At 75.7% G+C, this 114,492-nt stretch carries 106 protein-coding genes and 1 riboswitch (1 of these 107 cut by a window edge); of the genes, 48 read left to right on the top strand and 58 right to left on the bottom strand.

The features are described 5' to 3' along the window. Positions 1–131 carry the 5' end (the start) of a PIG-L deacetylase family protein gene (locus VEW93_05520; GenBank protein HYI61247.1) on the bottom strand. It extends 622 nt beyond the left edge of the window, so only the first 131 of its 753 coding nucleotides appear in the window; it begins with the start codon at positions 129–131; the stop codon falls past the left edge of the window. 165 nt (positions 132–296) lie between these two features. Between VEW93_05520 and VEW93_05515 the strand changes: the two genes are divergently transcribed. After that, positions 297–611 carry a DUF2470 domain-containing protein gene (locus VEW93_05515; GenBank protein HYI61246.1) on the top strand — a complete coding sequence of 105 codons (315 nt, stop codon included), beginning with the start codon at positions 297–299 and terminating at the stop codon, positions 609–611. 31 nt (positions 612–642) lie between these two features. Next, the gene (locus tag VEW93_05510) at positions 643–1,278 is read left to right on the top strand and encodes a TetR/AcrR family transcriptional regulator (protein HYI61245.1); all 636 of its coding nucleotides are present in this window, start codon (positions 643–645) and stop codon (positions 1,276–1,278) included. A gap of 49 nt (positions 1,279–1,327) precedes the next feature. On the opposite strand, the gene VEW93_05505 is transcribed toward VEW93_05510, so the two are convergent. The 6 genes from VEW93_05505 to VEW93_05480 form a co-directional block, all read right to left on the bottom strand. After that, on the bottom strand, positions 1,328–2,152 hold the full coding sequence (locus tag VEW93_05505) for a heme ABC transporter ATP-binding protein (protein ID HYI61244.1): 825 nt from the start codon (positions 2,150–2,152) through the stop codon (positions 1,328–1,330). Continuing rightward, positions 2,149–3,192 carry an iron ABC transporter permease gene (locus VEW93_05500; GenBank protein HYI61243.1) on the bottom strand — a complete coding sequence of 348 codons (1,044 nt, stop codon included), beginning with the start codon at positions 3,190–3,192 and terminating at the stop codon, positions 2,149–2,151. Before VEW93_05500 ends, VEW93_05505 begins: the two co-directional genes overlap by 4 nt. A gap of 139 nt (positions 3,193–3,331) precedes the next feature. Next, a complete protein-coding gene (locus VEW93_05495) occupies positions 3,332–4,894 on the bottom strand; it encodes a DUF4214 domain-containing protein (protein HYI61242.1) in 1,563 nt (520 codons plus the stop codon). Beyond that, on the bottom strand, positions 4,891–6,138 hold the full coding sequence (locus VEW93_05490) for an Ig-like domain-containing protein (GenBank protein ID HYI61241.1): 1,248 nt from the start codon (positions 6,136–6,138) through the stop codon (positions 4,891–4,893). The genes VEW93_05495 and VEW93_05490 overlap by 4 nt, the downstream gene beginning before the upstream one ends. A 34-nt stretch (positions 6,139–6,172) precedes the next feature. Then, the gene (locus tag VEW93_05485) at positions 6,173–7,183 is read right to left on the bottom strand and encodes an ABC transporter substrate-binding protein (GenBank protein ID HYI61240.1); all 1,011 of its coding nucleotides are present in this window, start codon (positions 7,181–7,183) and stop codon (positions 6,173–6,175) included. Beyond that, positions 7,180–8,520, bottom strand: coding sequence for a hypothetical protein (locus VEW93_05480; protein HYI61239.1), 1,341 nt, complete (start codon positions 8,518–8,520; stop codon positions 7,180–7,182). The genes VEW93_05485 and VEW93_05480 overlap by 4 nt, the downstream gene beginning before the upstream one ends. 303 nt (positions 8,521–8,823) lie before the next feature. Here VEW93_05480 and VEW93_05475 point away from each other — a divergent pair, with 303 nt between their 5' ends. Further along, positions 8,824–9,471: a biliverdin-producing heme oxygenase gene (locus tag VEW93_05475; protein HYI61238.1), complete on the top strand. Its 648-nt coding sequence runs from the start codon at positions 8,824–8,826 to the stop codon at positions 9,469–9,471. Between the two features lie 24 nt (positions 9,472–9,495). Here the strand turns inward: VEW93_05475 and VEW93_05470 are convergent, their stop codons facing one another. The 4 genes from VEW93_05470 to VEW93_05455 all read right to left on the bottom strand — a co-directional run bounded on the left by VEW93_05470 (position 9,496) and on the right by VEW93_05455 (position 12,043). Then, positions 9,496–10,182: a dienelactone hydrolase family protein gene (locus VEW93_05470; protein ID HYI61237.1), complete on the bottom strand. Its 687-nt coding sequence runs from the start codon at positions 10,180–10,182 to the stop codon at positions 9,496–9,498. Between the two features lie 73 nt (positions 10,183–10,255). Continuing rightward, positions 10,256–10,720 (bottom strand): TIGR03618 family F420-dependent PPOX class oxidoreductase, encoded by a 465-nt coding sequence (locus VEW93_05465; protein HYI61236.1) that lies wholly within the window; start codon positions 10,718–10,720, stop codon positions 10,256–10,258. A gap of 20 nt (positions 10,721–10,740) precedes the next feature. Then, positions 10,741–11,532, bottom strand: a complete 792-nt coding sequence (locus VEW93_05460; protein ID HYI61235.1) for a hypothetical protein — start codon at positions 11,530–11,532, stop codon at positions 10,741–10,743. Positions 11,533–11,569: 37 nt separating this feature from the next. After that, positions 11,570–12,043, bottom strand: coding sequence for a hypothetical protein (locus tag VEW93_05455; GenBank protein HYI61234.1), 474 nt, complete (start codon positions 12,041–12,043; stop codon positions 11,570–11,572). A 98-nt stretch (positions 12,044–12,141) separates the two neighbouring features. Between VEW93_05455 and VEW93_05450 the strand changes: the two genes are divergently transcribed. After that, the gene (locus VEW93_05450) at positions 12,142–12,633 is read left to right on the top strand and encodes a hypothetical protein (GenBank protein ID HYI61233.1); all 492 of its coding nucleotides are present in this window, start codon (positions 12,142–12,144) and stop codon (positions 12,631–12,633) included. Positions 12,634–12,663: 30 nt separating this feature from the next. Here the strand turns inward: VEW93_05450 and VEW93_05445 are convergent, their stop codons facing one another. Then, the gene (locus VEW93_05445) at positions 12,664–14,055 is read right to left on the bottom strand and encodes a class II fumarate hydratase (GenBank protein ID HYI61232.1); all 1,392 of its coding nucleotides are present in this window, start codon (positions 14,053–14,055) and stop codon (positions 12,664–12,666) included. Positions 14,056–14,099: 44 nt separating this feature from the next. Next, positions 14,100–14,477 (bottom strand): DUF1360 domain-containing protein, encoded by a 378-nt coding sequence (locus tag VEW93_05440; GenBank protein HYI61231.1) that lies wholly within the window; start codon positions 14,475–14,477, stop codon positions 14,100–14,102. Between the two features lie 159 nt (positions 14,478–14,636). Here VEW93_05440 and VEW93_05435 point away from each other — a divergent pair, with 159 nt between their 5' ends. The 3 genes from VEW93_05435 to VEW93_05425 all read left to right on the top strand — a co-directional run bounded on the left by VEW93_05435 (position 14,637) and on the right by VEW93_05425 (position 17,550). Continuing rightward, positions 14,637–15,146, top strand: coding sequence for a hypothetical protein (locus tag VEW93_05435; GenBank protein HYI61230.1), 510 nt, complete (start codon positions 14,637–14,639; stop codon positions 15,144–15,146). Positions 15,147–15,151: 5 nt separating this feature from the next. After that, positions 15,152–15,775 (top strand): hypothetical protein, encoded by a 624-nt coding sequence (locus tag VEW93_05430; protein HYI61229.1) that lies wholly within the window; start codon positions 15,152–15,154, stop codon positions 15,773–15,775. 119 nt (positions 15,776–15,894) lie between these two features. Then, positions 15,895–17,550 (top strand): fumarate hydratase, encoded by a 1,656-nt coding sequence (locus VEW93_05425; protein ID HYI61228.1) that lies wholly within the window; start codon positions 15,895–15,897, stop codon positions 17,548–17,550. A 10-nt stretch (positions 17,551–17,560) separates the two neighbouring features. Here VEW93_05425 and VEW93_05420 read toward each other — a convergent pair whose 3' ends face one another. After that, positions 17,561–19,168 (bottom strand): ABC-F family ATP-binding cassette domain-containing protein, encoded by a 1,608-nt coding sequence (locus tag VEW93_05420; protein HYI61227.1) that lies wholly within the window; start codon positions 19,166–19,168, stop codon positions 17,561–17,563. 67 nt (positions 19,169–19,235) lie between these two features. Here VEW93_05420 and VEW93_05415 point away from each other — a divergent pair, with 67 nt between their 5' ends. Next, positions 19,236–20,336, top strand: a complete 1,101-nt coding sequence (locus VEW93_05415) for a serine hydrolase (GenBank protein ID HYI61226.1) — start codon at positions 19,236–19,238, stop codon at positions 20,334–20,336. Between the two features lie 70 nt (positions 20,337–20,406). Here the strand turns inward: VEW93_05415 and VEW93_05410 are convergent, their stop codons facing one another. Next, entirely contained in the window at positions 20,407–21,939 is a 1,533-nt protein-coding gene (locus VEW93_05410; GenBank protein HYI61225.1) for an AMP-binding protein, read from the bottom strand. A gap of 63 nt (positions 21,940–22,002) precedes the next feature. Here VEW93_05410 and VEW93_05405 point away from each other — a divergent pair, with 63 nt between their 5' ends. Both VEW93_05405 and VEW93_05400 read left to right on the top strand, forming a co-directional pair. Beyond that, positions 22,003–22,557, top strand: a complete 555-nt coding sequence (locus VEW93_05405; protein ID HYI61224.1) for a sigma-70 family RNA polymerase sigma factor — start codon at positions 22,003–22,005, stop codon at positions 22,555–22,557. Beyond that, positions 22,550–23,530 carry a VOC family protein gene (locus tag VEW93_05400; protein HYI61223.1) on the top strand — a complete coding sequence of 327 codons (981 nt, stop codon included), beginning with the start codon at positions 22,550–22,552 and terminating at the stop codon, positions 23,528–23,530. The genes VEW93_05405 and VEW93_05400 overlap by 8 nt, the downstream gene beginning before the upstream one ends. Positions 23,531–23,543: 13 nt before the next feature. Here VEW93_05400 and VEW93_05395 read toward each other — a convergent pair whose 3' ends face one another. From VEW93_05395 to VEW93_05385, 3 genes are all read right to left on the bottom strand, one after another. After that, on the bottom strand, positions 23,544–24,326 hold the full coding sequence (locus VEW93_05395; protein ID HYI61222.1) for an SDR family oxidoreductase: 783 nt from the start codon (positions 24,324–24,326) through the stop codon (positions 23,544–23,546). A 29-nt stretch (positions 24,327–24,355) separates the two neighbouring features. Then, positions 24,356–25,831 carry a hypothetical protein gene (locus tag VEW93_05390; GenBank protein HYI61221.1) on the bottom strand — a complete coding sequence of 492 codons (1,476 nt, stop codon included), beginning with the start codon at positions 25,829–25,831 and terminating at the stop codon, positions 24,356–24,358. Positions 25,832–25,912: 81 nt separating this feature from the next. Next, entirely contained in the window at positions 25,913–26,812 is a 900-nt protein-coding gene (locus VEW93_05385; protein ID HYI61220.1) for a L,D-transpeptidase family protein, read from the bottom strand. 159 nt (positions 26,813–26,971) lie between these two features. Here VEW93_05385 and VEW93_05380 point away from each other — a divergent pair, with 159 nt between their 5' ends. Next, positions 26,972–29,056 (top strand): hypothetical protein, encoded by a 2,085-nt coding sequence (locus VEW93_05380; GenBank protein HYI61219.1) that lies wholly within the window; start codon positions 26,972–26,974, stop codon positions 29,054–29,056. A gap of 25 nt (positions 29,057–29,081) precedes the next feature. On the opposite strand, the gene VEW93_05375 is transcribed toward VEW93_05380, so the two are convergent. Further along, on the bottom strand, positions 29,082–30,440 hold the full coding sequence (locus VEW93_05375) for a GH1 family beta-glucosidase (protein HYI61218.1): 1,359 nt from the start codon (positions 30,438–30,440) through the stop codon (positions 29,082–29,084). Positions 30,441–30,481: 41 nt separating this feature from the next. On the opposite strand from VEW93_05375, the gene VEW93_05370 reads away from it, so the two are divergent. Both VEW93_05370 and VEW93_05365 read left to right on the top strand, forming a co-directional pair. After that, complete coding sequence (locus VEW93_05370; protein ID HYI61217.1) at positions 30,482–31,219, top strand: O-methyltransferase; 738 nt, start codon at positions 30,482–30,484, stop codon at positions 31,217–31,219. Between the two features lie 107 nt (positions 31,220–31,326). After that, positions 31,327–32,046 (top strand): hypothetical protein, encoded by a 720-nt coding sequence (locus VEW93_05365; GenBank protein HYI61216.1) that lies wholly within the window; start codon positions 31,327–31,329, stop codon positions 32,044–32,046. Positions 32,047–32,055: 9 nt separating this feature from the next. Here VEW93_05365 and VEW93_05360 read toward each other — a convergent pair whose 3' ends face one another. The 3 genes from VEW93_05360 to VEW93_05350 form a co-directional block, all read right to left on the bottom strand. Then, a complete protein-coding gene (locus tag VEW93_05360) occupies positions 32,056–33,186 on the bottom strand; it encodes a nitronate monooxygenase family protein (GenBank protein HYI61215.1) in 1,131 nt (376 codons plus the stop codon). Between the two features lie 37 nt (positions 33,187–33,223). Further along, the gene (locus tag VEW93_05355) at positions 33,224–33,814 is read right to left on the bottom strand and encodes a TetR/AcrR family transcriptional regulator (protein HYI61214.1); all 591 of its coding nucleotides are present in this window, start codon (positions 33,812–33,814) and stop codon (positions 33,224–33,226) included. An 85-nt stretch (positions 33,815–33,899) separates the two neighbouring features. Further along, positions 33,900–34,190, bottom strand: a complete 291-nt coding sequence (locus VEW93_05350; GenBank protein ID HYI61213.1) for a helix-turn-helix transcriptional regulator — start codon at positions 34,188–34,190, stop codon at positions 33,900–33,902. A 320-nt stretch (positions 34,191–34,510) separates the two neighbouring features. Here VEW93_05350 and VEW93_05345 point away from each other — a divergent pair, with 320 nt between their 5' ends. After that, on the top strand, positions 34,511–34,768 hold the full coding sequence (locus VEW93_05345; protein ID HYI61212.1) for a helix-turn-helix transcriptional regulator: 258 nt from the start codon (positions 34,511–34,513) through the stop codon (positions 34,766–34,768). Positions 34,769–35,158: 390 nt separating this feature from the next. Continuing rightward, the gene (locus VEW93_05340) at positions 35,159–36,928 is read left to right on the top strand and encodes a DUF4214 domain-containing protein (protein ID HYI61211.1); all 1,770 of its coding nucleotides are present in this window, start codon (positions 35,159–35,161) and stop codon (positions 36,926–36,928) included. 9 nt (positions 36,929–36,937) lie between these two features. Here the strand turns inward: VEW93_05340 and VEW93_05335 are convergent, their stop codons facing one another. From VEW93_05335 to VEW93_05310, 6 genes are all read right to left on the bottom strand, one after another. Next, complete coding sequence (locus VEW93_05335) at positions 36,938–37,540, bottom strand: DUF4202 domain-containing protein (protein ID HYI61210.1); 603 nt, start codon at positions 37,538–37,540, stop codon at positions 36,938–36,940. 4 nt (positions 37,541–37,544) lie between these two features. Then, complete coding sequence (locus VEW93_05330) at positions 37,545–37,769, bottom strand: hypothetical protein (GenBank protein ID HYI61209.1); 225 nt, start codon at positions 37,767–37,769, stop codon at positions 37,545–37,547. A gap of 9 nt (positions 37,770–37,778) precedes the next feature. Further along, complete coding sequence (locus VEW93_05325) at positions 37,779–38,552, bottom strand: hypothetical protein (protein ID HYI61208.1); 774 nt, start codon at positions 38,550–38,552, stop codon at positions 37,779–37,781. Between the two features lie 77 nt (positions 38,553–38,629). Continuing rightward, complete coding sequence (locus tag VEW93_05320; protein ID HYI61207.1) at positions 38,630–39,406, bottom strand: DNA-formamidopyrimidine glycosylase family protein; 777 nt, start codon at positions 39,404–39,406, stop codon at positions 38,630–38,632. 8 nt (positions 39,407–39,414) lie between these two features. Next, a complete protein-coding gene (locus tag VEW93_05315; protein HYI61206.1) occupies positions 39,415–40,638 on the bottom strand; it encodes an aminotransferase class I/II-fold pyridoxal phosphate-dependent enzyme in 1,224 nt (407 codons plus the stop codon). After that, positions 40,635–41,858: a homoserine O-acetyltransferase gene (locus VEW93_05310; protein ID HYI61205.1), complete on the bottom strand. Its 1,224-nt coding sequence runs from the start codon at positions 41,856–41,858 to the stop codon at positions 40,635–40,637. The genes VEW93_05315 and VEW93_05310 overlap by 4 nt, the downstream gene beginning before the upstream one ends. Positions 41,859–41,913: 55 nt before the next feature. Then, positions 41,914–42,031: riboswitch (SAM-I-IV-variant riboswitch) on the bottom strand. Positions 42,032–42,126: 95 nt separating this feature from the next. Here VEW93_05310 and VEW93_05305 point away from each other — a divergent pair. Beyond that, positions 42,127–42,714 (top strand): hypothetical protein, encoded by a 588-nt coding sequence (locus VEW93_05305; protein HYI61204.1) that lies wholly within the window; start codon positions 42,127–42,129, stop codon positions 42,712–42,714. 7 nt (positions 42,715–42,721) lie between these two features. On the opposite strand, the gene VEW93_05300 is transcribed toward VEW93_05305, so the two are convergent. The 5 genes from VEW93_05300 to VEW93_05280 form a co-directional block, all read right to left on the bottom strand. Beyond that, complete coding sequence (locus VEW93_05300; protein HYI61203.1) at positions 42,722–44,614, bottom strand: hypothetical protein; 1,893 nt, start codon at positions 44,612–44,614, stop codon at positions 42,722–42,724. A gap of 46 nt (positions 44,615–44,660) precedes the next feature. Beyond that, positions 44,661–45,827, bottom strand: a complete 1,167-nt coding sequence (locus tag VEW93_05295) for a DEAD/DEAH box helicase (protein HYI61202.1) — start codon at positions 45,825–45,827, stop codon at positions 44,661–44,663. Between the two features lie 78 nt (positions 45,828–45,905). Next, positions 45,906–46,391 (bottom strand): glutathione peroxidase, encoded by a 486-nt coding sequence (locus tag VEW93_05290; protein ID HYI61201.1) that lies wholly within the window; start codon positions 46,389–46,391, stop codon positions 45,906–45,908. After that, positions 46,372–46,800: an MGMT family protein gene (locus VEW93_05285; protein ID HYI61200.1), complete on the bottom strand. Its 429-nt coding sequence runs from the start codon at positions 46,798–46,800 to the stop codon at positions 46,372–46,374. Before VEW93_05285 ends, VEW93_05290 begins: the two co-directional genes overlap by 20 nt. Next, on the bottom strand, positions 46,797–47,561 hold the full coding sequence (locus tag VEW93_05280) for an SDR family NAD(P)-dependent oxidoreductase (protein HYI61199.1): 765 nt from the start codon (positions 47,559–47,561) through the stop codon (positions 46,797–46,799). Before VEW93_05280 ends, VEW93_05285 begins: the two co-directional genes overlap by 4 nt. Positions 47,562–47,615: 54 nt before the next feature. On the opposite strand from VEW93_05280, the gene VEW93_05275 reads away from it, so the two are divergent. From VEW93_05275 to VEW93_05260, 4 genes are all read left to right on the top strand, one after another. Then, positions 47,616–48,470 (top strand): phytanoyl-CoA dioxygenase family protein, encoded by an 855-nt coding sequence (locus VEW93_05275; GenBank protein ID HYI61198.1) that lies wholly within the window; start codon positions 47,616–47,618, stop codon positions 48,468–48,470. 32 nt (positions 48,471–48,502) lie between these two features. Next, complete coding sequence (locus VEW93_05270; protein ID HYI61197.1) at positions 48,503–49,294, top strand: serine hydrolase domain-containing protein; 792 nt, start codon at positions 48,503–48,505, stop codon at positions 49,292–49,294. 250 nt (positions 49,295–49,544) lie between these two features. Continuing rightward, a complete protein-coding gene (locus tag VEW93_05265) occupies positions 49,545–50,534 on the top strand; it encodes an aminoglycoside phosphotransferase family protein (GenBank protein ID HYI61196.1) in 990 nt (329 codons plus the stop codon). Positions 50,535–50,727: 193 nt separating this feature from the next. Then, on the top strand, positions 50,728–52,056 hold the full coding sequence (locus VEW93_05260) for a cyclopropane-fatty-acyl-phospholipid synthase family protein (GenBank protein ID HYI61195.1): 1,329 nt from the start codon (positions 50,728–50,730) through the stop codon (positions 52,054–52,056). Positions 52,057–52,131: 75 nt separating this feature from the next. On the opposite strand, the gene VEW93_05255 is transcribed toward VEW93_05260, so the two are convergent. Then, the gene (locus VEW93_05255) at positions 52,132–53,919 is read right to left on the bottom strand and encodes an acyl-CoA dehydrogenase (GenBank protein HYI61194.1); all 1,788 of its coding nucleotides are present in this window, start codon (positions 53,917–53,919) and stop codon (positions 52,132–52,134) included. A 129-nt stretch (positions 53,920–54,048) separates the two neighbouring features. Here VEW93_05255 and msrB point away from each other — a divergent pair, with 129 nt between their 5' ends. Continuing rightward, complete coding sequence (gene msrB, locus VEW93_05250) at positions 54,049–54,462, top strand: peptide-methionine (R)-S-oxide reductase MsrB (GenBank protein HYI61193.1); 414 nt, start codon at positions 54,049–54,051, stop codon at positions 54,460–54,462. An 18-nt stretch (positions 54,463–54,480) separates the two neighbouring features. Here the strand turns inward: msrB and VEW93_05245 are convergent, their stop codons facing one another. From VEW93_05245 to VEW93_05225, 5 genes are all read right to left on the bottom strand, one after another. Then, complete coding sequence (locus VEW93_05245) at positions 54,481–55,227, bottom strand: hypothetical protein (protein HYI61192.1); 747 nt, start codon at positions 55,225–55,227, stop codon at positions 54,481–54,483. Positions 55,228–55,265: 38 nt separating this feature from the next. Further along, positions 55,266–56,210: a UDP-glucuronic acid decarboxylase family protein gene (locus VEW93_05240; GenBank protein ID HYI61191.1), complete on the bottom strand. Its 945-nt coding sequence runs from the start codon at positions 56,208–56,210 to the stop codon at positions 55,266–55,268. Next, positions 56,211–57,497: a UDP-glucose/GDP-mannose dehydrogenase family protein gene (locus VEW93_05235; GenBank protein HYI61190.1), complete on the bottom strand. Its 1,287-nt coding sequence runs from the start codon at positions 57,495–57,497 to the stop codon at positions 56,211–56,213. Between the two features lie 89 nt (positions 57,498–57,586). Continuing rightward, positions 57,587–59,089 (bottom strand): LCP family protein, encoded by a 1,503-nt coding sequence (locus tag VEW93_05230; protein HYI61189.1) that lies wholly within the window; start codon positions 59,087–59,089, stop codon positions 57,587–57,589. Positions 59,090–59,205: 116 nt separating this feature from the next. After that, positions 59,206–60,375: an acyl-CoA dehydrogenase family protein gene (locus tag VEW93_05225; GenBank protein ID HYI61188.1), complete on the bottom strand. Its 1,170-nt coding sequence runs from the start codon at positions 60,373–60,375 to the stop codon at positions 59,206–59,208. A gap of 88 nt (positions 60,376–60,463) precedes the next feature. On the opposite strand from VEW93_05225, the gene VEW93_05220 reads away from it, so the two are divergent. Together VEW93_05220 and VEW93_05215 are read left to right on the top strand one after the other, a co-directional pair. Next, positions 60,464–61,495 (top strand): anthranilate synthase component I family protein, encoded by a 1,032-nt coding sequence (locus VEW93_05220; GenBank protein ID HYI61187.1) that lies wholly within the window; start codon positions 60,464–60,466, stop codon positions 61,493–61,495. Next, positions 61,492–62,349 (top strand): aminotransferase class IV, encoded by an 858-nt coding sequence (locus VEW93_05215; protein ID HYI61186.1) that lies wholly within the window; start codon positions 61,492–61,494, stop codon positions 62,347–62,349. Before VEW93_05220 ends, VEW93_05215 begins: the two co-directional genes overlap by 4 nt. A 44-nt stretch (positions 62,350–62,393) precedes the next feature. On the opposite strand, the gene VEW93_05210 is transcribed toward VEW93_05215, so the two are convergent. After that, positions 62,394–63,263, bottom strand: coding sequence for a biotin--[acetyl-CoA-carboxylase] ligase (locus VEW93_05210; GenBank protein HYI61185.1), 870 nt, complete (start codon positions 63,261–63,263; stop codon positions 62,394–62,396). Between the two features lie 95 nt (positions 63,264–63,358). Here VEW93_05210 and VEW93_05205 point away from each other — a divergent pair, with 95 nt between their 5' ends. After that, positions 63,359–65,134 (top strand): acetyl-CoA carboxylase biotin carboxylase subunit, encoded by a 1,776-nt coding sequence (locus tag VEW93_05205; protein HYI61184.1) that lies wholly within the window; start codon positions 63,359–63,361, stop codon positions 65,132–65,134. Between the two features lie 23 nt (positions 65,135–65,157). On the opposite strand, the gene VEW93_05200 is transcribed toward VEW93_05205, so the two are convergent. The 3 genes from VEW93_05200 to VEW93_05190 are packed head-to-tail and all read right to left on the bottom strand — an operon-like array spanning position 65,158 to position 67,587. Continuing rightward, entirely contained in the window at positions 65,158–65,691 is a 534-nt protein-coding gene (locus VEW93_05200; protein HYI61183.1) for an RDD family protein, read from the bottom strand. A 7-nt stretch (positions 65,692–65,698) separates the two neighbouring features. Beyond that, positions 65,699–67,063 (bottom strand): FAD-dependent oxidoreductase, encoded by a 1,365-nt coding sequence (locus VEW93_05195; protein ID HYI61182.1) that lies wholly within the window; start codon positions 67,061–67,063, stop codon positions 65,699–65,701. 26 nt (positions 67,064–67,089) lie between these two features. Continuing rightward, entirely contained in the window at positions 67,090–67,587 is a 498-nt protein-coding gene (locus VEW93_05190; protein HYI61181.1) for a hypothetical protein, read from the bottom strand. A gap of 154 nt (positions 67,588–67,741) precedes the next feature. Between VEW93_05190 and VEW93_05185 the strand changes: the two genes are divergently transcribed. From VEW93_05185 to meaB, 3 genes are all read left to right on the top strand, one after another. After that, positions 67,742–69,040 (top strand): hypothetical protein, encoded by a 1,299-nt coding sequence (locus VEW93_05185; GenBank protein HYI61180.1) that lies wholly within the window; start codon positions 67,742–67,744, stop codon positions 69,038–69,040. Between the two features lie 64 nt (positions 69,041–69,104). After that, positions 69,105–71,249: a methylmalonyl-CoA mutase gene (gene scpA, locus VEW93_05180; GenBank protein ID HYI61179.1), complete on the top strand. Its 2,145-nt coding sequence runs from the start codon at positions 69,105–69,107 to the stop codon at positions 71,247–71,249. Between the two features lie 98 nt (positions 71,250–71,347). Continuing rightward, positions 71,348–72,358 (top strand): methylmalonyl Co-A mutase-associated GTPase MeaB, encoded by a 1,011-nt coding sequence (gene meaB, locus VEW93_05175; GenBank protein ID HYI61178.1) that lies wholly within the window; start codon positions 71,348–71,350, stop codon positions 72,356–72,358. A 40-nt stretch (positions 72,359–72,398) separates the two neighbouring features. On the opposite strand, the gene VEW93_05170 is transcribed toward meaB, so the two are convergent. Beyond that, the gene (locus tag VEW93_05170) at positions 72,399–74,336 is read right to left on the bottom strand and encodes a hypothetical protein (protein ID HYI61177.1); all 1,938 of its coding nucleotides are present in this window, start codon (positions 74,334–74,336) and stop codon (positions 72,399–72,401) included. A 95-nt stretch (positions 74,337–74,431) separates the two neighbouring features. Between VEW93_05170 and VEW93_05165 the strand changes: the two genes are divergently transcribed. Beyond that, complete coding sequence (locus VEW93_05165) at positions 74,432–76,720, top strand: hypothetical protein (protein ID HYI61176.1); 2,289 nt, start codon at positions 74,432–74,434, stop codon at positions 76,718–76,720. A 59-nt stretch (positions 76,721–76,779) separates the two neighbouring features. Beyond that, positions 76,780–77,742: a glycosyltransferase family 2 protein gene (locus tag VEW93_05160; protein HYI61175.1), complete on the top strand. Its 963-nt coding sequence runs from the start codon at positions 76,780–76,782 to the stop codon at positions 77,740–77,742. Here VEW93_05160 and VEW93_05155 read toward each other — a convergent pair. Together VEW93_05155 and VEW93_05150 are read right to left on the bottom strand one after the other, a co-directional pair. Then, positions 77,739–78,878: a polysaccharide pyruvyl transferase family protein gene (locus VEW93_05155; protein ID HYI61174.1), complete on the bottom strand. Its 1,140-nt coding sequence runs from the start codon at positions 78,876–78,878 to the stop codon at positions 77,739–77,741. The two genes, VEW93_05160 and VEW93_05155, sit on opposite strands and share 4 nt — an antisense overlap. Then, positions 78,875–80,119: a glycosyltransferase gene (locus tag VEW93_05150; GenBank protein ID HYI61173.1), complete on the bottom strand. Its 1,245-nt coding sequence runs from the start codon at positions 80,117–80,119 to the stop codon at positions 78,875–78,877. Before VEW93_05150 ends, VEW93_05155 begins: the two co-directional genes overlap by 4 nt. Positions 80,120–80,138: 19 nt before the next feature. Between VEW93_05150 and VEW93_05145 the strand changes: the two genes are divergently transcribed. Together VEW93_05145 and VEW93_05140 are read left to right on the top strand one after the other, a co-directional pair. Then, positions 80,139–81,152 carry a lysylphosphatidylglycerol synthase domain-containing protein gene (locus VEW93_05145; protein ID HYI61172.1) on the top strand — a complete coding sequence of 338 codons (1,014 nt, stop codon included), beginning with the start codon at positions 80,139–80,141 and terminating at the stop codon, positions 81,150–81,152. Beyond that, positions 81,149–82,039: a methyltransferase domain-containing protein gene (locus VEW93_05140; GenBank protein HYI61171.1), complete on the top strand. Its 891-nt coding sequence runs from the start codon at positions 81,149–81,151 to the stop codon at positions 82,037–82,039. Before VEW93_05145 ends, VEW93_05140 begins: the two co-directional genes overlap by 4 nt. A gap of 80 nt (positions 82,040–82,119) precedes the next feature. Here VEW93_05140 and VEW93_05135 read toward each other — a convergent pair whose 3' ends face one another. The 3 genes from VEW93_05135 to VEW93_05125 all read right to left on the bottom strand — a co-directional run bounded on the left by VEW93_05135 (position 82,120) and on the right by VEW93_05125 (position 84,941). Then, positions 82,120–83,151 (bottom strand): lysylphosphatidylglycerol synthase transmembrane domain-containing protein, encoded by a 1,032-nt coding sequence (locus VEW93_05135; GenBank protein HYI61170.1) that lies wholly within the window; start codon positions 83,149–83,151, stop codon positions 82,120–82,122. A gap of 190 nt (positions 83,152–83,341) precedes the next feature. After that, on the bottom strand, positions 83,342–84,538 hold the full coding sequence (gene moeB, locus VEW93_05130) for a molybdopterin-synthase adenylyltransferase MoeB (GenBank protein ID HYI61169.1): 1,197 nt from the start codon (positions 84,536–84,538) through the stop codon (positions 83,342–83,344). Between the two features lie 121 nt (positions 84,539–84,659). Continuing rightward, on the bottom strand, positions 84,660–84,941 hold the full coding sequence (locus VEW93_05125) for a hypothetical protein (GenBank protein HYI61168.1): 282 nt from the start codon (positions 84,939–84,941) through the stop codon (positions 84,660–84,662). Between the two features lie 191 nt (positions 84,942–85,132). On the opposite strand from VEW93_05125, the gene VEW93_05120 reads away from it, so the two are divergent. Next, positions 85,133–85,873, top strand: coding sequence for a hypothetical protein (locus VEW93_05120; protein HYI61167.1), 741 nt, complete (start codon positions 85,133–85,135; stop codon positions 85,871–85,873). A 124-nt stretch (positions 85,874–85,997) separates the two neighbouring features. Here the strand turns inward: VEW93_05120 and VEW93_05115 are convergent, their stop codons facing one another. The 4 genes from VEW93_05115 to uppS form a co-directional block, all read right to left on the bottom strand. Then, entirely contained in the window at positions 85,998–87,482 is a 1,485-nt protein-coding gene (locus tag VEW93_05115; protein ID HYI61166.1) for a leucyl aminopeptidase, read from the bottom strand. 106 nt (positions 87,483–87,588) lie between these two features. Further along, positions 87,589–88,125, bottom strand: coding sequence for a cob(I)yrinic acid a,c-diamide adenosyltransferase (locus tag VEW93_05110; GenBank protein HYI61165.1), 537 nt, complete (start codon positions 88,123–88,125; stop codon positions 87,589–87,591). Between the two features lie 95 nt (positions 88,126–88,220). Continuing rightward, positions 88,221–89,252, bottom strand: coding sequence for a polyprenyl synthetase family protein (locus VEW93_05105; GenBank protein ID HYI61164.1), 1,032 nt, complete (start codon positions 89,250–89,252; stop codon positions 88,221–88,223). A 56-nt stretch (positions 89,253–89,308) separates the two neighbouring features. Further along, positions 89,309–90,076, bottom strand: coding sequence for a polyprenyl diphosphate synthase (gene uppS, locus VEW93_05100; GenBank protein ID HYI61163.1), 768 nt, complete (start codon positions 90,074–90,076; stop codon positions 89,309–89,311). Positions 90,077–90,187: 111 nt separating this feature from the next. Between uppS and metH the strand changes: the two genes are divergently transcribed. Together metH and VEW93_05090 are read left to right on the top strand one after the other, a co-directional pair. Then, positions 90,188–93,745 carry a methionine synthase gene (gene metH, locus VEW93_05095; protein HYI61162.1) on the top strand — a complete coding sequence of 1,186 codons (3,558 nt, stop codon included), beginning with the start codon at positions 90,188–90,190 and terminating at the stop codon, positions 93,743–93,745. A 41-nt stretch (positions 93,746–93,786) separates the two neighbouring features. Beyond that, on the top strand, positions 93,787–94,563 hold the full coding sequence (locus VEW93_05090) for an endonuclease/exonuclease/phosphatase family protein (GenBank protein HYI61161.1): 777 nt from the start codon (positions 93,787–93,789) through the stop codon (positions 94,561–94,563). An 18-nt stretch (positions 94,564–94,581) separates the two neighbouring features. Here VEW93_05090 and VEW93_05085 read toward each other — a convergent pair whose 3' ends face one another. Continuing rightward, positions 94,582–95,433, bottom strand: coding sequence for a hypothetical protein (locus tag VEW93_05085; protein ID HYI61160.1), 852 nt, complete (start codon positions 95,431–95,433; stop codon positions 94,582–94,584). A gap of 92 nt (positions 95,434–95,525) precedes the next feature. Here VEW93_05085 and pssD point away from each other — a divergent pair, with 92 nt between their 5' ends. The 10 genes from pssD to VEW93_05035 all read left to right on the top strand — a co-directional run bounded on the left by pssD (position 95,526) and on the right by VEW93_05035 (position 106,854). Beyond that, positions 95,526–95,999, top strand: coding sequence for a PssD/Cps14F family polysaccharide biosynthesis glycosyltransferase (gene pssD, locus VEW93_05080; GenBank protein HYI61159.1), 474 nt, complete (start codon positions 95,526–95,528; stop codon positions 95,997–95,999). After that, entirely contained in the window at positions 95,996–96,523 is a 528-nt protein-coding gene (locus VEW93_05075) for a glycosyltransferase (protein HYI61158.1), read from the top strand. The genes pssD and VEW93_05075 overlap by 4 nt, the downstream gene beginning before the upstream one ends. Then, positions 96,520–97,497, top strand: a complete 978-nt coding sequence (locus tag VEW93_05070) for a sulfotransferase (GenBank protein ID HYI61157.1) — start codon at positions 96,520–96,522, stop codon at positions 97,495–97,497. The genes VEW93_05075 and VEW93_05070 overlap by 4 nt, the downstream gene beginning before the upstream one ends. 6 nt (positions 97,498–97,503) lie before the next feature. Then, positions 97,504–98,487 carry a glycosyltransferase family A protein gene (locus tag VEW93_05065; GenBank protein HYI61156.1) on the top strand — a complete coding sequence of 328 codons (984 nt, stop codon included), beginning with the start codon at positions 97,504–97,506 and terminating at the stop codon, positions 98,485–98,487. After that, complete coding sequence (locus tag VEW93_05060) at positions 98,487–99,818, top strand: hypothetical protein (GenBank protein ID HYI61155.1); 1,332 nt, start codon at positions 98,487–98,489, stop codon at positions 99,816–99,818. Before VEW93_05065 ends, VEW93_05060 begins: the two co-directional genes overlap by 1 nt. Further along, on the top strand, positions 99,815–100,975 hold the full coding sequence (locus VEW93_05055) for a hypothetical protein (protein ID HYI61154.1): 1,161 nt from the start codon (positions 99,815–99,817) through the stop codon (positions 100,973–100,975). Before VEW93_05060 ends, VEW93_05055 begins: the two co-directional genes overlap by 4 nt. After that, the gene (locus tag VEW93_05050; GenBank protein HYI61153.1) at positions 100,972–101,886 is read left to right on the top strand and encodes a sulfotransferase; all 915 of its coding nucleotides are present in this window, start codon (positions 100,972–100,974) and stop codon (positions 101,884–101,886) included. The genes VEW93_05055 and VEW93_05050 overlap by 4 nt, the downstream gene beginning before the upstream one ends. Continuing rightward, positions 101,871–103,574, top strand: coding sequence for a polysaccharide biosynthesis C-terminal domain-containing protein (locus tag VEW93_05045; GenBank protein ID HYI61152.1), 1,704 nt, complete (start codon positions 101,871–101,873; stop codon positions 103,572–103,574). Before VEW93_05050 ends, VEW93_05045 begins: the two co-directional genes overlap by 16 nt. Positions 103,575–103,619: 45 nt before the next feature. After that, positions 103,620–105,155 (top strand): polysaccharide biosynthesis tyrosine autokinase, encoded by a 1,536-nt coding sequence (locus VEW93_05040; GenBank protein HYI61151.1) that lies wholly within the window; start codon positions 103,620–103,622, stop codon positions 105,153–105,155. Between the two features lie 226 nt (positions 105,156–105,381). After that, entirely contained in the window at positions 105,382–106,854 is a 1,473-nt protein-coding gene (locus tag VEW93_05035) for a sugar transferase (GenBank protein ID HYI61150.1), read from the top strand. Between the two features lie 29 nt (positions 106,855–106,883). On the opposite strand, the gene VEW93_05030 is transcribed toward VEW93_05035, so the two are convergent. From VEW93_05030 to VEW93_05020, 3 genes are all read right to left on the bottom strand, one after another. Then, positions 106,884–107,990: a Xaa-Pro peptidase family protein gene (locus VEW93_05030; protein HYI61149.1), complete on the bottom strand. Its 1,107-nt coding sequence runs from the start codon at positions 107,988–107,990 to the stop codon at positions 106,884–106,886. 35 nt (positions 107,991–108,025) lie between these two features. After that, positions 108,026–108,532 (bottom strand): hypothetical protein, encoded by a 507-nt coding sequence (locus VEW93_05025; GenBank protein ID HYI61148.1) that lies wholly within the window; start codon positions 108,530–108,532, stop codon positions 108,026–108,028. Positions 108,533–108,705: 173 nt separating this feature from the next. Beyond that, positions 108,706–109,248 (bottom strand): pyridoxamine 5'-phosphate oxidase family protein, encoded by a 543-nt coding sequence (locus tag VEW93_05020; GenBank protein ID HYI61147.1) that lies wholly within the window; start codon positions 109,246–109,248, stop codon positions 108,706–108,708. 226 nt (positions 109,249–109,474) lie between these two features. Between VEW93_05020 and VEW93_05015 the strand changes: the two genes are divergently transcribed. From VEW93_05015 to VEW93_05000, 4 genes are read left to right on the top strand one after another with little or no spacing between them, the layout of a single operon-like run. Next, on the top strand, positions 109,475–110,197 hold the full coding sequence (locus VEW93_05015) for a sugar transferase (protein HYI61146.1): 723 nt from the start codon (positions 109,475–109,477) through the stop codon (positions 110,195–110,197). 19 nt (positions 110,198–110,216) lie between these two features. Further along, positions 110,217–111,446 carry a glycosyltransferase family 4 protein gene (locus VEW93_05010; protein ID HYI61145.1) on the top strand — a complete coding sequence of 410 codons (1,230 nt, stop codon included), beginning with the start codon at positions 110,217–110,219 and terminating at the stop codon, positions 111,444–111,446. Continuing rightward, positions 111,433–112,236, top strand: coding sequence for a methyltransferase domain-containing protein (locus tag VEW93_05005; GenBank protein HYI61144.1), 804 nt, complete (start codon positions 111,433–111,435; stop codon positions 112,234–112,236). The genes VEW93_05010 and VEW93_05005 overlap by 14 nt, the downstream gene beginning before the upstream one ends. Next, positions 112,236–112,997, top strand: coding sequence for an FkbM family methyltransferase (locus VEW93_05000; GenBank protein ID HYI61143.1), 762 nt, complete (start codon positions 112,236–112,238; stop codon positions 112,995–112,997). Before VEW93_05005 ends, VEW93_05000 begins: the two co-directional genes overlap by 1 nt. Before the next feature lie 60 nt (positions 112,998–113,057). Here VEW93_05000 and VEW93_04995 read toward each other — a convergent pair whose 3' ends face one another. Continuing rightward, complete coding sequence (locus VEW93_04995; protein ID HYI61142.1) at positions 113,058–114,353, bottom strand: O-antigen ligase family protein; 1,296 nt, start codon at positions 114,351–114,353, stop codon at positions 113,058–113,060. Between the last annotated feature and the right edge of the window lie 139 nt (positions 114,354–114,492).

Below are 114,492 nucleotides of genomic sequence, written 5' to 3'. Positions count from 1 at the left end.
TCGGTCCAGCGGGCCACCGCGGCCGAGGCCCCGTACTCCATGTCGTCGGGGTGGGCCACCACGGCCAGGGCCGTGGCCCAGTCCTCGGGCAGGGGCTCCAGCGGGGGCACGGGCAGGTCGGCGGCGTCCATCCCCGGCATCCTGCCCCGGCCAGGCGTCCCCCGCCGCCCCGCCCCACCCCACCGGTTCCGGGAGGGTGGGGCCCGGTCCCGGGCTCGGCTCCCCGGCCGTGGAGGGCCCGCCGTATCCTGGCCCCCGCCGCGGCGCCCGCCGCCCTGCTCCCAGTGAGGCACCGCATGAGCGACGTCCCGCCCAGCCCGTTCTCCCCCGAGGTGGTGTCCGCCATCGCCCGGCACATGAACGACGACCACGCCGAGGACAACGTGACCATCTGCCGCGGCCTGGGCGGCCAGCCGGCCACCACCGCCGCCACCATGACCGGCATGACCCCGGCCGGGATCGAGTTCGAGGCCACCGTCGACGGGTCGCCGACCTCGGTGGTCGTCCCGTGGGCCGAGCCGATCACCGAGCGGGCCCAGGTCCGGACCGAGGTGGTGCGCATGCACACCGAGGCCGCCGCCGCCCTCGGCCTGCCGGCCCGGGAGCACTGACCGTGCCCGGGCCCGACGACGGGGGGCGCTCGTGCCCAAGGTGATCGGCGGGTCGCTGGAGGCGCACCGGGACGTGACCCGGGAGCGCATCTTCGAGGCCCTGGCCCGGCTCATGTACGAGCGGGGCTACGACTCGGTCAGCCTGGCGGATGTGGCCGAGGCCGCCGGCCTGGCCCGCACGGCCATGTACAACTACTTCCCGGACAAGGAGTCGCTGCTGGTCGAGCACGTGGGCCGGGAGACCGACCGCTACGTGGCCCAGCTGCGTGACGCCCTCCGGGAGGTCGACGACCCGGTGGGCCAGATGCGGGCCTACATCCGCCACCAGCTCACCTACTTCTCCGAGAACCACCTGCCCCCGGGCCCGGCCCTGCGCCACCTGCTCCCCCAGGACGCCTTCGGGAAGATCCTCGACCACGTCCAGGCCCTGGAGGACGCCCTGCTGTCGATCCTGCGGGCCGGCGTCGACGGCCGCTACATGCTGTCGGAGGACCTGGGGGCCACGGCCTCGATGATCAACGCCTGCATCGGGCGGGGCAGCTCGCTGCACCCCGACCCCGAGGACCTGGAGCGCACCATCGCCCTGACCGAGAGCTTCGTGCTGCGAGCCCTGGGCGCCCGGGTCATGGCCGACGGCTCGCCCCGCCGCATCCCCCGACGCCGCTGACGCCGGGCCGCCCGGGTCCGCCGACCCTCAACCCGCCGGCCGGCGACGGTCAACGCCGGGGCAGGACCAGGGGCACGCCGGTGCGGGGGTGGGCCACCACCTCGACGGGGTGCTGGTAGACGGCGCTCAGGAGCTCGGCCTCGAGCACCTCGGCCGGCGGGCCGGCGGCCACCACGGCCCCGGCCTGCAGGACCACGATGCGGTCGGCGTGGGCCGCGGCCAGGCCCAGGTCGTGGAGCACCACCACCACGGCCACCCCGGTCTCGGCCCGCTGGCGGGCCAGGCCCAGCACCAGCTCCTGGTGGTGCAGGTCGAGCGCGGCGGTGGGCTCGTCCAGCAACAGCACCGGGGTCCGCTGGGCCAGCACCCGGGCCAGGGCGGCCCGGGCCCGCTCGCCCCCCGAGAGGGAGGGGAAGCGGCGGGTGGCCAGGTGGCCCACGTCGGTGGCCCGCAGGGCGTCCTCGACCACCGCGTCCCCGTCGGGATCGCCGTCGACGGCCACCCACGGGGCCCGGCCCATCTCCACCACGTCGCGCACCGTGAACGGGAAGGTGACCGTGACCTGCTGGGGCAGCACGGCCCGGCGCAGGGCCAGGTCGACCCCGGCCCAGGCCTCCAGGGGCCGCCCGGCCAGCCACACCTCGCCGGCGGTGCGGTCCAGGTCGCCGGCCAGGGCCCCGAGGAGGGTCGACTTGCCCGCCCCGTTGGGGCCGACCAGGGCCACGATCTCCCCGGCCCCCACGGCCAGGTCGACCCCGCCCAAGATGACGTGCCCGTCGATCTCCACCAGCACCTCGACCGCCTCCAGGGCCACGGTGCCGGCGGCCGGCGGGTCGGGGGGCACGGCCCGGCGGGCGGCCAGCAGGGACCTCATGCCCAGCCCCCCTGGCGGGCCCTCATGCGCCGCAGCTGCCAGAAGAAGAAGGGGCTGCCCACCAGGGCGGTGAGCACGCCCAGGGGCACCTCGGCCGGCGACGCCATGGTCCGGGCGGCGAGATCGGCCCCGACCAGGATGGTGGCCCCGGCCAGGGCGGAGCCGGGGATGAGCAGGCGGTGGCCGGGGCCGGCCACCATGCGGACCAGGTGCGGGATGACCAGGCCCACGAACAGCACCTGGCCGGAGATGGCCACCGCCGAGGCGGTGAGCACGGCCACCAGCAGGAGCACCACCCGGCGGGTGCGCTCCACGTCGACCCCCAGGTGGCGGGCGGGCCCGTCGCCCAGGGCCAGCAGGTCGAGGCGGCGGGCGAACAGGGGCGCCACGCCGATGCCCACCAGGGCCAGCGGGGCCACCACGGCCACCTTCGTCCACGTGGCCTGGGCCATGCTGCCCAGGGTCCAGAAGGTGATGCTGCGGAGCTGGGCGTCGTCGGAGTAGTAGGTGAGCAGGCCCAGCACGGCCCCGGTGAGGGCGTTGAGGGCGATGCCGGTGAGCACCATGGTGATGACCTCGGTGCGCCCGTCGGCCCGGGACGCCGCGTAGACGGCGAACACGGTGGCCAGGCCGCCCACGAAGGCGGCGCCGGTGATGCTCCAGGTGCCGAACGGGGCCAGCCCGGTGACGATGACCAGGACCGCGCCCAGAGCCGCCCCGGAGGAGACGCCGACGATGCCCGGCTCGGCCAGGGGGTTGCTGAACGTGCCCTGCATCAGGGCGCCGGCGCAGCCCAGCGAGCCGCCCACCAGCACGGTCAGGGCCACCCGGGGGAAGCGGATCTGCCACAGCACGTCCTCGCCCAGCGCGTCGGGGGTGGACCCCCAGCCCAGGCCGATGCGGTGCAGGATCGAGCCCAGGACCTCGGACGGGGGGATGCGGAAGGCGCCCGAGGCCCCGGCCGCCACGGTCAGCACGACCAGGCCGGCGGCCAGGGCCACCAGCAGCAGGCCGGAGCGGACCCAGCTGGTGGGGGCCACGGCGATCTCCGCCGGCTCCCCGCCGGGACCGGCGCCGGGGGGCGCCGGGGGCGGGCCGGGCGCGGCCGAGGGGCCCCCGGTCCGGGGGCCCCTCGGGTCGGGACCGATGTCGGTGGCCCCCCGGCCGCTCACCCGGACCTCACGGGAAGCGGGTGACGGCGCGGGTGGCGTACTCGGGGCTGGCGGCCAGGAACACGGCCAGGGCCAGGTCGCCGCGGCTGATGACCCGTGGGGTCCAATAGGCCAGGCCGGCGGCGTCGGCGCTCCGGCCCAGCAGGGCCTGGTAGAGGGCCCGGACCCGGGTGCGGGCCGACTCGTCGGATTGGTAGAGGCGGAGGGCGACGCGGCCCCGGCCCTGGGCCGCCACCTGGCCGATCCAGTAGGCCCGGCCCGACGGGTCGGAGTCCCGCAGCAGGATCTTCTGGTACAGGTCGTCGACCCAGGTCCCCACGGTGCCGCCGCCGATCCCGTCGAAGTACTCGTCCGACGCGTAGAACTCGGCTGCCACCCGGGCCACGGTGCGGCGCCCGCTGCGGAGCTGGCCCACCCAGTAGGCGACGCCGCCGGGGTCGCCGGCCCGCCCCAGGGTGTCCTGGTACAGCTTGTCGACCAGGGCCTCCAGCCACTGGTCGGAGGTCGAGAGGTCCCGCAGGTACCCGGCCGTGCCCCGGACCTCGAGGTGGTCGACCCCGTCGGCCACCTCGCCGTCGGTCGGCGCGTCGCCCAGGAAGTCGGTGAGGGTGGCGGTCACGAACGACTCCTCGGCGCTGCGGCGGTCGAAGACCACCGGGAGGTTGGCCGACCAGTCCCCCGCCGGGTCGGGGACGCCGTGGGCCCGGAAGGTGGAGACGAAGCCGCCGCCGGTGCGGAAGTCGCGGTCCACCTCGTCGGCCCCGGTGTAGACGGCCTGGACGTCCTCCAGGGTCGTCTGGAAGGCGCCGCCGGCCATGGCCACCGAGGGGATGAAGGCGGTCCGCTGGTACGGCGTGGCGTCGGTGGTGTTCTGGGGCTCCGGCCCGTAGAGGACGTAGACACCGGGGGAGGTGGTCGGGTAGCCGCTGCCCTTGACGGTGATGTCGTCGCCGTCGGGGTCGAACCCGCCGGCCGGAGTGAGCAGCAGCCGGGGCCCGGCGGCGAAGTCGATGGGCACCCGTACGTCCTGGCTGCGGTTGCCGCTGCCCCGGTGGTCGACCCGGGTCACGATCTTGCACGCCCACGCCTCCTCGGCCAGGTCGAGGCAGTCGGTGTTCTCGTCCCAGGACGCCACCCGCAGGGTGGTGCTGAACGAGCCGGTGGCCGAGATGGGCACCACGTCGGCGTCGCCGATGGGGTTGTTGGTGATCCACCGGGTGCCGGTCGTGCCCCCGGTCTGGTCGATGCCGCCGATGCACGGGGTGGCCTGGCCGGCCCCCTTGTCGACGCACACCGAGAGGTAGAGGCCCATGGTCGACACGTCGAACCCGGCCTCGGCGTCGAAACCGGTGCCGGTCACGGTGACGGTGGCGCCGTTGGGGTCGAGGGCGTCGACGTCGGAGACGGTGAGGGTCTGGCCCGCTGATCCGGTGTCGACACCCGGGGCCGCCCCGGCGGGGGTCGGGGCCACCAGGGCCAGCGCGCTCACGGCGGTGCCGGCCAGGGCGGCCGCCACCAGGGCGGCCACCGAGCGGCGGGCCCGGCGGGGCGGGGTGGGGACGGTGGTCATGAGGGTGCTCCTCCGGTGGGGTGGGCGTGGGTGGTGCGTCGGGCCCGGCGGGAGCCGAGCAGCAGGGCGGCGCCCCCGCCCAGCAGGGCCAGGCCCCACGGGAGGAGGCGGACATCAGCCCCGGTGGCGGCCAGGGTCGGGCGGGTCCCCCCGGTGGTGGCCCGCGACGAGGGGCCGGCCGGGGTGATCTGGTAGCCGGTGAAGGCGGGCGGCGCGTCGGGGTCGGCGGGGGCGATGGGGTCGGTGGTGCAGGCGGCCTGGCCGGCCCAGCACACCGGGACCTTCACGTCCTGGCTGCGATCGGCGCTGGCCCGGTGGTCCATCCGGCTGGCCAGCACGCAGCGCTCACCGGAGGCCAGGGCCAGGCAGTCCACGAACTCGTCCCGGGCGGCCAGGGTGAGGGTGGCCCGGAACGAGCCGTCGGGCTCGACCGCGGTCACCGCCTCGGGGGGCACGCCGTCGTAGGGGTTGTTGGTGACCCACGTCGACGAGCCGGTGGCCCCGGTGGTGTCGGCCCCGCCCACGCACGGGCTGGGGGCCACGCCCGGCCCCTGGTCGACGCAGAGGGCCAGGTACATGCCCTCGGTGGCGACGTCGAAGCCGGCGGCTGCGATGTAGCCCCGGCCCACCACCTCGACCTCGGTCCCGGCCGGGTCGAGGGCGTCGACGGGGGTCACGGTGAGGGTCTGGCCCGCGGGGCCGGTGCCCACGCCGGTGGCCCGGGGGGTGGCGGTGGGAGGCTGGGTGGGCGGCTCGGCCGGGTGCTCGGTGGCGGTGGTGACGGCCACGGCCAGGGATGCGGAGGTGCTGGGGTCGGCGTCGACCGTGCCCAGGAACTCGGCCGTCACGGCCCTTGTGCCGGGGGTGGCGAAGGTGACGGCCCGGGTGGCCTCGCCCAGGCCGTTGAGCTCGGCCGTGCCCAGGGAGGTGGCCCCCGCGAACAGCTCGACGGTGCCGCTGGTGATCGGGGCCCCGCCGGGGGCGGTGACGGTGGCCGTGAGGGTGAGCGGGTCGCCGGCCTCCACGCTGGAGGCGCTGGCGGCCAGGACCGTGGTGGTGGCCACCGCGGCCCGCTCGTCGGCCGTCGGGGCGGGGGCCGGGTCGGGGGCGACCGGGTCGCCAGGGGCGGCACCGGCGCCGGCCGGGGCCAGCGCCACCAGCACCCCGGCGGTGGCCACCGCGGCCAGGGCCGCGGCCAGGCGGCGACCGGCGGAGGGACGGGTGGGGCTCGGCGGCGGGGTCATGGGCGCTCCTCCTGGAGGGCGGGGCGGGCGGGGGTCACGGGCCGGTGTGGAGCTGGTCGACGATGAGCTCCAGGGCCCGGGCGGTGCGGCCGCCGAAGCTGTAGAGCAGGCCGTCCTCGACGGTGACGATGCGGCGGTCGCGGCCGGCGGGGGTCTGGCCGATGCCGGGGATCTGGACCAGGCCGTCGATCCCGCCCACCGAGTCGAGGCCGGTGGTGGTCATGAGGATCACGTCGGGGGCGGCCTCGGTGAGGGCCTCGCTGGTGATGGGGGTGAACGGCTTCTCCAACCCCATGGCGGTGCCGGCGTCCTCGCCCCCGGCCGCTTCGATCATGGCGTCGGCGCCGGAGCCGGGGCCGGCGATGAGGTAGACGCCGGCCGAGCCCCGCATGTACAGGAAGGCGACGCGGGGGCGGGGTCCCTCGGGGATGCCGGCCTGCACGGCGGTGATCTCCTCGGCCGCCTCCCGGGCCAGGGCCGCGCCGGCGGCCGGCACCCCCAGGGCCTGGGCGATCTGGCGGATGCGGCCGCCGATGCCCTCCAGGGTGGTGACCTCGTCCACCACCACCACCGGGACCCCGGCGTTGCGGATCTGGTCGACGGCCTCGGGCGGGCCGATGGTGGGGTCGACCAGGACCACGGTCGGGCGCAGGGACAGCACCGACTCGGCCGACACGTCGTGGCCCCGGGTGACGACGGGGACCTCCTCGGCCTCGACGAAGGTGGAGGCCACGTCCCGGCCCACCACGTTGTCACCCAGGCCCAGCCCGTAGACGGTCTCGGTGATGTTGCCCCACAGGGAGACGATGCGGCTCACGTCGTCGACCCGGACGGTGCGGCCGTCGGCCGAGCGCACCTCGGTGGGCAGCTCGGGCGGCGCGTCGGTGCCCACCGCCTCCACCGAGCGGTCCTCGGGCCGCTCCCCCGGCCCGGGGCCGGCCTGGGCCGCGCCGGGGCCGTCGGACCCGCTGCAGGCCAGGGTGCCCAGGCCCAGCAGGGCGACCAGGGAGGCGGCGGCCAGGCGGCGGCCGGGCCGGGCGGTCACGTCGGGCCCCCGCCGGGGGTGGGGGCCGGCGACGGGGGCCGCCGGGAGCGCAGGACGGCGGCGATGCCCCCGCCCCCGGCGGCCACCACCACCAGGGCCAGCAGGATCCAGGGCAGGGCCGACCCCGAGCCGCCGTCGTCGTTGCCCGAGGTGTCGGCCACGGGGGCGGGGGGCGCGGCCCGCTCGGCCCCGGTGGTGGCGGTGGTGGTCGAGGCCGGCCGCTCGTCGCCGAAGGCCACGGGCACGGCCAGGTCGAGGGTGCGGTCGTCGGCCGCGGCGTCGTCCCGCCGGACCACCACCGCGCAGTCGACCTCCCGGCAGTCGGTCTCGCCGTCGATCACCGGGGCCACGTCCAGCTCGACCTCGAAGGCGCCGCCCTCCCGGTACGGCACCACCAGGTCGACGGCGTGGTCGGGGGGCGACGACGACACCCAGCGCGAGGCGCCGGGACTGGACCCGGCCAGGCACGGGCCCGGGGCCTCGGTGGGGCTGGCGGCCACCCGGCACAGCGACACCAGCACGCCCTTGCTCTCGTCGAAGCCGGCGCCGGACACGGTGACGGTGGTGCCGGCGGGGTCCAGGTCGCCCACCTCGGACACGGTGACGGTGCGCTCGGCCGCGGTGGCGGTGCGGCCGTCGGCCGAGAGGGTGGCCTCCGGGGCGGGCGCCGGGGCCGTGGTGGTGGGCACGGGGGGCGGCGGCAGGGTCGAGGGCGTGGTCGACGGGGCCGGCTCGACCGGTGGGGGCGCGTCGCCGCTGGCGAAGCGGACCGGGAGCAGCAGGTCCTGGCTGCGATCGGCGGTGCGCACGTGGTCGCTGCGACTGACGATGGCGCACTGCACCTGCCGGCAGTCGTGGCCGCCGGCCAGGACGGGGCTGACGGTCACGCTCACGCTGAAGGTGCCGCCCGGCCCGTACGGCGTGGCCAGGCCCTGGCCGTAGGCGGGCGGGTTGGAGGAGATCCACGCCGAGGCGCCGCTGGTGCCGTCGATGTCGATGCCGCCCCCGCAGGGCGAGGGGGGCTGGTCGGGCGGGGTGACGAGGCAGAAGGCCACGTAGATGCCCTTGCTCACGTCGTAGCCGCTGCCCGACACCGCGACCTGCTGGCCCCCGGGGGCCAGGTCGACGGCCCGGGCCACCCGGAGGGTGCGCTGGCCGTCGGTGGCGGTCAGGCCGTCGGGCGAGACGGTGCTGCCGGGCCGGGCCTGGGCGGCCAGGGGGCCGGTGGGGGCGGCGCCGGCCGGGGGGACGGCTCCGAAGGAGGCCAGGCCGGCGACAGCCGCGGCCGCCAGCGCGGCCCGGGCGCCCAGCGGCCGCCGGCGGTCCCGGCGCCCCACTCCCGCCTCCCCTCGCCTCCGACCCACACTCATCTCGCCGTCCTCGCAGTTCCTGTTAACCATGCCTTCTAGATCGCAGAGGTTGCCGCACCACAGGCCGACCGCGCAAGCTGTCCAGGGCGGCGCCCCGCCCCGGCCCCCGGCCCGCCAGCCCCGCTCGTCGGCCCGAGAGGGCGATGAGACGACCAGCCGTCGTGAAGACGCGACATCTTGTCGTGAAGGTCCTTGCGCTCGGGGCCGCCAGGAGCGACACTGACGCCGCCCGGCCCCACCGACGGGAGCCGGACCCCGACCGGGAGAGACATGTCCACCACCCTCGACGACGGCCCCGACCAGCGCTTCTCGACCACCCTGCGGGAGCGCACGATGGCCGATCACGGCGACGCCGAGGGCTCGACCCTCATGGGCGACCTCATGGCCGGCACCCTGGAGCGGGCCCGCATCGGCGACATGCTGGCCCAGCACCTCATCGTCTACCGGGCCCTGGAGCGCACCGCCGAGACCTTCCGGGGCGACCCGGTGGTGGCCCCCTTCCTGTCCGACGACCTGGCCCGCACCCCGGCCCTGGAGCACGACGTGGCCGCCCTGCTGGGCGCCGAGGCGGTGGCCGCCCCCACCCCCCGACCCGCCACCGCGGCCTACGTGGCCCGCATCGAGGGCACCACCGACTGGCCCGGGGGCTTCGTGGCCCACCACTACACCCGCTACCTGGGCGACCTGTCGGGCGGCCAGCACATCGGCCGGGTGGTGGCCCGGGCGTATGCCGATCTCGACGTCCGCTTCTACACCTTCGACCGCATCGCCAGCCCCAAGGCGGTCAAGGAGGCCTACCGGGCCCAGCTCGACAGGTCCCCGTGGTCCGACGAGGAGCGCGAGCGCATCATCGACGAGGTCCGCGTGGCCTACGCCCTCAACACCGACCTCTTCCGCCAGCTCGACCAGCCGGCCTGAGGCGCCCCGCCGCTCGGCCGGGGGTCAGTCCAGCTGGGCGTGGAGGAAGGCCACGGCCTGCTCCCAGGCCCGGCGGGACGTCTCGGGGTCGTGGACCTCGGGCCGGGTGTCGTTGAAGAAGGCGTGGTCCACCCCGGGCCAGATGGTGATCTCGGCGTCGACGCCGGCGGCCCGCAGGTCGGACTCCAGCGCCCGGGCCTTGTCGGGGCCGAAGAAGCCGTCCTCGCCGGCGAAGTGGCCCTGCACCTCGGCCTGGACCTTCGACCAGTCGGGCGTGGCGTGCTCCCAGGGGATGAGCCCGTACCAGGGGACGCAGGCCCCGAAGGCGGCGGGCCGCTCGGCCGCCAGCACCAGGGCCAGCCCGCCCCCCATGCAGAACCCGGTGACACCCAGGACGTCGGAGGTGGTCGACGGGCTCTCCTGGAGGAACTTGATGGCCCCCGACATGTCGGCCACGGCCTGGTCGAGGTTCAGGGCCATCATGAGCTTGCCGGCCTCGTCGGGCTCGGTGGTGGTCTCGCCGTGGTAGAGGTCCGGGGCCAGGGCCACGAAGCCCTCGGCCGCGAACCGGTCGCACACGTCGCGGATGTGGTCGACCAGGCCCCACCACTCCTGGATGACGATCAGCCCGGGACCCACCCCGCGCTCGGGCTCGGCCAGGTAGCCGTGCGCCGTGTCGTCGCCGTTCGTGAACTCAACGTCCTGACCCATGGCGCCGACCCTACCCACGCCGCTCCCCCGCCATCAGGAGCCCGCCACCAGGAGCCGCCGTCGGGAACGGGGATCAGTAGCCGCCCTCCAGCTTGCGGTGGTCCCAGCTGACGGTGCGCTCCGGGCGCAGGAGGAGGGCCACCCGCTTGTTGACCACCACCTCGGCCACCGCCGCCCGGTCGGCCTCGGCCACCTCGGGGTGGTAGCGGTCCAGCACGCTGGTGGCGATGGCCAGGAGCGTGTCCCGGTCGTCGGTCAGCTCCATGGTGCCGACCAGCTCGACACCGCGCAGCGTGGGGTAGCTGTCGCCGTCCTCGACCAGGGCCGTGACCCGGGGGTCGCGCCGCAGGTTCTGCACCTTCTGGGACCGGGCGAAGGTCTCGAAGCCCACCGTCCCGTCGGGCAGGAAGCCGTACCACATGGCCACCAGGTGGATGGTGCCGTCGTGGTTGTGGGTGGCCAGGTTCATGGTGTGGCGCCCGGCCAGGAAGGCCTCGACCTCGGCGGGGACCATCTTGATCTGCTGGCGTCGGGACACGGGGCCTCCAGGGTCGGTGGTCAGGGCGTGTGGGAACCGGGGGTGCGGGCCGGGCGCAGCAGCTCGGAGGCCACGCCGCAGGTGGCGCGCCCCAGCCCCTCGGTCGGCTCGACCGGGCCGGCCGGCCCCACCACCCGGTCGACGAGGGGGCCCGGCACCAGGTCGTGGTCGGACTCCCAGGGCTCCTCGGTGTCGAGCACGGCGTCGGTGCAGGCCGCGAACAGCGGCGCCGGCAGCACCCGGCCCACGGGGGCCACCAGCCACACGGTGCGCCCCGCGGCCCGGGCCACGGCGGCCGCGGCCCGGCTCCCCCGGGCGGCCAGGGCCCCGGCCGGGCCGGCGGCCACGGCCTCGATCAGCACCACGTCCACGGCGGCGGCCGCCGCCCCCACCGCCTCGGTGGGCACGTCGACCACGTCGACGTCGACCCGGGCCAGGACCCGACCCACGTCGACGCCGGTGCCGTCGTCGGCGGCCAGCACCTCCAGGTCGCCCCGCCGGGCCAGGGCCGGCACCACGGTGCCGGGCCAGCCCACGACCAGCACCCGGGCCTCGTCGGGGAGGGCGGCGGCCAGCGCCGCGGCGGTGGGGTCGCCCTCCACCTCGGCCGCGGCCCGCCGTCCCTCGGCGGCCGGGTCGGCCGCCACCAGCACCCGGCTGCACATCCACCACAGGGCGCCGGCGGCCGGGTGGCGGGCGACCAGGCGGCGGGCGGCGGCCACCAGCCCGGCCGGGTCGTCGTCGAAGGCGCCGAGGGCGTGGGCGGCCTCGGCCACCAGGTCCACGGGGTCGACGCCGCGGGCGCGGGCCACGTCGCGGAGCCTCTCGATGGGGTGCACGGGCCCGGCGCTAGCCGCCCGGCTGCCAGATCATGTTGACGAGCTGGAGCAGGAACAGCAGGTGGAGCATGCCGCCGAACATGGCGATCCGGGACTCGGCCTCGACCGAAGCCCCCTGCTGGGCCTCCTTGCGCTCGGCCGGGATGAGGGCCAGGAACAGGATGCCCAGCATCAGGAACCACAGCAGGAGGGCGATCGACACCCAGGGGTCGGAGAACTCGACCAGCTTCTGGCCGCCCGGGTCGGGGCTGAGCACCACGGCCAGGGCCCCGAACACGCCGTTGAGGATCAGGGCCGGGCCGTACACGGTGGCCGACAGCACCGGGACCAGGGCCCGCACCGACCCCGGCACCCCCTCGCCCTTGCGCATCTTGGCGTTGAGCACGGGCCACACCCACGCCGGGGCGAAGGCCACCACCGCCGCGAAGATGTGCAGCAGCACCATCAACCGGTAGGGGAACGAGTCGTAGATGGCGGCGAGCAACGGGACCTCCGGAGCAGGGGGAAGACGCGGCAACCTACCCCGACCCCCCGGGCCCCGACGGTTTCGGGGCCACCGGGCGCCGTTGCTACCTTCGGGCCGTGCCCGTGGCTGAGCAGGTCCCCGACAGCGTGTCCCTCACCGCCCTGAGCGGCGACGTGGCCAGCCTCGACGACTGGCTGACCACCTTCCAGCTCGCCGTGGTGGTCATCGACCCGTTCACCTCCGAGAGCGCCTGGCTCCTCGACACCGCCGGGCGCCTCCTCACCGAGTTCCGGGAGGCCGACTGCCGCGTGGCCTGGGTCGTCACCTCCGACGCGGCGGACGCCCGCACCTTCCTGGGCCCGTGGGCCGACGACCTGCTCACCTTCTGCGACCCCGACCGGTCCTTCGTGGCCGGCGTCGGCCTGGCCCACCTGCCCGCCTTCGTGCACCTGCGCCAGGACCGGGTGGTGGTCAGCGTGGCCGAGGGCTGGGACCCGGCCGAGTGGGACGCCGCCATCGGCGAGCTGACCCGCATGATGTCGTGGTCGCGGGTCGAGGTCCCGCCCCCCGGGGCCCCGGGGCCCTTCGCCGGCTCCCCGGCGACTTGACCCCGGCCAGGCCGGGCCGGGCCCGCCCGGTCAGGACGGCCGGCCGCCCCGGGTGAGGGCCAGCAGGTCCAGGGCCCGGTCCAGCTCGGCCTCGTCCAGCAACCCGGCGTCCAGCACCACCTCGCGGATCGAGCGGCCGGTGGCCGCGCTCTCCTTCACCAGGGCGGCCACCCTCTCGTAGCCCAGCACCGGGTTGAGGGCGGTGGCGGCCTGGGGGGTGGCCTCGGCGTAGGCCCGGCAGCGGTCCACGTCGGCCTCGATGCCGTCGATGCAGCGGTCGGCGAACAGCCGGCTCACCGAGGCCAGCAGGTCGACCGACTCGAGCAGGCCGCGGGCGATCACCGGCAGGAACACGTTGAGCTCGAAGTTGCCCTGGCTGGCGGCGAAGGCCACCGCGGTGTCGTTGCCGTGGACCTGGGCCACCACCTGGCTGACCGCCTCGGGGATCACCGGGTTCACCTTGCCGGGCATGATCGACGAACCGGGCTGGAGATCGGGCAGGCGGATCTCGGCCAGGCCGGTGCGGGGGCCCGAGGCCATCCAGCGCAGGTCGTTGGCCACCTTGAGCAGGCCGGCGCCCAGGGCCCGCAGCTCGCCCGACAGGCTGGCCAGCTCGTCGCGCCCCCCCTGGGCCGCGAAGTGGTCGGGGGCCTCCACCAGCTCCACGTCGAGCCGCTCGGCCACCAGGGCGATGGCGGCCGCGGCGTAGCCCTCGGGGGCGTTCAGCCCGGTGCCGGTGGCCGTCCCCCCCAGCGGCAGCTGCCCCACCCGGGGCAGGGTGGCGGCCAGGCGGGCCCGGGCCGCCTCGACCTGGGCGGCGTAGCCGTCCATCTCCTGGCCCAGGGTCACCGGGGTGGCGTCCATGAGGTGGGTGCGCCCGGCCTTCACCACCTCGGCGGTCTCGTCGGCCTTGCGGCGCAGGGCGGCGGCCAGGTGGTCCAGGGCCGGCAGCAGCCGGTGGCGGACGCCCACCGCGGCGGCCACGTGGATGGCCGTGGGGAACACGTCGTTGGAGGACTGCGAGGCGTTGACCTCGTCGTTGGGGTGCACCGGGCGGCCCAGGCGCTCGCCGGCCAGGGCCGCGATCACCTCGTTGGCGTTCATGTTGGTGGACGTGCCCGACCCGGTCTGGAACACGTCGACCGGGAACTCGTCGTCCCACCGGCCCTGGGCCACCTCGCCGGCGGCGGCGGCGATGGCCGCGGCCACGTCCTCGTCGACGACGCCCAGGCGCCCGTTGACCTCGGCCGCGGCCGCCTTGACCGCCCCCAGGGCGTGGATCAGGGCGGGGGCCACCCGCAGGCCCGACACGGGGAAGTTCTCGACCGCCCGCTGCGTCTGCGCCCCCCACCGGGCCGCGGCCGGCACCCGCACCTCCCCCATGGTGTCGCGCTCGGTCCGGAACCCGTCCTCGTCGGCCATGGCCCCGGTCTACCGCCCGCGGCCCCGGCCCGCGCCGGCCACGGTCAGTCGTCCTCGGCCCGGGCCAGGAGGCTGGCCGCAGCCGACAGGGCCAGGGCGGTGGCCACGGGAGCCCAGGCCCGGGGGGCGGCCCGCCGGGCCGCCACCACGCTCCCGGCGATCCACATGCCGGCGCACCAGCGGCAGGTGACCAGGCGGGCCAGCTTCGGGGGGTCGGCCAACTGGTCGACCACCTGCTGGGCCGTGTCCGAGCCGAGGGCCTCCTGGGTCTCGGGGCCGTCCGGCACCATGCGATCGACCAGGGAGCGCCGCCACGGCTCGCTGATGACGTCGGCCGTGGCCAACCGGGTCAGGCGATAGGCGGCCAGGGCGTCGACCACCAGCTCCAAGGGCTCGGACGGGGACCGGGAGGAGGAACGCACGACGGGGGACTGCCCCCGCCGGCCCCGCTCACGCACCTGGGGGGACCCGGGACCGACGTGACCGATCGCACGTTCGCGATCTGCGTCGTCCTGCTTGCTGGGGGCAGCACGGTCCCGGAGGCGAACGCCTCCCCCCCGATCCCACCCCCCGAGGTTCCCATGACCCCACCCACCGACGACAGCCCCCTCGTCGAACGCGTGAAGGGCGCGGCCAAGGGCCTGGCCGGCGCCGTCACCGGCGACGAGGACCTGGCCCGCGAGGGCCGGCTCCACACCGAGAAGGCCGAGGCCCTGGACGACGCCAACCGGCTCGAGGCCCAGGCCGCCCAGGACGCCGAGGACGCCGAGCTGGCCCAGCGGGAGCACGACCTGGAGGCCGAGCGCCGCCGCCTGGCCGACGAGGAGACCGCCGACCGGCGCCAGCAGCGCATCGAGGAGGAGCGCCAGAAGCGCGAGGCCCGCATCGAGGCCCAGGCCGCCGGCCGGGAGCAGGCCGTCGAGGCCGAGACCCGGGCGGCCGGGCGGGCCGCCGCCCACCAGCGCGTGGAGGCGGCCCGGGACCGGGCCGAGGAGCACCAGGAGGCCGACACGCTCGAAGGCGAGGCCGAACGGGCCCGCCGCCAGGCCGAGGTCCTCGACGCCGCCGCCGACACCGTCCAGGAGAGGTGACCCCCATGCCCACCATCCAGCAGATCCCCCGCACCACCGTGCGCCTCAGCGTCGCCGCAGCGCGACTGCCGCTCACCGCGGTCGAGACCGTCACCGGCCACGGCCAGGACGAGGAGTGGCCGCCCACGCTCGTCTTCGAGGGCCTGGAGGCCCAGCTCAAGCTGGTCGCCGGCACCGTCCTGGGCGACACCGTGCTGGCCGAGGAGGGCCGGCTGCTCCGGGCCAAGGTCACCCGCCTGCGCCAGGCCGCCGACCTCGAGGCCGAGGCCGCGGCCAAGCGGGGCGAGGCCGACGAGGCCCTCCGGGACCGCACCGCCGCGGCCCGCCGGGCCGAGGAGCAGGCCGAGCGCCAAGAGGCCGAGCGCAGCCGCGCCATCGAGCGCGAGAAGTCCGAGGCCAAGCGCCGGGCCGACGCCGAGGCCCGCCAGGCCGAGCGCCGGGCCCGGGACGCCGAGGAGCAGGCCGAGCAGGCCCGGAACCGCCAGGCCCGCCGGTCCCGGGCCAAGGCCCTCACCGCCGAGGAGAAGGCCCTGGCCAAGGAGAAGGCGGCCGCCTCCCGGACCCGGGCCGCCCGCCAGGCCGACTCCAAGGCCCGGGCCACCAAGGCGGCCCGCAAGAGCAGCCGCTGACCGGACCGCTCCCCGGACCGCCGGGCCGCCGGCCCGGATGGCCCGCTCCCCGGGCCCGGCCGTACCGTGGATCCGCCCGGCCCCGCCGCCGGGCGGATCCACAGCGCCCCGGGGGCCCGATGACCGACTTCACCTACACGCCGCTGCTGCCCACCGGGCCCGACCCCACCTCGTATCGCGCCCTGGGTGACGACGGCGTGGCCACCGTGGAGGCCGCGGGCCGCACCTTCCTCACCGTCGAGCCCCGGGTGCTCACCGCGCTGGCCGCCGAGGCCATGCACGACATCGCCCACCACCTGCGCCCGGGGCACCTGGCCCAGCTGGCCCGCATCCTCGACGACCCCGAGGCCTCGGCGAACGACCGCTTCGTGGCCACCGACCTGCTCCAGAACGCCAACGTAGCCGCCGGCGGCATCCTGCCCATGTGCCAGGACACGGGGACGGCCATCGTCAAGGCCAAGAAGGGCGAGCTGGTGCTCACCGGCGGGGGCGACGAGGAGGCCCTCAGCCGGGGCATCTTCGACACCTACCAGCGCCACAACCTGCGCTACTCGCAGATGGCCCCCCTGACCACGTGGGACGAGGCCAACACCGGGACCAACCTGCCGGCCGAGGTGAAGATCGCGGCGGTGGACGGGGCCCAGTACTCGTTCCTGTTCATGGCCAAGGGCGGCGGCTCGGCCAACAAGTCGTTCCTGTTCCAGGAGACCAAGGCCCTGCTCTCCCCGGCCCGGTTGATGGCCTTCCTGGACGACAAGCTGCGCCTGCTGGGCACCTCGGCCTGCCCGCCGTACCACCTGGCCGTGGTCATCGGCGGCACCTCGGCCGAATCGGCGCTGGAGACGGCCAAGCTGGCCTCGGCCCGCTACCTCGACGCGCTGCCCACCGAGGGCTCGGCCGCCGGGCACGGGTTCCGCGACCTGGAGCTGGAGGAGGAGGTCCTGCGCCTCACCCAGGCCTTCGGCATCGGGGCCCAGTTCGGGGGCAAGTACTTCTGCCACGACGTGCGGGTCGTGCGCCTGCCCCGCCACGGGGCGTCGTGCCCGGTGGCGGTGGCCGTGTCGTGCTCGGCCGACCGCCAGGCCCGGGCCAAGATCACCGCCGAGGGCGTCTTCCTGGAGGAGCTGGAGCGCGACCCGGCCCGGTACCTGCCCGAGGTCACCGACGAGGGCCTGGGCGGCGACGTGGTCCGGGTCGACCTGGACCGGCCCATGGCCGAGATCCGGGCCGAGCTGGCCCGGCACCCGGTCAAGACCCGGCTCTCCCTCACCGGCACCGTGGTGGTGGCCCGCGACATCGCCCACGCCAAGATCGCCGAGCGCCTCGACGCCGGCGAGGCCATGCCCCGGTACCTGCAGGACCACCCCGTGTACTACGCCGGGCCGGCCAAGACCCCCGAGGGCTACGCCTCGGGCTCCTTCGGGCCCACCACCGCCGGGCGCATGGACGCCTACGTCGAGCGCTTCCAGGCCGCCGGGGGCTCGCTGGTCATGCTGGCCAAGGGCAACCGCAGCCAGCAGGTCACCGACGCCTGCCGGCGCCACGGCGGCTTCTACCTGGGCTCGGTGGGCGGGCCCGCGGCCCGCCTGGCCCGGGACTGCATCCGCAGGGTCGAGGTGCTCGAGTACCCGGAGCTGGGCATGGAGGCGGTGTGGCGCATCCAGGTCGAGGACTTCCCCGCCTTCGTGGTGGTGGACGACAAGGGCAACGACTTCTTCGCCGAGGTGTCCCGCCCGGTCGACCTGGGCGCCAAGCTCATGCGCCCGCCCCGCTGACCGGCCGGGGTCAGGCCAGGGCCACCATCTCCAGCAGGTCGTCGGACCAGTGGTCGACGTGGCCGTCGGGCATGAGCAGGGCCCGGTCCGGGCGAAGGGCCCGCACGAAGTCGGTGTCGTGGCTCACCAGGATGATGCTCCCCGGCCAGCCGGCCAGCGAGGAGGCCACCGCCTCCCGTGAGCCCGGGTCCAGGTTGTTGGTGGGCTCGTCCAGCAGGAGCAGGTTGTGGCGCCCGGCCACCAGCTGGCACAGGGCCAGCTTGGTCTTCTCGCCGCCGGAGAGGGTGCCGGCGGCCTGGAACACCTTGTCGCCGGTCAGGCCGAACATGCCCAGCAGGCCCCGCAGCTCGCTCTCGCTCTGGCCGGTGGCGGCGTCGCGGAGCTGGTCGAGCAGGGTCCGGTGGGCGTCGATGCCCTCGTGCTCCTGGGCGTAGTAGCCGATCGACACGTTGAGGCCGGGCCGCACCTCGCCGCTGGTCGGCTCCTGCACCGCGGCCAGGGAGCGCAGCAGGCTGGTCTTGCCGGCCCCGTTGAACCCCATGACCACCATGCGCTCGCCCCGCCCCATGGAGAAGCGCACGCCGTCGAAGACCCGCAGGTCGCCGTAGGCCACCGACAGGTCGGCCACCTCCAGCACCGTGCGCCCGGCGTGGGGCGGGTCGGGGAAGCGCACCCGGGCCACCTGCTGGCGCCGGGGGGCGTCGGTGGCGCCGTCCTGGATGCGGGCGATGCGCTTCTCCAGGCTGTGGGCCATGGCCGCCTTGGTAGCCTTGGCCCCGAAGCGGTCCACGATGTTCTGCAGCCGGTCGACCTCCTTGGCCCGGGCCGCGGCCTCCTTGCGCAGGCGGTCCTCGTCGGCGGCCCGCTGGCGCTGGTACTGGGAGTACGTGCCCTTGTACTCGTGCATGGTGCCCAGCTCCTCGTGGCCCGCCCGGTCCAGGTGGATGACCCGGGTGATGGCCTCGTCGAGGAGGTCGAGGTCGTGGCTGATGACCAGCAGGCCACCCCGGTAGCGGCGCATGTACTCGAGCAGCCACTCCTTGGCGTCGGTGTCGAGGTGGTTGGTGGGCTCGTCCAGGAGGAGCAGGTCGCTGCCGGCGAAGAGGATGCGGGCCAGCTCGACCCGGCGGCGCTGGCCGCCCGACAGCGAGGTGACGGGGAGGTCGAGGCGGTCATCGGGCAGGCCCAGCCCGGCGGCCAGGCGGCGCACCTCGCTCTCGGCCTGGTAGCCGCCGTCCATCCGGAACCGCTCCTCGGCCCGGGTGTAGCGCTCGACGGCCCGGTCCGAGGGGTCCTCCTCCATGCGGACCCGCAGCTTCTCCAGGCGGACGATGGCCTCGTCCAGGCCCCGGCCGGACAGGACGTGCTCCAGGCCGGTGCGGGTGTCGGGCACCCCGTCGAGCCGGGGGTCCTGGGGCAGGTAGCCCAGGCCGCCCTCGCGGCGCACGCTCCCCCGCGACGGCTCACCGGCCCCGCCCAGCAGCTTGAGCATGGTCGTCTTGCCCGCCCCGTTGCGGCCCACCAGGCCGACCTTGTCGCCGGCGCGGACGGTGAAGGAGACGCCGTCGAGGAGGATCGTCCCCCCCACATCGACCCGGAGCCCGTTGACCGTCAGCACCTGGTGAGGGTGCCACGCCGGGCCCCCGCCACCAACTGCGATGAGGGGCGCTTGCTACCGTCCGCCGGTGCCCGACCTGCTCCCCTTCCCGTCCCAGCCGGCCGGCGTGGCCTGGCCCACGGAGGGGTGGGAGGAGGCGGCGCCGCCGGCCGAAGCGCTCGACGGGGGCCTGGAGGCCAGGATCGATGCCCTCGTCGGGCCGGGCACCGAGCCGGCCGTGGGCCACACCAACGCCCTGGCCATCGTGCACCGGGGCCGGATCGTGGTCGAGCGCTACGGCCACCGGGAGATGGGGCCGCTGGCCGAGCTGGCCGGCGTGCAGCCCGGGCCCCTGGGCCCCACCGACCCCCTCTACTCGTGGTCGATGGCCAAGAGCGTCCTCCACCTGGCCGTCGGGGTGGCCCGGGGCCAGGGCCTCCTGGACGAGGCGGCCCCGGCCCCGGTGCCGACCTGGCAGGGCGAGGGCGACCCCCGGCGGGCCATCACCTGGGACGACCTGCTGGCCATGCGCCCGGGCCTGGCCTGGGTGGAGGAGTACGTGGCCGCCGAGGGGGCGCCCCTGCCGGACGTCATCACCATGCTCTACGGGGGCGAGGCCTCGGCCGACATGGCCGCCTTCGCCGCCTCGTTCCCCCTGGTGCAGCGGCCCGGGTCGCCGGAGGCCTACTGCTACTCGTCGGGCACCACCAACATCGTGGCCCGGGCCCTCCAGGACACCCTGGGCCTGGATGGCGAGGCCATGACCTCCTGGGTCCAGGAGGCGATCCTGGCCCCCCTCGGGGCCTCGGCCACCTTCGGGCTGGACGGGCGGGGCACGTGGGTGGCCTCGTCGCACGTGGACATGGTGGCCCGGGACTGGCTCCGGCTGGGGCTGCTGGTGCTGCGGGGCGGCACCTGGGACGGCCGGGAGGTGGTGGCCCCCGACTGGATCGACCACGGCCGCACCCCCCGCTCCGTGGACGAGGGCATGTACCACGGGGCCCACTGGTGGGCCCGCCCCCACCGGGACGACGGCATGTTCATGGCCCACGGCTTCGAGGGCCAGCGCCTGCTCATGTCGCCCACCCGGGACCTGGTGCTGTTCCGCCAGGGCAAGACCGCGGCCGACGACATCGACCTGCTCAACGACCGGCTCCTGGCCGTGGTCGACCTGTTCCCCCCCGCCTGACCCCACCCCTCCCCCGTTCCGGGCACGAAAGGGCCCGACATCCCGGCTCCTTCGTGCCGAGAACGGGGGGTCAGTTGACCTGGCGCTCCCGGCCCTGCCAGTACGGCTCCCGCAGCTTGAACTTCTGGAGCTTGCCGGTGGCGGTGCGGGCCAGCTCGGCCCGCAGCTCGATGCGCTTGGGGACCTTGTAGCCGGCCAGGCGGCCCCGGCAGTGCTCGCGCAGCTCGTCCTCGGTGGCGGCCTGCCCCTCGGCCAGGACCACCAGGCCGGTCACGGCCTCGCCCCACCGCTCGTCGGGCACGCCGATCACGGCCACCTCGGCCACCGCCGGGTGGCTGAACAGGGCGTCCTCCACCTCGATGGACGACACGTTCTCGCCCCCGGAGATGATCACGTCCTTCTTGCGGTCGGAGATGGCCACGTAGCCCTCGTCGTCGACCACGCCCCCGTCGCCGGTGTGGAACCAGCCGTCCACGATGGCCTCGGCGGTGGCCTCGGGCTGGTCCCAGTAGCCCTCCATCACGTGGTTGGTGCGGGTGGTGATCTCGCCCTGGCCGGTCAGGCCGACCCGGACCCCGAGGGCGGGGGCGCCGGCCCGGCCCAGCCGGCGGGCCCGCTCGGCCGGGTCCAGCCCGTCCCACTCGGCCCGGGTGCGGTTCATGGTGACCAGGGGCGCGGTCTCGGTCAGGCCGTAGATCTGGATGAGCTCCCAGCCCAGCTCGGTCTCCACCCGCTCGACGGTGCGGGTGGGGGGTGGGGCCCCGGCCACCACGATGCGGGTCCGCCCGGCCCCGGGGACGGTGTCCAGGTCGGCGGCGGCGTCGAGCACGGCGTTGACCACCGCCGGCGCCCCGCACAGGAGGGTGACACCGTGGCGGTCGACCCGGCGCAGGATCTCGGCCCCGTCCACCTTGCGCAGCACCACCTGGGTGGCGCCCATCCCGGCGGTGGCGAAGGGCATGCCCCAGCCGTTGCAGTGGAACATGGGCAGGGTGTGGAGGTAGACGTCGCGGTCGCTGACCCCGGCCTGCCACCCGAACACCGAGGCGTTGAGCCACAGGCTGCGATGGGTCTGCTGCACCCCCTTGGGCCGGGCGGTGGTGCCGGAGGTGTAGTTGATGGTGGCGGTGGCGTCCTCGTCGGGCTCCCACGGGACGGGCTCGACGTCGGGGGCCAGGAGGGCCTCGTCGGCCTCGGCCCCCAGCTCGAAGCGGTGGGCGCAGTCGATGCCGGCCACCGAGTCGGCCGCCTCGGGGTCGTAGAGGAGGACCGAGGCCCCGCAGTGCTCGACGATGTAGGCGATCTCGTCCCGGGCCAGCCGGAAGTTGACCGGCACGTGGATGCGGCCCCAGCCCGACACGCCCCAGAAGCCGGTCAGGAGCCGGGCCGCGTTCTGCGACACCACGGCCACCCGCTCGCCGGGGCCCACGCCCAGCCGGTCCAGGCCGGCGGCCTGGGCCCGGGCCCGGGCCGCCAGTGCCCGGAACGTCAGCTCCCCCAGCGACGGGGCCGGCTGGTCGGGCTCGTCCACCACCGCCACCCGGTCGGGGTAGACGGCCTCGGCCCGGTCCAGGAAGTCGCGCAGGGTCAGGGGCACCTTCATGGCCGGCACGGTACTTCTCGCCGTCCCCCGTCGGAGGGGGGCCGTGGGCGACGATGAGGAGACGTGAGCCCCGACCCCGCCGCCGCCGGAGCCGACCAGGGTGGCGCCCTGCTGGCCCTCTACGACCGGGCGCTCCCCGAGGTCTACGGCTACCTGCTGCCCCGCTGCGGCGACCGGGCCACCGCCGAGGACGTCACCTCCGAGACCTTCCTGGCCGCGGTGGCCGCCGTGCAGAAGGGCACGGTGCCGGACCTGACGGTGGCCTGGCTGGTGGGCGTGGCCCGCCACAAGCTGGTCGACCACTGGCGCCGGGCCGGTCGCGAGGAACGCCGCCTGCACCGGGTGGCGGCCCAGCCCGAGGCGGTGGACGACCCCTGGGACGCCCACCTGGACGCCGCCGTGGCCCGGGACGTGCTGGCCGGCCTCGGGCCACACCACCGCTCGGCCCTGACCCTGCGCTACCTCGACGGCCTGAGCGTGCCGGAGGTGGCCCGCCACCTGGACCGCACCGTGCACGCCACCGAAGCCCTGCTGGTGCGAGCCCGGGCCGCCTTCCGCCGGGCAGCGGCCGACACCGCGCCCACCACCCCGGACGAGAGGGGGACCGATCGTGGCTGACCCGTTCGACGCCCTGCGCCTGCCGGCCACGCCGGTGGCGCCCGACCCCGCCTTCACCGCCGCCCTGCGGCGCCGGCTGGAGGCCGCCCTGGCCCCGCCCCCCGGCCCCGAGGCCGTACCCGCCATCCAGCTCCGAGGAGGAGACGCCGTGCCCCCCACCGAGACCCCCGTCGCCAGCCCGCTCGTCCCCTACATCGCCGTCCACGACGCCGTCGCCGCCCTGGACTGGTACCGCGACGTGCTGGGGGCCATCGAGACCACCCGCTTCACCGGCGACGACGGGCGCGTCGGCCACGCCGAGGTGGTGATCGGCGGCGCCCGGCTGATGCTGTCCGACGCCTACCCCGAGATCGGGGTGCGCTCGCCCCTCGACCACGAGGGCAGCAGCGTCGCCCTCCACCTCGAGGTGGCCGACGTCGACCACACGTTCCGCCGGGCCGTGGAGGAGGGGGCCACCAGCCTGCGGGAGCCGGCCGACCAGGGCCACGGCAACCGCAACGCCACCATCCTCGACCCCTTCGGGCACCGGTGGATGATCAGCCAGCCCATCGACGCCGCCCGCACCGCCGAGGCCGAGGTGGACCGGGGTGCCGGGGGTGACGGCGGCGACTGGAAGGTCACCGCCCGGCGGCCGGTGGAGCCCGGCTACATCGTCCTGCGGACCGGTGACCTGGACCGGGCCCGCAGCTTCTTCGGCGCCCTGTTCGCCTGGGAGGTGGAGCCCGGCTCCCTGGAGGGCGGGGGCCATGTGGCCAACACCCGCTTCCCCATGGGCTTCATGGAGGGCGAGGGCGACGGCCCGCCGGTGACCGCCTACTTCCGGGTGGACGACATCGAGGCCTACGCGGCCCGGGTGGAGGAGCTGGGTGGCCGGGTGCTGAGCCGGGCCACGTACCCCTCGGGGGGCAACGCCGAGTGCGTGGACGACCAGGGCCTGCGCTTCGACCTGTTCCGGCCCGCCCCCGGCTACTGAACCGGGGCTGCGGTCAGCGGGCGGTCCAGCCCCCGTCCACGGTCAGGGTCTGGCCGGTCATGTAGGAGGAGGCGTCGGAGGCCAGGAACAGCAGGGCCCCGTCGAGCTCCGGCAGCTCGCCCCGACGGCCCATGGGGCACTGATCGGCCACGAAGCGTCCCGAGGCCTCGTCGCCCCACATGCCCTCGGTCATCTCGGTGGGGAACCAGCCGGGGGCCAGGGCGTTGACCCGCACGCCCTTGCGGGCCCACTGGCAGCCCAGCTCGCGGGTCAGGTTCACCACGCCGCCCTTGGAGGCGCAGTACGAGGCCTGCTTGATCGGGGTGGCCGCCACCAGGCCCAGCATGGAGGCCACGTTGACCACGCTGCCCCGCCCGGCGGCCACCATCGGCCCCGCCACCAGCTGGGTCAGCCGGAACAGGGCGGTGAGGTTGACCTCCACCACGTCCCGGAACGTGCCCACCGGCTCGGACTCGGCCGGCTGGGGCGCCCCGATGCCGGCGTTGTTGACCAGCACGTCGACCGCCCCGCCGGCCAGCTCGGCCGCGGTGTCGGCCAGGCCCACCAGGTCGTCGTCCACGGTGACGTCGCAGGCCACGGCCAGGACCCGCTCCCCCAGCTCGGCGGCCAGCGCGTCGAGGCGCTCGACCCGGCGGGCGGCCACCACCACCGTGGCCCCGGCGGCGTGGAGCACCCGGGCGAAGCGGTCACCGAGGCCGGCCGACGCCCCGGTCACCACCGCCACCCGCCCGTCCAGCCGGAACAGGGTCGAGGGATCGGGCGGGGGGGCGGCCATGGCCGCACCCTAGGAGTCGGGTCGGCCGGTCAGCGGCAGGAGGTGAAGGTGAGCGACAGGGCTCCGGTGGAGGCCACCTCGACGCCGCCGACGTCCTCGGCCCAGCCCTGGACCAGGTCGTCCAGGAGGGCCCGGCCGCCGGCGTCGTCGGCGACCAGGTTGGCCCGGATGCAGGACTCCGGGCCCGACCGCCAGGTGACGTACTCCCCGCCGCCGAAGCCGTCCATCGGGTCGACTGCGGCGCTGCCCTCCAGGAACAACCTGGGGTCCATGCGGGAGATCACGCCCACGGGGTCGGCCACCACCTCCAGGATGCGGACGTCGACCGCCCCGAACTGCCCCCGGCCCAGCTCCGGGCCGTCGGCCACGGGGGCGGGCACGGCCACGGCCGGCTCCCGGGCCTCGTAGGCGGCGGGGTCGAGGACCTGCTCGCTGGTGGTGGGCGGGTCGACGAAGGCCCGGTCCAGGGCGGCCGGCCCGCCGGCCAGCACGGCCTCGACCAGGCGGGCCCCGTTGCCGTAGGGCAGGACCGACATGATGCTCAGGGCCAGCAGGTCCACGCCGCCGGGGGCGAGCCCGCCGCCCCCACCGCCGCCGCTCCCGCCGGCCAGGCCCAGCTTCTCGGCCTGGGAGGCGGCCTGCTCCTCGGGGCTCAGGGCCTCGTCCTCGAAGGCCAGCTGCACCACCCGGGCCGTGCCCTCGATCAGGGCCTGGAAGGCGAAGGCGGCGTCGTGGCGGTCGCCCAGGGCCTCGATGCGGGACAGGTCGAAGACCTGGTCGTCGAGGGCGTGGGTCAGCTCGTGGGCGATGACGGTCTGGACGTACGGGGTGATGACGTCGCCGCGGACCACCAGCTCGGCCGTGTCCGTGTCGTAGAAGCCCTGGACGCTGCCCTCGAGGAGGTCGGCCCCGACCTCTCCGGGGTCGGCGTCGGGAGGCAGGACCCCGAGAGCCCGGATCCAGGCCTCGCCGTCCGGGCTGAACAGCTCCTCCCCCTCGGCGGTGGCCTGCAGGCGGTCGCGGAACTCGTCGTCGGGCAGGCCCTCCACCACCGGCTCGGTGGCGAACCGGTGGCCGCGCTCCTCCTCCACGAAGGAGATGATCTCGGGCACGACCTCCTCGAGGGGGCGGGCCAGGGCCTCGGGGTCGCCGAAGCCCGGGTCGAGGCCCGGCACCGACGGCTCGGCCGGACCCAGGCCGCTGCCCGGGTCACCGGGGCCCAGGGGCGGGGCGCCCTGGGGGGCGCTGGTCCCCGAGCCGACGAGGTCGTCGCCCCCGCCGTCGCCCAGGGTGCCGAGGCCCAGGACAGCCACCAGCACCAGCACCAGCACGACGGCCACGGCCACCACGGCCCCGGCCGGCGACCGGCCCCGCCCGCCCGCCGGGGCGTCACCCGGCGGGAACCCGGCGGGCGGGCTCCCGGGGACGCCGGGACCGGAGGACGGCGACCACGCCGGCCACTGCTCGGGGGGCCGGGCCGGGTACTCGGCCCCCCCGACCTGCACGCCGGGCCCGGGCGGGGGCGGTCCGGCCGGGGACGGTCCCGCCGGGGGCCAGGAGGGCGGGGGCGACCCGGCGGTCACGGCTCAGCCGCCGTTCTCGGCTCCAGCCGGGGGCGGGGCGGCCGGCCCGCCGGGGGCGGCCACGGGGGCGGCGGGGCCCGTGCCGCCGCGGAACACGGCGATGGGCTCGCCGTCGGCCACCAGGCTCTGGAAGTAGTCCGAGATGTGCATGGGGATCCGGACGCACCCGTGGGAGGCGGGGCGGGCCGGCACCGACCCGGCACCGTGCACGGCGATGCCGCCGTTGAAGTACACCGGGTTGTAGAGCACGCCCAGGGGGGCGTGACGCTCCCCGGCGATGCGGCGCTGGTAGCGGTAGTCGCCCACGGGGGTGACGGCGTCGCCGCAGTGGCCGTCCTCGCAGTAGGCCACGCCCGAGCCGCTGGAGACGTGGGTGGCCAGCTCCAGCACCCCGTCGCCCCACACCAGGAGCACCTGCTTGTCCAGGTCCACCTCGGTGTGGGTGGGCCCCAGGTCGGGCCGCAGCATGGGGATGGGTCCGGAGGTGAGGACGGCCTGCTCCAGCTCGGCGGTGACCACGCCGTCCTGGGGGCGGCCGGTCAGGGCCTGGTAGGCCCACACGGCCAGGGTGGTCTTGGTGCCGAAGGCCCCGTCGGCCTCGCCGGGGTCGAAGCCCAGGCGGTCGAGGGCCTCCTGGAGGGCCTTGGTGCGGGGGCCGTCCGAGCCGCTCCGCAGGTCGCCGACCTCGATGGCCGGCGGGGCCGGGGCGGGGGGCTCGGTGGTGGTGGTGGTGGGCGCCTCGGTGGTGGCCGGGGCCTCGGTGGTGGTGGTCGTGGACGACCCGGTGGTCGGCGCCGGACCGGTCGTGGAGCTGGCGCCCGCCTCCTCGGCGGCACCACCGCGGGTGGTGGCCTGGGCGGCGGGCGACCCACCGGAGCAGGCGGCGAGGAGGACGGCGACCAAGGCGACCAGGATCGGCGTCGAGCGGGAGCGGCGACGGTGCATGGTGGCGACGAGTCTTGCCGACGCGCTCACCCAGGAGCGATGCGGGCGGCCCGGGGATGCATCACCCATGTGCGATCCTGCCGGGGGCGGCATCGTGCTCCCGCCCCCCCACCTCCCGTGACCGTGCCCCCCTCCGCCCGTCCCCCCACCCCACAGGTGCGGCCCGAGGCCGCCCCCCCGCCCGAGGGCGTCGACCCCGCGGCCGATCGCATGCTGGCTGCCACCCGCGCCGGCAGCAACCGGGCCTGGGCCACCCTCCTGCAGCACCTCGACCCCCGGGCCCGCCGCCTGGCCCACCTGGTGCTGGGGGGCCGGGCCACCGACGAGGTCCTGCTGGTGGCGTACGTGCGGGCCTACCGGGCCCGGCGCAAGGGCTCCCCCGACGCGGTGGTGTTCCTGCTCAACCACGTGTGGATGGCCTGCGGCCACGAGATCCGCCGCCGCCAGCGCCGGGGCTCCCCGGCCCCGGGGCGCCGGGCCGCCCCCGCCGATGCCGCCCCCCGCCTGGGGGACGACGCCCTGGGCCGGGCCGTGGCCGCCCTGCGCCCCGAGGAGCGGGCGGTCTGGGCCCTGGCCGAGCAGGAGGGCCTGCCCGACGAGGTGGTGGCCGCAGCCCTGGGCGTCGACCCCAGGGTGGTGGGGGCAGTGGCCGACCGGGTCAGCACCCTCGTCGAGGACTCCCTGCTGGTGGCGACCGACCCGGCCACCGGCGACCTCGACGCGCCGGCCGACGAGGACGGGCCTGCGGGCGACGACCCCACCGACGACGATCCTGCTGTCGACGACCTCGCTGTCGATGACCTTGCCGGCGACGCCGCGGCGGGCGACGACCCGGGGGCCCTGGAGCCGGAGCCCGCCTCGCCCGCCTTCTGGTCCCAGCTCGGCACCCGCCTGCGGGCCGAGCGCGAGGCCCTGCCCGCCGCCCCCCCGCCCCGCCTGCCCGTCCCCGGCGAGCCGTCCCCGGCCCTCACACCGGCCAAGGCCCCGCCGGTGGCCATGCAGAAGCGGGCCCCCCGGCGCAGCCGGCGGTCGCAGCCCGACCTGGTGGAGGGCCTGGCCGAGGAGGCCGACCGCCAGCGGGAGCGCCGGGCGTGGCCGGCGGTGGCCCTGCGGGTGGCCGTGGTGGTGGTGCCCCTGGCCCTGCTCGGCGGCCTGGTCCTGGCCCTCTACCTGGCCGCCTCGTCGGCCAAGTCCCCGGTGCGGGGCAACACCACCGCGGCGGTGGCCGGCCGCAGCCTCGACCGCCTGGCCTCGTCGGAGGGGTGGACGGCCACGGTCCGCCGCACGGTGGTGGCCCCCGACGGCACCCGGTCCGAGGCCACCATGGCCGTCACCGCCGCCGAGGACGGGTCGTACCGGGTCGAGGAGGAGGGCGGGCGCACCGTCACCCACGACGCCCGGCTCGGCGTCCTCCAGGACGTCATCCCCGGCTTCGGCATCCGCCACGAGGTGGGCGTGGCCCCCGGGCCGCCCGACCCCACCGTGCCTCGCGCCGACCTGCCCATGGCCGAGATCGCCCTGGCCACCCGGGCCCTGGCCACCGAGACCGACACCGAGCCGACCCGGGCCGAGGTCGACGGCGTCCGGGTGTGGCGCCTGGCCGGCGCCCTCGAGGGCGGCCAGCGGGTGACCTACACCGTGGACGCGGCCGAGCTCCTGCCGGTGCGCATCACGTGGACCCGCGAAGGCGAGATCGTGCGCGACGTCCGCTTCTCCGACGTGGCCCTGGGCGTCACCGGGGCCTCGTTCACCCAGGAGCTCCCACCCGACAGCCCGGCGGCGACGCCCCAGGGCTTCGTCCCCGTGCAGCTGGGCGAGATCCGGGGCCGGATCGACATGGTCCCCCTGACCCCCGACTTCCTGCCCACCGGCTTCACCATCTCCGGGGCCTCGATCCACGAGGAGAGCCGGATCGTGTCCCTCCGCTACACCAGGGGCCCGGCCGAGATCGTCGTCACCCTGCGGCCGTCGCCGGTCAAGGCGGGCGAGACGTGGGACGACCCCTTCGACCGGGGCGACGAGGCGGTCGAGGCGGAGCCGGTGACCCTCGAGCAGGGCCCCTTCCGCGACGTGGAGGCCCAGGTGGTGGCGGGCGGGACCGCCCTCCCCTCGGTGTGGGGGGCGGACGGCGAGCAGGCCTTCACCGTGTCCGGCGACCTCTCCCCCGACGACCTCCTGGCCGTCGCCCGCTCCCTGGGCTGAGCCGACCTCCCTGGCTCGAGCCAGCTCAGCCGGGGGGGGCCAGCTCGCCACCCAGGAGGGCGCTGAACCAGTGGCCGCTGTCCTTCACCAGCCGGGCCTGGGTGGCGTAGTCGACGTGGACGAGGCCGAAGCGGGGGCGCAGGCCGGCGGCCCACTCGAAGTTGTCGCAGTAGCTCCAGCAGAAGTAGCCGTGCACCGGCACGCCCTCCTGCTTGGCCTTCAGCACCTGGGCCAGGTGGGCCTCGTAGTAGGCGATGCGCCGGGGGTCGTGGACCCGGCCGTCGACCACCTCGTCGGGGTAGGCGGCGCCGTTCTCGGTGACGTACAGCTTGGGCACCTTGCCGTAGGCGTGGAACTGGTGGAGCACCTCGTGCAGGCCGCGGGGGTTGACCTCCCAGCCCATGGCGGTGATGTCGTAGCGCTTGTGGTCGCGCCGGGGCCAGGGCAGGAAGCCCAGCCCGGGGACGGGCAGGGCGTGGACGGCCAGGCGCTGGTAGTACTGCACGCCCAGGAAGTCCCAGTCGACCAGCACCGCCTGGTCGTCGCCGTCCCGGCGGTACCGGTCGATGCGCTTCAGGAGCGGGGCGTCGTCGGTCGGGTAGCCCAGGCCCAGGCTGGGCTCCAGGTGGACCCGGTTGACGAGGGCCTCGAAGGCCCGGGCCGCCCTGCGGTGGCGGGGCGAGTCGCCGGCCACGTCGGGCGGGGTGAAGATGTGGGTGGTGCCCACCTCGGCCCCGGGCACGCGATCGCGCAGCACCTGGGCGCCCCGGGCCTGGGCCAGGTTGACGTGGTGGGTGGCGGCCATGAACTTGTTGAGGCTGCGCACCCCGGGGGCGTGGACGCCGGTCAGGTAGCCGGCCAGCAGGAAGCTGCTGGGCTCGTTGAACACCATCCAGCGGGTGACCCGGTCGCCCAGGGCGTCGGCCACCACGCCCGTGTACTCGCCGAACCAGTCGACCACGTCGCGGCTGGCCCATCCGCCCCGCTGGTGGAGGGCCTCGGGCAGGTCCCAGTGGTAGAGGGTGACCCAGGGCTCGACCCCCCGTTCCAGGCAGGCGTCCACCAGCCGGGAGTAGAAGTCGAGGCCGGCCCGGTTGACCCGGCCGGTGCCGGTGGGCAGGACCCGGGGCCACGAGATCGAGAACCGCTGGGCCCCGAAGCCCAGGTCGCGCACCAGGGACAGGTCGTCCTGGTAGCGGTCGTAGAACTCGCAGGCCACGTCGCCGGTGGTCCGGTCCGACACCCGGCCCCCGCCGTGGGTGAAGGTGTCCCAGATCGAGGGGCCCTTGCCGTCGGCGTCCCAGGCCCCCTCGACCTGGTAGGCGGCGTGGGCCACCCCCCAGGTGAAGTCCTCGCCGAAGTCCTCGCGTCGCAGTGCCGTCACCGTGCCTCCTCGTCGGACCCGGGGACGGTACCGTCCCGCCCGTGCCCCGCCAGCCCCGGTCCCGTCCCGCCGAGACGCCCCTGTTCGACCTGGGCGAGGCCGACACCCACCAGGGCCGCTGGGACGAGGTCGACCGCTACCTGGTCGGCACCCTGCACCAGCCCGACCCGGCCCTCGACGCCGCCCTCGACACCAGCGACGCCGCCGGGCTGCCGGCCATCAACGTGGCCCCCAACCAGGGGAAGCTGCTCCAACTGCTGGCCCGGGCGGTCGGCGCCCGCCGCATCCTGGAGGTCGGCACCCTGGGCGGCTACAGCTCCATCTGGCTGGCCCGGGCCCTGCCGCCGGACGGGGAGCTCGTCACCCTGGAGATCGACCCGGCCCGGGCCGAGGTGGCCCGGGCCAACCTGGACCGGGCCGGCGTGGGCGACCGCACCGAGGTGCGGGTGGGGCCCGCCCTGGAGGGCCTGCGGGCCCTGCACCGCGAGGGCGCGGGCCCCTTCGACCTCACCTTCGTGGACGCCGACAAGGAGGGCAACGCCGACTACGTGGACTGGGCCGTGCGGCTGTCGCGGCCCGGGTCGCTGATCGTGGTGGACAACGTGGTGCGGGCCGGCGCGGTGGTCGACGAGGCGTCGACCGACCCCCGGGTGCGGGGCGTGCGCCGCCTCCACGACACCCTGGCCGCCGATGCCCGGGTGACGGCCACCGCCATCCAGACGGTGGGGAGCAAGGGCTGGGACGGCCTGACCGTGGTCCTGGTCCTGGACCCGGGCTGATAGGCCCCCGGAGGAGAAGTGACTCCCCCAGCGGGTGAACGTTCCCGATCCCCGGTGTCCTGGCGTACCGTCCGCATCGGCCACGACCGCCCACCGGGAGGAGACCGATGGCTGCCGCCGACTCGGGGGCCCTGTCCGCCACCCGCCGCACACTCCACGTGGTCGCCGAGCACGTGCTCATGCCGGACTTCCACGACCGCACCTGCCGCATAGGCCTGCGCCCCGCCGCCGGGGGGTTCGCCACGCCCCCCTACGCCCACCCGGAGGGCTTCACCCGCCGGCTGCGGGTCGACGGCACGGACGTGGTCGACGAGCGGGACGGGCGTTCGGTCACACGGGTGCCCCTGACCACGCCGGCCACCCTGGGGGCGGTGCGCTCCGCTCTGGGCATCACCGCCGAGGCCCCGGCCGACATCTACGACCTGGGCAGCGACGGCACCCCGACCCAGCGGTTGCTGGTCGACCCGGCCAGCACCGCGGTGGTGGCCGACCTGTTCGCGGCCACCGACGAGGCCCTCACCGCCCTGCGGGCCGAGGCCGAGGCGGAGCCGGGCCGGGCCGGGCCCGACGAGGGCATCGGCTCGATCCAGCTCTGGCCCGAGCACTTCGACGTGGCCTGCTCCATCGACGAGGTCACCTTCGGCGCCTCGCCCGGCGACGACGACCACCCCGAGCCCTACCTGTACGTGGCCCCCTGGGAGGATCCCCGCCGGGGCGGGTTCGGGAACGAGCCCTTCGGGGCCAGCCGCCCGGCGTTGCCCGTGCCCTCGGCCACCGAGGCCCTCATCTGGTTCCGACACACACGGGCCGCGGCCATGGCCCGCTGAGGGCGACGTTCAGGCGCTGGCCGCAGCGGTGAGGCGGTCCAGGCGCTCCACCGCCTCCAGGTACTCCTCGACCAGGCGCTGGACCACCGCGCTGGTCCTCTCCACCCGGTTCATCTGGCCCACCACCTGGCCCACCGGGTTGAACATCACCGACAGGGCCCGGTCCGCGTAGCGGTGGCTGCGGGCCACGCAGTCCCCCGACACCATGTACTGCAAGGGCATGGGCAGCGGCTCCGGGGCATCGGGGGCCGACCACGCCTCGGTCCACTCCGTCTTGATCATGCGGCACGGCTTGCCGGTGAAGGACCGGCTCCGCACCGTGTCCCGGGAGGTGGCGTCGAGGAGCTGCTGCTGCTGGGCCGGCGGGAGGTCCGCCTCCTCGACGGTGAGCCACAGGGAGCCGGCCCACACCCCCTGGGCCCCCAGGGCCAGGGCGGCGGCGACCTGCTGGCCCGAGCCGATGCCCCCGGCGGCCAGCATGGGGGTGGGGGCGATGGCCTGGGCCACCTGGGGCCACAGCACCACGGAGCCGACCTCACCGGTGTGGCCGCCCCCCTCGCCGCCCTGGGCGATGACGATGTCGACCCCGGCGTCGGTGTGCTTCAGGGCCTGGTAGGGCGAGCCGCACAGGGCCGCCACCTTGCGGCCGGCGCCGTGGATGCGCTCGATGACCTCGGCCGGCGGCGTGCCCAGGGCGTTGGCGACGAGGGCCACCTTGGGGTGGTCGAGGGCCACGGTGACCTGGGGGGTGGCCGTGGCCGCGGTCCACCCCAGGAGCTGGAGGGAGTTGGACTCGCCCTCGGGCAGCTCGGGCACGCCCCGCTCGGCCAGGAGGTCGCGGGCGAAGTCCAGGTGCTGCTGGGGGACCATGTCCCGCAGGGCCTGGGCCAGGTGCTCGGGGTCGGCGTCGTCCATGCCCTCGTACTTGCCGGGGATGACGATGTCGACGCCGTAGGGGTGGTCGCCCACGTGCTCGTCGATCCACGCCAGCTCCACCTCGAGCTGCTCGGGGCTGAACCCGACGGCCCCCAGCACGCCGAAGCCGCCGGCCCTGGACACCGCGGCCACCACGTCCCGGCAGTGGGTGAAGGCGAAGATGGGGAACTCGATGCCGAGCTCGTCGCAGAGAGGGGTGCGCATGGTGGGCTCCTGGGGAGGGCGGTCGGACCCGGTGCGGTCAGGACCGGGTGCGGTCGGGGACGGAGGTGAGCACGCCCCGCAGGGCGGCGACGGCGAGCTCGTCGGTCACCGCCGCGGGATCGAGGCGGCGCATCATCTCCAGGCCGAGGAGGAGGCCGATGACGGCGGGGCCGACCCGAACCTCGACCTCGGCGCCGGTGCGCTCGCGGGCCACGGCGTCGATGCCGGCCCACGCCGCCTGGTAGCGGCGGGCCAGGTAGCGGCGGGCGTCGTCGCTCTGGGCCGCGTAGCTCCACAGCTCGTGCTCCAGGGCGATCCACCGGCCGTCGCCCGAGGGGGGATCGGCGACTGCGTGCCACATGGCCGCCACCCACTCGTCCAGGGTGGCGGCCGCGGCCTGCTCGGCGGTGATGACGGCGGTGGCGTCGCCCGCCCACGTCTCCAGGAGGGCGAACAGCAGGCCCTCCTTGCTGCCGAAGTGGTCGTAGAGGGCGCCCGAGGTGCGCCCCGCGGCCCGGGCGATGGCGTCGACCGAGGCGCCGGCGATGCCCCGCTCGGCGAACAGGGCGGCCCCGGCGTCCAGGAGGGCCCCGCGGGTCTGGCTCCGGCGCTCCTCCTGGCTGGCCACCCGTCCACATTGGCGCCGTTACATAACGTTGTCAACGTCGATGCGGCCCAGGCTGCGCCCGCCGCAGCCTCGTGGGCCGTGAGCGTCAGGGCCAGGGGAAGAGGGTGCTGGGGCTGACGCTCAGGGCGTAGGCCAGCTTGAGCTTGACCTGATCGTGGGGGCAGGCCTCGCCGCGCTCGATCTTGGAGACGGACTGCTGGGCCAGGCCGGCCAGCTCGGCCAGCTGCGGCTGGGTCAGGCCCCGGTTGCGGCGCATGTCCCGCAGGAGGGTGCCCCAGAGGGGAAGGGGGACCTCGAGCGTGTCGGGCAGGGGGACCGCCGGCGTACGGCGTCCCCGTCCCGTCGATGACCGCCCGGCCCCCGTGGCGCTTCGCATCCTGCCCCCCACGGCGGTCCTCCTCGAACCAGAGCGACCGCCCGGCCGCTGCGACTACTGAGCCCTGTATAAGCAGAGCAACATTGCGGCTCATGCGCGCGCTCCAGGCAGGGCCCATTGGGCGGATGCGAGGAGACTGATCAGGCTCCTTTCGCCTTCCTCCCTTGCCAGACCTTTGCCGCGCACGGACGGCAAGGTTCATTGCCATAGGCATGCGCCGCTCAGTCGGCCAAGCGGCCGACGCGACAAGTTCACGCGGAGGGAGAAGCCCCCTTGCCGGGACGGAAGAGGAACTGCATGACCGCGCACGGTCGACCGTCATGAGGGGACCGAGACGGCCCCCGCCTCCCGGCACGCCGGACGTTCCCCTGAAGCTGTGGGGTACGCGGCTGCGTGAGGCGCGCCGGGCCCGGGGGCTCACCCAACCCCAGCTGGCCGACCTGGCCGGTGTGGCCCAGCAGAGCGTCTCCAAGGTCGAGCGGGGCGAAGCCTGCCCCCACGACCGGGTCAAGCTGCAACTGGCCCACGCCTTGGGCGTGAACCCGGGCTGCATCTTCCCCTGGCCCAAGGAGCCTTGAGCCCACCCTGGCCCAGGGTCTTTGTCCGATTGCTACACCCGTCCGCCGCCTTCGATCACCGAAGGAGCCGGGCCCCCGTGCCGTCGCGATGGCGAAGACGTGCCGTTACCACTCCCATTGGTATGGGAGTGAGGGGCGGCCCTGACCTGCCCTCCATGGCCGAAGTCACCGCCCAGGAACGGCGGTCGCCCCGGCCAGTTCCCGCAGTTCGCGCAGATTTCGCAATGTTTCCTCGGGTAAGCCCTGCCTGCTCGACCAGAGCACAAGAGCGGAACAAGGGGAAAGATCATGTTCAGATCCACGCGCCCGGGACCATCCCGGGCCACCACCACGCGCGCCCGGACTCGGCGGACGATCCTGGCTGCGGTCCTCGGCCTGACGGCCTTGCCGGTGCTTGATGTCATCGGACCGACGGCGCCGGTCGCCCAGGCCGCCGACCACTACCTGGCCTACGACCTCGGGCCCCTGCAGGACCCGGCCCGCATCACCGGGCGGGACGCCGGGGCCTCGGGCCTGGTCGGGGACCAGTCGCTGTGGGCCTACGGCGACACCATGTTCCCGCTGGGCGCACCGGACGACGACGGCGCGCCCATGCTCCACAACACCGGGGCCACCAACCTGCCCTCCTACTACCGGCTGTCCGAGGACCTGGACAGCACCGGCGTGCCCGACCACGACCTCATCCCCTACCACCCGACCATGGAGGCCCCCTTCAACCAGGGCAGCATGGGCCGCTTCGCCATCTGGCCGTCGTCGGTCATCCCCCGGGGGGGCACGGCGTCGGGCCTCGTGTACTACAAGCGGGCCTACTTCCAGGCCGGCACCAACGCCCTCGCTCCCGGCAGCGAGCAGGTCGGCCTGGCCACCGTCAACCCCGGGGCCACCACCGCCTACCGGGTGACGCCGCCCGACGCCCCCCTGTTCGGGCCGGACGAGTGCCAGTGGGGCATCCCCTTCCTGGACCCCACCGATGGCTACATCTACTTCTACGCCGTCCTCGACGACCGGCCCCAGTGCCCCGACGCCAACGCCGGCGGGTTCAACTTCCCCACCGGCGTGGCCCGCATCCCGCTGTCCACCCCGGGCACCCGGTCGGCGGTCCGGTTCTGGGACGGCGACAGCTGGACGCAGGACCAGAACGCCACTGCGCCCCTGTCCAACTTCAACCCGTTGGGCGGCAGCCCCTCGGTCATGTACAACGCCCACCTGGACAAGTACCTGGCCATCACCGAGCTCGACAACCAGGCCGGCTTCGTGCTGGGTGACAGCCCGGTGGGCCCCTGGACCGGCTTCGACGCCAGCCCCGGCAACTTCGACCCCTTCGTCGACATCGAGCCCTCGGACACCGACGAACGTGCCTTCCGCCTCCACCCGGAGCTGGGCTCCAGCGACGGCAGCGTCGTCGTCATGAGCTACTACCGGGAGGACTTCGTCCGGAACACCGGCTACTCGCCCCCCTTCGACAAGGAGTACGAGGGCCAGATCCGGCTGGTGGCCGTCGACCTGCGGACCGATGCCCTGGACCAGCTGCGGGACTACGTGAGCCGCACCTACCAGGCCGCGGTGGGCTGGACCCCGGGCACCACCGACCGCAACTACTGGGCCGACCAGCTCCGCAACCGGAACAAGACGGTGCCTGATCTCATCGCCGCCCTCCGGACCGCCAATGCCACGGCTGTCACCAACATCCGCAAGGGCACGGTGCGGGAGGCCTACCAGGCCGTCCTCGACCGGTCGGCCAGCGCCGACGAGCAGACCTACTGGGCCGGCTGGCTGGCCACCGGGGGCCGCAGCTACGACAACCTGGCCGGCGCCCTGGTCAACAGCGGGGAGTTCCGGGACGACCACCCGGCGGCCAGCACCATCGTGCCCCAGGTCTACCTGCGGTTCCTGGGCCGGACCGTCGACACCTCGGCCTACAACTACTGGGTCAACCAGCTGAACACCGGCGCCACGTCGGTCCCCAACTTCGTCATCGCCATCATCCGGTCCCAGGAGGGCACTCGCTACCAGGCCACCCTGGCCTACGACGCGGTGCTGGGGCGTGCCCCCAACACCACCGAGCGGAACGTCGTGGCCGCCGACTTCGTCCCGGTGCTGGGTCGGGTCCCCTCGGCCGTCCGATCGGCCATCGTGGCCACCGCCCAGGCCGGCATCTGAACCTGCCCGTCAGCCCCCGTCCGGGGCCAGGGCCCTCTCCAGGAGGGCCCGGCCCCGGGGGCTGTAGGGCAGCTCGGCCGCTCGGGCCAGAGCCTCCGGGCTCATCTTCCGGGCGGTCCGGCGGAGCACCTCCACGGTCTTCGCTTCGCCCATGAGATCCACGGCGGCGTCGAGCTGCACGGCCAGGAAGGCCAGGCAGACGGCGTCCTCGTGGACCTGGGTGGCGGGAACACGGCCCAGGCCCTCCTTGCGCAGGAGGGCCTGGGCCCCGGCCACGTCGTCGTCGCTCCAGCCGTGCTGGCGGAGCAGGGCGCCCAGGTCCTCGGCGTGGCGGTCCTTGGCCGCGGCGCGCCAGCGCAGGTACCCGGCCCGGCCCTCGGGGTAGGCGGAGCGGGGCCGCTCCCACCGGCGGAGGTGGTGGGCCCGGGCCGCCAGCCGTTGCACGGCGGTGGCCGACGGGTCCAGGCGGTCGACCCACTCGGCCGCCACCCGGCCCAGGGCCTGCTGCAACGGCCGGGCCTCGCCGTCGATCACCACCGTGTCGGGGTCCTCGGCGTTGGCGGCGTCGATGGCCGCCGCCGTGCGGGCCTCGCGCTCGGCGGGCTCGCTCACCCGCTCACCCGGCGGGGGGCCGGAGGTCGACCCGCAGGGTCAGGATGCCGTCCTCCAGGGCCCCCTCGGCGTCGCCCATGATGGCGTAGTCCTGGAAGTCGGTGCGGGCCTGCTCCACCAGGCGGGTGCGCTCCGGCCCGGCCACCGGGGGCAGGTTCCGGGCCTTGACCGCCTGGGCCCGCTCCCGGAAGCGGGCGATCATCGCGTCGACGTCGAGCTCCTCGGCCATGGGGCCACGCTACCGGCCGGGGGCGGGGGGCTCCGGTGCCGAGGGGGGCGGACCGTCGGTCCGAGGGGCGGGGCCGCCGGCAGGGTCGGCCTCGGGCGGGCCGGCGGGCGGCGGCGGGACCACCGGCACGACGGGCACCCGGATGGGCGCCTGCCCGGGCCGGACCAGCACCCGCTCGGCGTCCGCCGTGCCCAGCTTCTTGGCCGGTGCCTCGACCCGCCGGGCCTGGCGGGCGGCGGCCGGGCGGCGACCGGACCGGGGCGGCGGGGCCTGGGGCCGGACGGGCCGAGGCGCGCCGGCCGCCGGGGCGGGCGGAACAGCCGGGCCCGGCGGCGCGGTCGGACCGGGGGACGCGGCCGACGACGACGCCTCGGGGCCGGCGACGGCACCGGCCGCGGCCAGGGCGGCCGTGTCGGGCACCGGGGCGGGCTCGGCTCCGGCCCGGTGACGGGGCGAGGTGGCCCGGACGTAGAGCACGAGCAGGGCCAGCAGGGCGGCGGCCACCACGGCCAGGGCGATGACCACCTGCCACACCGCCCACAGGTCGTCGTCGGCCCGCTGGCGCGCCGCCTGGTCGTCGACCGCCACGGGGGCGGCGGGGGCGTCGGTGCCCGGGCTGGGGGCCGAGGGCTGGGCCGGTGCGCCGGCGGGCTGGGTGGTCGGGGCCTGTCGCCCCGGACCGGCCGGGAGGGCGCCGGCCGCACCCCCGCCGAGCAGGAGGGCCACCGCGAGGAGGACGGCCGCCGAGGCGCGACGCACGAAGGAGGACGACGGTGCGAACACGATCCGACGATGTTACCGGCGGGCCCCGGGCCGACACCGGCCTGGCCGGCGCCGAGGCGGACGCTCGGGCCCGGGTCTCACGTCTGGTGCCGGGGGCACAAGTAGGTGGTGCGGCCGCCCACGGTGCGGCGCTGGAGGGCGGTGCCGCACCGGGGGCAGCACCCGTCCCGGGAGCGCTGGGCCTGGAGGTCGCCGGTGTGCGACCCACCCCGCTCGGTCAGGAGGGCGATGGTGGCCAGCAGGTGGCGGTGGAGGCGGCGGTGCTCGGCCGGGGCCAGGGAGCCGGCCGGCCGGGCGGGGTCGAGCCCGGCCCGCCACAGCGCCTCGTCGCAGATCAGGTTGCCCACGCCGGCCAGGCGGGCCTGGTCCAGCAGGCGGGCCTTGAGCGGCGCTCCCGACCGGCCCAGGGCGTCGCGCAGGGCGGCGGCGCCCACGGTGGCGGCGTCGGGGCCCAGGCGCTCCTCGTCCGGGTCGAGCTCCACCCCGCCCAGCCGGCGGGGGTCGACCAGGGAGAGGTCGCCGCCGCCGGCGAAGGTGAGGCCGAAGCGGTGCCAGGCCGGGTCGTCGCGCTGGGAGGAGTACTCCAGGCGCTCGATGGGCCCGGCCCCGTCGACCACCAGCCGGCCGGTCATCCCGAACCGGAGGCCGAGCACGGGGCCGTCGGTGTCGACCAGCAGCAGCTTGCCCCGGCGCCGGGTGCCGGTGACGGTCCGGCCGGCCAGGGCGGCCTCCACGGTGGCTGGGTCGACGCCCTTGCAGAACCAGGGGTCCGGGGCGTGGGCGGCGGCGATGCGGCGGCCGACGGCCCGCTCGGCCACCCGCCGGTACAGCTCGACCTCGATCAGCTCGGGCACGCCGCCGCTCAGCCGGCGGCGTCGCCGGCCGAGGCGGCGGCCAGGGCCCGATCCAGGTCGGCCCGGAGGTCGTCCACGTGCTCCAGCCCCACCGAGAGGCGGATGGTGCCGGGCCCGATGCCCACCGCGGCCAGCTCGTCGGGCAGGAGGTTCACGTGGGTGGTCGACGCCGGGTGGGTGACCAGGGTCTCGGGCCCGCCCAGCGACGAGGCCAGCTGGGCCACCTCCACGGCCTCGACGAAGCGCCGGCCCGCGGCCAGGCCCCCGGGCAGGTCGAAGCAGACCAGGCCGCCCCAGTGCTGCATCTGGCGGCGGGCCAGGGCGTGCTGGGGGTGGGACTCCAGGCCGGGGTGGCGGACCTCGACGGCCCGGCCGTCGTCCTCCAGCCACCGGGCCAGGTCCAGGGCCGAGGCCGACTGGCGGGCGAAGCGCACCGGGAGGGTGCGCAGGCCCCGCAGGCCGTTGGCGGCGTCGTAGGGCGAGGCCACCGCCCCCTGGAGGACGGCGAAGCCGGTGAGCCACTGGACCAGCTCGGCCGAGGCCGCCACCACGCCGAGGGTGGCGTCGTTGTGCCCGGCCAGGGCCTTGGTGGCGGAGTGGACGACCAGGTCGACGCCGTGGTCCAGGGGGCGCTGGCCCAGCGGGGTGGCGAAGGTGGAGTCGACCACGGTCATGGGCCCGGCGATGGCGCCCAGCTCGTCCAGGTCGACCAGGTCGAGGCGCGGGTTGGCCGGGGTCTCGGCCCACACCAGCACGGTCTTGCCGGGCCGGACGGCGGCGGCGAGGGCGCCCGGCTCGGTGCCGTCGACCAGGGTGACGTCGATGCCGAAGCGGGGGCACACGGCCTGCAGCACCAGCTGAGTGCCGGCGTAGACCTGGCGGGCGGCCACGATGTGGTCGCCGGCCGAGCACAGGCCCAGGATCACCGCGGTCACCGCCCCCATGCCCGAGCCGAAGGCCCGGGCCGCCTCCGCCCCCTCCAGGTCGGCCACGGCCCGCTCGAAGTCGGCCACGGTGGGGTTGCCGTAGCGGGAGTAGAAGCGGTCGCTGCCGATGGAGGTGGCCGCGGCCTGGGCCTCCTCGACCGAGGCGGAGACGAAGGTCGAGCTGGCCCAGATCACCGGGGCCAGGGCGGGGGTGCAGCTCTCGCGCCCGCTCCGCACCGCCCGCGTGTCGGGGTGGAGGGGGGCCGGCTCGGGGGCCGGGGCGGTGGGGTCGGACGGCGTGGTCACGGCGCCTCCAGGGCGGTGAGGACGGGGGTCAGCAGAGCGGCCACCTGGTCCAGCTCCAGCAGGAAGGCATCGTGGCCGTGGGGGCTGTCGATCTCGGTGTAGGTGGCGGGCACGCCCCGGGCCGCCAGCTGCTCGACCAGCTCCTGGGACTGGTACGGCGGGTAGAGCACGTCGCTGGAGATGCCCACGGCGTGCACCGGAACCTGGATGCGGGCCAGCGCCGGCCCCAACCCGCCCCGGCCCCGGCCCAGGTCGTGGAGGTCCATGGCCTTGGTCAGCAGCAGGTAGGAGTTGGCGTCGAAGCGCCGGATCAGCTTGTCGCCGTGGTACTCGAGGTAGCGCTCCACCTGGAAGCGCTGCCACAGGTCGAACCGGCCGGCCAGGGGCTCGACCTCGGCCCGGCCGAAGCGGTTGGTGAACACCTCGTCGGTGCGGAACGTGATCTGGGAGATGCTGCGGGCCAGGGCCAGGCCGGCGTGGGGCCCCTGGCCGGGCGGGGCGTCGTAGTAGTCCCCGTCGCGCCAGCCCGGGTCGAGGGCGATGGCGCGCCGCCCCGTGCTCCAGTAGGCGATCTGCTGGGCCGTGGCCGCCGGGCAGGTGGCGATGGGCACCAGGGCCCCGACCCGGTCCGGGAACATCACGCCCCACTCCAGGACCTGCATGCCCCCCATCGATCCGCCGACCACCGCGGCCCACCGCCCGATGCCCAGGGCGTCGGCCAGGCGGGCCTGGACCCGCACCATGTCGCGGACGCTCACCACCGGGAAGCGGGAGCCGTAGCGACCCCGCCGGTCGGGCCGGGGCGAGGCCGGGCCGGTGGAGCCCTGGCAGCCCCCGAGGACGTTGGCGCACACCACGAACCAGCGCTCGGTGTCGAGCACCCGCCCGGGCCCGATCAGGTCGTCCCACCAGCCGGGGGTGGGCTGGCCGGGGCCGGCGGGCCCGGCGGCGTGGGCGTCGCCGGTGAGGGCGTGGACGAGGAGGATGGCGTTGCCCCCGTCGGGGGCCAGCTGGCCCCACGTCTCGAAGGCCAGCGTCACGTCCTGGAGCTGCCCGCCACCCTCCAGCACGAAGGGGCGCTCGACGAAGGTCCGCAGGAACTGGCGGTCGCCGGTCGGGTCGCTGGGCCGCCACGCCCCCGAGGCCGGGAGGGTGCTGGCGTGGGCCCGGGTCCAGGCCGGGGGGGCCAGGCCGGGGCCGGGCGCCTGCGCGGGCTCCATCGTCGCCTCCTCGGTCGTGCTCGGGGGGCGTGCGCCCGGTGCCTGCGCCGGGCGGACCCGGACACTTCGTTGCCGGCGGGGCCGGCCACATCCCCACCCGGAGGCGGGAGGCACCTTGGGTGTCCGTCCCAGGTTGCCGGACCCGGGGAGCCGGGCCACTCGTGATGACGCCGGGAGCGTAGGCGGTGGCCCGCCGGGCGGCCAACCACATCGGCCCGGGCGGGGCGGGCCCGGGTCGGCCCCGCACCCGCCGGTAGCCTCCCCGGCCATGGAGCCCGACCCCACGCCGTCGCCCCGGCGGGCCCGGCGACGGCGGGGCGGCGGTGACGTCTCGGGCCGCGAGTACGTGGGCTGCGGCCTGTGGGTGGCCGCCTTCGTGGTGCTGGTGGCCCTCAGCTTCGCCGTCGGGGTGCTGCTGCGCCCCGATCGGGGCCCGGGCGGCGGGGGCGACGCCGTGACCCTCCTCCGGGAAGGGACCGGGGACGGGGCGTACCGCCTGGACGGCTACCGCGACGAGGCCGACGACCCGTGCCTGGAGCTGCTGCGGCCGGGCCGGGACGAGGAGGTCACCGGCCAGTGCGGGTTCACCACCTCGGCCGAGGGCGGGCCCGAGGCCGGCCGCTACGTGGTCACCTCCTCCCTCCTGCCCGACGGGACCACCGTGGTCTTCGGCCCCGTGCCTCGGCAGGCCGAGGAGGTCCGCCTGCGCCTCTCGGACGGCACCCGGCCCACCGTCACCGTGCGGCGCAGCGAACAGGCCGGCCTGAGCTGGTTCTCCCACGAGACCCGGGCCACCGTCGACGGGCCGGCCGAGGTGCTGGACGGGGCCGGCGACCCCATCGCCCCACCCCGGTAGCGGGCCGTCAGCCGTCGGCCCGTCCGCCCGGCAGCCGGGCCGCCCACCAGGCCGTGACCGGGTGGTCGGGGTCCAGGCCGTAGGCCCGGGTCAGGTCGGGGCCGACCTCGGCCAGGGGCCGACCGGCCCGCAGGGCGGCCGCGGCGATGGCCCAGCGGTCCCCGTCCACCGGCAGGGGCACGGCCCGCACCTGGCGGGCGGCCAGCTTCACGGCGTCGCCGTGGCGGGCCGTCCCCGCCGTCTCGTACAGGGCCCAGGCCGAGACCGGGGGGGCGGAGAGGGCGGCGGCCAGCAGCCACAGCACCCACTCCTCCTCCCCCGGTGGCGCGGCCCCGCACGCGTCCGGGGGCGGGGGGGGCACGGCCCGGCCGGCGCCGGGCTGCGGCTCCACGGTGACCAGGGGGACGCCGGGCACGGCCCGGCCGGCCGCGTCGACCGCGGCCTCGACCACCCGGGTCTGGGGGGCGACCAGGACCTTGGGGCGCAGGCGGGCCCGCACCCAGCGCTCCACGTCGGGCTCGGCGGCCGCCACCGCGCCCAGGTCGACCACGGGGCGAAGCCAGGACCGCCCGGCCACCTTGGTGGGGCGGAGCCCCCACAGCAGCGCCAGGGGGTCGACGGTGCCCACCGTGACCAGCGGCGCCACCTCGTCACCGGCGCGGTCGGGCCCCCCACCGGGACCGAACGGCGACGGGGCGCCGTCGGGCAGCTCCCGCAGGTGGGGCACCAGGCCGTAGAAGTGCTGGCGGAACCCGGCGGTGGCCGTGGCCAGGTCGCCCACGCAGCCGCCGCCGGCCAGGGCCACCTCGGGCACGCCCCGGGCCACGGCCAGCAGCGAGGCCCACGAGCGGGAGGCCGGCGGGCGCGACGGGGGGCGCTCGGCCACCTCGGTGCCCCAGGCCCGGCGCACGGTGGCGTCGGGGGCGGCGACCCGGCCGGGGCGCCGCACCTCCAGCACCGGGACGCACACGTCGACCTCGGCGGCGAAGGCGGGCTCACCGGCCACCCACAACCCGACCACGTCGGCCCGGGCCGCCACCGCGGCCCGCACCCCCCGGCCGTCCCGGGTGCCGAGCACCGACTCGGGCTGGACCAGGACCACCCGGCCGCCGGGGCGGGCCGCCTCGCACCCGGCCACCAGGAACAGGGCGGCGGTGTCGGTGTAGCCGCCCACCGCGGTGCCGAAGCGGGCCCGGAGCCGGGCCGCCTCGGCCGGGGCCCGGGCCGTGGCCCGGGCCAGCTGGCCCAGGAACGGCGGGTTGCCGACCACCAGGTCGACCGGGGGCGGGGGCCGGTGGTCCAGGCCGTCGCCCACCTGGAGGTCGGGTCGGGCGCCGCCGCCGGGCTCGACGCCGTGGTCGAGGGCCCACAGCACCAGGGCGGCCTCGGCCACGGCCACCGCCAACGGGTCCACGTCGGTGCCCACCAGGCCGGCCAGCACCGCCGCCGGCTCGGCCCCCCGGGTCACCTGCCAGCGGGCCGCGGCCAGGAGGAAGGCCCCTCCCCCCACCGCGGCGTCGAGGACCCGGAGCGGCCCCCGGGGGGTGGGGCCGGGGTCCCAGTCGGCCAGGGCCCACCCGAGCAGGGCCAGGGCCAGGTCCGGTGAGGTGTAGTGGGCCCCCCGGGCCCGCCGGTCGGCCGGGTCGAGCAGGTGCTGGTCCAGGGCCCCCAGCACGTCGGGGACGGCCAGGGCCGGCGGGAGCGGGGGCAGGGCAGGACGGTCGTCGCCCGGGACCAGGCGCAGGGCCAGGCCGTCCAGAGGGTGGCCCCGGGCCGCCGCCACCTGGCCGGCCACCACGGCCAGCACCGCGGCCCGCGCCGCGCCCCGATCGACCTGGTCGGCCAGCGCCGCGGCCCACGGGGGCCAGGCCTCGGACCGGGACGGGTCGAGCGGCCTCATCGTCAGGGACGGCACCGCCGGGGCCGGCACCGCCGGGGCGGGGCGGTCAGGAGGGGGACGAGCCCGGGTCCCAGCCGGCCAGGTCGGCCAGGCGGGGGTCGTTGGAGAAGATCTCGACGATGGGCTGCTCGATGCCGATGCGCTTCTGCAGGCGCCGGACCTCCAGCTCCTCGTTCCACAGGGCCAGGGTGACGACCAGGCCGTGCTCGCCGGCCCGGGCCGTGCGGCCCGAGCGGTGGAGGTAGGCCTTGTGGTCCTCGGGCGGGTCGCCGTGGATCACCACGTCCACGTCGTCGACGTGGATGCCGCGGGCGGCCACGTCGGTGGCCACCAGGACCGGCAGCGAGCCGTCGATGAAGTCGGCCAGGGCCCGCTCCCGCAGCCGCTGGGGCAGGTCGCCGTGGATGGCCCCGGCCTTGACCCCCTCGGCCACCAGGTCGGCCACCAGGCGGTCGGCGTAGCGCTTGGTCCGGCAGAACACGATGGTGCGGGTGGCAGCCCGGCCGATGGCGGCGATGACCTTCGACTTGTCCATCTGGTGGACGGAGAGGAAGCGGTGGGTCATCTCCTCCACCGTCACCATGGCCGACTCCACCTCGTGGCGCACCGGGTCGGTCTGGTAGCGGGTGACCAGGGTCTTGACCGCGCCGTCGAGGGTGGCCGAGAACAGCAGGGTCTGGTGCCGGCCCTCGATGTGGCGCAGCAGCCACTCGACCTGGGGCAGGAAGCCCATGTCGGCCATGCGGTCGGCCTCGTCGACCACCACGATGTCCACGTCGTCGAGCCAGGCCTCCCGGCGCTCGATCAGGTCGATCATGCGCCCGGGGGTGGCCACCACCACGTCGGCCCCCTGGGCCAGGGCCTTGATCTGGCCCCCCATGTTGGCCCCGCCGTACACGGCCGAGACCCGCACCCCGATGGCCTCGCCCAGGGGCATCAGCTCCTCGGAGACCTGGGTGGCCAGCTCGCGGGTGGGCACGAGGATGAGGGCACGGGGGCGGCGGGGCTCGGCCCGGCTGACCCGCTGGAGGGTGGGCAGCCCGAAGGCGAGGGTCTTGCCCGACCCGGTCTTGGCCTTGCCGCACACGTCACGGCCGGCCAGGGCATCGCTGATGGTGAGCTCCTGGATCGCGAACGCCTGGTCGATGCCCTTCTCGGACAACGCCTTGACCAAGGCGGCGTCGACCCCGAGCTGCTCGAAGCTCGTCGTCATGTTGCGGACCAGCCTACGGGCGCTCCGCCCCGGTGACCCAAAGCTCGGTCCCCGGCTCCCCCGTCCGGGCGACCGCCCTCAGGGCAGGGAGGCCTCGATGGCCTCGACCACCTTGGGGTCCTCGGGCTCGACCTGGGGGGCGAAGCGGGCCCGCACGGTGCCGTCCGGGCCGACCAGGAACTTCTCGAAGTTCCAGCGGATGTCGCCGTCGGTGCCCTCGGCGTCGGCCACCCGGGTGAGCTCGGCGTAGAGGGGGTGGCGCTGGTCGCCGTTGACGTCGACCTTCTCGTAGAGGGGGAACGTCACCCCGTAGGTGGTCGAGCAGAAGGTCTGGATCTCCTCGGCCGATCCCGGCTCCTGGCCCATGAACTGGTTGCAGGGGAAGCCGGCCACGGTGAAGCCCCGCTCGGCGTAGCGCTCCTGGAGGCGCTCCAGCCCCTCGTACTGCGGGGTCAGGCCGCACTTGGACGCCACGTTGACCACGAGGACGGCCTTGCCCTCCAGGTCGTGCAGGTCGGCGGGGCCGCCGTCGAGCGCCTTCACGTCATGGTCGTAGATGGCCACCGGGACCTCCTGGGTCGTCGTCGGGCGGGTCCATGCCCACCCCGGTCGGCTTGGGCGTCCCAGTGTGCCGGACGCGGCGCCCCACCACCTCCACCCCCTCGGCCCGGAGCCGGCGGGCCTGCTCGGGCTCGTGCCCGGGCACCAGCCGGCCGGCGGCGTTGACCACCCGCCACCACGGGTAGGCGCCCCCCGAGGTGGCCAGGATGCGGCCCACGGCACGCGACCGCCCCGGCCAGCCGGCCTCGTGGGCCACCTCGCCGTAGGTCACCACGTCCCCGGGCCGCAGGCCCCGGAGCACGGCGTCAGCCGCCCGGGCCAGGTCGGGCTCGGGCCCGTCGGCCCGGTGCCGGGCCACCGCCCCGGCCACGACCCGGGCCGCCAGGGGCCGGGGCACCGGGGCCGCGCTCACCGCGGGTGCTCGGGCGGGAGCCGGAGCAGCACCTCGCCGACATCGGCCGGGTCGGGGGCGAAGGCCAGGCGCAGGAGGTGGTCGGCCACGAAGGCGGGGCTGCTGGCCCTCCCCTCCTCCTTCAGGGCCACGAACTCGGCGTGGCGGGGGAAGGCGTCGGGGCCGGCGGCCCGGAGGGCCTCCTGCATGGCCGTCTCCACCACCCCCGGGGCCACGGCGTGGGCCCGCAGGCCGGCCTCGCCCTCCTCCTCGGCCACCACCCGGGTGAGCATGTCCACCGCGGCCTTGGACGCCGCGTAGGGGGCCCAGCCCGGGGTCGGCTTGCGGGCCGCCCCCGAGGAGATGGTGAGCAGCACGCCGCCGCCGGGGCGGCTCCGGACGTGGCGGGCGTAGGCGGCCACGGTGTGGGCCACGCCCTCCACGTTGGCCCGCAGGGAGGCCGTCACCTCACCGGGCTCGGCGGCCCGCAGCGGGCCGATCGGTCCGAGGAGGCCGGCGTTGGCCACGCACAGGTCGACCGGGCCCAGCTCGGCCGCGGCCCGGCGCACGAAGGCGTCGACGGCGCCGGCGTCGGTGACGTCCACCGCGGCGGCCAGGCCCCGGGCACCCGCGGGCAACCGGGGCTCGGTGCGGGCGCAGAGGGCCAGGGCCACCCCACGCTCGGCGAAGCGGGTGGCCAGGCCGGCCCCCAGCCCCCGGCTGGCCCCGGTGACCAGGGCCACCCGCCCGTCGAGGGCCGGCGGGTCGTCGTCGGGGGCCACGGGCCCGACCGTACCGCCCCCCGGGCGCCCGGCCGCTGGGTAGGGTCGCCGGCTGTGACCACCACCGCTCCCGACGCCGACGAGGTGGCCGGGCACCTGGCCCGCATCGAGGCCGACGGCTACACGATCCTGGTCGACGCCATCGCCGAGCCCCTGCTCGACGCGCTCGACGCCACCCTGGCCCGGCTGGAGGAGGAGCTGGGGGCGGTGCCGGCCGGCAACTCCTTCGAGGGCGCGGCCACGGTGCGCATCTACAACCTGCTGGCCCGGGACCGCGTGTTCGAGCAGGTGCCGGCCCACCCGGCGGTGCTGCCCGTCATCGAGGGGGTGATCGGACGGGGCTGCCTGGTGTCGTCGCTGTCGTCCATCGCCATCGACCCGGGCGAGGGCGCCCAGCCCCTCCACGTCGACGACGCCATGATCCGCCTGCCCCGGCCCCACGCACCGGTGATCTGCAACTCCATGTGGGCCCTCACCGACTTCACCGAGGCCAACGGGGCCACCCGCCTCGTCCCCGGGTCCCACACCAGTGACCACCAGCCCGAGTACGGGGCGGCGTACCCCACCGTGCCGGCCGAGATGGCCCGGGGCTCGGTGCTGGTGTGGCCCGGGAGCCTGTGGCACGGCGGGGGGGCGAACACCACGACGGCGCGCCGCACCGGCCTGGCCATGAACTACTGCGGCGGCTGGGTTCGCCAGCAGGAGAACCAGCAGCTCGGCATCCCCCCCGAGGTAGCCCGGCGCTTCCCGCCGGCCCTCCGCCAGCTGTGCGGCTTCGGCCTGTACCGCGGCCTGATCGGCCACATCGACAAGCGCGACCCGGCCGACGTGGTCCTGGGCCCGCCCCCCGAGGCGGCCCCCGATCCCGGCGGCCCGGCCGGGGGGATGGTCTGGGACACGGCGCCGTGAGCGGCGGGCCCGGACCCGGGCCGCTGGCCGCGATGGAGAGCTGGCCCGTCGACCACGCCGCCGCCGTGGCCCTGGGCCCCGGGGGGGAGGTCACCGCCGCGGTGGGCGACCTCGACCGGCCCTTCGCCCTGGCCTCGGTGACCAAGCCCCTGTTCGCCACCGCGGTGCTGGTGGCGGTGGAGGAGGAGTCCCTCGGCCTCGACGACCCGGCCGGGCCCGAGGGCTCGACGGTCCGGCACCTGCTGGCCCACGCCTCGGGCCTGGGGCTCGACGGCCTGGAGCTGGCCCGTCCGGGACGGCGCCGCATCTACAGCAACGCCGGCTACGACGTCCTGGGGGCGACCCTGGAGGCGGGCACCGGGCTGGCGCCGGCCACGTACCTGGCCGAGGCGGTGCTGGGGCCCCTGGGCATGGCGACCACCGCGCTGGAGGGGTCGCCGGCCCACGCCGCCACCGGCACCGCGGCCGACCTGGCCCGCCTGGTGGCCGAGCTCATGGCCCCCCGCCTGCTGGCGCCGTCCACCGTGGCCACGGCCACCGCGGTGGCCTTCCCCGGCCTCGACGGCCTGGTGCCGGGCTACGGCAAGCAGCGCCCCAACGACTGGGGCCTGGGCGTCGAGATCAAGGGCACCAAGGACCCGCACTGGACCGCGCCCGGGGGCAGCCCCCGCACCTACGGGCACTTCGGGCGCAGCGGCACGTTCCTGTGGGTCGACCCCGACGCCGGCCGGGCCCTGGTGGTGCTGACCGACCGCGACTTCGAGGCCTGGGCCAAGCCGCTCTGGCCGGCGCTGGGCACCGCCGTCCTGGCCGCACCGTCCTGAGGCGCCTGCGCACGCTCCCACGGGCCGAGACGCCTCAGAACCGGTGACGCTGACCAGCCGTACCCTTCTGGGGCGCCAGCGCACGTCCTGACGAGCGGAGGCGCCTCAGAACGGAGAGGAGCCGAGCGACCCGCCAAGCGAACCCTCTGCGAAAACGGCTCACGGTGGCGGGCCGACAACCGATGGTGCTCCATGTTGTCTGGTCGGGGCCCGGGGGTGGCCGTCGCCCCTCCCCACCGAGAGACCGCCCGTGCTGCCTGAGATCCGAGCCCGGCGCGCCCTGGCCGGGGTCGGGATCCGCCCCGACCAGCGCCTGGAGGCCGTGCCCAGCGTCAACAACGAGGTCTGGATGACCTCCGACGTCGTCGTCCGGGTCAGCTGCCGGCCCGAGCAGCGCCTGCGACGCGAGGCCCAGCTGGCCCAGGTCCTGCCCAACGCCGTGGGCTACCCGCCCATGGTCGGCTACGGCGGGGAGATGGGTAGCGAGTGGCTGGTGCTCCGCCGCCTCCCCGGCCTGCCCCTCAGCCGCTGCTGGCCCACCATGTCGGAGCCCGACCGCCGGGCCGCCATCCGGTCGCTGGCCGCCCGGCTCAAGCTGATCCACACCACCACCGCCCCCGCCCTCCCGCCGCTGCGGCACCTGCCCCAGCTCCTGGACCCGGCGCCCACGGGCCTGACCGCGGTGGCCCGCCTGATCCTGGCCCTCGACCAGGCGTCCCGCCTCCCCCACGTCGACCGGGGCATCACCGACGACCTCTCCGCCCTGGTCCGCTCGCTGGCCCCCAGCCTCGACCCGTTCACCGCGTCCACGCTCATCCACGGCGACCTCAGCTTCGAGAACATGCTGTGGGACGCCCGGGCCGGGCGCCTGGTGGCGGTGGTCGACTTCGAGTGGGCCCGGGCCGCCCCGCCGGACCTCGACCTCGACGTGCTGCTCCGGTTCTGCGCCATGCCCGACCTGCACGTGCCGGCCACCTACGCCGAGGACACCCACGCCCGGGACTACGAGGACGTGCCCTTCTGGCTGGCCGAGGACTACCCCGAGCTCTTCGCCTCGCCCCACCAGCTCGACCGCTGCCGGCTCTACGCCATCGCCTGGGACGTGGAGGAGCTGCTGGCCTACCCGCCCACGGCAGCCTCCGGCCACCTGGACGCGCGGCACCCCTACCGGCGGCTCCAGTCGATGCTCGCCGGCAACAGCCACCTCGACCGCATGGACCGTCTGGGCGCCACCGCCTGACCCCCCCTCGCGGCGGGGAGGCGAAGGTGAGCGGGGTCACCCGAGCGTGGCCGCCGCCCGGCAGGACCAGGACCACGGCACCGAGCTTCGAGATGTGACGAAGATCACGTCCCGAGCGGAGCCGAGCGAGGCCCGGCAGGATGCCGGCGACGACCCGTTCCCTCGCCCGGAGGGACCACAAGGAGGTCTGGTCGTGGCCGACGTCGCCCCGCTCCTCGCCCCGCTCGTGCGGCGCCTGCTCGGAGGCCGCCTCCCGGTGCGCCTGGCCGCCTGGGACGGCTCGGTCGTCCCCCCCGACCCGCCGGGCGGTGCCGCTCGCCGCCCCACCGACCCGGTCACCATCGTGGTCCGCTCCCCCGACGCCCTCCGGCGCCTCCTCTACGCCCCCGGGGAGCTGGGCCTGGCCCGGGCCCACATCGCCGGCGACATCGACGTCGAGGGCGACATCTTCGCCCTCCTCGACCTGCGCGCCGGCCTGGGCACCGGCCGCCAGCACGTGACGGTGGGGCCCACGCTCCGGGACCTGGCCCTGGTGGCCTCCACCCTGCGCGAGGTGGGCGGCCTGGGCCCCCCGCTCCCCCCGCCGGCCGAGGAGAGCCGGCGCCGGGGCCGGCGCCACAGCAAGGGCCGTGACACCGAGGTGGTCCGCCACCACTACGACGTGGGCAACGAGTTCTACGACCTGGTGCTCGGCCCGTCGCTCACCTACTCCTGCGCCTACTGGGACGACAGCGCGACGACCCTGGAGGAGGCCCAGGCGGCCAAGCACGAGCTGGTGTGCCGCAAGCTGGGCCTGCGCCGGGGTCAGCGGGTGCTGGACGTGGGCTGCGGGTGGGGCAGCTTCGTGCTCCACGCCGCGACTCGCCACGGCGTGCACGCCACCGGCATCACCCTGTCGCCCGAGCAGGCCGACCGGGCCCGCCGGCGGGCGGCCGAGGCCGGCCTGGCCGACCGCGTCGACATCCGGGTCCAGGACTACCGGGACGTGGACGACCGGCCCTTCGACGCCATCGCCAGCGTGGGCATGTTCGAGCACGTGGGCGCCGACCAGGCCCGCCCCTACGCCCGAGCCCTGGCCCGCCTGGTCCGGCCCGGGGGCCGGGTGCTGAACCACGCCATCTCCCGGCCCGACCCCGACACCCGCTCCGGGGTCGACGACCGCAGCTTCATCGGTCGCTACGTGTTCCCCGACGCCGCCCTCCACGAGGTGGGCCACGTGGTCTCCACCCTCCAGTCGGCCGGCCTGGAGGTGCGCGACGTCGAGTCCCTGCGGGAGCACTACGCCCGCACGCTGCGGGCCTGGGTGGCCAACCTGGAGGGCGACTGGGACCGGGCCCAGCGCCTGGTCGGCCCGGGCCGGGCCCGGACCTGGCGGCTCTACATGGCCGGCTCGGCCGTCGGCTTCGAGGCCGGGCGCATCTCGATCCACCAGGTCCTGGCGGTCAAGCCCCACCCCGACGGGCGCAGCGACGTCCCCGCCACCCGCACCTGGCTCTCCACTTCGGCGACCTCGACCCCCTAGCCGTCCTCGGCACCTTTTCGCACCTCTGCGGTACGAAAAGGTGCCAGGTTGCGGAGGGGGGCGGCCCTGGGGGGGCTAGAAGCGGGCGGCCACCAGGTCGTCCTTGCCGGAGGTGGCCGGGGCCACCAGGCCGTGGACCTCGGGGAGGACGTTGCGGGCGAAGAAGCGGGCGGTGACCAGCTTCTGGGACAGGAAGGCGGCGTCGCCGTCCCCGGCGGCCAGGCGCTGGGCGGCCAGCTGGGCTTGGCGGGCCATGAGCCAGCCGGCCACGGTCAGCGAGAACAGGCGCTGGAACGGGGTGGCGCACGACAGGGCCACCACCGGGTCGGCCAGGCCCTCGCCCATGAGCCAGGTGCCGGCGCCCTCCAGGGCGTCGACGGCCTTGGCCAGCTCGTCGCGGATGGGGGCCAGGTCGTCGCCGGCGCCCTCCAGCTCGGCCACCGTGGCCCGCATCCTGGCCACCTGGTCGGTGAACACGGCCCCGCCCCGCATGGGCATCTTGCGGCCGACGAGGTCCATGGCCTGGATGCCGTTGGTGCCCTCGTAGATCTGGGTGATCTTGGCGTCCCGGTAGTGCTGGGCCGCCCCGGTCTCCTCGATGAAGCCCATGCCCCCGTGGATCTGGATGCCGATGGAGGTGACCCGCTCGGCCTCGTCGGTGCACCAGCTCTTGGCCAGCGGGATGAGCAGGTCGACCATCTCCTGGGCCGCGGCCCGGTCGGCCTCGTCCGCCGCGTGCTTGGCCACGTCGATCTGGACGGCGACGGTGTAGCAGAGGGCCCGCATGGCCTCGGTGACGGACCGCATGGTCAGCAGGTTCCGGCGCACGTCGGGGTGGTCCACGATGAGCGACTTCTCGCCCCGGGCCGCCCCGGGGGCGAAGCCCTGCTTGCGCTCCTGGGCGAAGGCCACGGCCTGCTGGTAGCTGCGCTCGGCCAGGCCCAGGCCCTCCACGCCCACGCCCAGGCGGGCGTTGTTCATCATGGTGAACATGTAGCGCATGCCGGCGTTCTCCTCGCCGATGAGGTAGCCGATGGCGCCCTCGCCCTCGTCGCCGTAGGCCAGGGCGCAGGTGGCCGAGGCCCGGATGCCCATCTTGTGCTCCAGGCTCACCACCTTCACGTCGTTGCGCTCACCCAGGCTGCCGTCGTCGCCGACCAGGAACTTGGGGACGATGAAGCAGGAGATGCCCTTGGTCCCGGTGGGGGCGTCGGGGGTGCGGGCCAGCACCAGGTGGACGATGTTGTCGGTGAAGGGGTGCTCGCCCCAGGTGATGAAGATCTTCTGGCCGGTGATGCGGTAGCTGCCGTCGTCCTGCTTCACGGCCCGGGTGCGCAGGGCGCCCACGTCCGAGCCGGCGTCGGGCTCGGTCAGGTTCATGGACCCGGTCCACTCCCCGGCCACCATCTTCTTGAGGTAGACCTCGCGCTGCTCCTCGCTGCCGTGGTGCAGCAGGGCGTCGATGGCCCCCTGGGTCAGCAGCGGGGCCATGGCCAGCGCCATGTTGGCGCTGTTGAGCATCTCCTGCTGGGCGGTGCCCACCACCCACGGGAAGCCACCGCCGCCGTAGACCGGCTCGAAGGGCACCGCGCCCCAGCCGGCCTCGGCGTAGGCGTCATAGGCGGCGGTGAACCCGTCGGGCACCACCACCTCGCCGTCGACCAGCGTGGTGCCGGCCTCGTCGCCGGGCTGGTTGGTCGGGGCCCACACCTCGGACATGAGGCGACCGAACTCCTCCAGCACGCCCATGACGGCCTCGGCGTCGATGTCGCCGTAGGGCGCCAGCTTGGTCAGGCCGTCCAGGTCGAGGGCGTCGACCAGGGTGAAGCGGATGTCGTCGAGGGGCGCGGCGTAGTCCGGCATGGGCGCGATGGTAGGGCCGGGCCCCGGGGGGCGCCCCCGTCCCTGACGGGTCGTCAGATCCGGGGCGGGGGGCCCGGATGGGGCTCCGGTGCGTGGCGACGGCCGGCCGGAACCGGCACCCTGGGGGCCATGACCGACGCAACCCGCCCCCCCGACGAGGAGCTGCGCCAGCGGCTCACGCCCCTCCAGTACGAGATCACCCAGCAGGAGGGCACCGAGCGGGCCTTCAGCGGCGAGTACTGGGACACCAAGGACCCTGGCACCTACCGCTGCGTGGTGTGCGACGAGCCCCTGTTCCGCTCGGACGTCAAGTACGACTCGGGCACCGGCTGGCCCTCGTTCTGGGAGGCCATCGACCGCTCCAAGGTCGAGCTCCGGGAGGACGGCAAGCTGTTCATGAAGCGCACCGAGGTGCGCTGCGCCACCTGCGGCGCCCACCTGGGCCACGTCTTCCCCGACGGCCCCCGGCCCAGCGGCGAGCGCTACTGCATGAACTCCGCCGCCCTCCGCCTCGACCCCGAACCCGGGGACGGGACGGCCTGATCCTGCCGGGGACGGCCGCTACCGACGGGCGGGGATGGCCTCGGCCAGGGCCCGGGCGAAGCGCCAGGCCCCGGAGCTGTAGTAGGGGCAGGGGTCGAAGCCCCGGCCCCCGCCCGGGCAGAAGTGCACCCCGTCGTTGGCCCGCACGATGTTGCGCCCCGAGGCGACGGCCGGGTTGATCTGGTGGCCGGGGCAGCGCTCGCCGGGCAGGCACGGCAGCACCTGGGCCCACGTCCGGTTGGGGGTCACGTAGCGCCCGGAGTCGGCCACGCCCAGGCCCAGCCGGCGGGCCTCGGCCCGCATGGCGTCCTGCACGTCCTCCGAGACCTGGGCCGGCAGGCGGGGCGTGGCCGCCCAGACCACCCGGGCGCCGGAGCCGGACCAGATGCCGGCCACCTCCCGGAGCTGGCGGGCGTGGGAGCCCACGGTGTCGGGCCCGACGCACGGCGACATGTACGCCGGGTTGCCGCTGAAGGCCACGATCACGGCGTGGGTGCCCTGCCGGCCGCGGTCGGCCCGCATCTGGCCGTAGAACGAGCAGGGGGCCCCGCCGAAGCGGGAGTGGACGACCACGTCGTAGCCCCGGGCCTGGCCCCAGGTCCGGATCCACCCCTCGGCCTCCCAGGTGAGGGAGTCGCCGTACACGTACACCCGCGGCCCGGGGGGCTCGCAGGCGGCCAGGCTGCCGACCAGGGCGGCCAGCGCCACCAGCGCTCCCACGGCCCGCAGCCGCACCCTCGCCCGTCCCGGGACCCGATCGATCACCGCTCCAGTGTGGCAGCCGGGGCGGGGGTCGCGCCGCCTCAGCCCAGGCCCAGCCGGGCCGAGAACCACTCGGCGGTGCGGGCGATGCCCTCCCGGGCCTCCACGGTGGGCTCCCACCCCAGGCGCTGGCCGGCCAGGGTGATGTCGGGCCGGCGCTGCCGGGGGTCGTCCACCGGCAGCTCGCGGTGGACCACCTCGGAGGACGAGCCGGTGACGTCCAGGACCAGGGCGGCCAGCTCCGTGATGGTCAGCTCGCACGGGTTGCCGATGTTGACCGGGGCGCCCACCACGTCGGAGTCGAGCAGGGCCAGGAAGCCCCGGATCTCGTCGTCCACGTAGGTGACGCTGCGGGTCTGGGTGCCGTCGCCGAACACGGTGAGGGGCTCGCCCCGCAGGGCGGCCACGATGAAGTTGGACAGCGCCCGCCCGTCGTCGGGCCGCATCCGGGGCCCGTAGGTGTTGAAGATGCGGACGACGCGGACGTCCAGGCCGTGGTGGCGGTGGTAGGCCATGGTCATGGCCTCGGCGAAGCGCTTGGCCTCGTCGTAGACCCCCCGGGGGCCGATGGGGTTGACGTTGCCCCAGTAGTCCTCGGGCTGGGGGTGGACGAGGGGGTCGCCGTAGACCTCGCTGGTGGAGGCCAGGAAGTACCGGGCTCCCTTGGCCTTGGCCAGGCCCAGGGTGTTGTGGGTTCCCAGGCTGCCCACCTTCAGGGTCTGGATGGGCATGCGCAGGTAGTCGACGGGTGAGGCCGGGCTGGCCAGGTGCATGACCGCGTCCACCGGGCCCGGCACCTCCACGTGGGTGCTCACGTCGTGCTCCACGAAGGTGAAGTCGGCCCGCCCGGCCAGGTGCTCGACGTTGGCGGTGGAGCCGGTGGCCAGGTTGTCCAGGCACACCACCTCGTCGCCCCGGGCCAGCAGGGCGTCGCAGAGGTGCGAGCCGAGGAAGCCGGCCCCGCCGGTGACGACGACCCGGGCCACTCAGCGACCGATGCCGTCGAGGACGAAGCCCCGACGCACCAGGGCGGCCCGGTCCAGCAGGTTCCGCCCGTCGACCACCCGCCGGTTGGTCATGGCCTCGGCCACCTTGTCGAAGTCGAGCCACTTCAGCTCGTCCCACTCGGTGAGGACGGCCAGCACCGCCGCCCCCTGGCAGGCGGCGTAGGGGTCGCCGCACAGCTCGATGCCGTCCAGGCGCTCGTCGGCCGAGTCGGCGGCCACGGCCGGGTCGTAGGCCCGCACGGTGGCCCCGGCCCGGCGCAGGCGGCCGATGATCTCCAGGGCCGGCGAGTCGCGCAGGTCGTCGGTGCGGGCCTTGAAGGTCAGGCCCCACACCGCCACCGTCACCCCGTCCAGGTCGCCGCCGGCGGCGGTGGCCACCTTGTCGGCCACCCGGGCGAACTGCTGCTCGTTGACGTCGATCACGCCCTTGAGCAGGCCGAAGTCGTAGCCGGCGTCCTCGGCGATCTTCACCAGGGCCTGGGAGTCCTTGGGGAAGCAGCTCCCGCCCCAGCCGGGGCCGGGGCGCAGGAAGGCGTCGCCGATGCGCTTGTCGTAGCCCATGCCCAGGACCACGTCGTTGACGTCGGCCCCCACCGCCTCGCACACCGCGGCGATGGCGTTGACGAAGCTGATCTTGGTGGCCAGGAAGGCGTTGGAGGCGTACTTGATGGTCTCGGCCGAGGCCGGGTCGGTGACCTGGAGGGGGGCGGCCAGGCCCAGGTACAGGCCGGCCACCCGGATGGCGGCCGACTGGTCGTCGGCCCCGATGACCACCCGGTCGGGGTGGAGGAAGTCGTGGACGGCCGAGCCCTCGCGCAGGAACTCGGGGTTGGACACCACGTGGACGTCGTCTCGGCCCAGGGCCTGCTCCACCACCCGGGTGGAGCCCACCGGCACGGTCGACTTGTTGATGACGACGGCCTCGGAGCGCAGGTGGGGGCCGACGTCCGCCGCCGCCTCCCGGATGTAGCTGAGGTCGGCCGAGCCGTCCGCCCCCTGGGGCGTGGGCACGCACAGGTACACGAACTCGGCGTCGCCCACCGCCTCGGTCGCCCCCAGCACGAAGCGGAGCTGGCCCGAGCGGCGCCCCTCCTGCACCAGCTCCTCCAGCCCGGCCTCCAGGATGGGGATCTCGCCCCGGTTGAGGGCGTCGATCTTCTCGGGCACCACGTCGGCGCAGACCACGTCGTGGCCCAGGTGGCTGAGGCAGGCCCCGGTCGTGAGGCCCACGTACCCGGTCCCGATGACGGCGATCTTCTGGCCCATGATCCTCCGGTGCTGGTGACGGCCGGCGCCGCACACCCTGGACGGTCAGCCCAACTTAGTGCGGGCTCGGCGGCGGGCCCCGGCCCGGGTCAGGGCGTGGAGGGGCACGAGGCCCCCGGCGGCGCGGCCTGGGCCTTGTAGAACAACGGGTCCCCGGGATCGTCGGGGTCGCCCTCGGTGACGGGCTCGCCGCCGGGGCCGGTGTCGGGGGGGCCCTGGGGGGCCGTGGTGGTGGTCGTGGTGGCCGGGCCGTCCACCGCGTCGACGGCCTTGGGGGTGGGGGCCACGCCCTCCCAGTCGGAGCCGGTGACCACCACCACCCGGTCGGTGTCGAGGAGGGCGAGGTCGGCCTCGTAGCGCACCGGGCCGGCGACGTGGCGGGCCACCAGCTGGGCCTCGGCCTCGTTGCCCTCGGCGTAGCGGATGGTGGTGGGCTGGCCCTGCTGCTCCGCGTCCTCGGGGACCACGGCCTCGAACCCGGCCGCCACCAGCTCGTCGGTCACGTCCGCGCCCTGGCCGCCGACGCCGGTGCCGTTGAGCACCTGGACGGTGACCCCCTCCGGATCGGCGGTGCCGACCGGCCCCACGCCCCGGAACACCGAGAGGACGGGCTCTGCCGCCGCCTCCTCCAGGTAGAGGATCTCGGCCCCGCCGGCGGTGCCGTCGGTGACCGGCAGGGTCAGCGTCTCCAGCTCCTGGGGGTCGAAGCTGCGGAAGCTGGCCCCCAGGGCCACCAGGTCGCCGGGGTCGAGCTCCTCGTCCAGCCGGGCCTCGCCGGCCCCCAGGTCGATCAGGCGGCGCAGCGTGTTGGGGTTGCGGGCCCCCTTGGCGATGGCCCGGCTCAGGGCCAGCTGCATGAAGAGCTGCTGGCGCTCGTTGCGGGCCAGGTCGCTGCGGGGGTCCTGGTGCCAGTCCCCGTCGTCGTCCTGCACGTAGTAGTAGCGGCCCCGGGCGAAGCCGAGGGCCTGGACCGGCCCCAGCGTGTAGCAGCCGGGCGCCTCGATGGACAGGCCCGACTCGCGGTCGCGGGCCGGGTGGGGGAACAGCACGGGCACCCCGTCCACGATGTCGACCAGGTCCCGGAAGCCGGCGAAGTCGACCTGGAGGTAGTGGTGGACGGGGATGCCGAAGTTCTGGTCGATGGTGCGGATGAGCCGCTCGGGCCCGCCGGTCTCCAGGGCCACGTTGATGCGCTGGTTGGTGTTGGTGTCGGCGATGGGCACCCACAGGTCCCGGGGCAGCGACAGCAGCTGCGCGGTGGCGGCCCGGGGGTCGAGGCGCAGGACCATGATCGTGTCGGTGTGCTGGCCCCGGAGGTCCGAGGCGTCGCGGTTGCGGACCGAGTCGCCGTCCGGCAGCCCGGAGGCGTCGTCGATGCCCACGATCAGGAAGTTCTGGGGGTCGCCGTCCTCCAGCTCCTCACCGGCCAGCACGTCGTCGAGGGCCACCCGTTCGACCTCTGAGAGGCGGCGGTTGGCGTAGGCCAGGGCCCCGGCGGTGACGGCGGCGGCCAGCACGGCCATGACGTTGACCGTGATCAGCAGGCGTTGGAGCCACGACCGGCGGGGGCGGCCTTCGACGGGTCCGGGCACGGCCGACCACGCTACCGGCGGGACGGTGCCGGGCCGCGGTCGCCGGGCCCTCTACGGCAGCCCGGGGCAGGAGGCGCCGGGCGGGGCCCCGCCGCCGGGGGCCCCGTCGCCGGGCCTCAGCGCCCCAGCGGGAGGCCCAGGCCCCGGCTGATGACCAGGCGCTGGACCTCGCTGGTGCCCTCGCCGATCTCCAGGATCTTGGCGTCGCGGTAGTGGCGGCTCACCGGGGTCTCGTCCATGAAGCCGTAGCCGCCGAAGACCTGGGTGGCGTGGCGGGTGGCGGTCACCGCGGCCTCGGTGGCGTGCAGCTTGGCCAGGGCCGCAGCCTGCGTGTAGGGCTGGCCCGTGTCCCGCAGCCAGGCGGCCTGGTAGGTGAGCAGGCGGGCCGTCTCGGCCAGCACCGCCATGTCCGCGCACCGGAAGGCGGTGGCCTGGTAGGAGCCGATGGGCCGGCCGAAGGCCTGGCGCTCCCCGGCGTAGGCCACCGACTCGTCCAGGCAGGCCTGGATGACCCCCACGGCCAGGGCGGCGATGGCGATGCGGCCCTCGTCCAGGATGGCCAGGAAGTTGGCGAAGCCCCGGCCCCGCTCCCCCAGCAGGTGGTCCTCCGGCACCCGGACGTCGCTGAAGGCCAACCCGTGGGTGTCCGAGGCGTGCCAGCCCATCTTCCGGTAGGGCGGGGCCACGGTCAGCCCGGGCGTGCCCGAGGGCACCACGATGGCGCTGATCTCCGGCTTGCCCGACCCGCCGGGCGGGTCGGTGCGGGCCGTCACGGTGGTCAGCGACGTGATCTCGGTGCCCGAGTTGGTGATGAAGGCCTTCTCGCCGTTGAGGACCCACTCGCCGGCCCCCTCGTCCAGCACGGCCCGGGTGCGGGTGCCCCCGGCGTCGCTGCCGGCCTCGGGCTCGGTCAGGCCGAAGCCGCCCAGGGCCCGGCCCGCGCACAGGTCGGGCAGCCAGCGTTGGCGCTGCTCCTCGGTGCCGAAGCGGTAGATGGGGCTGGCCCCCAGGCCCACGCCGGCCTCCAGGGTGATGGCCACCGACTGGTCGACCCGGGCCAGCTCCTCGATGGCGATGCACAGGGTGGTCAGATCCGCGCCCCCGCCGCCGTACTCCTCCGGGAACGGGAGCCCGAACAGGCCCAGCTCCCCCATCTGGAGCACCACGTCGACCGGGAAGGTGTGGTCCCGGTCCCACGCCTCGGCGTGCGGGCGGACGGCGACCGCGGCGAAGTCGCGGACCACCTTGCGGAACTGCTGCTGCTCGTCGGTGAACTCGATGTGCACGGCCGGCAACTTACGGCCTGGGTGAGGCCCGCTCCCCACGGGGCGAGGGGCGGAGCCGACCCCCGACGCCGTCTCGTACCCTCCGGACATGGCCGTCGCCCCCGACCTCGCGCCCCTGGCCGTGGTGGGCGGGTGGCTCCTCACCGACCTGGCCGACGTCACCTCCGACCTGGCCGCCCTGGAAGGCACCGGGACCTGGGCCGTGGTGCTGCCCTTCTCCGGTCCCCCGGTGTGCGCCCGCTTCCGGCGCCGGCGCCCGGCCCGGCCCTGGCCCGGCCCCCCCTGGCCCGGCGTCGACGGCGGGCCCGGCGCGTGGGACAGCTCCCTCGACGAGGCGTCGTTCCGGGCCGGCGTCGCCCACATCCGCGATGCCATCGCCGCCGGCGACGTGTACCAGGTGAACCTGACCCGCCGGCTCACCGCCCCCGCCCCACCGGGCGCCGACGTGGCCGCCCTCGGCGCCGCCCTGGCCGCCGGCCACCCGGCCCCGTTCAGCGCCGTGGTCCGCCTGCCGGCCCAGGGGGTGCACGTGGCCTCGGCGTCGCCCGAGCGTTTCCTCGAGCGCCACGGCCGGCGGGTGTGGTCCTCGCCCATCAAGGGCACGGCCGCCACCCCGGAGGGGTTCCTGGCCAAGGACACGGCCGAGAACGTGATGATCGTGGACCTGGTCCGCAACGACCTGGGCCGGGTGTGCGAGTGGGGCAGCGTCACCGTGCCCGCCCTGTGCGCGGTGGAGCCCCACCCCGGCCTGGTCCACCTGGTGTCCACCGTGGAGGGCCGCCTGCGCCCCGGGGCCGGCTGGGCCGAGGTGGTGGCGGCCACCTTCCCCCCCGGCTCGGTGACCGGGGCCCCCAAGGTGGCGGCCCTGGGGGTGATCGACGCGCTGGAGCCGGTGGAGCGGGGCGTCTACTGCGGGGCCGTGGGCTGGGTCGACGCCGATGCCGCCCGGGGGGCCCTGAACGTGGCCATCCGCACGTTCTGGCTCGACGACGGGCTGCTGCACTTCGGCACCGGGGGCGGCATCACCTGGGACTCCGACCCGGCCGGCGAGTGGGCCGAGACGGAGCTGAAGGCAGCCCGCCTCCTGCCCCTGGCCAGCCGTGGCAGTCTCGTGACGTGAGCCCCGCCCCCGTCGCCTGGTGCTGGCTGGACGGCCGCGTGGCCCCCGCGGCCGAGGCCACCGTGCCGGTCACCGACCACGGCCTGACCGTGGGCGACGGCATCTTCGAGACCATGAAGGTGGTGGACGGCACCCCCTTCGCCCTCACCCGCCACCTGCGCCGGTTGCGCCGCTCGGCCGCCGCCCTGGAGCTGGGCCTGCCCCTGGACGACGACGGCTTCCGGGCCGCCTGCGCCGAGCTGGTGGCGGCGGCCACCGCGGCCGGCGAGCGGGTGGGCAGGCTGCGCCTGACCGTCACCGGCGGGCCCGGGCCGGCCGGCAGCGACCGGGGCACCGAGGGCCGCACCGTCCTGCTGGTCACCGGCCCACCCGACGCCTGGCCCGAGGCCACCGCGGTGGCCACCGTGGCCTTCACCCGCAACCCGACCAGCGGCCTGGCCGGGGTGAAGTCCACGTCCTACGCCGAGAACGTGCTGGCCCTGGCCCGGGCCCGGGCCGCGGGGGCCACCGAGGCCCTGTTCGCCGACACCGCCGGGCGCCTCAGCGAGGGCACCGGCTCCAACGTGTTCGTGGTGCGCGACGGGCAACTCCTGACCCCGTCGTTGGCCACCGGCTGCCTGGCCGGCATCACCCGGGAGCTGGTGCTGGAGGCCACCGACGCGGTCGAGGTCGACGACCTCACCTTCGCGGCGCTGCGGGGGGCGCCGGAGGCGTTCCTCACCTCCTCCACCCGGGACGTGCAGGCCATCGCCGCCGTCGACGGCGCCCCCCTGGGCGGCCCGGCCCCGGGGCCGGTCACCCGGGCCGCGGCCGCCGCCCTCGCCGCCGTCGGGACCCGCACCCTCGACCCGTAGCCGCCGGCGCCCGCTCGGCCTCGGCCCCGAGCCGCTCGGTCGGGTCAGGCCGGGCGGAGGTGGGTCACGTCGCCCACGGCCAGGGTCCGGTCCTCCCCCGCCAGGGTGCGGACCACCAGCCGGCCCTCCGGGGTGACGTCCACCGCCTGGCCCTCGACGTCGTCGGCGCCCAGGTCGATGCGCACCCGCCGGCCCAGGGTGGCCGAGCGGGCCCGCCAGGCCTCCCACAGCCGGCCCGGCCCGTCGTCGTCTCCTCCCCGGGCGACCCCGACGGCGCAGCGGTACCAGTGGTCGAGGCGGCCCAGCCAGGCCGCCACCAGGTCCTCCCGGCTGGGGACGCCGCCTCCCAGCTCGTCGCAGGCCACGGCCAGGCCCTCCAGCTCCGGGGCCCGCCCCGCGGCCCGGACGTTGAGGCCCATCCCCCCCACCACCGTCACCCGCTGGCCGGCCGGGGGCGGCGCCCACCCCGAGGCCACGTCGGCGCCGGGGGGCCAGGCCACCTCGGCCAGCAGGCCGGCCAGCTTGCGGTCCGGGCCGCCACCGGCGGCCGGGACGACCAGGTCGTTGGGCCACTTGATGCCCGGCGCCACCCCGCACACCTGCTCCACCGCCTCGGCCGCGGCCACGGCCATGGCCGGCAGCACCAGCTCCACCGCCGGGGCCGGGGGCCGGGCCAGCACCGACACCAGCACGGCGGCACCGGGGGGCGCGGTCCACGTCCGGCCCCGCCGGCCCCGCCCGGCGGTCTGGTGGTCGGCGCCCAGCACGATGCCCTCGGGCTCGCCCTGGGCGGCCAGGGCCAGCAGGTCGGCGTTGGTGGAGCCGGTCTCGGCCCCCCAGCGCACGTCGCCGAAACGGGTGCCGGCCAGAGCGGACCGCACCCGATCGACATCGAAGGAGGTCGAGGGCTCCATCCCGGAGTGTCTAGGCCACGGCGCACCCGGGCCCGTCCCCCTCCACCTCGGGCCCGTGCTGGCCTCGACACCCCCGGGTCGCCTAGGAAGGCGCCGTGCTCTCGAAGATCCTCATCGCCAACCGGGGCGAGATCGCCGTCCGGGTGATCCGCGCCTGCCAGGAGCTCGGCATCGAGACCGTGGCGGTCTACTCCGAGCTCGACCGCGACGCCCTCCACGTCCGCATCGCGGACGAGGCCTTCGCCCTCGGGGGCCAGACGGCGGCCGAGAGCTACCTCAACACCGAGAAGATCCTCGAGGTCATCGAGCAGAGCGGGGCCGACGGGGTCCACCCGGGCTACGGCTTCTTCTCCGAGAACACCGACTTCGCCCGGGCCATCACCGAGCGGGGCGTCGCCTTCATCGGCCCGCCCCCCGAGGCCATCGAGGTCATGGGGGACAAGGTGTCGAGCCGCATCGCGGCCCAGGAGGCCGGGGTGGAGGGCGTCCCCGGCACCACCGAGTTCCTGGCCTCGGGCGACGAGGTGGTGGCCTTCGGGACCGAGCACGGCTGGCCGGTGGCCATCAAGGCGGCCTACGGCGGCGGCGGCCGGGGCATGCGGGTGGTGCGCAGCGCCGAGGAGGCCCACTCGGCCCTGGAGTCGGCCCAGTCCGAGGCGCTCAAGGGCTTCGGCCGCGACGAGTGCTACGTCGAGCGCTACCTGACCCAGCCCCGCCACGTCGAGATGCAGATCATCGGCGACACCCACGGCAACGTCGTCTGGGTGGGCGAGCGCGACTGCTCGGCCCAGCGCCGCCACCAGAAGCTGATCGAGGAGGCCCCGGCCCCCGACTTCCCGGCCGAGACCCGCCAGGCCATGGGCGAGGCCGCGGTCAAGGTGGCCAAGGCCTGCGGCTACTACAACGCCGGCACCGTCGAGTTCCTCTACCAGGACGGCGAGTTCTGGTTCCTGGAGATGAACACCCGCCTCCAGGTCGAGCACCCGGTCACCGAGCTGATCTCGGGCATCGACCTGGTGCGGGAGCAGATCCGGGTGGCCTCCGGAGAGCCCCTGTCCTTCACCCAGGACGACGTCGACCTGCGGGGCTGGGCCATCGAGGTCCGGGTCAACGCCGAGGACCCCGCCGGGGGGAAGTTCCTCCCCTCCCCCGGGCGCATCACCGAGATGGCGGTCCCCCAGGGCTTCGGCGTGCGCTGGGACGGCGGCTACACCGCCGGCGACGAGGTCAGCCAGTACTACGACAACCTGGTCGGGAAGCTGGTGGTGTGGGGCTCGGACCGGGCCACCGCCATCGGCCGCATGGAGCGGGCCATCCGCGAGTTCCGCATCGAGGGCATCAAGACCACCCTCCCGGCCGACCTGGCCATCCTGGCCCACGACGACTTCAGGGCCGCCCGTCACTCCACCAAGTGGGTGGAGGAGACCCTCGACCTGAGCGGCGTGGGCGCCGAGCCGACCCCCCCGGCGGCCGAGGACGGCGCCGAGCCGGAGGAGAAGGTCCGCCGCGACGTCGACGTCGAGGTCAACGGCAAGCGCTTCTCGGTGGCCATGTGGGTCCCGGCCTCGGCCATGGCCCCGGTGGCCGCGGCCGGCGGCGCGGCCACCCCCCGCCCCCGCCGCAAGGGGGCCGGCGGTGCCGGCGCGGCGGCGGCCGGCTCGGGCTCGGTCACCGTGCCCATGCAGGGCACCATCGTGAAGGTCACCGTGGCCGCCGGCGACGAGGTCACCGCCGGCCAGACCGTCTGCCTGCTCGAGGCCATGAAGATGGAGAACGCCATCACCGCGGGCAAGGACGGCACCGTGGCCGAGGTCAAGGTCGAGGCCGGCCAGACCGTGGCCGCCGGCGACGTCGTCCTCGTCATCGAGTAGCCCGCCCGCCAGCGGGGGCGCGGTCAGCGGGTGCGGACCACCACCGTGCCGGCGGCCCGATCGGCCACGCCCCGCCGCAGGGGGTCGAACATGGCCGCCGCGTACAGCGCCATGGCCGCCGCCTTGGCCAGCGGGTGGGGCACGGTGGCCACCACCCCCGGGAGGGCGATCCGCACGGCCGCCTCCCACCACAGGGGGCAGCGCCCGTTGACCTGCCGGGCCACCCGGATGCCGAGCAGCAGCTTCCCCAGCGTCTGGCCCCACAGGGTGACCGTCACCGTCTCGTAGAGGACGGCCACCGCCACCAGGGCTCCCCAGGTGACGGCCTGGGCGGTGGGCCCGGCGGCGTCGGCCGGCTCGGCGGAGGGATCGCCGGCGGCCTGGAGCACCAGGACGACGCTGGTGGCCAGCAGCACCGGGACGCCGATCAGCACGGCGTCGACCCCTCGGGCCAGCCACCGGCGGGAGATGGTGGCCAGCGAGTTGGCCCCGGCGGCCGGGAACGACTGCGGCCCGTTGGGGAAGCGCTCGGCCGCGGACGGGGCGGGGGTGTCCACCGGGCGCCTACTCGGCGGCGTCGGCCAGCGACTCGGCCAGGGCCGGGTGCACGAGCAGGCTCTCGACGATGTCGGTGACCTTCAGCCCGGCGGTGACGGCCAGGGCCAGGACCGAGATGAGCTCCGCGGCGTGCTGGCCCACGATGGAGCCCCCCATCACCACCCCGGTGGCCGGGTCCGAGATGATCTTCACGAAGCCCCGGGAGTCGTCGTTGATCAGCGCCTTGGCCGAGGCCGAGAACGGCACCTTGGTGACCCGCACCTTCCGGCCGCTGGCGAAGGCCTCGGCCTCGGCCAGGCCCACATCGGCGATCTCCGGGTCGGTGAAGATGGCCGAGGCGGCCTTGTCGTAGTCGAGGTGCCGGTGCGGGCCCTGGTGGAGGCCCAGGGCGTGCTCGGCGATCTTGCGCCCCTGCATGGAGGCCACCGACGACAGCGGCAGCTTCCCCGACAGGTCACCGGCGGCGTAGACGTGGGGCACCGAGGAGCGGCAGTTGTGGTCGATCACCACGTAGCCCCCCTCGGCCTTCACCCCGGCGGCGTCGAGGCCCAGGTCCTCGGAGTTGGGGATGGAGCCGATGCACAGCAGGGCGTGGCTCCCCCGGGCCACCCGGCCGTCGTCGCAGCGCACCGCCACCCCGTCCGGGCCGACGTCGATGCCCTCGGCCCGGGCCCCCTTGAACAGGCTGACCCCGCGCCGGAGGAAGTCGTCCTCCAGCACCGCGGCCACCTCGGGGTCCTTCTGGGGCAGCACCTGCTGGCGGCTCACGATGAGGGTGACCTGGCACCCGAAGGCCGAGAACATGTGCACGAACTCCACGCCGGTGACCCCGGAGCCGATCACCACCAGGTGCTCGGGCAGGGCCGGCGGCGGGTAGGCGTGGCGGGTGGTGAGCACCCGGTCGCCGTCGATGGGGGCCCAGTCGGGGATGCGGGGCCGGCTGCCGGTGGCCAGCACCACCGTGTCGGCCACCAGCACCTCGGGCTCGGTGCCGCCGGCCGGGGTGACCTCCACCTCGTGGGGGCTCACGAAGCAGCCGGTGCCGCTGATGATGCGCACCCCCTGGCTCTCCAGCAGCCCGGTGACCGAGCGCTCCAGGCGGGCCTCGATCCCGTCGATGCGGTCCCGCAACCCGGACAGGTCCAGGCCGGGCTCGACCGGGTCCAGGCCCATGCCCGCCACCCGGCGCAGCTCCTCCATGGTCCCGCCGGTGGCGATCATGGCCTTGGACGGGATGCAGTCCCGCAGGTGGGCGGCCCCACCCACCACGTCCCGCTCGACCACGGTGACCTCGGCCCCGAGGCGGGCCGCGGTGGTCGCGGCCTGGTTGCCGGCGGGCCCTCCCCCGATGACGACGAAGCGGTGAGCCATGCCCGGAGGCTACCGAGGGCCGCTGGTCAGCAGACGGCGATGAGGGCCAGGCCCAGCGCCCCGGCGGCCTGGCTCACGTCGCGGTCCTGGTAGGGGTCGCGCTGCTCGTCGATGACACGCCGCAGGGCGGCCCGGAGGTCGGCCATGGTCCGGACCACCTCGGGGTCCTGGGCCAACTCGGGCACGTCCTCGATCATCCCGGGATCGAGGAGCAGGGCGAAGGTCCGGGCCACCTGCTCCGGGTCGGCCTCGGAGCTCCGGGGCGCACCGCCCGGCTCCCCCGGCCCACCCGGCCACCCCGACGCCTCGGGGCGGGGCACCTGCAGGGTGGCGACGGCGAACAGCCGCTGGCAGGCCTCCTCGCGGCGGCCCTCGCTCCCCTCGAACACGCCCAGGCCCCCGCGGCTCTCGGGGGTGGGCACGATGCGCCGGGCCGAGGCCTCCCGGTCCTCCCAGCCCCACGCCCCCAGGACGGCCCCGGCCACCAGGCAGAGGGCGGCCGCCACCACCAGGAGCCGGCTCACCGTGCTTCTCGCCGCCGGGCGACCCGTTCCATGGGGCCACGTTACGGCCCCGGCCGCCCGCCCCCCGACCGGGTGAACCTGAACGCCGGGCCGTGGTCGACGTCACACCGTGGCCGGAGGCGGCGTAGCCTTGGCAGATCGACCGAGGAGCACTGTGATCACCACGCCGCACGAGCCCACCGAGGGGCCCGTCCCTCCCGCCCCCCCGTCACCCGCCGCGGTGACGCTGGGCATGGGGACCGCCGCGCTGGCCTCCCTGGGGGCGGGGGCCATCCACGCTGCGGCCATCGGCGTGCACAGCGAGCACCGGCCCGCCACCCTGGCCTTCACCGTCGTGGCCGCCCTCCAGGTGGCCTGGGGCGCCGCCGCCCTGGCCCGACCTCGCGGCGGGCGCCTGCTGCTGGCCGCCGGCGCGGCGATCCATCTCGGCGCCCTCGGGGGCTGGCTGCTGGCCAAGACGGTGGGCATCGGGTTCGTCGACGGGCTCGACGTCTCGGAGTCGGTCCAACTGGCCGACGGGGCCGCCGCCGCCCTGGCCGTGGTGGCCGTGGCCCTGGCCGGGCGCGAGCTGGTGACCACCGGCGTGCCCCGCCGGCCGGGCCGGGCGGCCCGCCCGGCCCGGGGGCCGCGCCTGGCGCTCCTGGCCCTGCCGGTGGCCGCCCTCTCGGTGGCGGCCATGGTCTCGGCCGGCTCCCACTCCCACGCCGGGGGCCACGGTGACGAGGCCGCGGCCGACCATCCCCACGGCGACGCCGCCGACCACGCCGACGGCGACCACGCCGAGGGCGACCACCCGGCCGGCGACCAGCCCGAGGGTGACCACCCGGAAGGTGCGCACGGCGCCTCCGCGGCGGTGGCCCCCACCCCCTACGACCCGGCGCTGCCCCTGGACCTGAGCGGGGTCGAGGGCGTGACCCCCGAGCAGCAGGCCCGGGCCGAGAACCTCATCGCCATCACCCTGATCCGCCTGCCCCACTTCGCCGACGTGGCCACCGCCGAGGCCGCCGGCTTCAAGTCCATCGGCGACGGGTTCACCGGCCACGAGCACTACATCCACTGGGACTACCTCTCCGACGGTCGGACCCTCGATCCCGATCACCCCGAGGCGCTGGTCTACGACACCAGCGGCGGCGGCAAGCGCCTGGTGTCGGCCATGTTCATGGCCGAGCCCGGGGTCACGCTGGACACGGTGCCCGAGGTGGGCGGCCCGCTGACCCAGTGGCACATCCACGACGACCTGTGCTTCACGCCGGGAGACCACCCCCGGGTGGTCGGCGTGACCGAGGTGGGCGGGACCTGCGAGGCCCCGCTGCAGAAGTTCACCCCGGTGCCCATGATCCACGTGTGGATCGAATCCCACCGGTGCGGCCCCTTCGCCGCCCTGGAGGGGGTCGGCGCCGGCCAGATCGAGGAGGGCGAGGAGCGCCTCTGCGACCACGCCCACGGCGCCTGACCGACAGGCCCCGCCCCCGGCGCGCCCTTGGGGCGCCGGGGGGGCGAGCCGTAACCTCGGCCGGGTGACGAGCGACGCCGAGCCGACCCTGGACGACTGGCGGGCCCAGGCCGGCCGGGACCTCAAGGGCCGCGACCCGGACGAGCTGGTCCGCACCCGCCCCGAGGGCATCGACGTCAAGCCCCTCTACACCGCGGCCGACGTGGCCGAGGTCGAGACCGGCACCCTGCCCGGCTTCCCGCCCTTCACCCGGGGCGTGCGGGCCACCATGTACAGCAACCGGCCGTGGACCATCCGCCAGTACGCCGGGTTCTCCACCGCCGAGGAGTCCAACGCCTTCTACCGGCGCAACCTGGCTGCCGGCCAGCAGGGCGTGTCGGTGGCCTTCGACCTGGCCACCCACCGGGGCTACGACTCCGACCACCCCCGGGTGGAGGGCGACGTGGGCAAGGCCGGCGTGGCCATCGACTCGGTGGAGGACATGAAGATCCTCTTCGACGGCATCCCGTTGGAGAAGATGTCGGTGTCGATGACCATGAACGGGGCGGTGCTGCCCTGCCTGGCCAGCTTCATCGTGGCCGGCGAGGAGCAGGGGGTCGACCGGGCCCAGCTGTCGGGGACCATCCAGAACGACATCCTCAAGGAGTTCATGGTCCGGAACACCTACATCTACCCGCCCGAGCCGAGCATGCGGATCGTCTCGGACATCATCGAGTACACGGCCGACCACATGCCCCGGTTCAACTCGATCTCCATCTCCGGCTACCACATGCAGGAGGCGGGGGCCACGGCCGACCAGGAGCTGGCCTTCACCATCGCCGACGGGCTGGAGTACGTCCGCTTCGCCCTGGACCGGGGCCTCGACGTCGACCGCTTCGCCGGCCGGCTCAGCTTCTTCTTCGCCATCGGCATGGACTTCTTCATGGAGGTGGCCAAGCTGCGGGCCGCCCGCCTGCTGTGGCACGAGGTCATGAGCCAGTTCGCCCCGAAGGACCCGAAGTCGCTCATGCTCCGCACCCACTGCCAGACCTCGGGGGTGTCGCTCACCGCCCTGGACCCGTACAACAACGTGATCCGCACCACGGTGGAGGCCATGGCCGCGGTGCTGGGCGGCACCCAGAGCCTGCACACCAACGCCTTCGACGAGGCCCTGGGCCTGCCCACCGACGTCAGCGCCCGCATCGCCCGCAACACCCAGCTGGTGCTCCAGGAGGAGACCGGCATCCCCCACGTGGTCGACCCGCTGGGCGGCTCCTACTACGTCGAGGCCCTGACCCGGGACCTGGCCGATCGGGCCCGGACCCTGATGGCCGAGGTGGAGGAGCTGGGGGGCATGACCAAGGCCGTCGAGTCGGGCATGCCCAAGCTGCGCATCGAGGAGTCGGCGGCCCGGCGCCAGGCCCGCATCGACCGGGGCGACGAGGTGGTGGTGGGCGTGAACAAGTACACCGTGGCCGACCCCGAGCAGGTCGACGTGCTCGACATCGACAACCGGGCCGTGCTGGCCCAGCAGGTGGCCAAGCTGGAGCGCATCCGGGCCACCCGCGACGAGGGGGCCTGCGACAAGGCCCTGGCCGCCCTGCGGGAGGGCTCCGCCGGCGACGCCAACCTGCTGGCCCTGTGCGTCGAGGCGGCCCGGGCCCGGGCCACCGTCGGGGAGATGAGCGACGCCATGGAGGCGACCTTCGGCCGGCACACGGCCCAGGTCCGTACCCTCCAGGGGGTGTACGGCCAGGGCTACGAGGGCGACGAGGGCTTCGAGCGCATCCGGGCCGAGGTCGACGCCTTCGCCGCCGAGGAGGGCCGCCGCCCCCGCATGCTGGTGGTGAAGATGGGCCAGGACGGCCACGACCGAGGGGCCAAGGTCATCGCCACCGCCTTCGCCGACCTGGGCTTCGACGTGGACGTGGGCCCCCTGTTCCAGACCCCGGCCGAGGCCGCCCGCGACGCGGTGGAGAACGACGTCCACGTGGTCGGCGTGTCGTCCCAGGCCGCCGGGCACAAGACCCTGGTCCCCCAGCTCATCGAGGCCCTGCGGGCCGCGGGGGCCGGCGACGTGCTGGTGGTGTGCGGCGGGGTCATCCCCCCCGGCGACCACCAGTTCCTCCGGGACACGGGGGTGGCCGCGGTGTTCGGCCCCGGCACCAACATCCCCACCGCCGCCTCCCAGGTCCTCGACCTGATCCGCACCCGCCCCACCCCCGCCTGACCGAACCGAGCACGAAGAGCCCGATACCCCGGCCTTTCCGTGCTCGGTTCGTGGGGTGGAGGCACCGCGGGTGGGGTCGGCTGCCTACCCTCTGCACCGTGGCCGCCGCTCCCGAACCCGCGACCGAGCTGGCCGACGCCATCGTCGGCGGCGACCGGCGGGCCCTGGCCCGGGGCATCACCCTGGTGGAGTCGACCCGGGGCGACCACCGCGAGCAGGCCGCCGCCCTGGTCGAGGCCCTCCTGCCCCGCACCGGGGGGGCGGTGCGGCTGGGCATCAGCGGGCCACCGGGGGTGGGCAAGTCGACCTTCATCGAGGCCTTCGGCACCCACCTGACCGGCCACGGCCACCGGGTGGCGGTGCTGGCCGTCGACCCCAGCAGCTCCCGCACCGGCGGGTCGATCCTGGGCGACAAGACCCGGATGGAGCACCTGGCCAAGGATCCCGGCGCCTTCGTGCGCCCCTCCCCCTCCGGCGGCGAGCTGGGCGGCGTGGCCCGCCGCACCCGCGAGTCGCTGCTGCTGTGCGAGGCCGCCGGCTTCGACGTGGTGCTGGTGGAGACGGTGGGCGTGGGCCAGAGCGAGATCGCGGTGGCCGACCTCACCGACCTGTTCGTGCTGCTGGCCTCCCCGACCGGCGGGGACGACCTGCAGGGCATCAAGCGCGGGATCATGGAGCTGGCCGACCTGGTGGTGGTGACCAAGGCCGACGGGGACCTGGCCGCCGCCGCGGCCCACGCCGCCGCCGATGTCCGCCGGGCCCTGCACCTGCTCCGGCCCCGCCACCCCGAGGTGGCCCCCCAGGCCCTGCTGGCCTCCGCCGTCACCGGCCACGGCGTGGCCGAGGTGTGGGCCGCGGTGGCCGACGCCCACGCCGCCCTCCGGGCCGGCGGGGGCCTCGACCGCCTGCGCCGCCAGCAGGCCCGGGCCTGGCTGTGGTCCGAGCTCCGGGGGGCCCTGGAGCTCCGGCTCCGCACCGACCCGGCGGTGGCCGACGCCCTGCCCGCGGTCGAGGCCGCGGTCGAGGCCGGGACGACCAGCCCGGCCACCGGGGCCCGGCAGCTCCTGGCCCGGCTGGACCTGACCGCCGAGGCGGGCCGACCGGCCTGAGCCCGCTGCGGAGGGCGGCCTCCGCCGGCCCCGCGGCCAGCTACCCGCCGCCGGGCCCGCCCCGGTCGAGGGCCCACAGCTCGGCGTAGGTGACCCCGCCGACCTCCACGGTGTCGACCCGCCGGGCCCGACCGGCCAGGGCCTCGTCCAGGGGGGCGGCGATGCCCCGCTGGCGCATGCTCACGGTGATGACCACGTAGTCGACGTCGTCCAGGTCCACCGGCCCGGAGAGGTCCAGGGCCACGATCTGCCCGCAGGGCAGGGCCACCCGCAGCGACGCCGAGTAGACGGTGCGCACCCCCTGGCACCGCCCCCCTTCCCGCTCGATGATGGTGCGGCCCAGCTGCTCGACACCGTCGCCGCCCAGCGTGATCTCCGAGAGGGCGCCCTGCTGGCCCCCCAGGGCCGGGTTCACGTACGAGAGGGCGTAGGGGGCGAGGGCCAGCGCATGGACGGCCAGGGCCCCGGAGGCCACCAGGCCCGCCCCCCGGACCAGGCGGGGCGAGAGGCCGCGGGCCCGCGCCGCCCGCACCCCGGCCTCGACCACCGCCCCCACGGCCAGGGCCGCGAAGGGCAGGGCGGGCAGCCCGTAGCGGTCGTACTTCCGGTCGGACTGCATGACCGCGGCCAGGTAGACCGCGGCGGTGCCGGCGGCCACCGCCGCCCACCACCAGGGCGTCCACGGCCGCCGCGGCCCGCCCCGCCGGAGCAGGCGGCGACCGGCGGCCACCACCACGGCCAGCGCGACGCCGGCCAGGAACCAGGGCGTGGCCCGCCAGGCCAGGGTCACCAGCACGAAGCGGGCCGGCGGGGAGGCCACCACCTCCCCGTCGAAGAACGTGTAGCTCCCGATCTGGAGCTGGGTGGCCGAGCGGCGCACGGCCCGGAGCTGCCCGGCCGGCTCGACGGCCAGGGCCGGCCACAGGAGGAGTGTGGTGAGGGCGGCCGAGCCCGTGGCCCAGGCCGCGGCCCGGGCCCAGGCCCCGGCCCACCGGCCCAGGAGGCGCCGGTCGCGGCGGGCCACCTCGACGGCCAGGGCCAGGGTCAGCAGGGCGGCGCCGGTCCCCACCAGCACCACGGCGTTGATCTTGGACAGCACGCTGAGGGCCCCGCACACCCCGGCCACCACCGCCCAGGCGGCCACGCTCCGCCGGGCCCCCCGAGCGTCGTCCGGAAGCCTGTCCCCCGCCGGCTCGTCCCCCCGCCCCTCGCCGGCCCCGGAACCCGCCCCGGCCTCCGGCGACCCGGCCCCCGACCCCGCCCCGTCCTCCCGCGACCCGTCCTCCGGCCCGTCGCCGACTCCCGGCCCCCCCTCGTCCTCCGGCGACCCGTCCGGCGACCGGTCCCTCGCGACCTCACCGCCCAGGCCGGGGACCGGCAGGCCCACCACGGCCAGGGCCCGGGCCCCGGCCACCGCGGCGGCCACCACGGCCGCCGCCCCGAACTGGGCCACCATGGCGTCGGTGTGGAGCAGGCCCCCGTGGCCCACGAAGAACGGCTCGGTGGCCATCAGCACCCCGGCCACCAGCGCCGCCCGCCGGCCCACCAGCACGGCGCCGGCCAGCACGGTGACCACCAGGGCCAGGGCGGTGGCCAGGGCCACCAGGGCCCGGCCGGCCCGCAGCACCTGGGGCGAGCGGTCCGACGGCCCCGACACCGGGGCCGACAGCCCCAGCCCGGCGCTGACCCGGGCCAGGTCGCGCCCGGCGGCGCCGGCCCACATGGTGGTGGCCCCGGGCAGGGTGGCCAGCTGGCCGTCGGGCGAGGCGCTGGCCCGCTCCAGGTCGCCGTGGGCCACCGCGGCGCGGAAGGCCTCGGAACGGGCCAGCCACAGGTCCTCGTCCACCCGCTGGGTCACCGGGCCCGGCGCCCAGCACCGGAGCACGAGGGCCAGGAGGCCCACCGCGGCCACGGCCATCGGCCAGGAGTGCCGCCAGCCACCGGAGCCCGGGTCCGGGCCCTTCCCTGCCGCTGGCACGGGGCGATGGTAGCGGGGCCCCCCGATGGCCTCGGCCGGCGGGCCCCGGCGCGAAGATGACCCACCCGTCCGCCGCCACGACGGGCCGAGCCCCCATGCCCTCCCCGACCCCGACCACCGCGCCCGACGAGAACCGGCCGGCCCCCGACCCTGACCCCGACCCCGACCCCGACGCCGGCCCTGGGCGCGGCGCCGGCCCGGGCCAGGCCCCGATCGACGGCCGCCCCCGATGGGCCGGGCCCCTGGGGTGGGCCGCGGGCGCGGCCGCGGTCATGGCCCTGCGGCTGTGGGTGGTGAGCACGGCCCGCTTCCCGCGGATCGTGGCCGACGAGACCGCCTACCTGGCCATGGCCCGGCTCCTGGGCGGGGGACCCCGGTGGAACCTGGGCATGGCCGCCACCTACGGCCCCGGCTACTCGGTGCTCCTGGCCCCGTGGTTCGCCCTGGACCTCTCGCCCGACACCGTCTACCGGGCCGCCATGCTCACCAACGTGGTGGCCGCCGGGCTCACCTTCGTGGCCGTCGAGGCCCTGACCCGGCGCCTCACCACCCTGGCCCCGCCGTGGTCGCTGGCCGCCAGCGCGGTGGCGGCCTCGCTGCCGGGCCTGGCCGTGACCGGCACCCTGGCCTGGAGCGACGCGGTCACGCCCCTGTTCTTCGCCCTGGTCGTCCTCACCGTGCTGCGCCTGGTCGAGCGGCCCACCGTGGCCCGGGGGGCGGTGGCCGGCCTCACGGTGGTGGCTGGCAACGTGGTCCACGCCCGGCTGCTGCCGGTCGTGGGGGTGGTGCTGCTGGTGGTGGTGGCCCTGGCCGTCCAGCGCCGCCTGGCCCCGCCGGGGGCGGGGGCCGTGGTGGCCCTGACGGTGGCCGCCCTGGTCGCGGCCCGGGCCGCCGCCGGGGCCGTGCACGACCGGCTCTACGAGCCGGGGGGCCAGGTGACGGCCGGGCTGTCCGACGCCGACGGCGTGGCTCGCGTCGGGCGGCTGGCCCTGGCCACCACTGGCCAGGTCTGGTACCTGCTGGCCACCACCGCCGGCCTGGCCGGCCTGGGGGCCTGGGCCCTGGCCCATCGCTGGTGGCGCGACGTGGGCGGGCTCGACACCCTCCGGCGCCGCCGGGGGCCCGGCCACGGCCGGCCCGGGGCCGACCCGAGCGCCGCCCCGGTGGCCGGCCTGCGGGCCCTCGACCCGGTGGCCTCCACCGCGGTGCTGGCCGTCCTGGGCCTGCCCTTCGCCGCCGGGGCGGTGTTCATCAGCGGCGGGGCCCGGGGCGACCAGGCCGTCTACGGCCGCTACAACGAGATGTTCGTGGCCGTCCTCGTCACCTGCGGCTTCTCGGCCCTGGTCGCCACCCGCACCTGGGCGGCCCGGGGCCGGGCCCTGGGCCTGGTGGTGGCGGCCACGGTGGCCACCGGCGGCCTGGTGTGGCTCACCCGGCTGGACGCCCTGAAGGGGGGCTACACGCCCTACACCATCCTGGGCCTCATCGCCCTCGAGCCCCGGGGCCCCCAGCGGCTCCGGACCGCCACCGCCATCGCCGTGGCGTTGGTCGTGGTGGTGGTGGCGGCCAGCGCCGTGCGCCGGGCCCGGCCCGCGGCGCTGCTGGTGTTGGCCGCCCTCTTGGTGGTGGTGGGCACGGTGCGGAGCCTGGACCAGATCGGGCCCGACCGGGGCTCCGACCCCCGCCACGCCGCCGACCTGGGCGCCATCCTGGAACCTGGTGACGAGGTCGTCTACCTGATGGACGGCGACACCAGCGTGGTCGAGCAGTTCTACCGCTACCAGCTCTACACGCCCGACCTGGTGGCCCTGCGAGCCTTCGGGCCCCAGTGGGAGCGGGGCCGGACCTTCATCGTCACCGGCACCGATCAGCCCGAGCTGCCGGCGGCCGGGTACCGGCTGGCCTGGGTCGACGCCGGGACCGGGGCCGGCCTGTGGGTGGGGCCCGGGGCCCGCCAGGAGGCGCTGGCCGCGGCCGGGGAGCTGCTGCCCGCCGGCCTGGCCGGGATCAGCCCGGCCATGGAGCGGGCCGAGGTCCGCTTCACCGCCGGCCCGGCCCTGGAGGGCGAGGACCTGCGGGCCCGGGTGGTGGTCACCCGGCCGGCCGGCGAGCCCTGGCCCGGCCTGGACCGCACCGCCCCCCCCGCCGGCCGGGTCCGGCTCGGCGTCCTGGTCCACGGCGAGGAGTGCGGCTGCACGGTGGCCGACGGCCGCTCCGACCTGGCCCGCTGGCTCCCGGGGGCCAGCACCCGCCTCAGCCTGCCGGTGGAGGTCGACCTGGGCGACCTCGAGCCGGGCCACTACCGGGTCTCGGCCCAGCTCCTGCGCGAGGGCGAGGCCCGTTTCGGCGCCGTGGCCACCGCGACCGTCACCGTCGAGCGCTGAGACCGGGGCCGGCGCCGGGCCGCGGGGCGGCGGGGGCCCGGCCAGTAGCCTCGGCCCCCATGGACGCCCCCGCCCTGGAGCACGCCGCGCCCGGTGGGCCCGCTGACACCCTGGACGTGAGCATCGTCCTGCCCGTCTTCAACGAGAAGGGCCACCTGCGGACCGAGATCGACCGCATCCGGGCGGCCATGGACGCCTCCGGGATGTCGTACGAGATCATCGTGGTGGACGACGGCTCCGACGACGGCTCCGGGGAGGCCCTGCGGGAGATCTCCGACATCCGGCTCATCCCCTTCCTCACCAACCGGGGGTCGGGCTCGGCCCGCAAGCACGGCACCCGGGCGGCCCGGGGCCGGGTGGTGGTGTGGACCGACGTCGACATGACCTACCCCAACGACCTCATCCCGGAGCTGGTGCGGGAGATGGAGGGCCACGACCAGGTGGTGGGGGCCCGCACCTCCGAGCAGGGGACCCACAAGCTGTTCCGGGTGCCGGCCAAGTTGCTCATCCGCAAGCTGGCCTCGTACCTGGTCCAGACGCCGATCCCGGACCTCAACTCGGGCATGCGGGCCTTCCGGCGCGACGTCGCCCTCCAGTACGTGAGCCAGCTCCCCCCCGGGTTCAGCTGCGTCACCACCATCACCCTCACGTTCCTGGCCCACGGCTACACGGTGAAGTACTGGCCCATCGAGTACTCCGAGCGGGCCGGCCGGTCGAAGTTCCACTGGTGGCGCGACACCCGCCGCTACCTCCTGCAAGTCATCCGCATGACCCTCTCGTTCAACCCGCTGCGGGTCTTCCTGCCCCTGGGCCTGGCCCTCACCGCCATCGGCGGGGGCAAGCTGGTCTACGACGTCGCGACCTACGACGGCCGGGTGGCGGTCAACACCGTGCTCACCCTCTTCGCCGCCTTCCAGGTCTTCGTGGTGGGGATGCTGGCCGACCTGGTGGGCCGGGCCACCCGGGCCACCCACGAGGTGCAGCCGGCCACGGCCGCGGTCCGGGAACCGGTCCGGACCTAGGGCGCCCGCTCGACGGCGGCGGCCAGGTCGGCGGTGAGGGCCTCGGACCGCTCCCGCAGCGGCTCGGCCTCAGCCCCGAGCGCGGCCCAGAACGGGCCCGGGTCGGCCCGCAGGGCGGCCACCTGGTCGGCCACCACGCCGGGGTCGAAGGCCCGGGCCGAGTGGACGTGGCCGGCCAGGCCCAGGTCCTGGTAGGCGCCCCAGCTCTTGCGCTCGTAGCCCAGGTGGACCGCCGGGTAGCCGGCCAGCAGGGCCTCCAGCGCCCCGTGCAACCGCACCGACACCACCGCCCCCCATCCGCCCCGGCGCAGGAGCTCGCCGGTGCGGCCGGCCACCGGCACGCCCAGGCCTTGGTAGAAGGTGCGATCGCTCTTGGCCGCCGAGCCTTCGGCCTGCACCGCCCAGGCCACCTCCCCCAGCCGCTCGGCCAGGGCCCGGAGGCGGGCCCCGGCCGCGGGAGCGTCGGGCAGGGCCCGCCCGATGAGCAGCGTGGGGCCGTCCCCGGCCGCGGTGACGGGGGCGGCCCCCGCCGCCCACCGCTCGGCCAGGTCGAGCACGGCCAGGTCGGGGGTGCGGGTGACGTTGGCCAGGCCGGCCAGCTCGGCGCGGGACCGGTCGTCGCGCACGTGGACCGATCCCACCCCGGCCAGGGCCCGGGCCACCCGCCGGCCCACCGGCCCGGCCAGCGGGCCGATGCTCTGGGGCAGGTACACCGAGGGCCGCCCGCCCCGGGCCACGGCCAGCAGCTGGGGCAGGTGGTTGAGGGCGGTGCCCACCGAGTTGACCCGGGTGCCGGTGCGGAGGTAGCCGCCGCCCACGGCCACGCACAGGTCGGCGCCGGCCACGGCCCGGGCCGCGGCCGAGCGGGCCAGGGCGGGCCGCCGGGCCCCGGCCACCAGGGCCAGGCCCCGGCCGGCGGCGACCAGGGCCGAGAGGTCGGCGGCCCGGCCCGGGGTGCCCACGGCCGCGGTGCGGGCCGTGTCGGCGAACGAGGCCGGGTCCAGGGCCACCACCGTGCACGAGTCGGCGGGGACGCCGGCCCGGGCCAGGCGCTCCAGGGTGAGGTCGACCAGCAGCCCGTCGCCGCTGTTGGCTCGGCTGTAGGCGTGGACGACGGCGACCGTCGGTGGGCTCATCCGGCGTCGAGCCCGGCCCCGACGCCGGCCGGGCCGGGCCGGGGGGCCCGGTGCGCGGCGGCCTCCAGCACCGACCGGTAGCGGCGGGCCACGCTGGCCAGGTCGAGGGTGCCGGCCAGGGCGGCGCGGGCCGCGGCGGCCCGGCGCCCGGCCTCGGCCGGGTCGGCCACGGTGTCCCGTAGGGCCGCGGCCAGCGCCTCGACCGAGCCGGGGGGCACCACCCAGCCCGTCTCCCCGTCGGCCACGTGCTCGGACAGGCCGCCCAGGTCGGAGGCCACCACCGGGACCCCGGCGGCCACTGCCTCGCCCAGCACCACCGGCGTGCCGTCCTGGTCTCCCCCGGCTCCCACCTGGGACGGCAGGGCCACCACCGCGGCCCGGGCCAGCTCGGCCATCACCGCGGCCCGCGGCTGCTGGCCCAGGAACCGGGCCCGGCCCCCGAGGCCGAGCTCGGCGGCCAGGGCCTCCAGGGTCGGCCGCGCCGGACCGTCGCCCACCACCACGGCCCCGGCCTCGGGCACCAGGGCCAGGGCCCGGAGCAGGACGTCCACGCCCTTCTTCTCGACCAGGCGGCCCACGAACAGCACCCGGCCCGGCTCGGGGGCCCGGAGGCCGACCTCGGCGGCGATGCGGACCACGTCCACGCCCATGGGGATGGGTGCGGCCACCGGGCCCAGGGGGGCCAGGGCCTCGCCGATGGCCGCGCTGACCGGCACGGTGGCCGCGGCCCCGGCCACCACGGCCCGCTTGGCCCGGAGGGCGGCGGCCGAGCGCAGCGTGTAGGCGTCGGCGCCGTGGGCGGTGACCACGTACGGCACCCCGGCGGTGCGCCGGAGGCCGAGGGCCACCAGCCCGGCCGGCACCAGCCAGTGGGCGTGGACCACGTGGGGCCGCACCCGCCGCACCTCGCGCCGGGCCGCGGCCCCGAACGCCGCCACCAGCGGCGGCGCCTCGGCCGCCCGCCACCGCTGGGCCCGGAGGTTGGCCATGATGGCCCCGTGGGCCAGGCCCTCGAACCGGCGGGGGAAGTAGGCGAAGCGCCGCACGTCGACCCCCTCGACCACCTCGCGGGCCGGGGCGCCGGGCACCCGGGGGACCACGGCGTGAACCTCGACGCCGGCGGCGGCCAGGGCCGCGGAGAGGGTCAGGACGAACTCCGGCGTGCCGTCACCGGCCCGGGCCGGGAACGTGGTGGCCAGCACGAGCAGGCGCAGCGGCTCGGTCGCGGAGGCCCCTGACATGCGCTCGTAGTATGGCCCAATGCCCTCCCGGAGCCCGTCGCCCTCCCGCGCCCCGGCGCCGGGGGCGGACGGTGACGAGGGGGGCGACGACCGGCGGGCCGGCGGGTGGATGACCCGCATGGTCGGCCTGCTCGACCGCAAGCCCGCCTCGCTTCGGACCCGGCGGGTGCTGGTGGCGGCGGCCATGGTGGTGTTCCTGGCCGTCAGCATCCCGTCGCTGGGCGTGCTGCGGGAGGGCCAGGCCCTGCGGCCCGCCGTGCTCCCCCTGCTCATCCTGGTCACCACCCCCCTGACCGTCCTGGCCAACGCGGCCGAGTACCGGGTGATGGGGGCGGTCAACGGGCACCGCATCGCCTGGCGCGACGCCACCCAGCTCACGGTGCTGGCCGCGGTGGCCAACCTCCTGCCCCTGCCCGGGGGGGTCGTCGTCCGCACCCAGGCCCTCCGCCGCCAGGGCAGCAGCACCGGCCGGGCCCTCCAGGCCAACCTGGCCGCCGGCCTGGCCTGGATCGCCTGCGGGGCCCTGGCCGTCGGCGCCCTCCTGCTCACCCGGCCGACCCAGCGCCTCCTGGCCGTGGGCCTGCTCCTGCTGGCCGTCGGGCTGGGGGCCGCGGTGGCCGTCCTCCTGCACCGGGCCGCCCCGGGCCGGGCCGCCGCCCACCTCGGCCAGCTGCTGGCCATCGAGGCCGGCATCGTGGCCGTGTCGGCCACCCGGGTGTGGCTGGCCTTCACCCTCCTGGGCTTCGCCGCCCAGCCGGCCCAGGCCGTGGCCATCTCCGGCTCGGTGATCGTGGCCGCGGCCATCGGCATCTTCCCGGCCGGCCTCGGCCTGCGGGAGGCCCTGGCCGGGGCCATCGCCGTGGCCGTGGACCTGCCGGCCAACCGGGCCGTGGCCGCCACCGCCGCCGACCGGGTGGCCGCCCAGGTGGGCCTGGCCCTGGTGGCCGGGGCCCTGGCCCTGTTCCTCCGCGCCCCCGCGGTGGACGAGGACGCCCTCGACGACCCCGCCCTGCACCCCGTGGACCTGCCGTGACCGACCCGACCTCCCCGCCGCCCGCGCCCATCGACGAGAGGGGTCTCGCCGACCCGGCTTCGCCGACCGACGCCGGATCCCCCGATCCGACCCGGGCCGCGGGGGCGCCGCCCGACCCCGGAGCCGCCCACGCGCCCGGACCGGGCACCGACGGCCAACCCGAGGCCCCCGGCGGGTGGCGGGCGCACTCGCGGCCCAACGTGGAGCTGCGGCGCCGCAAGGCCCGCAAGATCGCGGCCGTGGTCGAGGGCGTGCGCCCCCTGTCGGGGGCCCGGGTGCTGGAGGTGGGCACCGGCTCCGGCGTCATCTCGGCCGAGCTGGCCCGGGCCGCCGGGCCCGACGGGGCGGTGGAGAGCGTCGACACCATGGACACCCGCCTGGAGCACGATGGCTACGGCTTCCGGCTCACGTCCGGGGTGCGCCTGCCCTTCCCCGACCGCTCCTTCGACGTGGTGGTGTCCAACCACGTGGTCGAGCACGTGGGCACCCGGGCCGACCAGGCCGTCCACCTGGCCGAGCTGGTGCGGGTCCTGGCCCCCGGCGGCGTGGCCTACCTGGCCACCCCCAGCCGGTGGTCGGTGGTCGAGCCCCACTTCAAGGTCCCGTTCCTGAGCTGGGTGCCCCGCTCCCAGCGGGACCGGGTGGTGCGCCTGGCCCGGGCCGGAGCCCACTACGACGTGGACCCCTACAGCGGGCGGGAGCTGCGGGCCGCCCTGGACCGGCTGCCGGTGCCGTGGGCGGACCGCACCCTGGACGCCCTGGCTCAGCTCGACCGGATCGAGCAGCCCACCGGCCCGGCCCGCTGGCTGGCCCGGGCCCCGGGCCCGGTCCGCCGGGCGGCCCGCCCGGCCCTGCCCACCATGGTCTTCCTCCTCGGCCCCCGCTGATCGCGTCGCACCCGGCGGCGGCCGAGCCGCCCCGGCCACCGCCACCGTCCACGTACACAGGCCAGGACGACCCGGCCCGCCTATCCCGGCCCGGGGAGCTGGCCCGGGACAGGCGTGGGGCGCGGCCCGACCGGATCGGCACGCGGGTCGCCATCGGTGTCGCCCGGCCGACCGGCGCGACGGAGGGCGGCCGCGGCCAGGGCCGCGCCCCCGCCGTCGACCAGGACGAAGGCCACTCGGGCGATGACCGCCACCGCGGCGCCGATCTCCGGCTCCAGGCCGCTGGCCGCGGTGAACACCGCCTCCCGCACCCCGGCCCCGCCGGGGGCGGGCACGGCCAGGAACCCGGCGATCCAGCTCAGCAGGGCGGCGAAGGCCACCCGGGCCACGGGGGCACCCGGGTCGAGAGCCCGGGCCAGGGCCACCGTGGCCCCGGCGATGGCCACCCAGGTGGGCAGGTAGCGAACCACGGTGGCCACCGAGTCGCGCCAGCGGGGCACGGGCAGGTCGAGCGCCCGCCCGCTCACCCGGCGGGCCAGGGCCAGCACCGGGGCCAGGGCCCGGGGGTGGAGGGCGGCCAGGCCCAGGGGCAGCAGGGCCAGCACCACCGCCGCCCCGCCGGGGCCGTCGCCGCCGAGGGCGAAGGGCAGGAGGGCGACGGCCAGCAGCATGGCCGCCAGGTACAGGGTCACCAGCGACAGGGCCACGCTGGCGTAGGCCGTGGCCCGGGGCACGCCCCCCCGGCGGGCCATCTCGCCCCGCCCCACCACCGGCCACACCCCGCCCGGCAGGTACTTGCCCAGCTCGCCGACGAAGTACCAGGCCACGACCCGACCCCGCCCGGCCCGCACCCCGAGGAGGGCCAGCACGTCGGCCCAGGCCCACCCGATGCCGGCCATGGCCAGGACGGCCAGGCCCAGCCCGACGGCCACCCAGCCCACCGAGGCGTCGGCCACCGCGGCCCGCACCGCGGTCCAGTCGGCGGCCAGGCGGCGGGCCACGAAGGCCACGGCCAGAGCCACGACCACCAGCCCGACCACGGCCGAGATGCGGGCGGCCCAGGCCCGACGCGACCCCGCCCCCGGGACGTGGGGATCGGGGACGGCGTCCATCGCCAGCGAGGCTAGGCCCCCCTCTCCATCGGCCCGGACTCCCGTTCTGAGGCGCCAGCGCACATCCCCGTGAGCCGAGATGCCTCAGAAGGTTCGGCGATTCGGGCGCCTCCCGTTCTGAGGCGCCGGCGCACGTCCCTGCGGGCCGGGGCGCCTCAGAACGGAACGACGTGGGGCGGTGGCGGTTGGTTCAGCCGGCCGGGGGCGGGGCCAGGGGCAGGGGGGCGCAGAGGCCCTCGACCTCGGCCACCTGGATGCGGTCCCGGTTCTCCCAGGTGATCTCGTTGGTCGGGTCGACCTGCACCTTGTACTCGCGGAAGCTGGTCTCCAGCGCGTCGTAGGTCAGCAGCCGGCCCCGCAGGGAGTCACCCAGCCCCAGCAGGACCTTGATGGCCTCCAGGGCCTGGAGCGACCCGACGATGCCGGGCAGCACCCCCAGCACGCCGGCCTCGGCGCACGAGGGGGCCATGTCGGCCGGCGGGGGCTCGGGCACCATGTCGCGGTAGGTGGGGCCGTCCTTGGGGTCGAAGACGGTGACCATGCCCTCGAAGCGGAAGATCGCGCCGTGGACCACGGGGCTGCCGAGCTTCACCGAGGCGTCGTTGACCAGGTAGCGGGTGGGGAAGTTGTCGGTGCCGTCGATGACCGCGTCCCACCCGTCGCCGTCGGGGCCGGACAGGACGTCCATGACGTTGTCGGCCCCCAGGCGCATGTCGTAGGTGACCACGTCGACGTCCGGGTTGAGCAGGGTGAGGGTCTTCTTGGCCGAGTCGACCTTCCGGTCGCCGATCCGCTCGACGTTGTGGAGCACCTGGCGCTGCAGGTTGGAGTCGTCGACCACGTCCATGTCGATGATGCCGAGGGTGCCGACCCCGGCGGCGGCCAGGTAGAGGGCGGCGGGCGAGCCCAGGCCCCCGGCCCCCAGCAGGAGGATCTTGCTGTCGAGCAGCTTCTGCTGGCCCTCGTCGCCCACCTCGGGGAGGAGCAGGTGGCGCTTGTAGCGGTTGCGCTGCTCGGGGCTGAGGGTCTGCGGGAGCTTCCAGTCCCGGCCCTCGTCCTTCCACTTGTTGAAGCCGCCCACGACCGAGACGGCGTTGGTGTAGCCCAGCTCCTGGAGGCTCTTCACGGCCAGGGCCGAGCGCACGCCCCCGGCGCAGTGGACGACGAGGGGGGTGTCCTTGTCGGGGATGCGCCCCTCGATGCCGGTCTCCAGGGTGCCCCGGGGGATGAACACCGCGCCGGGGATGGCGCCCTGCTCGAACTCGTCGGCCTCGCGGACGTCGAGCACGACGGCGCCGTCCTGGTGCCGCAGCTCGTCGGCCTCGGCCGTGGTGACCTCGCGGATCTCGGACTTGGCCTGCGCCAGCACCTCGCGGAAGCTCGCCATGGGAACCCCTCTCGTCGCTCGTCTCGGCGGGAAACCCTACCGAGTCGCTCAACAATGGGCCCAGCCCCCGGATTCCCGAACCGCGCCGCCGCCCGGCACCGGCCGGGCGGCGGCGCCGTCCTCAGCGGGCGTCGTCGGTGTAGCGCTCGTTCACGCCCAGCTTGGCCAGGCCCCGGCTGATCAGGTAGGCGACGACGGCGAAGCTGGCGAAGCGCCAGCCGTCCTCGCGGCCGAGGCTGTCCTCGTCGAGGTAGGTGGCGACGAGGACACCCACCACGAAGACCACCGTCAGCATGAACTCCGTGGTCTTGGCCCCGGCCTTGGTCTCGGTCAGGCGGCGCACGCTCTGGCTGGCCCGCTCGGTGTAGGAGGGATCGTAGGTCCCAGGGGTCGTGGTCGTCATCGGACTTCCTCCTGGCTCGGGCCGTCGGACGACGGCGGACCACGGCTCCCCGCCCTCGCGTGAACGAAACCTTGTCCCAACCCTTTCGAGGGGTTGACACGGGCATTGGAATGCTATGAAATACATCAAGAGCTGACGTCAGGCTCGTCGCTTCCCCCCGACCCCTGATCCCTGCCCCGGGAGAGCGCCCGATGCCTGCCCCCGACCTGTCCGCCCCCAGCCTGCCCGTCGTGGCCTGGCCCGACCCCGTGGTCGAGGCCCTGGGCCACGATCCCCGCTCCACCTACGTCGAGCGCTTCTGGCTGGCCGTCCTCGGTCCCAGCACCACCTGGCTGGTGCGCCACATCGCCCACCGCTTCGAGGCCGCGCCGGGCGGGTTCACCCTGGAGCTCGACGCGGTGGCCGGGGCCCTGGGCCTGGGCCACAGCAAGGGCCGCCACAGCCCACTGGTCCGGGCGCTGCACCGCTCGTGCCAGTTCGGCGTGGCCCGGGTGACGCCGGCGGGCGAGCTGGCCGCCCGGCGGGTCCTGCCGCCACTCACCCGCCACCAGGTGGAGCGCCTCCCCGACGTGGTGCGGGCCGAGCACGACGCCTGGCGGGCGGTCGAGCGCGACGCCGCCACCCTCGACGCCCAGCACCGGCGGGCCCGGCGCATCGCCCTGGCCCTGGCCGAGCTGGGCGAGGACGTGGCCGCCACCGAGCAGCGCCTCCAGCGGTGGCACATCCACCCGGTGGTGGCCCGCGACGCCGCGGTGTGGGCCCACCGCCTCATGGCCGCCCGGGCCGGCGACCCGGCCCGGGCCGGCGCCCCCCACGACCCGCTGGACGACCTCGTGGGCCCCCGGGAGCCCGGCCCGGCGCGGCCTGGCGCGCCGCCGCCCGCCCCGGCAAGCGAGGCGTCACTGGCCCGGCTGGGCGGCGACGCCGCCTGAGCCCCACGACCGGCGACCCCGTCTCCTCGTCGCGGGGTCGGTCCGGGGCCCGGGAGCGGTGGCGGGCACCCCGTCCCCCGCCGCCGCTCCCGTCAGGCCGCGGACCCGCCGGGCGGCGCACCGGTCAGGACGGCAGGGGCGCCCACCCGGCCAGCAGGCCGGCCAGCAGCCGCACGCCGAAGCCGGTGCCGCCCTTCGGGACCTCCCCGACGGCGGAGTCGGTGATCCACGACGGGCCGGCGATGTCGAGGTGGGCCCAGGGGATGTCGTCGGCCACGAAGTGGCGGAGGAACAGGGCGGCCACCGAGGCCCCGGCGTAGCGCCCACCGGAGATGTTCCTGATGTCGGCCACGTCGGAGTCGAGGCCGGGACGCAGGTGGCTCGGGCTGGGCAGGGGCCACACCGCCTCGCCGGCGGTGTCAGCCGCGGCCCGCACCCGCTCCAGGAGCGGATCGCCGTCGCCGAAGAGCCCGGCCACCCGGGGCCCGAGGGCGACCATGCAGGCCCCGGTCAGGGTGGCCACGTCGACGATGGCGTCCGGCGTGGCCTCCGAGGCCAGGCGCAGGGCGTCGGCCAGGATGAGGCGCCCCTCGGCGTCGGTGTTGAGCACCTCGACGGTGGTGCCGCCCCGGGTGGTCAGCACGTCGCCCACCCGCAGGGCGTCGGGCCCGATCATGTTCTCCACCAGCGGCAGGTACCCGGTGACCCGGACCCGGGCCCCCAGCGCCCCGAGCAGGCTCATGGCCCCGACCACGGCGGCGGCACCGCCCATGTCGCCGTTCATGCCCTTCATGCCCTCGGAGGTCTTCAGCGAGTAGCCGCCGCTGTCGAAGGTGACGCCCTTGCCCACCAGGGCCACGTGCCCGGTGGCCCGGCCGGCCGGCTGGTAGGTGAGCTGCACGAAGCGGGGCTCGTTGGTCGCCCCCTGGGCCACGCCCAGCACCCCGCCCAGGCCCTTGCGGCGGAGGGCGGCCGGCCCGTCGACCCGGACCTTCAGCCCGGCCCCGGTGCCGATCTCCCGGATGCGCTCGGCCAACCGGTCGGGGACGAGAGAGCCACCGGGTTCGTTGACCAGGTCCCGGGCCTGGTTCACGGCCCGGGCCACGGCCACCCCCCGGGCCACGGCGGCCTTGGTGGCCTTGGCCGTGCCCCCGGTGAGGGCCACCGAGGTGACCTCGGACGGCCGGGGCTCGCTGCGGTGGGCCTCGAAGCGGTACGCCCCCAACAGCCACCCCTCGGCCACAGCCTGGGCCGCGGCGTCGACCCCGGTGCCCTCGGCGGCCACATCGGCCAGGGCCACCGCCACCCGGGGGTGGCGGGTGGCGCGCCGGCCGGCGGTGCCGGCCACCGACCGGAGACGGCTGGCGTCGACGTCGGCGGCGGCGCCGGCCCCGACCACCAGCCGGTGGGGTCGGGAGCCCTCGGCCGGCGGGGCGAGGAGGACCTCGTGGACCTTCCCGGCGAAGCCGGCGGCGGCGGCGAAGCCCTCGGCCACCCCGGCGGCGGCCAGGTCGTCGGCCAGACGGTCGGACCGGGCGCCCAGCACCAGGAGGTCGGTGCGGGCCGGCGCCGAGGCGTCGGTGGTGGGGGTGACGGGGCGAGGGGGCACGGGACGCCTCCAGGGCGAGCGGGGTCGGGCGATGGCAGCGCGGCGCGGGCCGGCTGCAGGGATCATGTCCGCCCGGACGAGCCGGTTCGGACCGGGACCGCCGCGGTCAGACCGAGCGGGTGGTGACGGAGGTGCCTTCCTGCCAACGGGCCAGCACCCACAGCAGGTCGGACAGGCGGTTCAGGTAGGCCAGGGCCGCGGTGCTCTCCGGGGCCAGGGAGACGGCCACCCGCTCGGCCCGGCGGACCACGGTGCGGGCCACGTCGAGGTGGGCGGCCACCACCGTCTGGCCGGGCACCACGAACTCGTCGGGGGAAGTGAAGCGGCCTTCCACGTCGTCGATCAGGGCCTCCAGCGCCACCACCATCTCGTCGGTGGCCAGGGTGGTGCCGGGCGTGAGCTTGCCGCGGTTGGCGGTGTCGGTGGCCAGGTCGGCCATGAGGACCCACAGGTCGCGCTCGATGTCGACCAGTATCCGATCCAGCTCGCCGCCCGGCTCGACGTGGGCCCGGGCCACCCCGATGAACGCCTGGGCCTCGTCGATCTGGCCGTAGGCCTCGGGCCGGGCCGAGTCCTTGGCCACCCGGCCGCCGTAGAGGAGCCCGGTGGTGCCGTCGTCGCCCTTGCGAGTGTAGATCCTCACCGTCCCGACCCTACGGCGTGCCGGTCGAAGGCCACCCCCATGCCGAGCACGGGTGAGCCCGACATCCCGGCACCTCCGTGCCGGGAAAGCCAGGGTCAGCCGCCGGTGGCGACGACCAGGTCCGGGGCCTTCTGCTCCAGGGCCCAGTCCAGGTAGCGGCCGGGCAGGGCGGCCAGCCCGTCCCGGGTGGGGCTGGGCGGGAGGGCAGCCAGGGCGGCGGCGGCCTCCTCGTTGAAGGACCGGGCCCGGTCCAGGGCGGCGGCCACGCCGGCGGAGGCCCGCACCAGGGCCAGGGCGTGGCCCACCTCGCCGTCGCCCGGGGCGTGGCCCAGGCGGGAGCGGAGGGCCACGCCGTCCGGGCCGGCCAGGGCCAGCAGCACCGGCAGGCTGTAGACGCCCTCACGGATGTCGTTGCCCACCGGCTTGCCCAGGGCCTCCGCTGTGGAGACCAGGTCCAGCACGTCGTCGATGATCTGGAAGGCCATGCCGAAGGCGGTGCCGTAGGCGGCCACCGCGGTGACGGCGTCGGTGGGGGCCCCGGCGGCCGCCGCCCCGATCTCGCACGAGGCCCGGAACAGGGCCGCGGTCTTGCCCCGGATGGAGTCCAGGTAGGCGTTCACGCTGCGCCCGGCGTCGAACAGGGTGGTCACCTCGGCCGACTGGCCCACGCAGAGGTCGGCGATGGCGGCGGCCAGGTAGGCGGCCACCTCCCGGCTCACCCCGGCGGCCAGCTGCCCGGCCCGGGCCAGCAGGAAGTCCCCCACCAGCAGGGCCTGGTTGGGGCCCTCCACCGAGTTGATGGTGGGCACGCCCCGCCGCTCCTCGGCGCTGTCCATGATGTCGTCGTGGATCAGGGAGCCGGCCTGGACCAGCTCGGCGGCGGTGGCCCCGGCCACCACGTGGACGTCGAGCACGGCGTCCGGCTCGCGCTCGGCGGCCGCCACCCCGCAGGCCAGGGCCAGGGCCGGGCGCAGGCGCTTGCCCCCGCCCAGCACCACCCGGCGGGCCGGGGCCTCGATCTCGGCCCGGTCGACGACCACGGCCCGGTCGAGCTCGGTCTCGACGGCGACGAGGCCCTCGGGCAGTCCCGGCAGGGCGAGGAGCGAGGCGAGGTCCGCCGGGGTCATGCCCGGAGCGTACCGACCGACCCCGGGCCCCCGGCCACTCGGAGCGGGCCGCCGGGTCAGGCCGGGGCCGGGCCCGAGGAGGCCACGCTGGCCGCGCCCATGCGACGGCGGCGAGCCTGGTACTCGGCCACCGCCGAGTAGAGGTGGCCCTCGCGGAAGTCGGGCCACAAGGTGTCGAGGAACACCAGCTCGGCGTAGGTGGACTGCCACGGGAAGAAGTTGCTCAGCCGGTGCTCGCTGGAGGTCCGCACCACCAGGTCCATGTCGGGCATGTCGGGGGCGTAGAGGCCGGCGGCCAGGCTCGCCTCGGTGACCTCGTCGGGGTCCACCCCGGCGGCCACCAGGCGCCGGGCGGCGTCGACGATCTCGGCCCGGCCCCCGTAGTTGAAGGCGATGCCCAGCACCATGCGGGTGTTGCCGGCGGTGAGGGCGGTGGTCTCGGCCAGCCAGTCCCGGGAGGCGGGGGGGATGCGGGGGTCGTCGGTGCGGCCCAGGAACCGGATCTGCACGCCCTTCTCGTCGAGCTCGTCGCGCCGCTCCTTGCGGAGGAGCCACTCGTCGAAGCGCATGAGGAAGCCCACCTCCTCCTCGTCACGGGTCCAGTTCTCGGTGGAGAAGGCGTAGGCCGACAGCCACGACACGCCGAGGTCGAGGCAGGCGTCGACGGTGGCCACCACCGCGGCCTCGGCCGCGGCGTGGCCCTCGGAGCGGGTCAGCGAGCGCATCTGGGCCCACCGCCCGTTGCCGTCCATGATGACCCCGACGTGGGCCGGGATCTCCCCGGCCCGCACGTCGGGGACCTGGTCGGCCTCGATGATGCGCATGGCCGCACAGTACCGGCGGGGGCACAGGAGCCACAGAAGGCACAGAGGTCCCGGGAGGGCGCGGAAAAATGGGATGGGCCAGCACCGGAGGGGCATCGGTAGCCTGGCCCGATGGGTCGTCGGAACACGTTCATGGAGGCCGTGGCCGAGAGGGTCGTCGTCTACGACGGGGCCACCGGCACGTGGATCCAGGAGCAGGACCTCAGCCTCGACGACTACGGCGGCCCCGCCTTCGAGGGCTGCACCGACATCCTGGGCGTGACCCGGCCCGACGTGGTGGCCGCCCTCCACTCGGCCTACTTCGAGGTCGGGGCCGACGTGGTGGAGACCAACACCTTCGGCGCCTTCGCGGTGCCCCTCGGCGAGTACGACGTCCCTGAGCGCAGCCACGAGATCGCCCTGGCCAACGCCCGCATCGCCCGCGAGGTGGCCGACGGCTTCTCCACCCCCGACCGGCCCCGGTACGTGGCCGGCTCCCTGGGGCCGGGCACCAAGGCCCCGTCCCTGGGCCAGATCCGCTTCGCCGCCCTGCGCGACGCCTACGAGGAGGCGGCCGACGCCCTCCTGGAGGGCGGGGTCGACCTGCTCATCCTGGAGACCCACTTCGACCTGCTGGCCATGAAGGCCGCGGTCATCGGCTCGCGCCGGGCCATGACCCGCCTGGACCGGCCGGTGCCCATCCAGGCCCAGGTGACCATGGAGCTGACCGGGCGCATGCTGCTGGGCACCGAGATCGGTGCCGCCCTGGCCGCCATCGAGCCCCTCAAGATCGACATCATCGGGCTCAACTGCGCCACCGGCCCCACCGAGATGAGCGAGCACCTGCGCCACCTCTCGGCCCATGCCCGCACCCCCATCTCCTGCCTGCCCAACGCCGGCCTGCCCTCGGTGGTGGACGGGGCCATGCACTACGACCTCCAGCCCGAGCAGCTGCGCGACCACCAGCGCCGCTTCGTGGAGGAGATGGGCGTCCAGGTCATCGGCGGCTGCTGCGGCACCACGCCCGAGTTCATCAAGCTGCTGGCCGAGATGGCGCCGTCGCTCACGCCGGCCCCCCGCACCCCCACCTTCGAGCCGTCGGTCACCTCGATCTACTCGGCCGTCCCGCTGGAGCAGGACGCCTCGTTCCTGATGATCGGCGAGCGCACCAACGCCAACGGGTCCAAGAAGTTCCGCGAGGCCCTGCTGGAGGGCGACTGGGACACGTGCTCGGCCATGGCCAACGCCCAGATCAAGGAGGGGGCCCACGTCCTCGACGTGTGCGTCGACTACGTGGGCCGCGACGGCACCGGCGACATGGACGAACTGGCCAGCCGGTTCGCCACCCAGGCCAACGCGCCCCTGGTCATGGACTCCACCGAGCCCCAGGTGATGGAGGCCGGCCTGCAGTGGATCGGGGGCCGGGCCATCCTCAACTCGGCCAACCTGGAGGACGGCTTCGCCGAGGGCAGCCGCCTGGACCGGGTCTTCTCCCTGGCCCGCGAGTACGGGGCGGCGGTGATCTGCCTGCTCATCGACGAGGAGGGCCAGGCCCGCGACGTCGAGTGGAAGCTGCGCGTGGCCCACCGCATCACCGACCTGGCCGTCGGCACCTACGGGCTGGACCCCACCGACCTCATCTTCGACGCCCTCACCTTCCCGCTCTCCACCGGCGACGAGGACCTGCGCTCCGACGCCATGGCCACCATGGAGGCCATCCGGCGCATCAAGGAGGAGATCCCCGGGGCCCACACCACCCTGGGCGTGTCCAACGTGAGCTTCGGGTTGAACCCGGCCAGCCGTCACGTCCTGAACTCGGTGTTCATCGCCGAGTGCGTGAAGCACGGCCTGGACTCGGCCATCGTCCACGCCTCCAAGATCCTGCCCCTGGCGCGCATCCCCGACGAGCAGCGCGACGTCTGCCTCGACCTCATCTACGACCGGCGCGGCGTCGATGGCCTGCTCTCCGGCGGCGACGCCGGCTACGACCCCCTGCACAAGCTGTTGGAGATCTTCGCCGACGTGAAGGTCCAGGCCGTCGAGCAGGAGGACCGCTCCGACTGGCCCGTCGACCGGCGCCTCAGCCAGCGCATCATCGACGGCGAGCGCGACGGCCTCATCGCCGAGCTCGACGAGGCCCTGGCCGGCGGGTTCACCGCCCTCCAGATCGTCAACGAGGTCCTGCTGGCCGGCATGAAGGTGGTGGGCGACCTGTTCGGCGCGGGCGAGATGCAGCTCCCGTTCGTGCTCCAGTCGGCCGAGACCATGAAGGCCTCGGTGGCCTACCTCGAGCAGTTCATGGAGAAGGTCGAGGGCGACAGCGGCAAGGGCCGCATCGTGTTGGCCACGGTGAAGGGCGACGTCCACGACATCGGCAAGAACCTGGTCGACATCATCCTCACCAACAACGGCTACGACGTCGTCAACCTCGGCATCAAGGTCTCCATCTCCGACATGATCGAGAAGGCCCTGGAGGTCGAGGCCGACGCCATCGGCATGAGCGGCCTGCTGGTCAAGTCCACCCTCATCATGCGGGACAACCTGGAGGAGCTGAACGCCCGCGACCTCCAGGTGCCCATCCTGCTGGGCGGCGCCGCCCTGACCCGCACCTACGTCGAGCGCGACCTGCGCAACGTGTACGGGGGGCGCCTGTTCTACGGCAAGGACGCCTTCGAGGGCCTGCACGTCATGGACCGCCTGGGCGAGATCAAGCGCGACCCCGGCGCCGACGACCCCGAGTGGGGCGTGGTCCCCAGCGCGTCCGAGGTGCAGCTGGCCGGCCGCTTCGGGGGCCGCGACGCCGGCGCCACCGACGGCGACGACGTCCCCGACACCTGGGAGGGGCTGGAGCGGGGCAACGAGGTGTTCGTGCCCCCCTTCACCGGGTCCAAGGTGGTGAAGGGCATCGCCCTGGACGACATCGCCGCCTACATCAACGAGACGGCCCTGTTCCGCAACCAGTGGCAGTTCCGCCCCGAGGTCCGACCGGCCGCGGCTGGTGGCGCGGCCGGCACCAAGGAGACCAACGACGAGTTCCGCGAGCGGATGCGGCCCATGCTCCGGGCCCAGCTGGCCCAGGCCGTGACCGAGGGCCTGCTCAACCCGGCCGTGGTCTACGGCTACTACCCGGCCAACCGCGACGGGCAGGACATCGTCATCTGGTCCGACGAGTCCCGCGACGGCGAGATCACCCGCTTCCGGTTCCCCCGCTCCCGCGTGGCGCCCCACCAGTGCATCAGCGACCTGGTCAAGCCCATCGAGGACGACGAGCTGGACTACGTCGCCTTCCACATCGTGACCATGGGGGCCGCGGTGTCGGAGCGCACCGCCGAGCTGTTCGCGGCGGACAAGTACCAGGACTACCTCCTGCTGCACGGCCTGGGGGTGGAGATGGCCGAGGCCCTGGCCGAGCTGTGGCACCGCCGCATCCGCGAGGAGTGGGGCTTCGCCGAGGAGGACGGGCCCTCCCTGGCCGGCCTGTTCAAGCAGCAGTACCGGGGCGGCCGGTACTCGTGGGGCTACCCGGCGTGCCCCGACCTGGAGGACAACCAGCGGGTGGCCGAGCTGCTCGACGTGGCCCGCATCGGCATCGAGGTCAGCGAGGACACCGGCTACCAGTTCCAGCCCGAGCAGACCACGTCCGCCATCGTCCTGCACCACCCGCAGGCCAAGTACTTCGTGGTCCGCTGAGGACCACAGCACCCGGCCGGGCCGCCCTCCGGGTCCGCCGGTTGGGCCTGTCGGCCGAGTCGTTCCTGCCGCTGCTGGCCCGGCCCGACACCCCGGCCGAGGGCGCCGACCGGGCGCCGACGGGGCGGCGCCGGTTCACGGTGGTGGCGGCCAACGTGGCCCGCTCGACCCGCGACACGAGGGCCCAGGCCGAGGCCCTGGTGGCCCTGGACGCCGACGCGGTGCTGGTGGTGGAGGCCACCGACACGACGGTGGACGCCCTGGACGGGGCGGGCCTGGCCCGGCGCTGGCCCCACGCCGCGGCCTGGCCCGACGAGGGCTTCTTCGGGGCGCTGGTGGCCAGCCGGCACCCGGTCATCCGGGCCGAGTCCCGCAGCCTGGGCGGCCGCCCCGGCCTGGTGGTCGACCTGGCCGTGGGCCGCATGCCGGTGCGGGTGGTGCCGGTCCACACCCAGGCCCCGATCTTCGACCGTGACGTGGGACCCTGGCACGACACCCTGGCCGCCACCGCGGCGGTGGCCGGCGAGGTGGCCGGCCCGGTCGTGCTGGCCGGCGACTGGAACGCCACCGGCGGCCACCGGGCCTTCCGCCGCAATCTGCGGGCCCACGCGCTGGTCGACGCCCAAGCCGTCCTGGGCCAGCGCTGGCTGCCCACCTGGCCGGTCCGCGACCCCCGGCGCTCCCGGCTCCCACCCCTCCTGGCCCTCGACCACGTGGTCACCTCGGCGGACGTCCGGGTCGCAGCCCTGGAACGCCTCCCCCTCCCCGGCACCGACCACCTCGCCCTCCGCGCCACCCTCCACCTCCCCCACCCCTGAGGCGCGGCTGGGCTCGGATCAGGCCAGCAGGGCCCGGGCGATCAGGTCGGTGCCGAAGGCGGTGAGGATGGCCAGGTAGAGCAGGCCGGTGGCGGCCATGACGGCCGAGTACTCCCGCTCCCGCAGAGCCGCCCGGGTGACGGCCAGCAGGCCCAGGGTGGTGGCCGCGCAGGTGATCCAGGTCCAGCCCAGGATGCCGCCGTAGCCGTCGTCGATGGTGCCGGCCACCACCGAGGCCATGCCGGTCGGCACCAACAGGAGCGCCACCTCGGCCGGCCACACCACCGCGGTGGCCCGCACCAGCTCCAGCAACGGACCCCGGGCCAGGCCGGGCTGCACCAGGTACCAGTGGCCCAGGAGCATGGCGTCGGTGATGGCCCCCAGGAACAGGGCGCCGACCACGGTGCGGGCCACCGACAGCCACACCGGGGACCCGGCCGCCACCCCGGCCGCCACCAGGCCCACCAGGCCCACGGCCGGGGCCACCAGGTCGAGGGCGGGGGGGAACTCGGGGGCCCCGGTCTCGAAGCGCTGCTCGGCCCGGTCGATGCCGGTCATGGCCGCCACCCGGGCGGTCCGCCGCTCGACCCGGACCCGCTGGCCGGCCACGCCGGCCGACCGCCGGACGATCGACACGGCCAGGGCGGCCCCGGTGGCCACGGCCACGGCCACGGCGGCCAGGTCCCGACCCCACACCGGGTCGACCCGCAGGCCGATCACGGCCCCGGCCAGGGCCAGCAGGCCGAAGGTCCCCCGCATCAGCCACCCGTAGCCCAACCCCACCTCGCGTCGGCGGGTGGTGACCCACAGCAGGGCCAGGCCCCCGACGCTCCACTGCAGGAGCACGGTCGCCGCGTCGAGCCGGATCACGGCCCGCGAACCTATTGGCCGGCCCGGCCGGGCCCGCAGTCGACGGGAGGACACCGAGGGCCCGAGGGGGCGACCGGTAGGATCGCCCCCGTTTGGACCCCACGACCCCCCGCCCCACCCGCGTCCTCCTGGTCTGCTCGACCGGGGGGCACCTGACCCAGCTGGTCCGGCTCCGCCCGTGGTGGTCGGGCCACGATCGGGCCTGGGTGACCTTCGACAAGGCCGACGCCCGCGCCCACCTGGCCGGCGAGCGCACCTGGTGGGCCCACCACCCGACGACCCGCAACATCCCCAACCTGCTCCGCAACCTGGTGCTGGCCCGGCGGGTGCTGCGGGCCGAGCGGCCCGACGTGGTGGTCAGCGACGGCGCCGGGGTGGCGGTGCCGTTCTTCCTCCTGGCCCGGCGCATGGGCATCGCCACCGTGTACCTGGAGGTCTTCGACCGGGTCGACAGCCCGACCCTCACCGGGCGGATGTGCCGCCCCTTCACCGACCTGTTCTGCGTGCAGTGGCCCGAGCAGCAGGCCCACTACCGGGGCAGCGTCGTCATCGGGCCGATCCTGTGAGCGGCCCCGCCGGCCCGCCCGGGGCCATCGACGTGCTGGTGACCCTGGGCACCGACCACCACCCCTTCGCCCGCCTGGTGGAGTGGGTCGACCGCTGGGCCGCCGACCACCCCGCGGCGGTGTGCGTGGTGCAGCACGGCCCGGCCCCCCCGCCCCGCCACGCCGAGGGCCACCCCACGCTCGACCCGGCCGTCATCGGCAATCTGGCGGCCCGGGCCCGCGTCGTGGTCGGCCACGCCGGCCCGGGCACCGTGCTCGACGCCCGCAGCGCCGGGCGCCTGCCCGTCATCGTCCCCCGCCGGGCCCACCTGGGCGAGGTCGTCGACGACCACCAGGTCACCTTCGGGCGCTGGATGGACGAGCGGGGCCAGGCCCGCTGCGTGGAGGACGAGGACGCCCTGCGGGCCCACATCGACGCCGCCGTGGCCGACCCGGCGGCCTACGCGGTGGCCGTCGACGACGGGGCCGTGCCCGCCGCCGTCACCCTGTTCGGCGAGCTGGTCGACGGGGTGCTGCGGCGGTGACCGCAGCCCCACCCCCACCCCGGCGCCCCTCCCCGGAACGGCCGGTCGTCGTCTACATCGGCGGCTCGGGCCGCAGCGGCAGCACCCTGCTGGAGCGGCTGCTGGGGGCGGTGCCGGGCGTGGCCGCCCTGGGCGAGGTCGTGCACCTGCCCGAGCGGGGGCTGGTGCTGGGCCACCGCTGCGCCTGCGGCGAGCCCCTGGCCTCCTGCCCGTTCTGGGCGCCGGTGGGCCAGGAGGCCTTCGGGGGCTGGGACCAGGTCGACGGCCGGGCCTGGCGCGACCTCCAGCACCGCGTCGACCGCAACCGCCACATCCCCCAGCTGGCCGTCCCCGCCTCCCGTCGCTTCCGGGCCGACCTGGCCACCCACGTCGACCGCCTGGCCCGCCTGTACCGGGCCGCGGCCCGGGTGTCGGGGGCGTCGGTCCTGGTCGACTCGTCCAAGCACGCCTCCACCGCCTTCGCCCTCCGGCACCTGCCCGGCCCGGACGTGCGGGTCGTCCACCTGGTGCGAGACAGCCGGGGCGTGGCCTACTCGTGGACCAAGGAGATGGCCCGGCCCGAGGTCGACGACGGCGTGGCCATGCCCACGTACACGCCGGCGTCCTCGGCGGCGTGGTGGGACGCCTTCAACGTGCTGCTCACCGCCCTGGGGGCCACCGGGCCCGACATCCTGCGCCTCCGCTACGAGGACGTGCTGGAAGACCCGAGCGCCGCCCTGCGGGCCGTCCTGGCCCCCACCGGCCTGGCCCTGGAGCCGGGCTGGGACGCCTTCCTCGGGCCCGAAGGCGCCCGGCTGGGGGCCAGCCACTCGGTGGCCGGCAACCCCATGCGGTTCCGCACCGGCACCATCCCCCTGCGCCGCGACGACGCCTGGCGCCAGGCCCTCCCGGCACCCGACCGCCGGGTCGTCACGGCCCTGACCTCGCCGTTCCTGCTGGCCTACGGCTACATGAGGCCCCGCGGTGGCCGATAGGCCCCCGTGGACGCCGCCTCCCTGCCCACCGACGACCCGGTCGCGCCCCGCCCCCCCGGGGGGCCCGCGCCGTCGGTCACGGTGGTCATCGCCACCCGGGACCGGCCCGCGCTCCTGCGCCGGGCCGTCGAGTCGGTCCTGGCCCAGCGCTACCCCGGGGACGTGCACGTGATCGCCGTGTTCGACCAGTCCGACCCCGAGGCCGACCTGGCCCACGACGGGGTCGGCGCCGGCGGGGCGGCCCGCCGGGTGCGGGTCCGGGCCAACGAGCGCACGCCGGGCCTGGCCGGGGCCCGCAACACCGGGATCACGGCCGCCACCGGCGAGCTGGTCGCCTTCTGCGACGACGACGACCTGTGGCTCCCGGGCAAGCTGGCCGCCCAGGCCGAGCGCCTGGCCGCCGAGCCCGACCTGGAGCTGGTCACCACCGGCGTCCTGGTCGAGGCCCGGGGCAAGGTGTCGACCCGGGTGCTGGAACGGGACCGCATCACCCACGACGAGCTGCTGCGCTCCCGGGTCTCCGAGGCCCACCCCTCGACGTTCCTGTTCCGGCGCTCGGCCCTGGTCGAGGGCATCGGCCTGGTCGACGAGGCCCTGCCCGGCAGCTACGCCGAGGACTACGACGTGCTCCTGCGCGCCGCCCGGCGCCACCCCGTGGGGGTCGTGACCCTGCCCCTGGCCAAGGTGTTCTGGCACCGCTCCTCGTTCTTCGCCGAGCGGTGGCAGACCATCGTCGACGCCCTCGACCACATCCTGGCCGCCCACCCCGAGCTGGCCACCGAGCCCCGCGGCCTGGCCCGCATCGAGGGCCAGCAGGCCTTCGCCCGGGCCTCCATGCACGACCGCCGGGGGGCGTGGCGGACCGCCCGCCGGGCCCTGGCCCACAACCGCCGCGAGCCCCGGGCCTGGCTGGCCCTGGCCGTGGCCTCGGGGGCGGTGCGCTCGGAGTGGGTGCTGCGAGCCCTGCAGGCCACCGGGCGAGGGATCTGATGGCCCGGGTCGCCCCGCTGCCGGCCTTCGCCGGCCCCGCCCTCCGGGCCCCCGCGGCTCGCCCGGCGCTGGGGCTGCGGCGGCTGCCGGCCCACTGGCCCCTGACCCTGTGCATCGGCGGCTTCCCCGTCTGGTGGGCGCTGGGGGCGGCGCCCTTCGCCTGGTCGATCTTCGCCGTGCCCCTGGCCTTCCGGCTGATCACCCGCCGGCGCCCCATCCGGGTGCCCCTGGGCTTCGGCACCTGGCTGCTGTGGCTGGGCTTCGTGCTGCTGTCGTTCTTCGCCCTCGACACCGGCGACCTGCCGTACGCCTACCTGTTCCGGCTGGTCAACGTGGTGTCGTGCACCGTGTGGTTCCTGGCCCTGGCCGGCGCCACCGAGGACGAGATCCCCTCGGCCCACGTGGTGCGCCTGCTGGCCGGCTTCTGGCTGGTGACGGTGGCCGGCGGGTGGCTGGGCACCCTGCTCCCCACCGGCGAGCTGCCCAGCCTCACCGAGCGGCTGCTACCGGAGTCGGTCAGCACCAACGAGTTCTTCCAGGTGCTGGTGCGTCCCTCCTTCGCCCAGGTCCACGACATCCTGGGCTACCCGCTGGGGCGACCCAAGGCGCCTTTCGTCTACACCAACGACTGGGGCTCGGCCTACGCCCTGCTGCTGCCGTTCTTCTTCCTGTCCTGGCTCCAGTCCCCCGACCTGCGCCGCCGCTCGTGGGCCTACCTGCTCCTGTGCGCCTCCCTGGTGCCGGTGTTCATCTCGCTCAACCGGGGCCTGTGGCTGAGCCTGGGCGTGGCCATGGTCTACGCCGCCAGCCGTTCCGGCGACGTGGCCCGGCTGGCCCGCCGGGCCCTGGTGACCCTGCTCACGCTGGGCCTGCTGGTCATCGTCTTCACCCCGGTGGGCGCGGTGGTCGAGAGCCGGGCCGAGAACGACCACAGCTCGTCGGGCCGCCTGCTCCTCTACGAGGAGGCGGTGCGCATCACGACCCAGAGCCCCATCATCGGCCTGGGCGGGCCCCGGCCCTACGAGGGCGATCGCGTCATCCCCTTCGTGGGCACGCAGGGCACGCTGTGGATGGTGCTGGTCAGCACCGGCTTCGTGGGCCTCGGCCTGTTCCTGGCCGCCTGGCTGCGCTTCATCTGGGAGACCCGGGCCGGGCCCCCGGTCACCTTCTGGTGCCACGTGGCGCTCATCATCGGGTTGGTGCAGACCCTGGTCTACGACCTGATCCCGTCGTCGCTGCACCTGGTGCTCATCGCCGCCGCCCTGGGGTTCCGGGCCGCCCGGCCGACCACCGCCGCGCCCTCCCCCGCACCGGCCGGGGCCCGGCCGTGACCGCCACCCTGCGCACCGACGCCGCCGCCCTCGAGGCCGTGGCCCGGATGCTGGGCCCCGTCGCGCCCGCCGGGCCGGCCCGCTCCTACGTCGTGCTGCCCCGCCGGGACCGCCCCCGCTACGCGCTGCCCACCTCGGGTCGCCACGCCGGCGGCACCGTGCTCCGCCCCGGCACCGGCCGGGGGGCCGCAGCCACCCGCCTGGCGCTCGTCACCGCCCTGCGCCTGGGGGCCGGGCGCCTGGTGCCCGGAGCCCTGCGGGTGGCGGACGGGACCGACGGCGACCCCAGCCTGCGCCGCCACCTGGCCGCGGTGCTGGGGCACGACGGCGTCGACCTGGCCGTGGCCCTGGGCGCCCCCCGCCCCAACCGCAAGCCGGTCATCCAGGTGATCGACGGGGACGGCACCACCCGGGCGTGGGTGAAGGTGGGTGTCGACGCCCACACCGACGACCTGGTGGGCCACGAGGCCGACACCCTCCTCCGGCACCAGCCGGCGCCACCGGTGGTGGCGCCCACGGTGCTGGCCACCGGTGACTGGCACGGGCACCGGTTCCTGGCCCTGGCCCCCCTGGACATGACCGAGACCGGGGGCGACCTGGACATCGGCGCCGCTGCGGCCCGGGCCGTGGCCGGTGCCGCCACCTCCGAGCCGGTGCTGGACGGGGCCTGGTGGAAGGGCCTGGTGGCCGCGGCCGACGACCCCGCCGTCGACCCCGAGGGCCGGCTGGCCGACGTGCTCGCCCGCCTGGCCCCGGCCCTGGCCGGACGGACCTGGCCGTTCGGGGCCTGGCACGGCGACCTGGCCCCCTGGAACGCCACCTGGGAGGGCGACCGCCTCCTGGTCTGGGACTGGGAGCGGGCCACGGAGCCGGTGCCCCTGGGCCTGGACCTGGTCCACAACCGGCTCATGGTGGCCATGCTGCGCGAGGGCGCCGGCCTGGCCCCGGCCGTGGCCGCGGTGCGGGCCCGCGAGGACGGCACCCTGGTCGAGTTGGGCTACGCCGCCGAGGAGGTCCCGCTGGTGGTGGCCGCCTACCTGGCCACGCTGCGGGCCCGCTACGCGGCCGACGCCCGCTTCGGCCCCCTGGGCGCCGCCGGCCCGCTGGCCTCGGCCATCGACGACGACCGCACCCTGGGTGGGACGGTGGCACCATGAAGCAGCAGGACGAGCGGGGCGACGGGCGCCGCCGCGACCGCCACGGGCTCACCGAGGCCCAGCGCTACCGGGCCTTCCTGGCCACCCTCCGGGCCGCCCAGTGGGCAGCCCGGCCGACGGCCCGCTGGCGGGTGACGCCCGACTTCCTGATCGTGGGTGCCCAGCGGGCCGGCACCACCACCCTCTACCGGCTGCTGCGCGACCACCCCGCCGTCCGCTTCCCGCGCCTGACCAAGGGCGTCCACTGGTTCGACGTCGAGTACCACCGGCGGCCCGAGTGGTACCGGTCGAACTTCGCCCTCCAGCGCACCGTCGACGGCCAGGCCGCGGCGGCCGGCGAGCCGGTGCGGGTGGGCGAGGCCGCGCCCTACTACGGCTTCCACCCCTTCGCCCCGGGGCGCATCGCCGAGCAGCTCCCGGACGTGCGGCTGGTGATGGTCCTGCGCGACCCGGTGACCCGGGCCTGGTCGCAGTTCCACCACGAGCGGGCCCGGGGCTGGGAGCCGCTGGCCGACTTCGAGGCCGCCCTGGAGGCCGAGCCCGGCCGCCTGGAGGGCGCCGAGGTGACCCTGGCCCGGCGGCCCGGGCACCACCTGGCCCACCAGCACAACTCGTACGTGGCCCGGGGCCGGTACCGCGAGCAGGTCGAGCGCCTGTGGGCCGCGGTGGGCCGGGACCGGGTGCTGGTGCTCTACACCGACGACCTGGAGCAGGACCCCGGGTCCACCGTCGACCGCCTGCACGACTTCCTGGGCCTCAGCCGCCGGCCGGTCACCCCCGGGCGCTGGAACCCCCGCAGCCAGGGCGACATCCCGGCCGCCGCCGTCGAGCGCATCCGGGCCGCCAGCGCCGAGTCCGACGCCTGGCTCCGGGCCGAGATGCCCACCCCGCCCCCGTGGACGGCGACGTGAGCCCCCCGCCGCCGGCCGCCACCGCGGCGCGCCCCGCGGGCCGGCCGCCCGGCACCCCGGGCGCGGGGGCCGAGAGCGGTGCCCTCGGCCGGTCGAGCCTCATCAACCTGGCCGGCTTCGCCGTCTTCGGCCTGTGCAACTTCCTGCTGATCGTGGTGGTGACCCGCCATCTGGGGGCCCGGGGCGCCGGCGTGCTCCTCACCGCCATGGCCGTCTTCAACATCACCGCCCGCTCGGCCATGGCCGGCACCGACCTGGCCCTGGTCCGCTTCATCAGCCGCTTCCGGGCCCGGGGCCGCCACTCCGAGGTCCGCACCCTCTACCGCATCGCCCTGGGGCCGGTGCTGGTGATCTCGGGGACGGCCGGGCTGGCCGTCTTCCTGCTGGCCGGGCCGCTGGGGCGCCTCCTGGCCGACGAGGGCTCGGCCGGCGACCTCACCCGCTACCTCCAGGTCCTGGCCCCGTTCATCCCCGTGGCCACCGCCTACCAGGTCGTCGAAGGGGCCAGCCGGGGCTTCGGCACCATGGTGCCCGGCGTGGTGGTCGAGCGGCTGGCCCGGTCGGGGGCCCTGCCGGTGGTCATGGTGGCGGTGCTGGCCGCCGGTGGCGGGGTCACGGCCGTGGCCCTGGCCTGGGCCGGCCCCTTCGTGGTGGCCCTGGTGCCCATGGCCCTGTGGAGCACGGCCCTGCTGCGCCGCACCGAGCGCCACGCCGTCGACCGACTGGACCGGGGCACCCCGGAGCCCGCGGCCGAGGCCACCGCCGAGGCCGAGCTGGCCCAGCTGACCGCCGATCGGGCCGGCGGACCCGGCGGCCCGCCCGACCCCGGAGGGGGCGACGGAGCGGCCCCGGGCCCCCTGCCGGTCGCCGCCCTGCGTCGCCGCTTCTGGGGCTTCGCCCTCCCCCGCTCCCTGGCCGGCGTGTTCGTCCTGGCCATCACCTGGGTCGACGCCCTGATCCTGGGGGCCCTGGAGGGCAGCGAAGCGGTGGGCGTCTACGCCGCGGCCACCCGCTGGCTCATCGCCGGCAACATCGCCGGCAACGCCGTCACCACCGCCTTCGGGCCCCAGATCTCGGCCGTGCTGGCCACCGAGGGCCCGGCCGGCGCCCGCCGGCTGTTCCAGGGGGCGACGGCCTGGTTCGTCCTGCTGGCCTGGCCGGCGTACTTCACGGCCATGGCCTTCGCCCCCCTGCTGGTCCGGGCCTTCGGCCCGGGCTTCGACGACGGCGCCGCCGTCATCGCCATCACCGGCACCGGGTTCCTCCTGGCCGCGGCGGCCGGTCCCGTCGACATGCTCCTGCTGATGGCCGGGCGCAGCCGCCTCAGCCTGCTCAACACCGCGATGGCGCTGGCCGTCAACGTGGGCGCCAACCTGGCCCTCATCCCGCCCTTCGGCATCCGGGGCGCGGCTTTGGCCTGGGCCCTGAGCCTGGTGGTGGCCAACGGCCTGCCCCTGGCCCAGATGGTGCGGCTGCTCGGCATCCAGCCCCTCGGCCCCCGCACCGTGCGGGCCCTGGTGGTGGCGGCCGCGGCCGGTGCCGGCCTGGGGGCGGCCCGCCTCACCCTGGGGGCCACGCTCCCCGGCCTGGTGGCCGGCCTCGCCCTCGGGGGCGCGGCGCTGGCCGTCGGCGTGTGGTCGAGCCCCGACCGCATGGGCGTGTCCGACATCCTCCGGAGGACCCCGTGACCGTGATCGCAGCTTTCGTCGTCGCCTCCCAAGGAGGGTCCCGCCATGGCCGTTGAGCCGTCCTCGGTCGAGCTCGGTGACTACCTGGGGGTGATCCGCCGCCGCTACCTCGTGGTCGGGGCCGCGGTGTTGGCCTGCCTGCTGATCGGGGCGGGTTACGGCCTGACCCGGCCGGCGGTGTACCGGTCGACGGCGCGCGTCGCCCTGCCGGCCGAGGAGGGGGCGACCACCCCGCAGATCCAGGCGGCCGACGTCCAGACCGAGATCGCCGTGGTCCAGTCCGAGCTGGTGGCCCGACGGGCGGCCGAGGCCCTGCCCGGCGACGACGACACCCGGTCCCTGCTCCAGCGGGTCAGCGCCGCCGCGCCCACCGAGGCCCGGGTCATCGACGTGTCGTTCCGGGCCTCGGACCCGGGCGCGGCCCAACGGGGGGCCCAGGCCTTCGCCGAGGCCTACACCGCCCAGAAGCGATCCGAGCAGCAGGCCGCCATCGAGCAGCGGGCCGGCACCTACCAGGCCCGCATCGAGAGCGTGCGGGAGGGCATCACCGCCCAGGAGGAGATCCGGGCCGCGGCGGAGGAGGGCAGCGAGGAGTTCCGCCGGGCCGACAACGCCATCGACCAGCAGCAGAACACGCTCAGCGACCTGACCACCGAGCTCACCGGTGTCCAGAGCGAGGTGGTCGACGGGGGCACCATCATCACCCCGGCCCGCCGACCCCTGGACGAGGCGCCGCGGGGCCTGGCCCGGACGCTGGCCGCGGCCCTGGCCGGAGGGCTCCTCCTGGGGCTGGGCCTGGCCTTCGTCCTCGACCGGCTCGACACCAGGGTCCGGGGGGCGGCCGACCTGCAGCGCACCCTGGGGGTCGACGCCCTGGGCAGCATCCCGGTGTTCCCGGAGCGCTACCGCCACCGGGGCACGGCCCTGGTCACCGTCCACGCCCCCAGCGGGCCCGAGGCCGACGCCTTCCGTCGGCTGCGCACCTCCGTGCTGCTCTCCAGCCGGGCCGGCCAGGTGCGGACCCTGGCCATCACCAGCGCGGTGGCCGACGAGGGCAAGACCACCGTGGCCGCCAACCTGGCCGTGGCCATGGCCCAGGGCGGGCGCAAGGTGCTGCTGATCTCGGCCGACCTGCGGCGGGGCGGGGTCGACGAGCTGTTCGACCTGCCGGTCGCCCCGGGCTTCTCCGACCTGCTGGTCGGCCAGGCCACCGTCGACGAGGTGGAGCGCCGGGTGGGCGACCTGGTCGTCATCACCAGGGGCTCGCCGGTCGAGAACCCGACCGACCTGCTGGGCTCGGCCACCACGGCCCGGGTCCTGGAGGAGCTGGCCCAGGGCTTCGACCACGTCATCGTGGACACCCCGCCGGTGCTGGCCGTGGCCGACGTGCTGGTCCTGGCGCCCATGCTGGACGCCACGCTGATGGTGGTGTCCCTGGCCCAGGCCAGCACCGCCCAGGTGACCGAGGCGGGCAGCGAGCTGGCCCTGGCCGGGGCCAAGGTGGTGGGCGCGGCGTTGAACAACGACGCCGACAGCAGCCGGCGCTCGGCCAGCGCCTCGGCCTACGGGCTCCGGGTGTAGGGGACGGTCGGGCAGCCAGGCTCGACCGGCCCCCGATCCGAACCCGCTCAGTGGCAGGGATGATGCTGCTCGTGGTCGACGGACGCGGACCGTGGTCGCCGCCCAAACCTCCTGATCGGGGCGCCACAGCCGATGAGAACAGGGAAGATCCCCTTCGCAACGTGCCGAGCGCCCCAATAACGACTACTCTGTGTGGCTGACAGCGAGTGAGGGGAGAGCAGGACCCGTGACCGTCACCCAAGCAGCCCCCGACGTACTGGCCGTGTCCGCCCGGACGCGAGCGACCCCGGCCGAGCCCCGGCCGCCCCGGGTCGACCCCAAGCTGGTGCTGGGGGCCGCCGACCTGGCCACGGTGCTGGCGGCCGTGGCCCTGAGCACGCTGGGCACCGACCTGGCCCGCCCGGGAGAGACGGGGCGCTCCGACCTGGAGCTCCTGCTCGTGGCCGTGGCCACCCTCCCGCTGTGGCTGGCCATCCTGTCCGGCCAGCGGCTCTACAACATCCGCTTCATCGGGCGCCGCATCGACGAGATCCGCCGGGTGCTCAACGCCACCTTCCTGGGATCCATGGGCGTGGTCCTGGCCGCCTACTTCGGCGGGGTGGAGGTGCCCCGCTCGCGGGTGGTGGTGCTCTTCGTGGTGGTGACGGTGCTCATGTCGATCGAGCGGGAGGTGGCCCGGCGGGCCTTCGGCGCCATGCGGGCCCGCGGCCGCCTGATCCGCAACGTGGTCATCGCCGGGGCCAACCCCGAGGGCCGCGAGCTGGCGGCCATGCTCCGCACCGACACCTGGCTCGGGTACCGGGTGCTGGGCTTCGTCGACGACACCAGCACCGACCCCGAGCCGGTGCCCGGCGTCCCGCTGCTGGGCACGGTGGCCGACGCGGCCGAGATCCTCCGCTCCCGGCCCCGGGCCTCGGTCATCGTCGCCGCCTCGGCCATCGAGAGCACCACCACCAACCGATTGGCCCGCGACCTGCTCGACCGGGGGGTCCACGTCGAGCTGTCCTCCACCCTGCGCGACATCGCCTCGCAGCGCCTGGTGGTCCGACCCCTGGGCCGCTTCCCGGTGGTGTACGTCGAGCCGGTCCAGCGCGGGGGGTGGCGCCGCCTGGCCAAGCGCTCCTTCGACGTGGCCCTGGCCCTGACCACGCTGGTGGCCACCAGCCCCCTCATCGCCGCGGCCATGGTGGCCATCCGCCTCGACTCCCCGGGGCCGATGCTGTTCCGCCAGGTGCGGGTGGGGCGCAACGGGCGGCCGTTCCAGGTGCTGAAGCTGCGGACCATGGTGGCCGACGCCGAGGCCCGGCGGGCCGAGCTGCTGGCCGCCAACGAGGCCGACGGACCGCTGTTCAAGATGCGGGACGACCCCCGGGTCACCCGAGTGGGCCGGTTCCTGCGCCGCTCCTCCATCGACGAGCTGCCCCAGCTCTGGAACGTGGTGCGGGGCGAGATGAGCATGGTCGGGCCCCGGCCCGCCCTGCCGCACGAGACCGAGGCCTGGGACCCCCTGCTGACCCAGCGCCTGCGGGTCACGCCCGGCATCACCGGCATGTGGCAGGTCAACGGGCGCAGCGAGTCCAGCTTCGAGGACTACACCCGCCTCGACCTCTACTACGTGGACAACTGGTCGCTGCTCATCGACCTGGCCATCCTGGCCAAGACCCTCCCCGTGGTGCTCTTCCGCCGCGGCGCCCAGTAAGGCGGCCGATCGGGCGGCCCCGGCCGCCGTCAAGCGTCGAGGACCACCAGGTCGTGGTCGGCCCGGTTGAGGGCCAGGGGCCCGGCCTCGGTGGCCACCACGATGTCCTCCAGGCGCAGGCCCCAGGCCCCGGCGGTGTAGATGCCGGGCTCCACCGAGAAGGCGTGGCCGACCTCCAGGGGGGCGGCGTTGCCGGCCACGATGTAGGGGTCCTCGTGCTCCTCGACCCCGATGCCGTGGCCGGTGCGGTGGATGAAGCGGTCGCCGTAGCCATCTGCGGTGAGAGGGGCCCGGGCTGCGGCGTCGACGTCCTCGCAGCTGGTGCCCACGACGGCGGCGGCCACCGACGAGGCCTGGGCCCGCTGCAGGACGGCGTAGGCCTCGGCCACCTCGGCCGGCGGGGGGCCGAGCGCGACGCACCGGGTGATGTCGGAGCAGTAGCCCGCCCCCGAGTCGGTGGGCCAGGTGCCCCCGAAGTCGCACAGCACCACCTGGCCGGGCTCGATCACCCTGGGCCCCGGTTCGTGGTGGGGGCTGGCGGCGTGGGGCCCGGCGGCCACGATGGCGAAGTTGACCCGCTGGTGGCCCTCGTCGAGCAGGCGGCGCCCGATGTCGGCCGAGACCTCGGCCTCGGTCCGGCCCACCAGCGGGACCTCCCCGGCCTGGAGCTGGGCCGCCACCCGGTCGGCGGCCTCGGCCGCGGCTCGCAGGGCGGCCACCTCGCCGGGGTCCTTACGGGCCCGGAGGGGCCCGGTCACCGTCGACGCCAGGGCCCACGCGGCCCGGGGCAGGGCGGCCTGGAGGTCGACCAGGAAGCGGGCCCAGGTGCGGTCGCCGACCGCCACCGAGGCCGCCGGGCCGGTCAGCCGGGCCACCAGGGCCACCGGGTCCTCGGCCTCCTCCCAGGGGGCCACCGTGAACACGTCGGGCCGCTCCACCACCCGCGGCGCCTCCAGCCGGGGCACCACCAGCGTGGCCCCCGCGTCCCGGGGCACGACCAGCATGGTGAGGCGTTCCAGGGGCATGGCCTGGTAGCCGGTGAGCCATGGCAGGTCGGGCCCCACCGACAGCAGCAGCACGTCGACACCCCGGGCGGCCATGGCGGCCCGCACCCGCTCCATCCGCTGCCCGTGCACCGCCCCAGGCTATGGCGCCCTCGGTGGACCCCCGGTCAACCGGCCAGCCGGGCCAGGGTGGCGATGGCGACCATGACCATCAGGGTGGCCAGGTGCCACCGCCGCATCTCGGCGCTGATCTCCCTCTGGAAGGCGCTGAACCGCTCACCCATCCGCTGCTCGAGATCGGCGAAGCGCACGTCCACGGCGGCGAAGCCCACCTCCATCCGCTGCTCGAGGCGGGCGAAGCGGTCGTTCGTCGTCATGGCGAGATCGGCGATCTTCTGGTCGAGGCTGGCGCCCTGATCGGTGATCCTCTGGCCGAGGGTCGCCCCCTGATCAGTGATCCTCTGCCCGAGGGTCGCGCCCTGATCAGTGATCCTCTGCCCGAGGGTCGCGCCCTGATCGGTGATCTTCTGGTCCAAGGTGGCGAACGAGACCGCCATCACCGCACCCTGATCGGTGATGCGCTGGTGGAGGACGGCCAGCTCGGCCCGCAGGTGGTCGCGGGTGACGGGCTCGTCGAGGTCCCGGGCCGGGAAGTGGGAGAGCATCTCGCCCACGGCCTCCTCGTCGTCGATGACGGCCTGCAGGCCTCGGTACAGGGTGGAGCGGCTTCGCTCGCTGAGGACATGGGTCCTCCCGGTCGGAAGGTGGGCGTCAGCGGGGGAAGCTGCGACGACCCTACCGACGGGCCCCGGCGCCGTCGAGGGTCACCCCGGCAGCGGGTGACGACTCACCCCAGGGCGGGGAGGCCGTCGATGCTGGCGGCGTTCTTCTGGGCCCGGTACGCCTCCAGGGCCTCGGGGCCCTTGCCATCGGCCCACTCGGTGAGGACGTCCCGGGGCCCGACCAGGTCCATGAGCGGCACGCTGTAGCCGCACGAGGTGCTGACCCGGTCCACGGCCAGGGTGATGACGCTGCGGGCCCCCGTCCGGGCCGGGAAGCGTGCGATCAACTCGTCCCACCGGTCCTCACCCGGCAGGACGATGCGGCCCCGGCCGTAGAGGCGGACGATCGTCGGCGACGGGCCGAAGGAGCAGAACATGACGGTCAGGCGGCCGTTCTCGCGGAGGTGGGCGATGGTCTCGGCCCCGCTGCCGGTCAGGTCGAGGTAGGCCACCTCGCGGGGCGATACGACCCGGAAGGTGTCGTCGCCCTTGGGCGACACGTTGACGTGCCCGTCGGCGGCCAGCGGCGCGGTGGCCACGAAGTAGACCGGCTGGTCCACCATCCACTGGCCCAGGTGGTCGGGAACGGCGTCGTAGGTGCGGCCCATGGACCCCAGCCTGCCCGCCGCCGGCCCCGGGGGCGAGCCGCCGAGCAGGAGTCCGTGAACCGCGGGAGAACAAGCCTGTGGATGGTCGCTCCATCGGACCGACGTTGCTAGGGTTTCGCCCGTCGCAGGACTGCTCCTCAGTCTCGAGCCCAGGGAGGAAAAGGTCGAACACGCTGCCTCGAAGCCACCGGCGATCGGTGGCCGTCGAGACCGACGACCCATCGTCATGAGCACGGCCGAGGTCATCAGCTCCCCCAGCACCGACCCCGCCTCGGCCCGGTCGGAAGGCGACCCGGCGCGCCCGGGCGCGGGCTCCCTCGCCCCGGGCTCGGCCCGGGCCGTCACGGCCACGAAGCGGGCCCTCGATGTGGTGGTGGCCTCCGTCCTGCTGGTGGCGACGGCCCCCGTCGTCCTCGTCCTCTTCATCCTCGTCCGCTTGGACGGAGGGCCGGCCTTCTTCAAGCAGCGGAGGGTGGGCCAGGGCGGCCGGGTGATCGAGATCAGCAAGTTCCGCAGCATGGCCGTCGACGCCGAGACGCGGCTCCACGCCGATCCCGAGCTCTACGCCAAGTACCTGGTCAACGGGTTCAAGCTGCCGGCCGACGAGGACCCCCGGCTGAGCCAGTGGGGCCGCTTCCTGCGGTCGTCCAGCCTGGACGAGCTCCCCCAGCTCATCAGCGTCCTGAAGGGTGACATGAGCATGGTCGGCCCTCGCCCGATCGTGGAGGCCGAGCTGGTCGAGTACGCCTCCCGCCAGGCCCAGGAGGCCTACCTCTCGGCCCGTCCCGGGTTGACCGGGTTGTGGCAGGTGAGCGGGCGCAGCAGCCTCAACTACCAGCAGCGGGTCGAGCTCGACCTCGCCTACCTGGCCCGTCCGAGCGTCGGCGCCGACCTCTGGATCCTCGTCAAGACCGCCCTCGTGGTCCTCCGCCGCGTCGGCGCCCACTGATCCTGCCGCCCGCCCCGGCGTGAAGCTCCTCCTGCACGACTTCGCGGGCCACCCCTTCCCGGCCCACCTGGCCCGGGCCCTGGCCCGCCGGGGCATCGAGGTCGACCACGCCTTCTGCGCCGGGGTGGCCAGCGGCCGGGGGGACCTCGCCCGCCGGGCCGGCGACCCCGGGTCGCTCCGGTTCACCGCCCTGAGCGAGCAGCCCTTCGAGCGCTACGCCCCCCTCCGGCGACTGGCCAGCGAGCTCCGCTACGGGAGCCGGCTGGCCCGCCACGTCGTCCGGAGCCGGCCCGACGCCGTCCTCTCCGGGAACACCCCCCTCCTGGCCCAGATGCTGCTGTGGGCGGCGGCCGGCCACGTGGGGGCCCGGCGGGCCTACTGGGTCCAGGACTTCCTGGGCCGGGGCACCCGGGATGTGCTCTCGGCGCGCTCACGCCTCCTCGGCGCCACCCTGGGCGCGGCCCTCGAGGGCCTCGAGACGCGGCTGCTGCGCCGGTCGGACGCCGCGGTGGTCATCAGCGACGACTTCGTCTCCGAGCTGGAGCGGCGCTCGGTCGACGTCCCCGTCACCGTGATCGAGAACTGGGCCCCCCTGGACGAGATCCCGGTCGAGCCCAAGGACAACGCCTGGGCCCGGTCCCACGGCCTCCAGCAGCGACCGGTCGCCCTCTACTCGGGCACCCTCGGCCTCAAGCACGACCCCGACCACCTCCTGGCCGTGGCCCGGGCCCTCCGGGGCACCGACGCCGCCCTGGTCGTCGTGACCGAGGGCCGGGGGCGCCAGCACCTGGAGGCGGCCCGGGCCCGGGAGGACCTGGAGGGCACCCTGGTGCTCCTCGACTACGTCGACTACGAGACCTTCCCGCAACTCCTGGGGGCGGCCGACGTCTGCCTGGTCCTGCTGGAGGCCGGCGCCGGCACCTTCAGCGTCCCGTCCAAGGTCCTGGCCTACCTGGCCGCCGGGCGCCCCATCGCCGCCGCCGTCCCCGGCGCCAACCTGGCCGCCCGCATCATCGAACGGGCCGGCGCCGGGACGGTCACCGAGCCGGGCGACCACCAGGCCTTCGTGGACAGCGTGGCCACGCTGCTCCAGGACGGCGAGCGCCGGGCGGCCGGGGGTCGCTCGGCCCGCGCCTACGCCGAGGCCACCTTCGACATCGAGGTCATCTCGGCCCGCGTGGCCGAGGTCCTCGCCGCAGGCCCCCCGGCCCCCCTCTCCGAGTTGGAAGCACCCCATGGCACCATTTGACACACTCACCCTGCCCCTCGACGTCGGGCCGGCCCTGGCCTCCTCCGGCGGGCGCTCCGGGCCGGTGGTCACCTACCACCCCCACGTGGCGCTGTGGGAGGGCCTCGACGGCCTGCTGACGGACCTGATCACTCGGTCCGGGGCCGTCGACATCGCCGAGCTGGGCGGGGGGGCGAACCCGTCCATCGACGTCGTCACGGCCGCCGGACGGGCCGACACCTTCACGGTGGTCGACATCTCCCCGGCCGAGCTGGACAAGAGCGGGGTCGAGGTCCGCACCGTCCAGGCCGACCTGGCGCAGCCCGGGCTGGACCTGGGCGGGTCGTTCGACCTGGTCTTCTCCCGGATGCTGGCCGAACACGTCCCCTCCGGTCGCGCCTTCCACGAGAACTGCTTCGCCAGCCTGCGGCCTGGCGGGCTGGCCGTGCACTTCTCGCCGGTCGTGTCGAGCCTCCCCTTCCTGGCCAACCGGCTCCTCCCGGACGGGCTCTCGGACAAGATCGTGCTGTCCATCTGGCCCGAGCGGTCCGGGGAGGGCCAGCACGGCAAGTTCCCCGCCCCCTACAGCTGGTGCGCGGGGCCGACGGAGAGGCACCTGGCCCGCTTCCGCTCGGTCGGCTTCGAGCCCGTGGCCTTCTTCGTCGGCTTCGGCCACGGCTACTACGAGAAGGTCCCGCCCCTGCGCCTGGCCGAACGGGCCAAGACCCGCTTCCTCCTCCGGCACCCGAAGCCGGGGCTGGCCAGCTACGTCATCAGCGTCCTGCGCCGCCCCGAGGCGGACGAAGGCTGATGGGGGGGCCGGTCGCCACCGCCACGGCGAAGCTCCTGGCCCGCGGGCACCAGGCGGCCAAGGCGCTCGACGCGGCCCGCTCGGCCCTCGGTCGGCGAGCCCTGCGCCACGGGGTCGCCCCTGCCCGGGAGCACCGGGCCATGCTGGCCGACCTCCAGCCCCGTCACGTCCTGGACGTCGGGGCGAACCGGGGCCAGTTCGCGCTGGAGGTGTGCCGCTCCGCGCCGGCCGCGGCGGTGCTCTCCTTCGAGCCCCTGCCGGCGGCCTCGGCCACCTTCCGGGCCATCTTCGCCGAGATCGCCTCGGTCGAGTTGCGCACCGTCGCCTTGGGGTCCGCGACCGGGCCCGCCGTCCTCCACGTGGCCGAGGCGGACGACAGCTCCTCCCTGCTCGCCATCTCCGAGCTGCAGAGCACGACCTTCCCCGGCACCCACGAGGCCGAGACCCTCGACATCACGACCTCGACCCTCGACGCCGAGGTGGAGGGGTACCCCCTGACCGAGCCGGCCCTGCTCAAGCTCGACGTCCAGGGCGCCGAGCTCGAGGTGATCCGGGGGGCGCGGGCGACCCTCGACCAGGTGACGTGGGTCTACGTGGAGTGCTCGTTCCAGGCCTTCTACACCGGCCAGCCATTGGCCCACGAGATCGTGGCCGAGCTCCGAGAGCACGGCCTGGCGCTCACCGGGATCGGCCCGGCGACCCGCATCGGGGGGCGGGTGGTCCAGGCCGACCTGCTGTTCTCCCGGCCCCCGCCTCCCTGACCCACCGCACGCCTGCTAGCTGTGGCCCCGCGGCGGCGATCGTCGGAGCTCCGTAGGGCCTCACACAGGGCCCCCGCGGGCTTCGATGGCCAACTCGGAGTGCCGACCTCCACGGTGCTCTCGGGACGACTGCAGGTTGCCACGGGGCAGCGAGCGTGATCCGGGACGGATCGAGTCGAGTGGAAGCCCGACACCTCCTGCTGCGGCAAGTGAAGCGAGGGCGAGGGCCAGCCAGACGTACCGATCCCAGAGCTGGTTCGACACGAGGGACGCGGCCAGGTACCCGGCGTACCCGGACCAGAGGCCGACGCTCAGCACGCTGTGAGGGTGCCGCAAGCTTCGGACCGTCGTGGCGACCAGCACCACGAAGGCCATAAGTCCGAAGATCCCGGCCACCTGCCAGAGTTGCAAGGGGACCGAGTGGCCGGCTCGAGCCGACGAGAAACCAGCTCCCAGGATCGGGCTGTCGCCGATCGTCTCCCACGTCGAGCTGAGCGCATCGGCCCGTTCGACGTCGCTAGCCGAGGCGCCGCCGCCTCCGGCCAAGCGGCTGAGAACGTTCGCGTCGGTGAGCGTGATGACGCCCGTGGCCAGCACCACGAACAGTGCGGTCGCTCCTCCTCCGAGAGCGATCGCCAGATGCCTGCGTCGAGTCACGATGGTCGCCGCACCGACCACGACGACGACTCCGATGACCCCGGCACGGGAACCGGTCATGAACACGATGACCAGGTGGCACAGCGCGAGGCATTGCCCGATGGATCGTGCGCGGCCCTGGCTCGTCGTCAAGACCAGCCCGAGGGTCATGCCTAGCGCCAGGACGTTGACCATGGCCAGGTGGTTCGGGTGATGTGACAAGCCGTACAAGCGACTGCCCAGCACCGAGTAGCCCAGCAGGATGCCGACCAAGCCGCTCGTCGTGGAGCCTAGAGCGAAGGCCCAGCACAGACGCCGGATCTGGTCGGGGGCCAAATCTTGAAGACCGAAGCATACGATGACCGATCCGACTCCTGCACCGAAGCTCACGAGCTCGCCACTGCCACCTCCGTGGAGCAGCGATCCGAGAACACCTCCGGCGACGACGAGGACGAGGGCCCGAGTGACGCTTCTCAACGGTCGGAAGTGCAACGGGTAGCGTCGGATCAAGACGGCGGTCGAGGCCAGGCCAATCGCACTGAGAAGTAGGGCATCCCCGATCGAGACGGAAGGGGCAACCCGCAGGGAGATCATCGGCATGAAGAAGGCCGAGGCTCCCGTTGCCGCGAACGCGACCGTTTGAAGGCCGTACCTCGCTATGGCGACCGCGACCCAGACGCCGGACGTCAGCACTGCCAACAAGACGAAGATGCTCGTCATCGCCGGCGCAGGGTCGCGACGAACCCGTCCCGGCACGACTGGTCCGCTCGCTTCACACGCGACCGAAGCGTGTCCAGCTTCGTCATCGGGGCTCCTTCGAACGAGGAACCCGGATCGTAGAGCGGCCATCGCCGCAACG

Source organism: Acidimicrobiales bacterium (assembly GCA_035630295.1).
GTDB lineage: Bacteria > Actinomycetota > Acidimicrobiia > Acidimicrobiales > Iamiaceae > Iamia.
Note: the sequence above shows the minus strand (reverse complement) of the source record. Positions and strands in the feature narration are given on the sequence as shown.

Excerpts from the sequence above, each read along its gene's own strand:
- moeB (HYI61169.1), bottom strand. The coding sequence starts at position 84,538 with ATGGCGAGCTTCCGCGAGGTGCTGGCGCAGGCCAAGTCCGAGATCCGC.
- VEW93_05000 (HYI61143.1), top strand. The coding sequence starts at position 112,236 with ATGGGGGGGCCGGTCGCCACCGCCACGGCGAAGCTCCTGGCCCGCGGG.
- VEW93_05165 (HYI61176.1), top strand. The coding sequence starts at position 74,432 with ATGCCCTCCCCGACCCCGACCACCGCGCCCGACGAGAACCGGCCGGCC.
- VEW93_05425 (HYI61228.1), top strand. The coding sequence starts at position 15,895 with ATGACCGACTTCACCTACACGCCGCTGCTGCCCACCGGGCCCGACCCC.
- VEW93_05350 (HYI61213.1), bottom strand. The coding sequence starts at position 34,190 with ATGCGAAGCGCCACGGGGGCCGGGCGGTCATCGACGGGACGGGGACGC.
- VEW93_05015 (HYI61146.1), top strand. The coding sequence starts at position 109,475 with ATGAGCACGGCCGAGGTCATCAGCTCCCCCAGCACCGACCCCGCCTCG.
- VEW93_05150 (HYI61173.1), bottom strand. The coding sequence starts at position 80,119 with ATGTCAGGGGCCTCCGCGACCGAGCCGCTGCGCCTGCTCGTGCTGGCC.
- VEW93_05505 (HYI61244.1), bottom strand. The coding sequence starts at position 2,152 with ATGAGGTCCCTGCTGGCCGCCCGCCGGGCCGTGCCCCCCGACCCGCCG.
- VEW93_05125 (HYI61168.1), bottom strand. The coding sequence starts at position 84,941 with ATGACGACCACGACCCCTGGGACCTACGATCCCTCCTACACCGAGCGG.
- VEW93_05235 (HYI61190.1), bottom strand. The coding sequence starts at position 57,497 with ATGGGCCAGAAGATCGCCGTCATCGGGACCGGGTACGTGGGCCTCACG.
- VEW93_05255 (HYI61194.1), bottom strand. The coding sequence starts at position 53,919 with ATGCCGGACTACGCCGCGCCCCTCGACGACATCCGCTTCACCCTGGTC.
- VEW93_05300 (HYI61203.1), bottom strand. The coding sequence starts at position 44,614 with ATGAGGCCGCTCGACCCGTCCCGGTCCGAGGCCTGGCCCCCGTGGGCC.
- VEW93_05490 (HYI61241.1), bottom strand. The coding sequence starts at position 6,138 with ATGACCCCGCCGCCGAGCCCCACCCGTCCCTCCGCCGGTCGCCGCCTG.
- msrB (HYI61193.1), top strand. The coding sequence starts at position 54,049 with ATGACCGACGCAACCCGCCCCCCCGACGAGGAGCTGCGCCAGCGGCTC.
- VEW93_05210 (HYI61185.1), bottom strand. The coding sequence starts at position 63,263 with ATGGAGCCCTCGACCTCCTTCGATGTCGATCGGGTGCGGTCCGCTCTG.
- VEW93_05120 (HYI61167.1), top strand. The coding sequence starts at position 85,133 with ATGCCTGCCCCCGACCTGTCCGCCCCCAGCCTGCCCGTCGTGGCCTGG.
- VEW93_05330 (HYI61209.1), bottom strand. The coding sequence starts at position 37,769 with ATGGCCGAGGAGCTCGACGTCGACGCGATGATCGCCCGCTTCCGGGAG.
- VEW93_05445 (HYI61232.1), bottom strand. The coding sequence starts at position 14,055 with ATGGCCGACGAGGACGGGTTCCGGACCGAGCGCGACACCATGGGGGAG.
- VEW93_05345 (HYI61212.1), top strand. The coding sequence starts at position 34,511 with ATGAGGGGACCGAGACGGCCCCCGCCTCCCGGCACGCCGGACGTTCCC.
- VEW93_05310 (HYI61205.1), bottom strand. The coding sequence starts at position 41,858 with ATGGAGCCCGCGCAGGCGCCCGGCCCCGGCCTGGCCCCCCCGGCCTGG.
- uppS (HYI61163.1), bottom strand. The coding sequence starts at position 90,076 with ATGCGCATCATCGAGGCCGACCAGGTCCCCGACGTGCGGGCCGGGGAG.
- VEW93_05135 (HYI61170.1), bottom strand. The coding sequence starts at position 83,151 with ATGGACGCCGTCCCCGATCCCCACGTCCCGGGGGCGGGGTCGCGTCGG.
- VEW93_04995 (HYI61142.1), bottom strand. The coding sequence starts at position 114,353 with ATGACGAGCATCTTCGTCTTGTTGGCAGTGCTGACGTCCGGCGTCTGG.
- VEW93_05365 (HYI61216.1), top strand. The coding sequence starts at position 31,327 with ATGGCTGCCGCCGACTCGGGGGCCCTGTCCGCCACCCGCCGCACACTC.
- VEW93_05495 (HYI61242.1), bottom strand. The coding sequence starts at position 4,894 with ATGACCACCGTCCCCACCCCGCCCCGCCGGGCCCGCCGCTCGGTGGCC.
- VEW93_05105 (HYI61164.1), bottom strand. The coding sequence starts at position 89,252 with ATGACCCCGGCGGACCTCGCCTCGCTCCTCGCCCTGCCGGGACTGCCC.
- VEW93_05060 (HYI61155.1), top strand. The coding sequence starts at position 98,487 with ATGGCCCGGGTCGCCCCGCTGCCGGCCTTCGCCGGCCCCGCCCTCCGG.
- VEW93_05295 (HYI61202.1), bottom strand. The coding sequence starts at position 45,827 with ATGACGACGAGCTTCGAGCAGCTCGGGGTCGACGCCGCCTTGGTCAAG.
- VEW93_05435 (HYI61230.1), top strand. The coding sequence starts at position 14,637 with ATGACCCCACCCACCGACGACAGCCCCCTCGTCGAACGCGTGAAGGGC.
- VEW93_05145 (HYI61172.1), top strand. The coding sequence starts at position 80,139 with ATGCCCTCCCGGAGCCCGTCGCCCTCCCGCGCCCCGGCGCCGGGGGCG.
- VEW93_05050 (HYI61153.1), top strand. The coding sequence starts at position 100,972 with ATGAAGCAGCAGGACGAGCGGGGCGACGGGCGCCGCCGCGACCGCCAC.
- VEW93_05360 (HYI61215.1), bottom strand. The coding sequence starts at position 33,186 with ATGCGCACCCCTCTCTGCGACGAGCTCGGCATCGAGTTCCCCATCTTC.
- VEW93_05020 (HYI61147.1), bottom strand. The coding sequence starts at position 109,248 with ATGGGCCGCACCTACGACGCCGTTCCCGACCACCTGGGCCAGTGGATG.
- VEW93_05040 (HYI61151.1), top strand. The coding sequence starts at position 103,620 with ATGGCCGTTGAGCCGTCCTCGGTCGAGCTCGGTGACTACCTGGGGGTG.
- VEW93_05005 (HYI61144.1), top strand. The coding sequence starts at position 111,433 with ATGGCACCATTTGACACACTCACCCTGCCCCTCGACGTCGGGCCGGCC.
- VEW93_05410 (HYI61225.1), bottom strand. The coding sequence starts at position 21,939 with ATGAAGGTGCCCCTGACCCTGCGCGACTTCCTGGACCGGGCCGAGGCC.
- VEW93_05160 (HYI61175.1), top strand. The coding sequence starts at position 76,780 with ATGGACGCCCCCGCCCTGGAGCACGCCGCGCCCGGTGGGCCCGCTGAC.
- VEW93_05430 (HYI61229.1), top strand. The coding sequence starts at position 15,152 with ATGCCCACCATCCAGCAGATCCCCCGCACCACCGTGCGCCTCAGCGTC.
- metH (HYI61162.1), top strand. The coding sequence starts at position 90,188 with ATGGGTCGTCGGAACACGTTCATGGAGGCCGTGGCCGAGAGGGTCGTC.
- VEW93_05515 (HYI61246.1), top strand. The coding sequence starts at position 297 with ATGAGCGACGTCCCGCCCAGCCCGTTCTCCCCCGAGGTGGTGTCCGCC.
- VEW93_05470 (HYI61237.1), bottom strand. The coding sequence starts at position 10,182 with ATGGGTCAGGACGTTGAGTTCACGAACGGCGACGACACGGCGCACGGC.
- VEW93_05475 (HYI61238.1), top strand. The coding sequence starts at position 8,824 with ATGTCCACCACCCTCGACGACGGCCCCGACCAGCGCTTCTCGACCACC.
- VEW93_05395 (HYI61222.1), bottom strand. The coding sequence starts at position 24,326 with ATGGCCGCCCCCCCGCCCGATCCCTCGACCCTGTTCCGGCTGGACGGG.
- VEW93_05195 (HYI61182.1), bottom strand. The coding sequence starts at position 67,063 with ATGGCTCACCGCTTCGTCGTCATCGGGGGAGGGCCCGCCGGCAACCAG.
- VEW93_05155 (HYI61174.1), bottom strand. The coding sequence starts at position 78,878 with ATGAGCCCACCGACGGTCGCCGTCGTCCACGCCTACAGCCGAGCCAAC.
- VEW93_05220 (HYI61187.1), top strand. The coding sequence starts at position 60,464 with ATGGCCGTCGCCCCCGACCTCGCGCCCCTGGCCGTGGTGGGCGGGTGG.
- VEW93_05305 (HYI61204.1), top strand. The coding sequence starts at position 42,127 with ATGGAGCCCGACCCCACGCCGTCGCCCCGGCGGGCCCGGCGACGGCGG.
- VEW93_05270 (HYI61197.1), top strand. The coding sequence starts at position 48,503 with ATGGAGAGCTGGCCCGTCGACCACGCCGCCGCCGTGGCCCTGGGCCCC.